Annotated in this window: 114 protein-coding genes, 1 pseudogene and 1 riboswitch (1 of these 116 cut by a window edge); of the genes and pseudogenes, 32 read left to right on the forward strand and 83 right to left on the reverse strand. The window is 44.3% G+C overall.

Translation table 11 applies throughout. From position 1 onward, the window contains the following. From UQ64_RS17525 to ilvB, 5 genes are all read right to left on the reverse strand, one after another. On the reverse strand, positions 1-3,077 hold a 3,077-nt coding region (locus tag UQ64_RS17525; protein WP_209445827.1), incomplete at its 3' end, for a collagen binding domain-containing protein. 322 nt (positions 3,078-3,399) lie between these two features. After that, on the reverse strand, positions 3,400-4,941 hold the full coding sequence (locus UQ64_RS17530; RefSeq protein WP_060624830.1) for a 2-isopropylmalate synthase: 1,542 nt from the start codon (positions 4,939-4,941) through the stop codon (positions 3,400-3,402). A gap of 102 nt (positions 4,942-5,043) precedes the next feature. Next, complete coding sequence (gene ilvC, locus UQ64_RS17535; protein ID WP_036679485.1) at positions 5,044-6,036, reverse strand: ketol-acid reductoisomerase; 993 nt, start codon at positions 6,034-6,036, stop codon at positions 5,044-5,046. 177 nt (positions 6,037-6,213) lie between these two features. Further along, positions 6,214-6,702 (reverse strand): acetolactate synthase small subunit, encoded by a 489-nt coding sequence (gene ilvN, locus UQ64_RS17540; RefSeq protein WP_209445830.1) that lies wholly within the window; start codon positions 6,700-6,702, stop codon positions 6,214-6,216. After that, positions 6,699-8,441, reverse strand: coding sequence for a biosynthetic-type acetolactate synthase large subunit (gene ilvB, locus UQ64_RS17545; RefSeq protein ID WP_060624832.1), 1,743 nt, complete (start codon positions 8,439-8,441; stop codon positions 6,699-6,701). The genes ilvN and ilvB overlap by 4 nt, the downstream gene beginning before the upstream one ends. 590 nt (positions 8,442-9,031) lie before the next feature. Between ilvB and UQ64_RS17550 the strand changes: the two genes are divergently transcribed. Beyond that, on the forward strand, positions 9,032-9,478 hold the full coding sequence (locus tag UQ64_RS17550; RefSeq protein WP_060624833.1) for a GNAT family N-acetyltransferase: 447 nt from the start codon (positions 9,032-9,034) through the stop codon (positions 9,476-9,478). Positions 9,479-9,500: 22 nt separating this feature from the next. Here the strand turns inward: UQ64_RS17550 and UQ64_RS17555 are convergent, their stop codons facing one another. The 5 genes from UQ64_RS17555 to UQ64_RS17575 all read right to left on the reverse strand — a co-directional run bounded on the left by UQ64_RS17555 (position 9,501) and on the right by UQ64_RS17575 (position 14,841). Beyond that, the gene (locus UQ64_RS17555) at positions 9,501-9,842 is read right to left on the reverse strand and encodes a hypothetical protein (protein WP_060624834.1); all 342 of its coding nucleotides are present in this window, start codon (positions 9,840-9,842) and stop codon (positions 9,501-9,503) included. Positions 9,843-10,043: 201 nt separating this feature from the next. Beyond that, positions 10,044-11,000 carry an ABC transporter permease gene (locus UQ64_RS17560; protein ID WP_060624835.1) on the reverse strand — a complete coding sequence of 319 codons (957 nt, stop codon included), beginning with the start codon at positions 10,998-11,000 and terminating at the stop codon, positions 10,044-10,046. Next, complete coding sequence (locus tag UQ64_RS17565) at positions 11,001-12,074, reverse strand: ABC transporter permease (RefSeq protein ID WP_060624836.1); 1,074 nt, start codon at positions 12,072-12,074, stop codon at positions 11,001-11,003. After that, complete coding sequence (locus UQ64_RS17570) at positions 12,067-13,605, reverse strand: ABC transporter ATP-binding protein (protein WP_060624837.1); 1,539 nt, start codon at positions 13,603-13,605, stop codon at positions 12,067-12,069. Before UQ64_RS17570 ends, UQ64_RS17565 begins: the two co-directional genes overlap by 8 nt. 180 nt (positions 13,606-13,785) lie before the next feature. Then, positions 13,786-14,841 carry a BMP family lipoprotein gene (locus UQ64_RS17575; RefSeq protein WP_060624838.1) on the reverse strand — a complete coding sequence of 352 codons (1,056 nt, stop codon included), beginning with the start codon at positions 14,839-14,841 and terminating at the stop codon, positions 13,786-13,788. A gap of 307 nt (positions 14,842-15,148) precedes the next feature. On the opposite strand from UQ64_RS17575, the gene UQ64_RS17580 reads away from it, so the two are divergent. Beyond that, complete coding sequence (locus UQ64_RS17580; protein ID WP_042185711.1) at positions 15,149-15,691, forward strand: acyl-CoA thioesterase; 543 nt, start codon at positions 15,149-15,151, stop codon at positions 15,689-15,691. Positions 15,692-15,831: 140 nt separating this feature from the next. Here UQ64_RS17580 and rplT read toward each other — a convergent pair whose 3' ends face one another. The 4 genes from rplT to UQ64_RS17600 all read right to left on the reverse strand — a co-directional run bounded on the left by rplT (position 15,832) and on the right by UQ64_RS17600 (position 18,499). Then, positions 15,832-16,191: a 50S ribosomal protein L20 gene (gene rplT / locus UQ64_RS17585; protein WP_042125073.1), complete on the reverse strand. Its 360-nt coding sequence runs from the start codon at positions 16,189-16,191 to the stop codon at positions 15,832-15,834. Positions 16,192-16,222: 31 nt separating this feature from the next. Further along, on the reverse strand, positions 16,223-16,423 hold the full coding sequence (gene rpmI / locus UQ64_RS17590) for a 50S ribosomal protein L35 (RefSeq protein ID WP_036679507.1): 201 nt from the start codon (positions 16,421-16,423) through the stop codon (positions 16,223-16,225). A 60-nt stretch (positions 16,424-16,483) separates the two neighbouring features. Further along, positions 16,484-16,981 carry a translation initiation factor IF-3 gene (infC, locus tag UQ64_RS17595; protein ID WP_042125071.1) on the reverse strand — a complete coding sequence of 166 codons (498 nt, stop codon included), beginning with the start codon at positions 16,979-16,981 and terminating at the stop codon, positions 16,484-16,486. 279 nt (positions 16,982-17,260) lie between these two features. After that, positions 17,261-18,499 (reverse strand): glycosyltransferase family 2 protein, encoded by a 1,239-nt coding sequence (locus UQ64_RS17600; protein ID WP_042185708.1) that lies wholly within the window; start codon positions 18,497-18,499, stop codon positions 17,261-17,263. 402 nt (positions 18,500-18,901) lie between these two features. Here UQ64_RS17600 and UQ64_RS17605 point away from each other — a divergent pair, with 402 nt between their 5' ends. Both UQ64_RS17605 and UQ64_RS17610 read left to right on the forward strand, forming a co-directional pair. Then, positions 18,902-19,429: a phosphatase PAP2 family protein gene (locus UQ64_RS17605; protein ID WP_060624839.1), complete on the forward strand. Its 528-nt coding sequence runs from the start codon at positions 18,902-18,904 to the stop codon at positions 19,427-19,429. 49 nt (positions 19,430-19,478) lie between these two features. After that, positions 19,479-20,594 carry an MGDG synthase family glycosyltransferase gene (locus UQ64_RS17610; protein WP_082651183.1) on the forward strand — a complete coding sequence of 372 codons (1,116 nt, stop codon included), beginning with the start codon at positions 19,479-19,481 and terminating at the stop codon, positions 20,592-20,594. 86 nt (positions 20,595-20,680) lie between these two features. Here UQ64_RS17610 and trmB read toward each other — a convergent pair whose 3' ends face one another. Then, a complete protein-coding gene (trmB, locus tag UQ64_RS17615; protein ID WP_060624841.1) occupies positions 20,681-21,397 on the reverse strand; it encodes a tRNA (guanosine(46)-N7)-methyltransferase TrmB in 717 nt (238 codons plus the stop codon). Between the two features lie 195 nt (positions 21,398-21,592). Continuing rightward, entirely contained in the window at positions 21,593-21,775 is a 183-nt protein-coding gene (locus tag UQ64_RS17620; RefSeq protein WP_060624842.1) for a hypothetical protein, read from the reverse strand. 326 nt (positions 21,776-22,101) lie between these two features. Between UQ64_RS17620 and mnmL the strand changes: the two genes are divergently transcribed. From mnmL to UQ64_RS17640, 4 genes are read left to right on the forward strand one after another with little or no spacing between them, the layout of a single operon-like run. Beyond that, on the forward strand, positions 22,102-23,058 hold the full coding sequence (gene mnmL, locus UQ64_RS17625; RefSeq protein WP_156417595.1) for a tRNA modification radical SAM protein MnmL/YtqA: 957 nt from the start codon (positions 22,102-22,104) through the stop codon (positions 23,056-23,058). Continuing rightward, on the forward strand, positions 23,058-23,660 hold the full coding sequence (gene mnmM, locus UQ64_RS17630; protein WP_060624844.1) for a tRNA 5-(aminomethyl)-2-thiouridylate-methyltransferase MnmM: 603 nt from the start codon (positions 23,058-23,060) through the stop codon (positions 23,658-23,660). Before mnmL ends, mnmM begins: the two co-directional genes overlap by 1 nt. Positions 23,661-23,706: 46 nt before the next feature. Continuing rightward, positions 23,707-24,675, forward strand: a complete 969-nt coding sequence (locus UQ64_RS17635) for a type I phosphomannose isomerase catalytic subunit (RefSeq protein WP_060624845.1) — start codon at positions 23,707-23,709, stop codon at positions 24,673-24,675. Positions 24,676-24,702: 27 nt separating this feature from the next. Continuing rightward, a complete protein-coding gene (locus tag UQ64_RS17640) occupies positions 24,703-25,653 on the forward strand; it encodes an alpha/beta fold hydrolase (RefSeq protein ID WP_060624846.1) in 951 nt (316 codons plus the stop codon). Between the two features lie 194 nt (positions 25,654-25,847). On the opposite strand, the gene UQ64_RS17645 is transcribed toward UQ64_RS17640, so the two are convergent. Next, entirely contained in the window at positions 25,848-27,752 is a 1,905-nt protein-coding gene (locus UQ64_RS17645; protein ID WP_060624847.1) for a B12-binding domain-containing radical SAM protein, read from the reverse strand. A 15-nt stretch (positions 27,753-27,767) separates the two neighbouring features. Further along, positions 27,768-29,603 carry a DNA helicase RecQ gene (gene recQ, locus UQ64_RS17650; protein WP_060624848.1) on the reverse strand — a complete coding sequence of 612 codons (1,836 nt, stop codon included), beginning with the start codon at positions 29,601-29,603 and terminating at the stop codon, positions 27,768-27,770. A 628-nt stretch (positions 29,604-30,231) separates the two neighbouring features. On the opposite strand from recQ, the gene UQ64_RS17655 reads away from it, so the two are divergent. The 7 genes from UQ64_RS17655 (at position 30,232) to UQ64_RS17685 (ending at position 35,796) form a co-directional block, all read left to right on the forward strand. Further along, positions 30,232-31,212, forward strand: a complete 981-nt coding sequence (locus UQ64_RS17655; protein WP_060624849.1) for an RluA family pseudouridine synthase — start codon at positions 30,232-30,234, stop codon at positions 31,210-31,212. 103 nt (positions 31,213-31,315) lie between these two features. Then, a complete protein-coding gene (locus tag UQ64_RS17660; protein WP_060624850.1) occupies positions 31,316-31,735 on the forward strand; it encodes a GNAT family N-acetyltransferase in 420 nt (139 codons plus the stop codon). A 97-nt stretch (positions 31,736-31,832) separates the two neighbouring features. Further along, positions 31,833-32,354, forward strand: coding sequence for a hypothetical protein (locus UQ64_RS17665; protein WP_060624852.1), 522 nt, complete (start codon positions 31,833-31,835; stop codon positions 32,352-32,354). Positions 32,355-32,400: 46 nt separating this feature from the next. Beyond that, positions 32,401-32,796 carry a hypothetical protein gene (locus tag UQ64_RS17670; protein ID WP_060624855.1) on the forward strand — a complete coding sequence of 132 codons (396 nt, stop codon included), beginning with the start codon at positions 32,401-32,403 and terminating at the stop codon, positions 32,794-32,796. Positions 32,797-32,816: 20 nt separating this feature from the next. Then, the gene (locus tag UQ64_RS17675; RefSeq protein ID WP_060624856.1) at positions 32,817-33,386 is read left to right on the forward strand and encodes a TetR-like C-terminal domain-containing protein; all 570 of its coding nucleotides are present in this window, start codon (positions 32,817-32,819) and stop codon (positions 33,384-33,386) included. A 157-nt stretch (positions 33,387-33,543) separates the two neighbouring features. After that, positions 33,544-35,124: an oleate hydratase gene (locus UQ64_RS17680; RefSeq protein ID WP_060624858.1), complete on the forward strand. Its 1,581-nt coding sequence runs from the start codon at positions 33,544-33,546 to the stop codon at positions 35,122-35,124. A gap of 105 nt (positions 35,125-35,229) precedes the next feature. Further along, positions 35,230-35,796 (forward strand): GNAT family N-acetyltransferase, encoded by a 567-nt coding sequence (locus UQ64_RS17685; RefSeq protein ID WP_209445828.1) that lies wholly within the window; start codon positions 35,230-35,232, stop codon positions 35,794-35,796. Between the two features lie 53 nt (positions 35,797-35,849). On the opposite strand, the gene UQ64_RS17690 is transcribed toward UQ64_RS17685, so the two are convergent. Beyond that, a complete protein-coding gene (locus UQ64_RS17690; protein ID WP_060624859.1) occupies positions 35,850-36,572 on the reverse strand; it encodes a DsbA family oxidoreductase in 723 nt (240 codons plus the stop codon). 268 nt (positions 36,573-36,840) lie between these two features. Here UQ64_RS17690 and UQ64_RS17695 point away from each other — a divergent pair, with 268 nt between their 5' ends. The 3 genes from UQ64_RS17695 (at position 36,841) to UQ64_RS17705 (ending at position 40,031) form a co-directional block, all read left to right on the forward strand. Beyond that, positions 36,841-37,773, forward strand: coding sequence for a glycosyltransferase family 2 protein (locus UQ64_RS17695; RefSeq protein ID WP_060624861.1), 933 nt, complete (start codon positions 36,841-36,843; stop codon positions 37,771-37,773). A 180-nt stretch (positions 37,774-37,953) separates the two neighbouring features. Beyond that, positions 37,954-39,057 (forward strand): FAD:protein FMN transferase, encoded by a 1,104-nt coding sequence (locus UQ64_RS17700; protein ID WP_060624863.1) that lies wholly within the window; start codon positions 37,954-37,956, stop codon positions 39,055-39,057. Positions 39,058-39,185: 128 nt separating this feature from the next. Beyond that, complete coding sequence (locus UQ64_RS17705; RefSeq protein WP_060624953.1) at positions 39,186-40,031, forward strand: RCC1 domain-containing protein; 846 nt, start codon at positions 39,186-39,188, stop codon at positions 40,029-40,031. 84 nt (positions 40,032-40,115) lie between these two features. On the opposite strand, the gene UQ64_RS17710 is transcribed toward UQ64_RS17705, so the two are convergent. The 10 genes from UQ64_RS17710 to UQ64_RS17755 all read right to left on the reverse strand — a co-directional run bounded on the left by UQ64_RS17710 (position 40,116) and on the right by UQ64_RS17755 (position 48,202). Then, positions 40,116-40,826, reverse strand: coding sequence for an HAD family hydrolase (locus UQ64_RS17710; RefSeq protein WP_245238067.1), 711 nt, complete (start codon positions 40,824-40,826; stop codon positions 40,116-40,118). A gap of 36 nt (positions 40,827-40,862) precedes the next feature. Then, on the reverse strand, positions 40,863-41,327 hold the full coding sequence (locus tag UQ64_RS17715; RefSeq protein WP_060624864.1) for a GNAT family N-acetyltransferase: 465 nt from the start codon (positions 41,325-41,327) through the stop codon (positions 40,863-40,865). A gap of 99 nt (positions 41,328-41,426) precedes the next feature. After that, entirely contained in the window at positions 41,427-41,933 is a 507-nt protein-coding gene (locus UQ64_RS17720) for a metallophosphoesterase family protein (RefSeq protein WP_060624866.1), read from the reverse strand. Positions 41,934-42,059: 126 nt separating this feature from the next. Continuing rightward, a complete protein-coding gene (locus UQ64_RS17725) occupies positions 42,060-43,253 on the reverse strand; it encodes an anti-sigma factor (RefSeq protein ID WP_060624868.1) in 1,194 nt (397 codons plus the stop codon). Beyond that, positions 43,246-43,749 (reverse strand): sigma-70 family RNA polymerase sigma factor, encoded by a 504-nt coding sequence (locus UQ64_RS17730; protein ID WP_042125017.1) that lies wholly within the window; start codon positions 43,747-43,749, stop codon positions 43,246-43,248. The genes UQ64_RS17725 and UQ64_RS17730 overlap by 8 nt, the downstream gene beginning before the upstream one ends. Positions 43,750-43,946: 197 nt before the next feature. Further along, on the reverse strand, positions 43,947-44,939 hold the full coding sequence (locus tag UQ64_RS17735) for a siderophore ABC transporter substrate-binding protein (RefSeq protein ID WP_280818221.1): 993 nt from the start codon (positions 44,937-44,939) through the stop codon (positions 43,947-43,949). 123 nt (positions 44,940-45,062) lie between these two features. Next, entirely contained in the window at positions 45,063-45,818 is a 756-nt protein-coding gene (locus tag UQ64_RS17740; protein WP_060624869.1) for an iron ABC transporter ATP-binding protein, read from the reverse strand. Beyond that, positions 45,812-46,756: an iron chelate uptake ABC transporter family permease subunit gene (locus tag UQ64_RS17745; RefSeq protein WP_060624870.1), complete on the reverse strand. Its 945-nt coding sequence runs from the start codon at positions 46,754-46,756 to the stop codon at positions 45,812-45,814. The genes UQ64_RS17740 and UQ64_RS17745 overlap by 7 nt, the downstream gene beginning before the upstream one ends. 2 nt (positions 46,757-46,758) lie before the next feature. After that, positions 46,759-47,706 (reverse strand): ABC transporter permease, encoded by a 948-nt coding sequence (locus UQ64_RS17750; RefSeq protein ID WP_060624871.1) that lies wholly within the window; start codon positions 47,704-47,706, stop codon positions 46,759-46,761. Between the two features lie 235 nt (positions 47,707-47,941). Next, complete coding sequence (locus UQ64_RS17755) at positions 47,942-48,202, reverse strand: YqkE family protein (RefSeq protein WP_060624872.1); 261 nt, start codon at positions 48,200-48,202, stop codon at positions 47,942-47,944. Positions 48,203-48,294: 92 nt separating this feature from the next. Here UQ64_RS17755 and UQ64_RS17760 point away from each other — a divergent pair, with 92 nt between their 5' ends. Beyond that, the gene (locus UQ64_RS17760) at positions 48,295-48,633 is read left to right on the forward strand and encodes a winged helix-turn-helix transcriptional regulator (protein ID WP_060624873.1); all 339 of its coding nucleotides are present in this window, start codon (positions 48,295-48,297) and stop codon (positions 48,631-48,633) included. Positions 48,634-48,662: 29 nt separating this feature from the next. On the opposite strand, the gene UQ64_RS17765 is transcribed toward UQ64_RS17760, so the two are convergent. Beyond that, complete coding sequence (locus tag UQ64_RS17765; protein WP_060624874.1) at positions 48,663-49,166, reverse strand: GNAT family N-acetyltransferase; 504 nt, start codon at positions 49,164-49,166, stop codon at positions 48,663-48,665. 25 nt (positions 49,167-49,191) lie between these two features. Further along, positions 49,192-50,034, reverse strand: coding sequence for an SDR family oxidoreductase (locus UQ64_RS17770; protein WP_060624875.1), 843 nt, complete (start codon positions 50,032-50,034; stop codon positions 49,192-49,194). Positions 50,035-50,320: 286 nt separating this feature from the next. Between UQ64_RS17770 and UQ64_RS17775 the strand changes: the two genes are divergently transcribed. Then, entirely contained in the window at positions 50,321-51,415 is a 1,095-nt protein-coding gene (locus UQ64_RS17775; protein ID WP_060624876.1) for a M24 family metallopeptidase, read from the forward strand. Positions 51,416-51,575: 160 nt separating this feature from the next. Here UQ64_RS17775 and UQ64_RS32920 read toward each other — a convergent pair. From UQ64_RS32920 to UQ64_RS17835, 12 genes and pseudogenes are all read right to left on the reverse strand, one after another. Further along, positions 51,576-51,824: pseudogene (locus tag UQ64_RS32920) on the reverse strand (antibiotic biosynthesis monooxygenase family protein). Positions 51,825-51,988: 164 nt separating this feature from the next. Further along, on the reverse strand, positions 51,989-52,381 hold the full coding sequence (locus UQ64_RS17785; RefSeq protein WP_060624877.1) for an SMI1/KNR4 family protein: 393 nt from the start codon (positions 52,379-52,381) through the stop codon (positions 51,989-51,991). A 150-nt stretch (positions 52,382-52,531) separates the two neighbouring features. Further along, positions 52,532-53,497, reverse strand: a complete 966-nt coding sequence (locus UQ64_RS17790; RefSeq protein ID WP_060624956.1) for an NAD(P)H-dependent flavin oxidoreductase — start codon at positions 53,495-53,497, stop codon at positions 52,532-52,534. 6 nt (positions 53,498-53,503) lie between these two features. Then, entirely contained in the window at positions 53,504-54,307 is an 804-nt protein-coding gene (locus tag UQ64_RS17795) for an energy-coupling factor transporter transmembrane component T family protein (RefSeq protein WP_060624878.1), read from the reverse strand. Next, complete coding sequence (locus UQ64_RS17800) at positions 54,300-55,157, reverse strand: ATP-binding cassette domain-containing protein (protein WP_060624879.1); 858 nt, start codon at positions 55,155-55,157, stop codon at positions 54,300-54,302. The genes UQ64_RS17795 and UQ64_RS17800 overlap by 8 nt, the downstream gene beginning before the upstream one ends. Next, a complete protein-coding gene (locus UQ64_RS17805) occupies positions 55,142-55,951 on the reverse strand; it encodes an energy-coupling factor transporter ATPase (protein ID WP_245238069.1) in 810 nt (269 codons plus the stop codon). Before UQ64_RS17805 ends, UQ64_RS17800 begins: the two co-directional genes overlap by 16 nt. Next, complete coding sequence (locus UQ64_RS17810; RefSeq protein WP_060624881.1) at positions 55,944-56,765, reverse strand: SDR family oxidoreductase; 822 nt, start codon at positions 56,763-56,765, stop codon at positions 55,944-55,946. Before UQ64_RS17810 ends, UQ64_RS17805 begins: the two co-directional genes overlap by 8 nt. Beyond that, positions 56,762-57,109, reverse strand: a complete 348-nt coding sequence (locus UQ64_RS17815) for a MaoC family dehydratase (protein WP_060624882.1) — start codon at positions 57,107-57,109, stop codon at positions 56,762-56,764. The genes UQ64_RS17810 and UQ64_RS17815 overlap by 4 nt, the downstream gene beginning before the upstream one ends. Then, positions 57,084-57,485: an FAS1-like dehydratase domain-containing protein gene (locus tag UQ64_RS17820; RefSeq protein WP_060624883.1), complete on the reverse strand. Its 402-nt coding sequence runs from the start codon at positions 57,483-57,485 to the stop codon at positions 57,084-57,086. Before UQ64_RS17820 ends, UQ64_RS17815 begins: the two co-directional genes overlap by 26 nt. Next, complete coding sequence (locus UQ64_RS17825; protein ID WP_060624884.1) at positions 57,482-58,633, reverse strand: thiolase family protein; 1,152 nt, start codon at positions 58,631-58,633, stop codon at positions 57,482-57,484. The genes UQ64_RS17820 and UQ64_RS17825 overlap by 4 nt, the downstream gene beginning before the upstream one ends. Beyond that, complete coding sequence (locus tag UQ64_RS17830) at positions 58,630-60,111, reverse strand: AMP-binding protein (protein WP_060624885.1); 1,482 nt, start codon at positions 60,109-60,111, stop codon at positions 58,630-58,632. The genes UQ64_RS17825 and UQ64_RS17830 overlap by 4 nt, the downstream gene beginning before the upstream one ends. A gap of 206 nt (positions 60,112-60,317) precedes the next feature. Continuing rightward, positions 60,318-61,031 carry a queuosine precursor transporter gene (locus UQ64_RS17835; protein ID WP_060624886.1) on the reverse strand — a complete coding sequence of 238 codons (714 nt, stop codon included), beginning with the start codon at positions 61,029-61,031 and terminating at the stop codon, positions 60,318-60,320. A 10-nt stretch (positions 61,032-61,041) separates the two neighbouring features. Next, positions 61,042-61,087, reverse strand: a riboswitch (PreQ1 riboswitch). A 343-nt stretch (positions 61,088-61,430) separates the two neighbouring features. Between UQ64_RS17835 and UQ64_RS17840 the strand changes: the two genes are divergently transcribed. Further along, a complete protein-coding gene (locus tag UQ64_RS17840; protein ID WP_060624887.1) occupies positions 61,431-63,119 on the forward strand; it encodes a methyl-accepting chemotaxis protein in 1,689 nt (562 codons plus the stop codon). Positions 63,120-63,177: 58 nt separating this feature from the next. Here the strand turns inward: UQ64_RS17840 and UQ64_RS17845 are convergent, their stop codons facing one another. From UQ64_RS17845 to UQ64_RS17880, 8 genes are all read right to left on the reverse strand, one after another. After that, positions 63,178-63,504: a YnfA family protein gene (locus UQ64_RS17845; RefSeq protein ID WP_060624888.1), complete on the reverse strand. Its 327-nt coding sequence runs from the start codon at positions 63,502-63,504 to the stop codon at positions 63,178-63,180. 160 nt (positions 63,505-63,664) lie between these two features. After that, positions 63,665-64,480 carry an adenosylcobinamide-GDP ribazoletransferase gene (gene cobS / locus UQ64_RS17850; RefSeq protein ID WP_060624889.1) on the reverse strand — a complete coding sequence of 272 codons (816 nt, stop codon included), beginning with the start codon at positions 64,478-64,480 and terminating at the stop codon, positions 63,665-63,667. Continuing rightward, a complete protein-coding gene (cobU, locus tag UQ64_RS17855; RefSeq protein ID WP_060624890.1) occupies positions 64,477-65,025 on the reverse strand; it encodes a bifunctional adenosylcobinamide kinase/adenosylcobinamide-phosphate guanylyltransferase in 549 nt (182 codons plus the stop codon). The genes cobS and cobU overlap by 4 nt, the downstream gene beginning before the upstream one ends. Further along, on the reverse strand, positions 65,022-66,083 hold the full coding sequence (cobT, locus tag UQ64_RS17860; protein ID WP_060624891.1) for a nicotinate-nucleotide--dimethylbenzimidazole phosphoribosyltransferase: 1,062 nt from the start codon (positions 66,081-66,083) through the stop codon (positions 65,022-65,024). The genes cobU and cobT overlap by 4 nt, the downstream gene beginning before the upstream one ends. A gap of 92 nt (positions 66,084-66,175) precedes the next feature. Beyond that, positions 66,176-67,339 carry an aminotransferase class I/II-fold pyridoxal phosphate-dependent enzyme gene (locus UQ64_RS17865; protein ID WP_060624892.1) on the reverse strand — a complete coding sequence of 388 codons (1,164 nt, stop codon included), beginning with the start codon at positions 67,337-67,339 and terminating at the stop codon, positions 66,176-66,178. Further along, the gene (locus UQ64_RS17870) at positions 67,332-68,264 is read right to left on the reverse strand and encodes a D-alanine--D-alanine ligase (RefSeq protein WP_060624957.1); all 933 of its coding nucleotides are present in this window, start codon (positions 68,262-68,264) and stop codon (positions 67,332-67,334) included. The genes UQ64_RS17865 and UQ64_RS17870 overlap by 8 nt, the downstream gene beginning before the upstream one ends. Positions 68,265-68,283: 19 nt before the next feature. Continuing rightward, entirely contained in the window at positions 68,284-69,735 is a 1,452-nt protein-coding gene (gene pdxR / locus UQ64_RS17875; RefSeq protein WP_060624893.1) for a MocR-like pyridoxine biosynthesis transcription factor PdxR, read from the reverse strand. Between the two features lie 158 nt (positions 69,736-69,893). Further along, on the reverse strand, positions 69,894-70,430 hold the full coding sequence (locus UQ64_RS17880) for a P-loop nucleotide/nucleoside kinase family protein (RefSeq protein WP_342447593.1): 537 nt from the start codon (positions 70,428-70,430) through the stop codon (positions 69,894-69,896). Positions 70,431-70,606: 176 nt separating this feature from the next. Between UQ64_RS17880 and catA the strand changes: the two genes are divergently transcribed. Then, positions 70,607-71,266: a type A chloramphenicol O-acetyltransferase gene (catA, locus tag UQ64_RS17885; RefSeq protein WP_060624894.1), complete on the forward strand. Its 660-nt coding sequence runs from the start codon at positions 70,607-70,609 to the stop codon at positions 71,264-71,266. Between the two features lie 87 nt (positions 71,267-71,353). Here the strand turns inward: catA and UQ64_RS17890 are convergent, their stop codons facing one another. The 3 genes from UQ64_RS17890 to UQ64_RS17900 are packed head-to-tail and all read right to left on the reverse strand — an operon-like array spanning position 71,354 to position 73,831. Then, positions 71,354-72,064 carry a histidine phosphatase family protein gene (locus UQ64_RS17890; RefSeq protein ID WP_245238071.1) on the reverse strand — a complete coding sequence of 237 codons (711 nt, stop codon included), beginning with the start codon at positions 72,062-72,064 and terminating at the stop codon, positions 71,354-71,356. Next, positions 72,043-73,002, reverse strand: a complete 960-nt coding sequence (cbiB, locus tag UQ64_RS17895; RefSeq protein ID WP_060624896.1) for an adenosylcobinamide-phosphate synthase CbiB — start codon at positions 73,000-73,002, stop codon at positions 72,043-72,045. Before cbiB ends, UQ64_RS17890 begins: the two co-directional genes overlap by 22 nt. A 46-nt stretch (positions 73,003-73,048) precedes the next feature. Next, positions 73,049-73,831, reverse strand: coding sequence for an adenosylcobinamide amidohydrolase (locus UQ64_RS17900; RefSeq protein WP_245238072.1), 783 nt, complete (start codon positions 73,829-73,831; stop codon positions 73,049-73,051). Positions 73,832-74,103: 272 nt separating this feature from the next. Here UQ64_RS17900 and UQ64_RS17905 point away from each other — a divergent pair, with 272 nt between their 5' ends. Then, positions 74,104-74,388 carry a hypothetical protein gene (locus tag UQ64_RS17905; protein WP_060624897.1) on the forward strand — a complete coding sequence of 95 codons (285 nt, stop codon included), beginning with the start codon at positions 74,104-74,106 and terminating at the stop codon, positions 74,386-74,388. Then, entirely contained in the window at positions 74,385-75,206 is an 822-nt protein-coding gene (locus UQ64_RS17910) for an IS4 family transposase (protein ID WP_082651185.1), read from the forward strand. Before UQ64_RS17905 ends, UQ64_RS17910 begins: the two co-directional genes overlap by 4 nt. 519 nt (positions 75,207-75,725) lie before the next feature. Here the strand turns inward: UQ64_RS17910 and UQ64_RS17915 are convergent. After that, positions 75,726-76,814, reverse strand: a complete 1,089-nt coding sequence (locus tag UQ64_RS17915) for a pyridoxal phosphate-dependent aminotransferase (protein ID WP_060624960.1) — start codon at positions 76,812-76,814, stop codon at positions 75,726-75,728. A 225-nt stretch (positions 76,815-77,039) separates the two neighbouring features. On the opposite strand from UQ64_RS17915, the gene lplA reads away from it, so the two are divergent. Beyond that, the gene (gene lplA / locus UQ64_RS17920) at positions 77,040-78,041 is read left to right on the forward strand and encodes a lipoate--protein ligase (protein ID WP_060624899.1); all 1,002 of its coding nucleotides are present in this window, start codon (positions 77,040-77,042) and stop codon (positions 78,039-78,041) included. An 83-nt stretch (positions 78,042-78,124) separates the two neighbouring features. Here the strand turns inward: lplA and UQ64_RS17925 are convergent, their stop codons facing one another. Continuing rightward, positions 78,125-78,838: a metal-dependent hydrolase gene (locus tag UQ64_RS17925; RefSeq protein ID WP_060624900.1), complete on the reverse strand. Its 714-nt coding sequence runs from the start codon at positions 78,836-78,838 to the stop codon at positions 78,125-78,127. Between the two features lie 229 nt (positions 78,839-79,067). On the opposite strand from UQ64_RS17925, the gene UQ64_RS17930 reads away from it, so the two are divergent. After that, positions 79,068-80,015 carry a DMT family transporter gene (locus UQ64_RS17930; protein WP_060624901.1) on the forward strand — a complete coding sequence of 316 codons (948 nt, stop codon included), beginning with the start codon at positions 79,068-79,070 and terminating at the stop codon, positions 80,013-80,015. Between the two features lie 12 nt (positions 80,016-80,027). Next, the gene (locus UQ64_RS17935) at positions 80,028-80,831 is read left to right on the forward strand and encodes a Cof-type HAD-IIB family hydrolase (protein WP_060624902.1); all 804 of its coding nucleotides are present in this window, start codon (positions 80,028-80,030) and stop codon (positions 80,829-80,831) included. Between the two features lie 280 nt (positions 80,832-81,111). On the opposite strand, the gene UQ64_RS17940 is transcribed toward UQ64_RS17935, so the two are convergent. Next, on the reverse strand, positions 81,112-82,872 hold the full coding sequence (locus tag UQ64_RS17940) for an ABC transporter ATP-binding protein (RefSeq protein WP_209445829.1): 1,761 nt from the start codon (positions 82,870-82,872) through the stop codon (positions 81,112-81,114). Positions 82,873-82,928: 56 nt separating this feature from the next. Continuing rightward, positions 82,929-83,498 (reverse strand): GNAT family N-acetyltransferase, encoded by a 570-nt coding sequence (locus tag UQ64_RS17945; RefSeq protein ID WP_060624961.1) that lies wholly within the window; start codon positions 83,496-83,498, stop codon positions 82,929-82,931. A gap of 314 nt (positions 83,499-83,812) precedes the next feature. Here UQ64_RS17945 and UQ64_RS17950 point away from each other — a divergent pair, with 314 nt between their 5' ends. Then, complete coding sequence (locus UQ64_RS17950) at positions 83,813-85,024, forward strand: sugar efflux transporter (protein ID WP_060624904.1); 1,212 nt, start codon at positions 83,813-83,815, stop codon at positions 85,022-85,024. Between the two features lie 42 nt (positions 85,025-85,066). On the opposite strand, the gene UQ64_RS17955 is transcribed toward UQ64_RS17950, so the two are convergent. The 5 genes from UQ64_RS17955 to cysT all read right to left on the reverse strand — a co-directional run bounded on the left by UQ64_RS17955 (position 85,067) and on the right by cysT (position 90,132). Then, the gene (locus tag UQ64_RS17955) at positions 85,067-85,858 is read right to left on the reverse strand and encodes an MBL fold metallo-hydrolase (protein ID WP_060624905.1); all 792 of its coding nucleotides are present in this window, start codon (positions 85,856-85,858) and stop codon (positions 85,067-85,069) included. Between the two features lie 209 nt (positions 85,859-86,067). Further along, complete coding sequence (locus UQ64_RS17960) at positions 86,068-87,135, reverse strand: sulfate ABC transporter substrate-binding protein (RefSeq protein ID WP_060624906.1); 1,068 nt, start codon at positions 87,133-87,135, stop codon at positions 86,068-86,070. 321 nt (positions 87,136-87,456) lie between these two features. After that, positions 87,457-88,521 (reverse strand): sulfate/molybdate ABC transporter ATP-binding protein, encoded by a 1,065-nt coding sequence (locus UQ64_RS17965; RefSeq protein WP_060624907.1) that lies wholly within the window; start codon positions 88,519-88,521, stop codon positions 87,457-87,459. A gap of 1 nt (position 88,522) precedes the next feature. Then, entirely contained in the window at positions 88,523-89,320 is a 798-nt protein-coding gene (locus UQ64_RS17970; protein WP_060624908.1) for a sulfate ABC transporter permease subunit, read from the reverse strand. Further along, a complete protein-coding gene (gene cysT / locus UQ64_RS17975; protein WP_060624909.1) occupies positions 89,317-90,132 on the reverse strand; it encodes a sulfate ABC transporter permease subunit CysT in 816 nt (271 codons plus the stop codon). The genes UQ64_RS17970 and cysT overlap by 4 nt, the downstream gene beginning before the upstream one ends. Before the next feature lie 205 nt (positions 90,133-90,337). Here cysT and UQ64_RS17980 point away from each other — a divergent pair, with 205 nt between their 5' ends. Then, complete coding sequence (locus UQ64_RS17980) at positions 90,338-90,739, forward strand: secondary thiamine-phosphate synthase enzyme YjbQ (RefSeq protein WP_060624910.1); 402 nt, start codon at positions 90,338-90,340, stop codon at positions 90,737-90,739. Positions 90,740-90,882: 143 nt separating this feature from the next. Here UQ64_RS17980 and UQ64_RS17985 read toward each other — a convergent pair whose 3' ends face one another. The 3 genes from UQ64_RS17985 to UQ64_RS17995 all read right to left on the reverse strand — a co-directional run bounded on the left by UQ64_RS17985 (position 90,883) and on the right by UQ64_RS17995 (position 93,588). Further along, on the reverse strand, positions 90,883-91,464 hold the full coding sequence (locus UQ64_RS17985; RefSeq protein WP_060624911.1) for a TetR/AcrR family transcriptional regulator: 582 nt from the start codon (positions 91,462-91,464) through the stop codon (positions 90,883-90,885). Between the two features lie 4 nt (positions 91,465-91,468). Further along, positions 91,469-92,101 carry a YigZ family protein gene (locus UQ64_RS17990; protein ID WP_060624912.1) on the reverse strand — a complete coding sequence of 211 codons (633 nt, stop codon included), beginning with the start codon at positions 92,099-92,101 and terminating at the stop codon, positions 91,469-91,471. Positions 92,102-92,232: 131 nt separating this feature from the next. Further along, a complete protein-coding gene (locus UQ64_RS17995; RefSeq protein ID WP_060624913.1) occupies positions 92,233-93,588 on the reverse strand; it encodes a glucose-6-phosphate isomerase in 1,356 nt (451 codons plus the stop codon). 235 nt (positions 93,589-93,823) lie between these two features. Here UQ64_RS17995 and UQ64_RS18000 point away from each other — a divergent pair, with 235 nt between their 5' ends. Continuing rightward, entirely contained in the window at positions 93,824-94,723 is a 900-nt protein-coding gene (locus UQ64_RS18000; RefSeq protein ID WP_060624914.1) for an NAD(P)-dependent oxidoreductase, read from the forward strand. Positions 94,724-94,976: 253 nt separating this feature from the next. Here UQ64_RS18000 and ppnP read toward each other — a convergent pair whose 3' ends face one another. Then, entirely contained in the window at positions 94,977-95,294 is a 318-nt protein-coding gene (gene ppnP, locus UQ64_RS18005; protein WP_060624915.1) for a pyrimidine/purine nucleoside phosphorylase, read from the reverse strand. 33 nt (positions 95,295-95,327) lie between these two features. Next, positions 95,328-97,370 carry a transketolase gene (gene tkt, locus UQ64_RS18010; protein ID WP_060624916.1) on the reverse strand — a complete coding sequence of 681 codons (2,043 nt, stop codon included), beginning with the start codon at positions 97,368-97,370 and terminating at the stop codon, positions 95,328-95,330. 303 nt (positions 97,371-97,673) lie between these two features. Here tkt and UQ64_RS18015 point away from each other — a divergent pair, with 303 nt between their 5' ends. Continuing rightward, positions 97,674-98,306: a hypothetical protein gene (locus tag UQ64_RS18015; protein WP_060624917.1), complete on the forward strand. Its 633-nt coding sequence runs from the start codon at positions 97,674-97,676 to the stop codon at positions 98,304-98,306. A 66-nt stretch (positions 98,307-98,372) separates the two neighbouring features. Here UQ64_RS18015 and UQ64_RS18020 read toward each other — a convergent pair whose 3' ends face one another. The 15 genes from UQ64_RS18020 to UQ64_RS18085 all read right to left on the reverse strand — a co-directional run bounded on the left by UQ64_RS18020 (position 98,373) and on the right by UQ64_RS18085 (position 114,849). After that, positions 98,373-99,152, reverse strand: coding sequence for a GNAT family N-acetyltransferase (locus UQ64_RS18020; protein WP_060624918.1), 780 nt, complete (start codon positions 99,150-99,152; stop codon positions 98,373-98,375). Positions 99,153-99,247: 95 nt separating this feature from the next. Beyond that, complete coding sequence (locus UQ64_RS18025) at positions 99,248-103,075, reverse strand: PKD/REJ-like domain-containing protein (RefSeq protein ID WP_060624919.1); 3,828 nt, start codon at positions 103,073-103,075, stop codon at positions 99,248-99,250. A gap of 13 nt (positions 103,076-103,088) precedes the next feature. Further along, a complete protein-coding gene (locus UQ64_RS18030; protein ID WP_060624920.1) occupies positions 103,089-105,353 on the reverse strand; it encodes a PKD domain-containing protein in 2,265 nt (754 codons plus the stop codon). Between the two features lie 5 nt (positions 105,354-105,358). Further along, a complete protein-coding gene (locus UQ64_RS18035) occupies positions 105,359-106,024 on the reverse strand; it encodes a hypothetical protein (RefSeq protein WP_060624921.1) in 666 nt (221 codons plus the stop codon). A 35-nt stretch (positions 106,025-106,059) separates the two neighbouring features. Next, complete coding sequence (locus tag UQ64_RS18040; RefSeq protein ID WP_060624922.1) at positions 106,060-106,557, reverse strand: hypothetical protein; 498 nt, start codon at positions 106,555-106,557, stop codon at positions 106,060-106,062. A 20-nt stretch (positions 106,558-106,577) separates the two neighbouring features. Next, positions 106,578-106,958, reverse strand: a complete 381-nt coding sequence (locus UQ64_RS18045; RefSeq protein ID WP_060624923.1) for a hypothetical protein — start codon at positions 106,956-106,958, stop codon at positions 106,578-106,580. A 15-nt stretch (positions 106,959-106,973) separates the two neighbouring features. Then, a complete protein-coding gene (locus UQ64_RS30940; RefSeq protein ID WP_156417598.1) occupies positions 106,974-107,117 on the reverse strand; it encodes a hypothetical protein in 144 nt (47 codons plus the stop codon). A 7-nt stretch (positions 107,118-107,124) separates the two neighbouring features. Further along, a complete protein-coding gene (locus UQ64_RS18050; RefSeq protein WP_060624924.1) occupies positions 107,125-107,334 on the reverse strand; it encodes a hypothetical protein in 210 nt (69 codons plus the stop codon). A gap of 56 nt (positions 107,335-107,390) precedes the next feature. Continuing rightward, positions 107,391-108,260 carry a hypothetical protein gene (locus tag UQ64_RS18055; RefSeq protein WP_060624925.1) on the reverse strand — a complete coding sequence of 290 codons (870 nt, stop codon included), beginning with the start codon at positions 108,258-108,260 and terminating at the stop codon, positions 107,391-107,393. Positions 108,261-108,271: 11 nt separating this feature from the next. Beyond that, positions 108,272-109,321, reverse strand: a complete 1,050-nt coding sequence (locus UQ64_RS18060) for a hypothetical protein (RefSeq protein WP_060624926.1) — start codon at positions 109,319-109,321, stop codon at positions 108,272-108,274. 12 nt (positions 109,322-109,333) lie between these two features. Beyond that, positions 109,334-110,779 (reverse strand): P-loop NTPase family protein, encoded by a 1,446-nt coding sequence (locus UQ64_RS18065; protein WP_060624927.1) that lies wholly within the window; start codon positions 110,777-110,779, stop codon positions 109,334-109,336. Further along, entirely contained in the window at positions 110,776-111,840 is a 1,065-nt protein-coding gene (locus tag UQ64_RS18070) for a CpaE/TadZ family protein (RefSeq protein ID WP_060624928.1), read from the reverse strand. The genes UQ64_RS18065 and UQ64_RS18070 overlap by 4 nt, the downstream gene beginning before the upstream one ends. Positions 111,841-111,852: 12 nt before the next feature. Continuing rightward, positions 111,853-112,596, reverse strand: coding sequence for an SAF domain-containing protein (locus UQ64_RS18075; protein WP_060624929.1), 744 nt, complete (start codon positions 112,594-112,596; stop codon positions 111,853-111,855). A 178-nt stretch (positions 112,597-112,774) separates the two neighbouring features. Continuing rightward, complete coding sequence (purU, locus tag UQ64_RS18080; RefSeq protein ID WP_060624930.1) at positions 112,775-113,674, reverse strand: formyltetrahydrofolate deformylase; 900 nt, start codon at positions 113,672-113,674, stop codon at positions 112,775-112,777. Positions 113,675-113,739: 65 nt separating this feature from the next. Further along, a complete protein-coding gene (locus UQ64_RS18085; protein ID WP_060624931.1) occupies positions 113,740-114,849 on the reverse strand; it encodes a deoxyribonuclease IV in 1,110 nt (369 codons plus the stop codon). Between the two features lie 172 nt (positions 114,850-115,021). Here UQ64_RS18085 and UQ64_RS18090 point away from each other — a divergent pair, with 172 nt between their 5' ends. After that, positions 115,022-115,343, forward strand: partial view of a DUF2621 domain-containing protein gene (locus UQ64_RS18090; protein ID WP_042124904.1) — the 5' portion only. Its footprint extends 143 nt past the window's final position; the window shows 322 of its 465 coding nt (coding positions 1-322); its start codon is at positions 115,022-115,024; its stop codon lies off the right edge, out of view.

Here is a 115,343-nt window from a genome sequence, read left to right on the forward strand (position 1 = left end):
GTTGCTGTCGGCGTCGGCGTTGCTGTCGGCGTCGGCGTTGCTGTCGGCGTCGGCGTTGCTGTCGGCGTCGGCGTTGCTGTCGGCGTTGGGAGTTTATTGGTTATCGTTATTTTAAAACCTGCCGTTGTAGCAATATCCACTTCATGTGGTGTTGGATTAAGGACATAACCAACTGGTGCTGTTTTTTCAATCAATACATATTTACCGCCTGGCAGCTTGGTAAATTCAAGTACCCCATCTGCCCCCGTAGTCCCTTCCTTAATCCAGACCTTGTCCTTATCAACGACACGATAGAGATCAAAGACTGCTCCACTTAGCAGCTTTTTATGATCAGCATCATCTACCTTCGTGATCGCTAATGGACCTCTTACACCACTCCCTGTGCCGGAACCACTAGAGAGCTTAACTGTAATATCCTCGCTTGATTCATGTGGAATAACCTTGATATTTTTACCGTCAAATTTAACCTTGTTAGTAACTTTATCATTGTGATTTGCTGTGATCAGAGAGTCATATTTAAGAATATACGCCTCTGAGATATCTTTGAGGAAACTAAGCTTAAAGCTTTCCTTTCCATCGATATCCGTAGTAATCTCCAGCTTATAATCCGTATTTCTAATCAACTCTTGAGAAGTTTCTTTTACAGTTCCATCACTTAAAACTGTCGTTTTAAAGACATGGAATGTATCAGACAAGAGAATTTGATTGTCACTCGGAACATCCGTAATTACAGCCTCTGTTACAAAAGATTGGTTACGGTTGATATTAATTGTCCAATTAATCTTATTACCATTCTGGGAACCCGTTTTATTAACGTATTCCCCGCCCTGAGGGACATTAACAGAAGCTTTCAGCTCTGCGGACTCTTTTGTATTATCGTCATATAGAATAGCTGTATTGGTAATTTTGTTCGAATCAATCGCTTGATCAGCAAACGTAGTCTTGAAAGTGACATAGAACGCGTAATTAATAGCTTTGCTAAATGTTACCTTAAGTTCAGTAGCAGTAAGCGTCACTTCATAGTCTTTGGGATCCACATCAGCTCCTGGAGATGGATTTCCGTTTGCACCATACTCCCATTTGTAAACTTTTACAGAAGCCTTATTGACAACTTGACCAGCCGGAATGCTATCAATCAATTCAGCTTTATTTAACGTTTTCTGATTATAATTGGCGCCAACGTTCCAGGTAATTTCCTTCGTTACAGCATTGTAAGAACCACTCTTTTTACCATTGTTCTTCACTTCAGCTCTTGGATCGAAGGATTCGGTAACTTCTTTGCTCTTCGGCTTACCATTCTCTTTCCATGTGAGTGCAGCTGTATTAGAGAATTTATCTTTCTTAGGAGCCAACCAATCATAATTAAAGCTGGTTGTATAAGTAATTGTGTATGGTTCAGATATCGGAGCTTTAAAAGTTATTACAAAACCATCAGTTATAGCAACTGGATCACTCTCATTGTAAACAACGCTATGAACGGCCGCAGTTCCTCCTTTTGTCGGCTTAACCTTTAATGTGTTTGGAACAAGTTTCAGTCCAGCATTGCCGAAAGTATCCTTTACCACTAGATCATCCATAGTTACACTATCGTCGTTAATTTGGATGGTCCAATCAACTGTTTTATTGGCATAATTAATATTGCTATAGTTTTTATGAAGAATATGCTGCTTGATATCACTTGTAGCAGATTCAGTCTTTCCGTTATAAGTCACTTTGTTCGTAATCGTAGTATCATCATGAACTCTGTTATTTGCCTTTGTTTGGTATTCAATTCGGTAAGCCGAATGAATGTCATTGTTAAACTTCAGGTCAAAACCGTTCGAATCCTTTGCGGTCGTTGGGGTTATCGTATATTCGCTAGGTGCAAGTGCTACTGCCCCCTTAACTCCATTTCCATTACCGTCGATAGTAACAGGATAGACCTTAACAGAACTAAGGATTAAATCTTGTGTATCGTTGAATAAATCACTCAATACAGCATTTGCAGCTAAAATTGTTTTTTCATTGTAATTGAAATTAACAGCCCAGGAAATCGTCTGAGTCGCTTCATCGTATTTTATTTTTTCTTTTGACAACGGCTTTCCGCGCCCTACCGTAACTGTAGTACTAGCTTTTTTAGAAATTCCGTCATCACCAGTTAAGACAGCTTCATTATAGAATGTTGTCGCATCTACACCAGTACCAGTAATATCCGTAGAAAATTCAATCCGGTAAGCCTTAGTAATCGGCTTATCATTAAATTTCAGATTAAGCTCTCCAGTAGATGAGGCTGTCACATCATACTTACTGCTATTCACCAAACTACCAGGACTTGCAGTCCCATCGACATTTACATTCAGCTCATAAACAGCAATGGATACCGAGTTTAGTGATAATCCCGTAGGAAGCTTGTCCGTAACCATCGCATTGTTAATACTGTCTAGTGATTTGTTCACATCAACAGTCCAAGCGATACTAGATGGATTATAATACTGCGGCTTAGGCACCCCATTTTTTTCTATCGAAGAACTAGCTTTGGGCTTGAGATTAAGTTCAATCGTCTGGGTACCACTTTGTATTGGAAACGTCACCGTCTGATTCGTGGAGCCTGTAATTTTTTTAGAGCTCAAAAGCGATCTTACTGAAAATGTCCCCCCCACTTGAAAGTGGGATTCAATATAATTATTAAATGTAAATACAACTTTGTTGGTATTTTTGTCGACTGTATAAGTTCCAATTACCTCATCGTCAAACATTAGATTATCATTCAGATCATTATAAAGTTCAAACTGTGTAGGAAGATCAAACGTAAAGGTTGAGCCATCCTTATAACCATGCCCATCGGGAAGTTCCCATGTATAGTTCAATTCCGTATTGGAATCAAGCTCATATACACTTCCAGTCACCGTACTGGTATATTTGTCATCGGTGTAAACAGCCAGCGTTACATTAGTAATGAGATTTTCACTAATCACAGTACCAGTGCCATTTCCACTTGCATATGCTGGCGTATTAAACCCGAAGCCAAAGCTATAAGCCCATTGCGTCACAAGTAATAATACTATGAGCCATGCGCTTATTTTCTTTTTTAATAACATTTGTTAAATTCCTCCCTTTTAAGCATTTATTATGTCTTTCCTAAACTCTATACTTTGGATCCAGCACTCTATCCTCTGCAATGACCTCCTTGATCTTTTCTCCTTCTACTAATCGCCATGCTTACATCTATTGTAAATAATGCATCTATACATAATCTGAACAGAGTCCAGTAGAAGCCTTTTCCATACTTTTTCTTCCAAATAAAAAAACAGGGATATGCGATGTAAACTCGCATATCCCTGTCGTATCTAATGTATTCTCATCTAGATCTTAATAGTAAGAGTAATACTACTTAAAAAAACCAAAAGTACATTGTACATTTTATAGACTAGCGTGATCACGTTTGGTGTAAGTTTTACGCTTCTCCAGAAGCTTGTTAAGTGCATCGATATAAGCGCGGGCACTCGCTTCTAGAATATCGGTGCTAAGTCCACGGCCCTGTGCAGCAACTTCGCCTTGCGACAGTACTACATGAACTTCGCCCTGTGCATCTTTACCACGGGAGACGGATTTAATCGAATAATCTCCAAGGGTAACTTCCTCACCCGTAGCTTTATCGATAGCATTGTAGATGGCATCTACTGAACCATTGCCTTCTGCCTCTGCGACAATAGCCTCCGCTTCCGGACCATCGATAATCACCTTAGCAGTTGGAACAGCTTTATTACCGTAAGTAACGTAAATCGTCTGAAGTCTGAATACTTCTGGCGTATCAATTAGTTTCTCTTCAATCAATGCCAAAATATCTCCATCAGACACTTCTTTTTTCTTATCAGCCAAGTCCTTAAACCTTGAAAAAGCTGTATTAAGCTCTTCTTCAGATAAATCGTACCCTAGATCACTTAACTTATCGCGGAAAGCATGGCGTCCAGAGTGCTTACCAAGTACCAGTTTGCTCTCTTTAAGTCCAATGGTCTCCGGTGTCATGATCTCATAGGTGGTTTTCTCTTTCAGCATTCCATCCTGGTGAATACCCGATTCATGAGCAAATGCATTAGCTCCTACAATCGCTTTATTCCCTGGGACAACCATACCTGTCAGTTTGCTGACTAGACGGCTTGTGCGAGAAATCTCGGACAACGTTAAAGAAGTTTTTGCACCAAAAAATTCAGCTCGTGTCTCAAGCGCTAATGCCACTTCTTCAATCGCTGTGTTCCCGGCGCGTTCACCAATACCATTGATCGTTCCTTCGATCTGATCTGCACCATTTTGAATCGCAGCCAGCGTATTTGCTGTAGCCATGCCAAGATCGTTATGACAATGGGCACTAAGCTGTACGCGTTCAATATCAGGCACATTCTCTTTTAGATATTTAAAGATAGCTCCGTACTCAGAAGGATTCAAATAACCTACAGTATCCGGGATATTAACAACATTAGCGCCTTCCCGGATAGCCATGCCGACCATTTCAGCCATGAAATCATACTCCGTACGGCCCGCGTCTTCTAATGAAAACTCGAGCTTAGGGAAATATTTCTTAGCGTATCGGATAGCAGACTGTGCAGTTTCCAACACCTGAGCCTTATCCATCCGCAGCTTATGCTGGCGGTGAATAGGAGATGTAGCTAGAAAAATATGAATACAAGGGTCCTGCGCTCCCTGTAGTGCTTCTTTTACAGCATCAATATCTGTCTCTCTAGAACGTGAAAGGCCGATTACCGTGACGTTCTTCACAGCTCTTGCCACCGCATTAACAGAAGCTAGATCACCTGGAGAAGCTGCAGGAAAACCCGCTTCCATGCGATCAATTCCCAGCTTCTCTAACTGGTAAGCGATCTCCACTTTCTCACGCGTGTTGAGGTTCACACCTGGTGACTGCTCTCCATCTCGCAGTGTCGTATCGAACACATAAATTTTCCGCATGCTAAGCACCTCCCAAAGATTGTGCTGAAACTCTCAAATGCGGCTCGCAAAGTCACGGCCGCATTTGAAGGTAACACTATTTAATCATAAGTATGAATATGATTATTTCTTAATCCAGTGCATCATTTCACGCAATTGGCTACCTACAACTTCTACTGGGTGAGCAGCTTCGTTGCGGCGAGTAGCGGTAAGGAAAGCACGTCCGGATTGGTTCTCAAGGATAAAGTCGCGAGCGAATTTACCTTCTTGAATATCTGTCAGAACAGCTTTCATTGCTTTTTTAGTATCTTCAGTTACAATGCGTGGTCCAGTTACATAGTCACCGTATTCCGCAGTGTTACTGATGGAATCACGCATGCTGGACAATCCGCCTTCGTATACCATGTCAACGATCAGTTTCAATTCGTGCAGACATTCGAAGTAAGCCATTTCAGGAGCATATCCTGCTTCTGTCAAAGTTTCGAATCCAGCTTTGATCAGTGCGGAAACACCACCACAAAGTACTGCTTGTTCGCCGAACAAGTCGGTTTCGGTTTCTTCACGGAAAGAAGTTTCGATAACTCCTGCACGTGTACAACCGATACCTTTTGCATAAGCAAGACCGATTTCTTTTGCTTTACCTGTTGCATCTTGCTCAATGGCAATCAAGCCAGGAACGCCAAAGCCTTCAACATAAGTACGACGAACCATGTGACCTGGAGATTTTGGTGCTACAAGCAGCACGTCCGCATCTTTAGGAGCAACGATTTGTCCAAAGTGTACGTTAAAGCCGTGGGAGAACATCAAAGCTGCACCTTTTTTGAGGTTTGGTTCCACTTCATTTTTATATACGGAAGCCTGTGTTTCATCTGGCATTAGGATTTGAACAACATCTGCACGGGATACTGCTTCAGCTACTGGCAATACTTCAAAACCGTCATTTTTCGCAGTTTCAAAAGATTTACCTTCACGAAGACCGATGACAACTTGAAGACCACTGTCACGCAGGTTTTGTGCTTGGGCATGTCCTTGGCTACCGTACCCGATTACCGCAATTGTCTTTCCTTTTAATACACTAAGTTCTGCATCCTGTTCATAGTACGTTGTAACTGCCATTGTCAATATCCTCCTTTAATTTGAGACCCATCATAAAGAGCGGGTGCTTCAAGAGAACTGGATTCTTTGAAGATCTAGTTGCTCCTCAAGCTCCCGCTCTTTAGCGGGAAGTTCATTCATATCATATCAGATTAATGCAATCAAGCAGTAATCCGTTAAAGTCGCAAAATAAAATATTTATGAGTTACCGCGTACCATAGCCGTAACACCTGTGCGAGACAGCTCTCTGATCCCATAAGGCTTCAAAAGCTCGATCATCGCATCAATCTTCTGTGTATCTCCAACTACCTGCACCAACAATGTTGTGCTGCCAATATCTACAACCGAGGCCCGGAAGGTTTCTACAACACCCATGATCTCCGGACGCTCACTTGGATCAGCATTCACTTTAATCAGGGCCAGCTCACGTGCAACCATTGGCTTAGCTCCAAGATCAACGACTTTGATAACATCAATTAGCTTATAGAGCTGCTTCTCGATTTGTTCAAGGGTATGCTGGTCGCCAAGAGTTACGATAACCATCCGGGATAATCCAACCTCTTCGGACTGGCCAACCGTTATACTCTCAATATTAAATCCGCGGCGACCGAACAAACCTGACACCCGCTGAAGCACACCCGGCTGGTCATTTACAAGTACAGAAATCGTATGTCTTGTCACTGTTATTCATCCCCCATCAGCATATGATCGATGGTCGAACCTTGAGTTACCATCGGGTAGACATTCTCGTCTTTTGGAACAACGAATTCTACCAATACTGGACCCGGTGTTTCCAGTGCTTTCTGCCATGCATCACGTGCTTCTTCCTTATTCGTTGCCCGTAGACCTTTTACACCATAGGCCTCAGCCAGCTTAACGAAGTCCGGACTGCCTGCGAGATCTGTAAAGCTGTAACGTTTATCATAGATAAGATTCTGCCATTGGCGAACCATTCCAAGCACCTGATTGTTAATAACTACAATTTTGACTGGTATATTATTAATCGCACAAATCGCTAGCTCTTGCGAACACATTTGCATGCCGCCATCACCATTAATCGATACTACCAACCGTTCAGGATGTGCCATCTGTGCACCGATAGCGGACGGGAATCCGAAGCCCATCGTTCCAAGACCGCCTGAAGTAATCCATGAACGCGGATGATTGAACTTATAGTATTGTGCAGCCCACATTTGATGCTGACCAACATCCGTAGTGACAATCGCTTCACCTTTAGTGGTGTCATTAATCATTTCAATAACCCATTGTGGTTTAAGCTCTGTCTCTGAATCCTTATACCGAAGCGGCTGATCTAGCTTCCACTGAGCAATCTGTGTTCTCCAAGCATCGGCATTAGATGCACGGCCAACCTCAGGATTCAGCATTTCCAATACAGTTTTCACATCGCCTACAATCGGAATATCAGGGGATACATTTTTCCCGATTTCTGCAGGGTCTATATCGATATGCACGATCTTGGCTTTTGGCGCGAAGCCGTCCAGCCTGCCAGTAACACGGTCATCAAAACGGGCGCCGATATTAATGAGCAAATCGCATTGTTGAATTGCATTATTCGCGGTATATGTCCCATGCATACCCGGCATCCCCATCCACAGTTCTTCAGCACTAGGGAAAGCTCCAAGTCCTAGCAAGGTTGTAGTGATTGGAATCTCTGTCCGTTTCACGAATTCGAACATCGCTTCATGTGCTCCGGAGTAGATAACTCCACCACCCGCAATGATAATTGGACGTTCAGCAACCGCAATCGCACGAACCAATTTATCAAGCTGCAGTTTGTTAGGAACTGTACAAGGATTGTAACCACGAAGATTTACGGTCTTGACTGGTGTGAACAACGTCTTTGCTGCCGACACATCTTTCGGAATATCGATCAACACAGGACCTTTACGACCAGTATTCGCCACATGAAAAGCTTCATGAATTACGCGTGGGAGATCCTCAACATCTCTTACAAAGTAGCTGTGCTTAGTGATTGGCATCGTGATTCCGGTAATGTCTGCTTCCTGGAAAGCATCTGTACCGATTAGGCTGGAGAATACATTACCTGTGATTACAACCAATGGAGTGGAGTCCATATATGCTGTAGCAATACCTGTCACAAGATTTGTTGCTCCAGGACCGGAGGTTGCAATACATACCCCTGGTTTGCCACTTGCTCTAGCATAACCGTCAGCTGCATGAATCGCGCCTTGCTCATGACGTGTTAACACGTGATTGAAATCCGTAAAACCGTACAATGCATCATAAATGTACAATACTGCCCCACCTGGATATCCGAATACTGTGTCTACACCCTCCAATACAAGGCTGCGGAGTAGTATTTCCGAACCAGTAATGACTTCCGGCTCCATCCATTTTTCTTTTAGCTGCTCTGTAGACCGTAATTCCGGTATTTGCGCGCTCATCAGTATTCCTCCTCCGATATTTAACATTCATTATGCAAATGACGGACCGTCCTCTATACATCAGCAAATAGTTATTTATAAAACAAAAAAACCTTTCGCCTCCCACGCACAGTATTAGCGCGTGAGGGACGAAAGGTTGATCTTCCGTGGTACCACCCATGTTTGCATTACATCTCGCGATGCAACGCCTTATCAGGTATACAAAAATCCATCGATGTAGGCAAGGGCCCTAATCTCTGTAACCTGAAGTCCGTAACGCGGACTAAACGATTCCCCCTAATAATTCCACCACTCTAGCCAGTGGACCTTTCAGGGAAACAGCTCCGAGGTGAGCTCGTATATAAGGGATTCCGGTGGAGGTTGCAGCAAATCCTCACACTCTCTGAGCAAAAGAGCCCTTAAAACTTCGTCCTCATCATTGCCGATACATGTATGTTCGTTAAAATGTTTAGACACATTATATGATTCCTAACACGGATAGTCAATACCCATATTTTTAAAATCGTCACAACTCCTGCTTCTACCCTCTCGGAACGCCTGCCCCTCTCCCAACATATGATGTACGACAATGCGTGGAAAGGGGACGCTCTATGATTCGTTATCGTCGGCCGAAGCAGGATGACGTTGTTATTTTTGATTTAATCGAGCGACAGCTCGTACCATTATCTCATCTGCCGCAAACTGAAATCACTAAAATCAAAAAGGATTTACCCCGTCGTCTGGGACACGGAATTACCCTTGTCACCTGTCCTGACTATGAAAGCGATCCAAACGGGTTTGTCCATTTCTTGCTGCATGGTGATTTACTCTACATCGATATGTTAGCCATTGCACCAGAGGCTAGACGAAAACAATTGGGGAATATGCTCATGGATCGAGCAGAAAGATTTGCACTATCTCGCGGATGTCATCGTTCTAAGGTTTCCGTCGATTTAGGGAATACAGCAGCGCTAGCCTTTTATCAAAAATTGGGCTACAGCGTAGCCCGTTATCAATCCCTAAGTTTTTGTTACGAGCTTGAGAAACGATTCTCCTAGCCAAAACAGCACATATCAAGACTTAAAAGAATCCAAAAGGTGGATATGGTGTGCCTCCGTACCCATAACCTCCATAAGGAGTTCCATATCCGTAACCCCCACCATAAGGTGTAGCTCCGCCATAGCCGCCGCCATAACCACCACCATAAGTATAAGGGGCAGTACCAATGGCAAGCAAATCAAACAACACTAATGGAATGATTGCTTTCGTTTGTACTTTTTTACCACTTACACGTTGCAATATAAGACGATTTCCGGATACACGAAGCAGCTTTCCTGTAACCTGTGTGCCATCCTTTTTCACAGCGATGATCTGCTTACCTACGAGCCTCATAACCTGCTTTTTCGTAACTGGCTTAGTCATAATATCCCCTCCAAAAAGTTCTGCAAGCTTCTGATTCCCGTCATCTTCAAAACAGTTTATTCGCACAAAGGAACCTTCGCCTGTACACTTGCCCTTACCTCTCAATGTTTATCCATATCGATCCTAACAAAAAAAGCCGAATTTCCGGAAAAGGTCCGGAAATTCGGCTTGATAATGATATAAGCAAAAAATCGAAAAGATCTAGCGTTTACCAGGATCGTAAGGCTGACCTAATGCCTTAGGAGCAGCGGAACGACCTACAGCACCCACCAATACAATGATCGTTAATACGTAAGGAATCATGAAGATAAACTCTTGCGGAATCCCTTTAGACCACTCGAACAATTGAACATAGTTACGGATCGCTTGGGAGAATCCGAAGAATACTGCAGCACCAAAGGCACCGAGCGGATTCCATTTACCAAAGATCATCGCAGCGATCGCGATAAAACCTTGACCAGAAACCGTATTATGTCCAAAGGTTCCGGTTGTAGTTAGAGTGATTGTAGCACCACCGATACCAGCCAGCAATCCACTCAACATCACGCCGATATATCTCATCCGCTTCACCTTGACCCCTAAGGTGTCTGCAGCACTAGGATGTTCACCTACTGCGCGTAAACGCAGTCCAAATGGCGTCTTAAACAAAACGAAATAAATAACAATAACCAGCACGATGGCCAGATAAGTGGTCGGATAGGAATTAAATATCCCTTCACCGATCACTGGGATTTTGGAGAGTCCAGGAATTGCAACCTTGTTAAATCCATCGATTAGCGGAGTTTCAGCAGATCCATCAAACAGCAGCTTTACCATGTAGAGCGTACTACCTGCGGCTAAAAAGTTAATAACCGTACCACTGATCGTCTGATCCGATTTAAAGGTAATAGCTGCAACTGCATGAATTAGTGAACCAAGTACCCCGACGGCCATAGCACATAGTACGCCAATCCAAGGAGCCCATTCACCCATCCCAGCATCTTGAGCATAATAACCGCCTACTGCTGCGGCAAAAGCACCAAACATCATCAAACCTTCAAGTCCAATATTTACGACACCGGAGCGTTCAGAGAAGATGCCGCCAAGTGAGGCAAAAATGAGCGCTGTGGAAAAAACAAGCGTTGTATTAAGCAGTTGACCTAACGTCTGCAGATCCATCTATAACACCTTCTCTTTCTTGCGTTTGAAGTAAAAGGGCTTAAGCACCCAGCGCACAATTCCTTGTGCCGCAATAAAGAATATGATTGAACCTATAACGATACGAATAAGCTCCGGAGGAACATCTGCAGCAAAACTCATCCCCGCAGAACCATAGGTCAACGTACCATAGAGAATCGCAGCTAGAACCACACCAAGTGGATGTGTTAAACCAAGTAGAGCTACTGCGATACCATCAAATCCATATCCTGGCGATGCCGCGAACACAGATTGATAATGGAATACACCCAGTACCTCTCCTGCTCCGGCCAACCCTGCAAATACTCCACTTATGAACATTGCTTTTACAACGTTACGACCAACATTCATCCCTGCGTACTCGGCAGCATGAGGATTGTAACCAACAGCACGCATTTCATATCCTTGCTTAGTCTTCCATAAGTAGACATAGAAGAATACTGCTGCGGCAAAGGCAATAGCTGTTCCCCAGTGCAGACGCGCATTGTCAAATAACGAATTCAAGAACGTCATGGAAAGAGAAGCTGGAATATCCTCGGAACGATTCTGCCCCGGAAGTAACAGAAATGCTCTTACAATATAATTCGACAAGTACAGAGCAACCCAGTTTAACATGATCGTGGTAATAACTTCATTAATTCCACGTTTGGCCTTCAAGTAGCCGGCGATACCAGCCCACAGACCTCCGCATAAGCCCGCTATAATAACAGCAAGCGGAACTAATATGAATCCTGGCAAGGCTGCAAATTTAATGCCCACCACGGTCGCAGCTGTCATACCAATCATTACTTGTCCATCTGCCCCGATATTAAACATCCCTGAACGGAATGCAAAGGCTACGGCTAGACCAGTGAGCATTAATGGTGTCATTTCGCGCACGGCTTCACCAAAGTTATACAAGTTACCAAATACACGTGTGAACAGTGCGGAGTAAGCAGTTATCGGATCATAACCACCCATAAGCATAACTATTGCTCCCACAAGAAAACCAAGCACGATGGCGACAAGAGGAACGATATAGCTGTCAGTTGTGAAGATTTTTTTGAACTTATTCAACTGCCTTACCTCCCCGCTTCAAGCTGCCTGCCATCATAAGACCCAGTTCCTGATCATTAGTATCCTGCGGGAACACTTCACCGACAATTTTGCCTTCATAGATAACAGCAATTCTGTCGGATACATTCATAATCTCGTCCAATTCGAACGAAATGAGCAATACTGCTTTTCCTTGATCACGCTGAGCAATAAGCTGCTTTTGAACAAACTCAATAGCACCAACATCTAGGCCGCGTGTTGGTTGTGCTGCAATAAGTAGTGTCGGATCTTTATCTATTTCCCGAGCAATAATCGCTTTCTGTTGATTTCCGCCGGATAGGGAACGTGCTTTTGTCTGAATTGAAGGTGTACGAACATCAAATTGCTGTACAAGACCCTCTGCATACTTATCAATTACATCATTTTGCATAAAGCCGTTTTTGTTATATGGACTCTTATAGTAAGTTTCCAGAACCATATTTTCACTCACGGAGAAATCAAGCACCAACCCGTGCTTGTGACGGTCCTCAGGGATATGAGACACATTCATCTCCGTAATCTTACGAGGGGATAAATTAGCTATCTCGTTGCCCGACACCTTAATAGAACCAGAATCGATTTTGCGCAGACCTGTAATGGCCTGAATCAGTTCACTTTGTCCATTGCCATCTACTCCAGCTATTCCGAGAATTTCCCCGGCTTTCACATCAAAGCTAAGGCCGTCCAGCACCGAGACACCATCTTTACTCTTGCTGTTCACATCCTTCAGCTCGAGCACAGTTTCGCCAACCTCAGGAGCTTTTTTATCTACCTTGAAGGTTACGCCGCGTCCAACCATTTTCTCAGCTAGTTCATTCGGATTAGTCTCTGCGGTGTTTACGGTATCGATTACTTTTCCGCGTCTGATAATGGTGACCCGATCAGATATTTGCATAATTTCTTTAAGCTTATGCGTAATCAGAATAATAGATTTTCCCTCTGCAACAAGCCGCTTCATAATCGCCATCAATTCAGTAATTTCTTGAGGCGTAAGTACTGCAGTCGGCTCATCAAATATGAGAATATCCGCTCCGCGGTACAGGGTCTTCATAATTTCTACCCTTTGCTGCATACCTACAGAAATGTCATGAATAACGGCATTTGGATTCACTTGCAGGCCATATTGCTCCGATAGCTTCCGAACCTGTTCCGCAGCGGATTTATAGTCAATTTTAAGACCTTTCTTCGGCTCCATCCCAAGAACAATATTCTCGGTAACCGTAAAAGGTTCCACGAGTTTGAAATGCTGATGTACCATACCAATACCAAGCTCAATCGCTTTATTGGGATTATCAATTATAACCGGTTTCCCGTCGATTTCAATACTACCTTCGTCCGGTTGATACAATCCAAACACGATATTCATTAAGGTTGATTTACCCGCACCATTCTCACCGAGTAATGCAAGAATCTCACCCTTTTTTAAGGTCAAGCTAATGGAATCGTTAGCAACAATACCAGGAAATCGTTTTGTGATTTGCTTCAACTCTACGACAGGAGCCGCAGCACTCATGGAATCACCCTCATCACAGAATATATAACTACCATGCAAACACGGTTGTACCGCCCTTTTCAAGACGGTATAACTGTGTCCAACTTATCATAACCAGTGCTTTAACAAAGAATAAGGCCAGCGCATAACCGGCCTTATTTCTTTGTTGCTTATTGTAATCCGATAAATAAAAGGGAGATCTTACTCAGTAGGAACTTTAATTGTTCCATCAATGATTTGTTTTTTGTAATCTTCAACTTTAGCCAAGATCTCTTCAGAAACGTTAACTTTAGATGTATCAGAGATACCTACACCATTGTCTTTCAAACCAAGAACAGTTGTAGTACCACCTTTGAAAGTACCATCGATTACTTCTTTGGAAACCTTCTTAACAGCTTCGTCAACACGTTTGATCATGGAAGTCAAAGTTACGTCCGTACCAAACTCAATGGATTGGTCTTTGTCTACACCGATAACCCATACTTTGGCACCGCCAGCTTTGTTACGGGATTTAGCTTCGTTAAATACGCCATTTCCTGTTGCACCAGCTGCAGGGAAGATGATGTCATTACCATCGTTATACAATGTAGCTGCAAGAGATTTACCAGTATCTGGTTTGTCATATGCGCCTGCATAAGTAATTGTAACTTTAGCGTCAGGGTTAACTGCTGTTACACCAGCTTTGAAACCAACTTCAAAACGTTTGATTACTGGGCTTTCCATACCGCCAATAAAAGCTACTTTGTTAGTTTTTGTAGTCAAACCAGCAACCACACCAACCAAGAAGGAACCTTCGTTCTCAGAGAAAGTAACGGATGCTACGTTAGGAGCATCTACAACGCTATCGATAATTGCCAAGTTAGCATTTGCGTTCTCACCAGCAACCTTTTTAATTGCGTCGCCAAGATCAAAACCAATACCCCAAGTCAAGTTGTAGCCATCTTTAACGAATTGGTTAAGGTTTGGCTCATAGTCAGCGTTGGATTTACTTTGCAAATATTTAACGGAAGAACCTGTTTCTTTTTCAAGAGCTTGTAGTGCTTCCCATGCGGATTGGTTAAACGATTTATCGTTTACGCCACCGATGTCAGTAACCATACCAAATTTGAAATCAGATTTTGCGGCATTTGTTCCGCCATTTGTTCCTGCATTAGTCTCGCCATTTGCAGCATTCTTAGCGTTGTTGTTTCCGCAACCGGCCAATACTACTGTGAACGCCAGCAACATTACAAGAGATAGCTTGAAAACTTTTTTCATTGAATGTGATCCCCCTTAAAATATTGGATGTCATCTGTGTTCTACTTGGACATTCCATAGATCAAATTATAACTGCAATAAAATCTAAAATCCAGTCCATAAATGACCTCAGGTCAATAATTATTTGTACTTTTTCGTAAGTAACCGCTTTCCATGACATGACATGTTATAATCATGTTTGGATGATGTTAGAAAACCTTTAACTCCTCTGTATAGTATTCCAACATACTACAAATATTATTGCACACTTATGTGTTTTCTATTATTATAATTGCTTAGTATTTGCACTGAAAGGAAGTTATCAGATATGACCGATGAAAAAAATCCACAAACGATGCCGGCTTTTAAATATTGCCGTGAATCCCGTGTCTTCAAAACCGGACGCGTTTTCCCTAATGATGTTAATAATCACAAAACTTTGTTTGGCGGAAAGCTTATGAGCGGCATTGATGAAGTAGCCTCCATCTCAGCTATGCGTCATTGCCGTGCTAATGTCGTTACAGCCTCTACAGACTCTGTTGACTTCTTGAGGCCCATCCGACCTACAGACTCCGTATGCTTCGAATCCTTCGTTTCTTGGACCGGACGCACAAGCATAGAGGTATTCGTAAAGATCATTTCAGAAAACCTATATACGGGTGAGCGCGCTGTCGCTGCCACTTCATTCCTTACCTTTGTTGCAGTCGGAGAAGATGGTACTCCCACTCCGGTTCCTGCCATAATCCCAGAGACCGATGAGGAGAAACTGATCAGTGAATCGGCTAATGAACGTTCTGAACTACGCAAAGTAAGAAGAACCATCAGTAAAAAGCTCGCTGCCGAGCTCAATACTGTGAAGTACTGGGAATAACTCTGCATCAAGCGGAGTTATTCCCTCATTTTTTTAACAGCTGAGGAATATCCTCCCCATTTTATATACTTCATACCACACAAAAAAGCACCGCTGCATGGGCAACCCGCAGGCGGTGCTTTTCGATTATATTACAACACTTACGCGTTGATTTTTTCTTTGGCAATACCAGCCAAGGAGTTGAATGCATTAAGATCATTTACAGCCAGATCAGCCAGCATCTTACGGTTAACTTCTACACCAGCCAATTTCAGGCCGTATACAAGCTTGCTGTAAGAAAGACCGTTCAAACGAGCTGCTGCATTAATACGAACGATCCACAGTCTGCGGAAGTTACGTTTAGTTTGACGACGGTCGCGGTAAGCGTAAACCATCGATTTCATTACTTGTTCTTTAGCTGTTTTAAAAATGCGGTGTTTTGAACCAAAATAACCTTTTGCCAATTTCAACACTTTTTTATGTCTACGACGAACTACAAATCCGCCCTTAACTCTTGCCATATTAATAAACCTCCCAAAAATGTGTGATAAACTATTTCAAGTTAGCCAATCCTTGTTTCAAACGTCTTACATCCCCAGGGGCCATTACTGGATTACCGTTCAGAACGCGCTTAGCGCGTTTAGATTTGTGGGACAGCAAGTGGTTTTTGTGAGCTTTGTAACGTGTTACTTTACCAGTTCCGGTAATTTTGAAGCGACCTTTCAGGCTGCTATGTGTTTTCATCTTAGGCATGGTGTTTCCTCCTTGAATATTATGCGGCGCCAAATTGCAGGTAAGCAAGTGACTCCAGTTTTATTGGGCTTTAGGAGCCAAAATCATAATCATGCTGCGGCCTTCCAGCTTAGGCTGGCGCTCAACAACAGATATATCAGCCACTTCGTTCTTAACACGCTCGAGGATTTTCTGGCCGATATTCGCATGTGTAATCTCACGTCCGCGGAAACGTACGGAGCACTTTACTTTATCGCCTTCACCCAAGAACTTGATCACATTGCGGAACTTGGTTTGATAATCATGTTCCTCAATGTTAGCACGGAACCAGACTTCCTTGATATCAACGATCTTCTGGTTCTTACGGGCTTCCTTCTCTTTCTTCTGCGTTTCATAACGGAACTTGCCGTAATCCATGATGCGGCATACCGGCGGCTTAGCCTGGGGTGCTACATTGACTAAATCTAGATTAAGATCGATCGCCATTTGCAACGCTTCGCGGATCGGTTTAATTCCGATTTGTTCACCTTCCGCACCAACCAACCGTACCTCTTTGGCCCGAATTTCATCATTGATCATATGTTCCTTACTGATAACTCTCCACCTCCGGATCTTTTTAACAAATATACTGCCTTACTCCATAAAAAAGGGGTGCCGGTAACACCCGACACCCCGTGTTTGATCAACGTTCATGAACATTAACATTCATAAAGCATTGAGATCAAAACCAGCTGGCGAATATGCCAGTCAGGTGAGAAGCAGGTGCTTCTTCTTGCAATCCCTATGATTTGCGTACTTGAATACTATACACCACTCCAAACGGAGTGTCAATTCTTTTATTCAATATTCTTAGATGTCTTACACCTGCTTGCTTTGCACTTCTTCAAGTCTTACGACACGCGTATGCTTGGTATGGCTCCATTGCTTGTTGTTCTGCGTGAAGAACGCATAGAACGTAATAGGATACCAAGAGATCAGGTAAATCGGGAAGAACACCAGATAAGCGTACACCTTCTTAAATTTAACCTTCTCCAAAGCCATCGCAATCCCAAAGGTCACCAGATTCAAACCGATCGCAAGGAAACCAAGCCAGACTGGCAAGCTACCGTAAATATTAGCAATATTCGGTCCGTTAAAAAGGGCCATATCCACCCACATTACCGCCGTCATTAAAAAGGTGAGCAACACAATATATACATTTGCTCCGTAAAGCGCGAGGTCAAACTTCGTTAAGCTACGTTCTTTAATACTTTGCCAAAGTAATGGAAAAAAATAACGACGAGCTACAGTAAAGTGTCCCTGCATCCAGCGCAGACGCTGTCTTGAAGAGGCCTTGAAAGTTAGTGGCTTCTCGTCAAAAACCTTTGCATCATAATTGAACTTAGGATATACACCATGAGATGCACTGCGCATCGTAAACTCCAGATCCTCAACCAAGCTTGTAGCTCCCCAGCCCATCTCTTTAAGGAGATTAGTCTCGAAACACATTCCTGTTCCGCCAAGGAAGTTCGCCATATTCAAATTATGGCGTGAAAGTTGCCACAAACGGTTAATATACCAATACGACACACCATACGCAGCAGTAATCCAGGAATCCTCTGGATTCTTGGTATCAATATAACCTTGAATAACACGTGCTCCTGAACAAAGATCATTATTCATCTCCATTAGGAACTCAGTATGTGCCAGATTATCGGCATCAAACATTACGACTGCGTCATATTGACGCTGCATGCCCCAAAGCTCCTTGAGCATCCATTCAATTGCATAACCTTTACCACGCAGATTCGGGTTAGTGCGGACACAAGCGTTCATTCCGTGCTCTCTAACGATGCGTGCTGTACCATCTGTACAATTGTCACAAATTACAAATACGTCAAACAGTTCTGAAGGATAGTTAAGCTGCTTCAGGTTCTCCATTAACGCGCCGACGACTTCTTCCTCGTTATGTGCAGCAACAAGTACTGCAAATGTTTTTTCTGGCTTATACTTTGTCTTTGTCTTTTTCTTGTGCAGACCAAATAACGAAAAGGTAAACTGATATACTGCGATTGCTGCCAAAATCACTTGGAGCGTAACAAACAGTGCGTCTGTCATGACCTTTTGATGCCCCCTTTTTTCACTCTCGGTGTTCTTTTTTTCTCTCTAGCTTGCTTGACGTTCCTTCTGACCCTTTTGTTGCATCCCTTAACAATAGACCAAGAGTATTCTTATTCTAGGCAGACTTCACAATTTTTATATGTGTTGTTTAAAAGAATTGTATGGATTCCATTATTTCGGAAACTTATTTATCTCTTACCCTTTTAAACATGTTTAGTCCGCTTGAATCATTGTACGGCGTTAGAGGCTCTAAGTCAAAACTAGCAAATTTCTAGCAAAACTGAGCTTTTCCTTGAAATGGACTACCTTTAAAAAGTATGATTAAGACAGATCTAATGCTAAAGAACGGACTGCTCATAAGCACCTGTTATCGGTAGCCGACTGGCGGAGGGACAAGATATGAGACATTTATTCATGAAGTTACATCTCTGGGAGCGGCACCTTTTTAAGTGGATCAACGGACGAATGCATAATCGCTTTCTGAACTTTTGGCTCTTCTATCTCACTCATTTGGGTGGAGCTACAAGCACAATTGTTATCAACATACTGATATGGGCATTTGCTCCTCAACCATGGAGAACTGCTAGCCTGCAAACAATGACGGCTCTGGCGGTTAGCCACTTGCCCGTTGCTATCGCCAAAAAACTGTATCCACGTATGCGGCCTTATCTGGCCCTACCGGATACGAACACATTTCGCAATCCATTGAAGGATCATTCTTTTCCTTCTGGTCATACTACAGCTATCTTTGCTTCAACAGTCCCATATATGGTAGCATTTCCTGCCTTGACCGTTATTCTGCTGCCGCTGGCCTGTATTGTCGGGTTTTCACGCATTTATCTGGGATTACATTATCCATCTGATGTCTTTGCAGGCTTAGTGATCGGAACCAGTGTTGCAGCGGGCACTATAGCCTTATGGATCTGAAGTATATATGGTTAAACCGGGAAAACCTTTGAGAATAGGTGAATCAAAATTGCAAAAAAAAAGAATTTTAATACTCTCAGAAGGCTTTGGCGCAGGACATACACAAGCAGCTTATGCGTTGTCGAGCAGTCTGCGCCAACTGTCACCTAATTTACAAACGAAGGTGCTAGAGCTTGGGAATTTCCTAAATCCCAAAATGGCACCCATTATTCTGTCCGCATACCGTAAGACGGTAACGACTCAGCCAAAACTGATGGGGTACGTCTACCGTCACCAGAAATCATTTAATCGTCTTACCACGCTTGCCCTGCATCGTATATTTTATACGCATACTAAAAATGTTGTTATGCAGTTGAAACCTGACGTTATTGTCTGCACACATTTCATTCCGGGTGCTGTAGTATCTCGTCTTAAGAGGGTGGATCCTACCCTAAAAGTCCCACTCGTAACTGTTATAACGGATTATGACGCGCATGCCAGCTGGATCAGTCCAGAGGTAGACCGTTATCTGGTATCAACACCAGAGGTTAAATCCAAATTGCGTATGCGAAACATTCCTGCTGCGAAAATCCAGGTAACAGGTATACCCGTACATCCTAACTTTTGGCAGCATCCTGGAAAGCAGGAGATTCGACAGCAATTCAATTTAAAGGATATCCCAACAGTACTCGTCATGGGCGGCGGCTGGGGGATCATGAACGATCAGGTTGTAAATGCCTGTCTGGCAGACTGGCGAGACAAGATTCAGATTGTCTATTGTCTTGGAAATAACGATAAGCTGCTGCGTGAAATGAAGGAAGATCCACGTTATAATCATCCTAATATTTCCCTAATCGGTTTTACGCGTGAGATTGATAAACTTATGGAAGTATCCGATCTGCTCGTCACAAAGCCAGGTGGAATGACCTGCAGTGAAGGGCTCGCTAAAGGAATACCGATGCTTTTCTACAACCCTCTGCCTGGGCAGGAGGAGGAGAATTGCCGCTATTTTACCGCAGCAGGTTTCGGAGAGCCGATAGAATCTCTAGAAGTAGTCGTGATGTGGATGGAACGCCTCTTACACAATTACGAAGATGTGGAGAATAAGCGAAAACTTCATCTTGAGGAAATCGCCCGTTACCACCCATTGCAATGTGCTCAGAGCATTATCGAATTACTGGAATAGTTAATAAATAAATGCGGCAGCCTCCAAACCACTTGGAGGCTGCCGCTTTTTTATTGAAACACGTCTTTTGGAGCAGTCCTTTGTAACTACAACCGATATTTATCCAATCGGGTAGCTTGATACTGCTTGAGTGCTTCCGCACCTACAATTGCCTCGCAACGATGGATATTCACACCACGTCCGACAAATTTCGTCTCGTATTCCGTCATAATATGATCCTCATTTATGATGCCGTCCGCATGTAGGTCCAAAGAGATATTTTTCATCTGTAAACCAAAGTCCGCAAATGCATTTAATGAGAATTCAAATAGGCTTCGGGAATCTGTTTTTAGATGAATTTCACCTAAACCGCTTAACAGCCCGCGATATTTGTCAAGAAAACGCGGGTGTGTCAAACGACGCCGTGCATGCTTACTCTTTGGCCACGGATCACTGAAGTTAAGATAAATTCGTTCGAGCTCTCCTGGAGCAAATACTTCCTCTGCATAATCAATATTGGCGAGTGCCAATTTCAGATTAGGAGGCGTCTCATGACCTGCCGGCTCCCATACTGCTCTAGCCTTATCTCCAGCACGTCGGATCAGCTCATCATACATATCAACGCCGATAAAATTAATATCGGGATATTTGAAGCTCATTTGGCTGATAAACTGTCCCTTGCCCATTCCGAACTCCACATGGATCGGATGATCATTTCGGAACAGCTTGGACCACTCACCTTTATAACTCCGAGGGTCAAGAATGACTAGATCGGTCTGTTCTTCCAAACTTTCACGTATTCCTTTTCTTCCGCGTAAACGCATAGGTATTCCTCCGATTATCTCTTATACGATAACTGTCACTTGCAATATTGTGCCGAAATTGTCCCGAAAAGTAAAGGGATTGGGGTAAAAAAGAAAAAGGAATTCTCTGGTTCAGCTCTTAAATGAGCTATCCAGAGAAATTCCTTCGTTAGTATATTTAGAATTAAGACTCATTCTTGTCCGGTAGATTAGGATCTACTTTGTGTTTGAGCTGGCAAATGTCTTTTTTTCGAATGCACTACGAATTTTACGCTGTGCATCTGTCTTGATCTTAGGGTTGCCGTTAAATTCCACACCTGTTAGTGCAAGGGCTTCGTCTGGCGTTAAGTGGACTTCAATCGAATCTTTACCCTCAGCATATACCGTTTGAGAATTCATTGCTATCACCTCACGGTTATTATTATGGATCGGACAACACGAAATTATGAACTCCTGGCTGAATTTCTTTATGCCACAGCAGCTTTTCACACTCTGAATATAACATACTATGTAAGCATTTTCAAGTTGAAAGCGCCTTACTTGCGACCTATTTTTCATGCCAGTACCGGGAGTGAATGTTACGCCGAGCTCTGTTTTTTGATACAATGTATTGGGTTATAAAGAAACGGCTGTGTGTTCTCTTTTATAAGGATGCCATCCGTCTCAGAAAAATATAAGGATAAGGATACTTATCCATGAATTATATTTTCAGAAAGGAGCTCCTCGTGTCTAATCTTCAATACACAACTCCTCCGCGGCTTTGGGGAGATAAACGTTTTCATACCTGGAATTATGAAATGCGTGAACACATGAACACCAAGGTATTCAAAGTTATGCTTGATGCAGGCTTTACCTGTCCCAACCGTGACGGCTCCATCGCTAAAGGTGGTTGTACTTTTTGCAGTGCCAGAGGTTCTGGTGATTTTGCGGGAAGTCGCCGAGATGATCTAGTCACCCAATTTAATAATATCCGTGACAAGCAGCATCTAAAATGGCCAAACGCTAAATACATCGGATATTTTCAGGCCTATACCAATACGTACGCTCCGGTCGAAGAGCTCAGAGAATATTTCGAAGTGATTTTGCAGCAGCCAGGTGTCGTTGGACTATCTATTGCTACACGGCCTGACTGTTTGCCAGATGATGTTGTCGAATATTTAGCGGAGCTAAACGAACGCACTTATCTGTGGGTAGAGATGGGTCTTCAGACTATACACGACTCCACTTCTGAGCTAATTAATCGGGCACACGATAGCCAGTGTTATGTAGATGCTGTTGAGAAGCTAAGGCGTCACGGCATTCGTGTCTGCACCCATATCATTCACGGACTTCCACAGGAGACGCATGAAATGATGCTCGAAACGGTATCTGCTGTGGCTCGCATGGATGTGCAAGGAATTAAGATTCACCTTCTGCATCTCATGCGCAAAACACCAATGGTGAAGCAATACGAAGCTGGATTGCTACGATTTATGGAACAGGACGAGTATGTAAAGCTGATTGCCGATTCACTCGAAATTTTGCCCCCTGAAATGATTGTACATCGCTTGACTGGAGACGCCCCCCGGGATCTTTTAGTCGGACCGATGTGGAGTCTCAAGAAATGGGAAGTGCTAAATGCCATTGACGATGAGCTTGTTGCTCGTGATACTTGGCAGGGTAAGTATTGGAGGAAAAGCTAATGGGCTTTATGTCCGTTTTAAGCTTTGCTCATAAATTAATCTCTGAGCGGCTAACTTTAGGTGACCGTGCAATTGATGCCACTGTAGGTACTGGTGCTGATACGCTTTTTCTAGCCAAAACAACCGGAACTCGTGGAGAAGTCTATGGCTTCGACATCCAAGCTGCAGCACTGACGCTGGCTGAAGAGCGCCTGCGGCTTGCAATAGAGGAAGCTCCCTCGCTCGCTGCCGTTACCTTGCTGGAACGTAGTCACGCCGAAATGGCTGAAGCCGTTCCAGCAATCTGGCATGGCACGGTTGGAGCTGTAATGTTCAATCTGGGTTACTTGCCTTCAGGAGAGGCCGACAAGAACATCATCACCCAGACTGATAGCACCATTGCCGCCTTGGAGGCTTCACTCCAGTTACTCCGTCCAGGCGGAATCATTACAGCTGTACTATATCCAGGTCACGCAGGCGGAGATCTTGAAGCCGATGCTGTTGAATCTTGGGCAGCGGCTGTTTCCCAAAAGGTAGCGCAGAGCATTGTTTATCGCCAGCTGCAGCGCACGGATTCACCTTATATGATTGCGCTCGAGAAGAAAAAAGGAATCTCATCTTAGTCTGTAAACAATCAAACCATCTTATATTTGGAAGGAAGATGTACTAATGACTCAACCATATCCTTTGAAATTTCAACCGGAGTTTAAAGAACGTGTCTGGGGTGGCCGCGCGCTGGAGAAATTCGGCCTAGATCTGCCAGAGGGACATATTGGCGAAGGCTGGATGATCGCCGATCACGCGAATGGCACGTCTTCGGTGGTAAACGGAGAGTTAGCCGGTCAAGGCTTGGATCAAATTCGAGAGCAATTCGGGCATGAATGGTTCGGAAGCAAAGGAATATCAGAAGCAGGTGGAAGATTCCCTCTACTAATCAAATTGCTGGATTGCAACGACAATCTCTCCGTTCAAGTCCACCCTACAGATGATTATGAGGGATTGCCACAAGGTGAACTGGGAAAAACAGAGATGTGGTACGTATTAGATGCTAAGCCAGGTGCCAAGATCATCTATGGTCTTAAAGATGGCGTAGACCGTGAAACATTGCGAGAAGCACTGGAGAATGGCACTGTCATGGATAGTCTTCAAGAAGTATCTGTCTCCGCAGGAGACTCCTTCTATATCCCAGCCGGAACCGTTCATGCGCTATGCGCAGGTGTCGTTGTAGCAGAGATCCAGCAAAATTCCGACACTACATACCGCATTTATGACTATGACCGTCCAGGCCTGGACGGAAAGCCACGTGAGCTTCATATTGAAGATTCACTTAATGTTACAGCTTATGAAGGCGCCGGGGCTACTTCGATGAAGACAGATAACGCAGTCCCTGGAGAGTGGCTGCAACTTGCCGCTTCGCCATATTTTATTGTGGAAAAAGGAATTGTAAATGGTTCTTGGGGCCTCACCACTACAGAAGACAGCTTCACTATTCTAGTGATCTGTGAAGGCAGCGGACATCTTACTTGGGATGGCGGCTCTCAGCCTTATGCGGCAGGAGAGTGCTATCTGATTCCTTCCAGCCTCGGCCGTTATGCTATCGAAGGTCATTCTACTGTGCTTCGCTCTTATTTACCATAAATCGAGAACCTTTAGGAGGAATGGACCATGAAGGAAAACAGTTTTACCTTAACGGATCCCATAGGTGTAAATATCCATGTCTATGAATGGTTACCTGAATCCGATGTTCCAGTTAGGGGAGTCGTGCAAATTTCTCACGGAATGTGTGAAACGGCTGTCCGTTACGCTCGTTTTGCGGAAGCATTAACCGGAATAGGTTATGCAGTATATGTCAATGACCACCGGGGACATGGTAGAACCGCTGGTCAAGTCAATTTGCTCGGCGATGTTGGGGAAGACGGGTTTTATTGGATGCGGCGCAATCTGTTGCAGGTAGCTGCCAAAGCGCTCTCCAAACATGAAGGAAAGCCCATCTTTCTATTCGCTCATAGCATGGGTTCCTTTCTGGCCCAAAAGCTGATGTGTGAAGAAGGTAATGAAATCTATGCAGGGTTTATCCTAAGCGGTACAAATGGTCCTCGCGGTATGCTGCGCCTTGGAGAATCTCTGGCCAGTGCACAGCTTAAGCTTAAGGGTGAACATCACCGCAGTGTACTGCTGAACAGCTTAGTATTCGGCAGTTACAACCGTACCTTCTCTCCTGTAAGAACAGCATATGACTGGCTGAGCAGCGATACTGAGGAAGTAGATAAGTATATTTCTGATCCATTCTGCGGAGCCATTTGTACGACACGCTTTTTCCGTGGTTTCTTCCACCTACTAAGGGAGATTCATTCCGAGGAATCACTTAGAACATTATGTACAAGTAAGCCCATTTATATATTTGGCGGGGATAAGGACCCTGTCGGGATGAACGGTCAAGGCATTCCTCGTCTTGCAGAGCTGTACAAGAAACGAGGGATATCGGACGTAGAGTATAAGCTCTATCCAGGAGGCAGGCATGAAATGCTTAACGAGGTGAATCGGGATCAAGTTACAGCCAATGTGCTTAACTGGTTAGACCAGCATCTCCCTTCTGAGGTTACGACTACAGCTTAAGAGTACAAATAGGGGTGTCCAAAGAGCCGTGAAATGGCTAGTTGGGACACCCCTTATTTTTGATTAGGATAAACATTGGCACTTGGTGTGGGCACTTTGATTTATGAGCAGGTTCTCAAACGAAAGCAATCCAACTTCTAGACGGTCTATCCTTCCAACTATTAAGCAACTTCTTCCGAACCACCCTATTTATTTTACAACGGCAGCGTATAGTACTGAGCGCGTTGGCTCTCGTTCTGCTGATACATTACGATTAGCAGTGTGCGACCTTCTCGAACGGAAGTTGATTCAGCTACGGCTACAGACGAGCTTGTGGTTTGGACAGACTCTTCTAAACCGCTATCTGCGACTCCCTGTAATAACGACTCGGAAGAAGGCAAAGCCTCGTCGATAATGTCCGCTTCCTCTCCCTCTGAACCCCCATCCGCCCGAAGACCGCTAATGGATTCCAGCACCGCTTCTAGCGAGAACGGTAGTACTTCAAGCACCGTATATTTTTGCAGCTCTCTTTCACTGAGTCCGGCTTCTGCCAACTGAGCAGAGATTTGACCCGGATTAGCAGCGATATCCTTCAAGTAACTCGACCAATCCGATTTATCCAGCACGAAATCCCACCAGATTTTGCGAGGCTTATACTTGTGTCCTAGGAAATAATCAAGCTTCATTAGCCCAGTAATAATATCCATAGACGGCGTCCCACGATCTATCAAGAAGGACTGCAAACGGGTAAAGAGATCTTCTAGCTGGTGCCCAATCTTTTGCCAACCTCTCTCCTCCCAATAATCACCGAACTCCTGAAAGAAATCGAATGGTGAATCAAACACGTGACGAATCAAGTATTTGGCCGTATGGTCCATCCGATGGCTGTTCCAGTATTTTTCCAGCACATCCTCAAGCCGCTTCAAACGGATAATATCCGAGAAGGACATCATATGACTACTAAGAATTTCGTAAGGGGCATGTTCCATATACGTATACTCATATTTTGCCGCCTGTGCGCGCAGACCCGTCCCGCGAAGCATTTTGAGAAATCCAAGCTGCAGCTCTTCTGGCTCCATAACGAATACATCATTAAAGGTTTTACGGAAGGTGGTGTAATCCTCCATTGGAAGCCCTGCGATCAAATCTAGATGCTGATCGATATTACGACTTTCCTTAATCTTCATTACTGTACGAGACAGCTTCTTGAAATTCTGGCGACGTTTAACGAGCTCGTTCGTCTCATCATTCGTAGACTGTACACCAATCTCAAACCTAAAGATGCCCGGAGGCGCATTCTTCGACAGGAAATCCAGAACTTCTGGCCGCATGATATCTGCTGTGATTTCAAACTGGAACACACAGCCTTGATGATTATCGATCAGGAATTGAAACATTTCCATCGCATAGTTACGGTTGATATTGAAGGTGCGGTCCAGGAATTTAATGATTTTGGCACCATTTTCAATTAAGTAGAGGAGATCAGACTTCACTCGTTCAATATCATAGTAACGTACGCCTACCTCAATACTGGATAAACAAAATTGACAGTTAAACGGGCACCCACGGCTTGTCTCAAAATAAACAATACGTTTGCTCAAATCTGGAATATCCTCGGGAAAACGATGCGGTGTAGGCAGCGTATTTAGATCGCTTTTGGGACGAGGTGGATTTACAATGATCTCTTCTCCCTTACGATAAGCAGCTCCGTACACAAAATGAAATTTACGGTCGTCTCTCAGCTCCTGCAGCAGATGATGAAAGGTCTCTTCTCCATCTCCGTTGACAATAAAGTCAACACCAGCCTCTCTCTTCATCCAATGCAGTGGCTCATAAGAAACTTCCGGACCACCGAGAACAATCGTAACTTCAGGCATCACTTGCTTAAGGATACCCACTAGCTTAAGTGTCTCTTCGATATTCCAAATATAACAGGAGAAACCAATCACATCCGGCCGTTTCTGAAACAAGTCGGACACGATATTCATCACGGGATCTTTGATGGTGTACTCTACCAAATGAATATCCTTAAATTCATGCTCACTGTAAGCTTTTAGCAAACGAATCGCCAGTGAAGTATGGATGTATTTGGCGTTTAATGTGGTTAGGATGATTTTCATGCTACACGACCTTCTCTACATTTCATTTTGAAAAAACTCCAGGAATGCTTTACCATACTTCCGGTATTTCACTTCCCCTACGCCCTTCACCCTCAGCATTTCCGCTTCGGTCTGCGGACAAACCACACTCATCTCACGCAGCGTTGCATCATTGAAAATAATATAGGATGGCACATGCTCTCGTCCCGCCAGCTCCCGCCGGATCAGACGAAGCTGCTCAAAGACGGTCTCATTGACTGCCGAAGGTGACAAGTCATGTCCGCGGCTACGAACCCGTGTACCGGATGCCGCACCTGCACGTGATGGCCGTGCCACTCGCTGCATGACCTCACGCTGTCCGCGCAGCACCTCAGCAGCCAATGGCTGGAGCCGTACTACTGGATATTGTCCTTCCGATAAGGCCAGATATCCTTCAGAGATGAGTACATTGATACTCTCCGAGATCTCCTTCTCCGTCCGGCTCGACATCGCACCGTGGGTCGGCAGCTTATCAAAACCATACTGCATCACCTTCTGATTGCGAGAACCTTTAAGCACAGAAGCCACCAACGCTACTCCATAACGTTCCCGCATGCGATGGATGCAGGAGAAAATCTTTTGCGCATCAACGGTCATATCCACTAGCTCTCGTTCATCTGTACATGAGCTGCAAATGCCGCATAGCTTGTCTTCATGGACCTCACCGAAGTAATCAAGCTGGGCACTACGCAAGCAACGGGTAGTATAGCAATAATCAATCATTTGCTGAAGCTTGCGATATTCGTTAGCTTTGCGGTCCGTATCCTGCGGATTCTGCTCGATCAGGAACTTTTGCGTCATAATATCCTGTGCACTAAAGAGCAGGATACACTCACTAGGTTCACCGTCACGACCAGCACGACCAGCCTCCTGAACATAAGCTTCCATATTTTTTGGCATATTGTAATGAATTACGTAGCGGACATTGGATTTATCAATCCCCATTCCAAAAGCATTCGTGGCCACCATGACCCGGATATCGTCATATAGGAAGCCTTCCTGGCTATCGGCCCGCTCCTGATCATTCATCCCTGCATGATAGCGGCCTGCCGCTATCCCTGAAGCCTGCAGCCTCTGATATAGATCATCCACTTCTTTGCGTGTAGCCGCATATACAATTCCGGGTTGGTGGGAATGCGTCGCAGTATAGTCCATGACGAACTCCCGCTTATTCTCTCCACGTAGCACAGACATTGCTAGATTATCTCTTCCGAGTCCAGTCATGAAAATACCCGGCTCGCGCAGACGCAGCAACCGAACCATGTCCTCCATAACCTCGGGCGTCGCTGTGGCCGTAAATGCAGCAAGGATCGGCCGCTCCGGCAGCTCATCTACAAATGGAGATACTGATAGATAACTCGTTCGAAAATCATGTCCCCACTGAGATACACAGTGCGCCTCATCAACAGCCACGCAGGAAATAGACAGCTCGGCCATCTCCAGACGGAACCAATCCAGCTCTAGCCTTTCGGGCGCGACATATAGCAGCTTCAAATCGCCCCGACGGGCAGCTCGAATCCGCTCATTCACTTCTTTTCCGCTCAACGTGCTATTAATAAAGGCTGCCGGAATACCTGCCGTAGTTAATGCATCCACCTGGTCCTTCATCAGCGAGATCAATGGTGAGATCACTAATGTCAACCCGGGTAACAGCAATGCGGGAACTTGATAACAGATCGATTTTCCGCCTCCAGTAGGGAGTATCCCCAACGTGTCGCGACCTTCCAGCAAGTTCTGAACAATCTTTTTCTGACCATCCCGAAAATCTGGATAACCGTAATATTTCTGCAGCTCAGCCTGCGCCTGTTCAATAGTAGGTGCTTGCATCTTCATATCTCTCATAACCCCTTAAGCGTTTCTATCTTTAGTTTAGCGGTCAATGGTGTATTGAGCAACACTCGTGAAATCATCCTGCCACTTCTTGTTTTGGAAAATTTACATAAAAGCTCTTCTTTTGAGCCAAGCTTTAAAAATAAAAAAAGCACACGAAGCACCCACTTCCCCTAATGAGCGTTCGCAGAAACCACTGGATACTGACCTAAGTAAAAATATAAATTCCATACGTAATGCTTCAATCTACGCAAAATTGAGCATCGGAGTATTGAACAGCCCCAGACTCCAGATTTTCGTGTTACGACCGCCCCACTAGGCGCTCGAAAACGTTCTCAGGTCGCTGTATGCTACATAGACGGGTTAGTATTATCCCCTTTCCGCAGGTCCAACCAACGGGACGCCCAGATAAATCTGCAACTGCTTTACTAGAATTCTTGTCGACGGTTCACCTTTCTCTCTCAGTGTCCCTGCACTTAGGCTGGATATACCTCAGCTTATTTCTGCTTATTGGACTAGCTCAGTTAATCTATCTGTGAATCGTATAAGTTTCTTTCTACCCTCACATAGTATTTCTTAACAGCCCATGGTATATTGAGGAGTACAATATTAAAGGACGGAGAATGTATTCATGAACTCAAGAAGAAATCCTAAAGAAACAGCCAAAAGAGGTACTCGTTCCCACAGCAAGCCAAATGGCAAGCTTAATCATAAAGCTAAAGCACCCGCTGCAACCAAGTCTTTTAAAGTAAATGAACCTTCTGAGCTGTTACCCTTCTTACTCAGCCACATCACAGGCCGTGGACGAAATGCGATCAAATCTATCCTCTCGCGTGGACAAGTGGCGGTAAATGGCAAGGCAGTCACGCAGCATAATTTTCAATTGCACCCGGGTCAAACCGTGACGATTGATCAAGAGAAGCCCGTACAAGTAGCTGAAATGATCGGACTTACCATCGTCCATGAGGATGATGATCTAATCATTGTTCAGAAGGATGCTGGACTGCTATCCATTGCCACTGCGGAAGAAAATGAATTGACGGCTTACCGCCAGCTTATGGAGCATGTGCGCGTCAGCAATCCTAAGAACCGAATTTTTGTCGTTCACCGCTTGGATCGCGATACGTCTGGGGTAATGATGTTTGCCAAAAGCGAGCGGATCCAGCAGGCACTGCAAACTACGTGGAAGGATACCGTGAAGGAACGTTCTTACGTAGCACTAGTCGAGGGCGCCGTTAAAAGACCTGAAGGTACGGTGAGCTCTTGGTTAAAAGAAACCTCTACCCTGAAAATGTACTCCAGTCCTCATGAAGGCGACGGTATGCATGCGATCACACATTATAAGCTCCTTCAGGCGAACCGCCACTTCTCCTTGCTTGAGGTAAAGCTTGAAACTGGACGCAAGAATCAGATTCGTGTGCATATGGCGGATATCGGCCATCCGATCGCAGGAGATAAGAAGTATGGTGCGGAGACCAAAACGGTAGGCCGACTAGGTCTGCATGCTCGCGTACTTTCTTTTATCCATCCTACTACGGGAGAGTTAATGACCTTCGAAAGCCCAATTCCGAAGACATTCCTAAAATATACTGCACCTGCACCTACGAACTAACAAGATCACAGTAAATACCCATTCATCCTAAGGGGGCTGATTACAGTGGAGCTTACTACACTACAATCGCTACAATAACTTAACAAAGAATGGGTGATTAGCTATGACAACAGCACATCATTATGAATGTATTGGACGTTTACCCACGACCGAGGAGCATGCCTCCTTATGGGAAGCTGTCGGTTGGGGAAATGTGAATACGGAAATGACCGCAGCCTCTCTGGCTCATTCGGTTTATGGTATGGTCGTTGTACAGGAAGACAAGGTTATCGGTATGGGGCGGATCGTCGGAGATGGTCACATGTATTTTTACATTCAGGACGTGGCCGTGCTTCCCGAATATCAGGGCCAGGGCATTGGTGATGTCATTATTGAGCAGCTACTACACTATATTCGATCTCAATGTTTTTCTAGCGCGTTCGTCGGACTTTTCGCATCACATGGCAATGATACCTTTTATGAGCGATACGGCTTTCAGAATCACGCCCCTGGCATGACGGGCATGTTTAAGGTCATGGAGTAACACGCGAAAGATGCCCGGTCCATATGGTCCTTGGGCATCTTTTTCACTTCTATTTAGATCATGTTACAATACTAATAAACAAAAGAAGGTGCCATTATTGTTCCATCCTACTGTCTTCGATAATATTAAAATTGCTTTTGAGAACCAAATCTATGATTACGATAATCTGGACGGAATTCTGGTAGTTACGGATCGTTCCGACCTTCTGAATATGGCATTGATGTCCAGAGAATTTAGCCTTTCCTTCCAATTAGCTACAGGCAGGAACGTAACTGCCGAAGTCTTCCTAACTTCATCTGTAAAAGATCTTAGCGATGAAATATTGGAAGTTCCTAATACCGATCCCGGCTGCAATCTTTCATTACGTTTTTATATGGAGGTCGAAGATATCTCTACTGAATGTCAGGCCATCGAAAGCATTCTCAAAGCGATCTGGGGACCAGAATTTCAGCCGGTACAGTCTTTAAGCTTCATTTATGGTCAAGATGGCGAAACCTACAATAACTGCATCGAGCTGCGATTCAAAAGGCAAATCACTGAGGAGCAGATGGAGGACATTCCGAACCTGCTGAATCATCTTCTGCAAAGTGCAGAAGAACTGGAATCTTTCTCCATATAATCCCTACTGCACACGTTCGTACTTTGGAAAAAGAGGTGAGCCAGAAATGAAATTCCTGCCTGCTGCCAAAAGTAACCGTTGGTTTATCTGGATGGCTGTTTATTGTGTTTGTCTATGGCTGCTTTTCATCCTGCACAGATTCGTTATGATGGCTTATACATTGGATGTCATACTCTTGCTGCGCTTCGCCCTTTTTTCCATTGTCGTATCTGGTATCGTCAATGTCTTAGGGTGGCTCGGAGCTCGTCTACTCTGGTTAATCACTACAACAGGAATAATCATCGGTTCAGTAATTATGCTAAGCTACACCTTTAGAGAGATGTCCGGTTGGGAGGATCTCGCGGGATTCCTGGCTTTTTTCTTTTTTACATGTGGCGGATTTGCACTCGGTTTATTGGCGGAAGGAATTCGTCTGCTGGTTAAGCAGTGGCCGAAAGCTTGAATGGAGGAGATGATAGATCGTTGTCCAATTCTTTTCTCACCAAAAATGCATTGTCCCATTCGTTAAAAGAACTAATGGAACATACGTCGCTCAATAAAATTACAGTCAAACTGCTCGTGGACCATTGTGGACTAAATAGACAAACCTTCTATTATCATTTTCAGGACATATTTGATTTACTGGGTTGGATCTATAAGACTGAGGCTGTAGAAAGCATCGCCCAGTATCGAAGCTATAGCACATGGACGGACGGTTTTTATAGAATCTTCTGCTACATCGAACGGAATAAAACTTTTTGCTGCAACACCTTGAACTCACTGGGCAGAAACCATCTGGATGCGTATCTATACGAAGTGACGAATGATCTCATTATGGGTGTTATAAACGAATTGTCCAACGAGATGGCGGTTGGTCAAGAAGATAAGCACTTCATTGCTAATTTCTATACGCTAGCCTTCACAGGCCTCGTTATTCAGTGGATGAGAGATGGGATGAAGGAACATCCGGATCATATTATCGAGAAGCTAAGTGTACTCATTGAGGGAAATATTCTAAAAGCCTTGCACAAGTATGAGAATAAGCCGTTGTAACCTTTGGGTTGCAGCGGTTTTTTTGTCTAAAAACTAGACAGATAGACCGAAATGACTAAAATCCATACACTCTAAAAGGTTTGATTATACCTTCGGAATTGGAGTTGGTTTACATTAAGAATGTGATTATTTCAACAACAACTTGGAGGCGACCATTGTGAAAAAAGAGTACGGTAATAAACAGGTTTATTTTGTCGGTGGCGGAATTGCATCCTTAGCGGGCGCGGCTTACCTGGTCAGAGACTGTGACTTTCCGGGACAGAACATTCACATTATTGAAGAGATGAAGATTCTCGGTGGCAGCAACGACGGTGCAGGTGACGCTGAGCACGGTTATGTCATTCGCGGTGGCCGGATGCTCAACGATGAGACCTATGAGAATACATGGGATTTACTCATGTCGATTCCCTCCCTCGACCATCCTGAGAAATCCGTTAGAGAAGAGATTATAGAATTCGATACCGCCAATCCAACACATGGCAACGCTAGACTCGTTAACCGCAACGGTGAGGTGGAAGATGTATTATCCATGGGCTTCGATATGGCTGACCGGCTTGCGATGGGTAAATTGATCATTACACCGGAAGAAAAAATGGGAAAAGCCCGGATTAATGACTGGTTTGGTCCACACTTTTTCACCACGAACTTCTGGTACATGTGGGCTACTACTTTTGCCTTCCAACCTTGGCATAGCGCAGTAGAGCTTAAACGATATATGATTCGCTTCGTTCATGAGTTCCCAAGAATTCAAACCCTGGAAGGCGTAACACGCACTCCTTATAACCAGTATGATTCCATCATCTTACCAATGCACAAATATCTCGAAGGCTTCGGTGTAGACTTTACACTGAAATGTACAGTAACTGACCTGCAGTTCAAAGACGGAGATGGCATTACCGTAACCCAAATGAACGTCCTACGCCAAGGTGCCCCAGACGTTATTAACATAAGCGAAGACGATATTGTAATCGTCACGAACGGCTCTATGACCGAAGGCTCCAGCCTTGGATCTATGACCTCTGCCCCACGTCTCAACGGAAAGGGTAGCTCATGGAAATTATGGGAGAACATCGCCGCCAAAAAACCAGGTCTCGGCAATCCATCCTCCTTCGATGATCATGTAGATGGGTCGAAATGGGAGTCCTTTACCGTGACCTTCCAAGATTCCAAATTCTTCGATCTTATGGAGAAATTCACTCGCAATCGTGCAGGTACTGGCGCATTGGTTACCTTTAAAGATTCGAACTGGTTGATGTCCGTTGTCTTAGCCTTCCAACCGCATTTCCGCAATCAACCGGAGCATGTGAAAGTATTCTGGGGCTACGGTTTGTACCCTGACAACGTAGGAGACTTCGTGAAGAAGAAAATGAGCGAATGTACCGGAGAAGAAATTATGGAAGAATTAATCGGTCATCTTCATTTCGAAGAACATAAGGATGAGATCATGGCAACTGCTAACTGTATTCCATGTATGATGCCTTATATCACTTCACAATTCATGCCTAGATTAAACAGTGACCGACCTAAAGTAGTTCCAGAAGGCTCTACTAACCTTGCCTTCGTTGGACAATATTGCGAAATTCCAGATGATGTTGTATTCACGGAAGAATACTCTATCAGAGCAGCTAGAACTGCAGTATACACACTGCTCGGGATTAACCGGCCTATCGAGCCAATCAATCAGCATCAGTACGATGTCCGCACCTTGTTCACAAGCTTTATCACTTCTTTTAGATAAACACATCTTAAAAAGACGAGCATTCCCGGATGGATTCGGGGGCGCTTGTCTTTTTAGTGTGTAAAACTTAATTTAATATGAACTCTCCATTCCAGGTGAAATCGTGTGTATGTTAAGCTCTTCATGAAATTCAAAGGAATGGATGAGGAATTTATGTATATAGAGAATGGAAATTTAGTCATACGCAATGCAACAGCAAATGATGTCCCCCTCTTATGCAGCTGGTGGAACGATGGAAAGCTTATGGCACATGCCGGTTTTCCTAATGGCATCGGCTGCACAGAGCAGGATATATTGCAAAACCTTCTAACTGACACCGATCTTAATCGCCGCTTGATACTGGACATCGATGGTGTCCCATCAGGAGAAATGAATTACAGAACCATTGCCGACGGCACTGCAGAAATTGGCATCAAAATCTGTGATTCTAATGAACAGGATAAAGGCTTTGGAACAGTATTTTTAACCATGTTGATTAACTTCTTATTTGTGAATATGGGCTATCGCACAATCGTTCTCGATACCAACGCCAAGAATTCAAGAGCTCAGCATGTATATGAGAACATTGGCTTTCGTAAAGTTGCCCTTCATTTGAATTCGTGGAAAAACCAACTTGGAGAATGGCAATCTTCTATTGATTATGAATTAACAAGAGCAGAGTTTCGGAACTAAAAAAAGAAGAAATAGAAACTTCTCCATCTCTTCTTCTCCACACTATACGAACTTTATATATTGCAAGATCCGTCCGTGCAGCCATCATCCGTAGATACGTCAGATTTTCCTTTGCCAACCACTTGCAGTGTTGGTCCAGCTTGTTCTTCCGCCCACACGGTATCCAACACCTCTGTAAATACAGGTCCAGGCTGTGCACCGGATAAAGCATATTTATTGTTGAATACGAAGAAAGGCACACCGGTAATATTCAGACGGCTTCCTTCTTCGATATCTCCATTCACTTCAGCTGTGTAAGCATCTGTCTCCAGCATTGCCGCTACTTCTACCTGATCAAGCCCTACCTCAGCAGCAAGTGTAGCAAGTACACTGCGATCTCCAAGATTCAATGAATCCGTAAAGTAGGCACGTAGCAGACGTTCGGACATTTCTGCACCTTTTCCTTTTGAGCTTGCAAAGTGACTCAGGCGGTGGCTGTCAAAAGTATTCGTATGCTTCATTGTATCGAATTGGAAATCCAATCCCACATCTTGGGCTTGCTCAGCTAGCTGTGCGTTCATTGCTTTTGCTTTTTCAATCGTCATACCGTATTTGGAAGCCAGCATCTCATGAATACTCTGAGTTTCATTCAATTTTGCATGTGGATCCAATTGAAAGCTACGGAATACCACCTCTACTTGATCTCGGTTCGGGAACTGACTCAGCGCATTCTCTAAACGTCTTTTACCAATGTAACAAAATGGACACGCATAATCGGACCAAATATCTATTCTCATGAAAAAAACCTCCTAATATTATTGTTCATTAGTACTGCTGAATAAGATTGATAACTAAATATTCGTCGCTTACTATTATATAGTTAAAAACCGAAAAATACAAACTTAACTTTTTTTAAAAAAATCTCATTAGACCTGAGCCCCAACTAAAAGTATACGAAAGTGGTATATACGCTCTTCTTCAGGACAGATAGAATAAAGGTAACCATTTTGCCGGAAGACTGCATTCAGATTAGCGGACAAAAAAAGTCCTGAAGGGAGCTCAGATATGTATGATATATCTATAGTGATTCCTACCCGTAACCGAATCGACGACCTTACGGTGTGCATAGAGTCCATTGGCAAGCAGACACAGCTTGAGGACATCTCCATCGAGCTATGGATTGTGGACGACGGTGAGATCCCTGAGGACAGATTAGTTTATTATCGTGAAATACTAACTGGATTACCGCAGGCTGAACTTCATTATCATCGCAAAACTAAGCCTGGCCTCTGGCTTTCCCGTTACGAAGCGCTAGGACTGATCCACTCAGAAATTGTGCTCCACTTAGATGACGATGCAGAATTAGATGACTCCTTATATATTCGACGACTGCTAGATACTTATGCAGCCGATGATTCCATTGTTGGTGTAGGTGGTGTAGCAAAAGGCATACATAGTAGCATTCCAAGCAGGCTGTTCGGTATGATAACCGGACAAATGTCCGGATCACCAGGCAGATTGTCGGCAAGTATGTTTGCAGGCTCGCAATTCCTTTGGGGAAAGAAGAAGCAGGTATTTGAAACGGATTTTTTTCACGGGTGTAATATGTCCTTCCGGCGCTCGGCACTGCGTGATATTAAGCCCTATCCATGGATGACAAGCTACTCCATAGCCGAGGATATTTATTTATCCCACTTGGCCAGCCGCTATGGCAAGCTCGTGATTAACCCCGACATGAAGATCATCCATCATGAGTCGCCAGGTTCTCGCGATAAGGCGGGCGTTGTAGCACGAGCTACTGCCATCAACCACTATTATCTGCTCAACTTGCGAAAAGCTCCGTTTATGAATTATGCTGCTTTGATCTGGACATTGTCTTGTCTGACGGTTAAAGCAACCCTAAAGCGGAATTTCAAAGCCGTTAGCGGATATGCCAAGGGTATCCTCTTCGTATTAAACCCTCGCAAGAATAAATACAGTGAATATATGCTCGATTAAGTAGCATCGTTTATTTCTAAATCTGTAGCGCCGCTCCGAATCAGGATACGGGGCTTTTTTCTATGTCGCCCGATTATATCCCTAAATGTGTCATGAAATTAATTTCCATCAACTTGTTATCTGGGTTATGATATAAATAATGTGTTTTGTTTTAGAAATTAACTTTATGGATGGTGGAATATGTTCAAGAACAAAAAAACGACGCTGATCCTCGTTGTAATCGTCATCGCCGTCATAGCTGTCGGCGCTTGGCTAATTACTAAAGATAAGGACGATAAAACAGCGGGAACTACGGGTAGCGCAACAACATCCGGAAAAGGAGAGGAAAAGTCTCTCTCTCAAACCTTTTATATTTATGATACTGTTGTGAATATCAAAGTGTTCGGTGCTACTGTAGAACAGAAAAATATGGATGATATCCAGCACATGCTGGAGCGAATGGATATGGAGCTTAGCCGTACCAAAGAAGGTGGAGAGGTTTACGCAGTCAATCAGGCAGCAGGAAAAGAAGCGGTTGTTGTTTCTGACGAGACCCTGGATGTTATTAAACAATCCATTCAATATGCAAAGGAAATGGACGGGCTATTTGATCCTACAATCGGTCCGCTAATCGATCTTTGGAATATAGGTAGTGGTGGAGATAAGGTCCCTCCTCAAGCTGATATCGATAAAGCCAAGAGCCTAACCAATTACAAGGACGTTGAAATTGATGAGGCTGCGAAAACTGTAAAGCTGATGAAGGAAAATATGGTGCTGGATCTAGGCGGTATTGGTAAAGGTTATGCTGCAGACCGTATCGCTGATTATTTGAAAGAGCAAGATCTAAATAGCGCTATGATAAACCTCGGAGGCAGCAGTATTATTGCACTTGGTAAGAAGCCAAACGGCACGGATTGGAATATCGGATTGCAGGACCCAGATCAAAGCCGTGGCACACAGCTAGGAACTATTAAAATCTCAGATGAGGTCATCGATGCTTCTGGTGTTTACGAACGGTATTTTATGCAGGACAATATTCGTTACCATCATATCCTTGATCCACGCACAGGATATCCTTCTCAGAACGGTCTCAAAAGCCTTACCATTATGAGTCCGAATGCAACAGATGCAGATGCCTTATCCACTGGGGTATTCTTGATGGGAATCGAAGATGGCATGAAATATCTTGAATCTTTACCTGATGTTGAAGCTTTCTTTATTACCGACGACAACAAAATCTATGCCACCGCAGGCATTAAAGAAAGAATGAACCTGACGGATCCAACCTACAGCTTCGCAGAGTAAACGGAAAAAGCTTGCCCCATTGAGCCGAAGTTGGCTTTCTAGGGAGCGAGCTTTTTTTGAATAGCAGGAGCAGCAAGAAGGCCGCTGTTCCCTCTGTGAAACATGTGAAGAAGAAAGGAGCCAAATCCATGAACCTTATGAACCCCCTACCTTCCATAGCAGCGGGTTATCGTCATACCGCCCTGCTTAAATCAGACGGCACGGTGACGGCTGTCGGTGATAATAAATATGGTCAATGTGATGTAAGCGGCTGGTGCGATATTATAGCGGTTGCGGCGGGTAGTGCTCATACAGGTAATGCTCATACCATCGGGCTTAAATTGGACGGTACAGTGGTTGCTGTGGGTTGGAATAAGTATGACCAATGCGATGTAAGCGGCTGGTCTGATATTGTTGCGGTAGCCGCAGGTTGGCGTCGTACCGTCGGACTTAAATCGGATGGCACAGTGATTGCTGTGGGTCGAAATAATGAAGGCCAATGCAATGTAAGTGGCTGGCATGATATTGTGGCGGTTGCGGCGGGTGACTGGCATACCGTCGGGATTAAATCAGACAGAACGGTGACGACCGTAGGTAATAACCGGTATGGCCAACGCAATATAAGTGAATGGCACGACATAGTAGATATAGCGGCGGGTTACCTTCATACCGCCGGCCTTGGATCGGACGGTACAGTGGTTGCTGTGGGTCGAACTCATGAAGACCAATGCAATGTAAGCGGCTGGCACGGTATTGTGGCTATTGCGACGGGTAGTCATCATACGATCGGTCTTAAATCGGACGGTACGGTGGTTGCTGCTGGATGGAATAAGCATGGCGAATGCAATATAAGTGACTGGTGCGATATTGTGGCGGTTGCGGCGGGTTGTACTCATACTGTCGGTCTTAAATTGAACGGCACAGTGGTTGCTGTGGGTAATAATGAACATAATCAATGCGATGTAGGCCACTGGGACGGTATCCAACTACCCTGAAATTAGTTTTCAATTTTATTGATACATAAATAATGAAAGCCATGCGCCGATTTCTCTCGCATGGCTTATGTTTTCCACCTCTTCTCACACCAAAGGAAGCTCGCCAAATTCCTTATAATTAGTAAAAATATAACTAGGCTTATGATCCGTAGCTGGTTGTCTGCCTCTCGGATTATACCAACAAACCTTCCAGCCTGCCGCGAGCGCTCCAACTACATCATTGGCCCACGTATCCCCTATATAAAGCGAGTTGTTCGCCGAAGTGCCTGTCTTTTGATTAACGTGTACGAATATTTCCGGGTCCGGTTTAGCAAGACCTACAGCATCAGAAATAAAGATCATGTCCTCGGGAATCATCTGATCCAAGCCTAGCCCGCGAATCTTACTCATCTGATGATCCTTCGGTCCATTCGTAATAATGCCTACCTTATGACCGTCCGCAATAAATCGTTCAAGATGCTCACGCACCCCATCAATCATCTGAATCGTATATTGACGTCCAATATATGCCGCTTGAATCGCTGTGGCTTGATCGCGATCAATCTGCAATCCATATTCGGCAAAAGCAAGCTCCAAACGGCGCACTCTCGTCTCTTCAAGCGGAATCTCTCCGCGCAAATACACCGGCCACAACACATCACTATGATGTCTTACTTTATAGAATAACTCTGCAAAATCCAGACTATTCTCGTCTGGGCTGAGCACTTCTCGTACTGCTTCTTGAAATGGTACGAGATGATCATACAACGTATCATCGAGATCAAAAAAGATTGCCAACATATGACTTGTTTCCACTTTAACGCCCCTTACTCGTCTTTCTCTCTAGCTATTTTAGAAAAAAAGGTTATAGGTATAAAATTCATCATCCCGAATGTAGCCTTGCGCTTCATACAACCGCTGCGCCCCCACATTCTCCGTCATCGTTGTCAGGGATAAGCCCTTCGTATTCGTAGAGACCGCATAATCTCTAGCACTTTCCAGCAGTATAGCACCTAGCCCTTGCCCTCGGATTTCTGCAGTAACGAACAAATCATTTAGTATCCAGAGGCGCTGCATTGATATCGATGAAAAAGAAGGATACAGCTGTGTGAAGCCCCACGCCCGTTTCTCATCGCCTTCCCCCTCAACTACCATAAGGATCACAGATTCATTCAGCTTTAGTCTGTCGGCTAAGAAGGTTCGTGCCCCGTCCCGATCAGAGGCTGCTCCATAGAAGACTCGATATTCATCAAATAATGGTATGAGCCGTTCTAAATCATCCAAAACCACACGTTCTATACGATATTTATTCATCATCAGCGCTCACTTTCCGGCTTCGCCCGTTTTAACCTCATTGTAAATGGTAACCGAGCTATTCACCATGGAGAGAACATCGAATCATTTGGACAATTGACCTTATTCCTTTGAATCGTAGAATACGTGCCGAGCACTAACCTTGCCCGCTTCGATATCCAACAGTCCAAAAGAATACAATTTCTCACGTCGCTTATCTGTAGGAGAACCAGGATTAAATAGCAGGATCCCATTCTCCTCTCTTAGCAAGGGCTGATGTGAATGACCGAATAGAATACAATCCACCTCATCATTTGCAAAAGCAAGCAGAGCATTTCCGTCCGTTCCTTTGCGGGAATGCGGCGTATGTCCATGTACCATTCCGATCCGGATTCCCTCAAGGGTAATGATCTTGCGCTCTCCGAAACGCTCAATGATCTCATCGCCATCATTATTTCCGGCAATCCCCTCTACCGGTGCTAATTCTGACAGCAAATCATAGATTCCCATACTCACCCAATCACCGAGATGCAAGATTAAATCCACATTTTGAAACTCTGCAATGAGTGCCTTTGGCAGAGACTTAGCCATTCTTGACATATGTGTATCAGATACGACTCCTACTTTCATAAATCTCAGCTCCTAATCTATCATCCTCAACTTTGGTTATCATACTTATTCATAAATCTAATATTCAAATAATTGTACGATTTGCTTAAGCGAGAAGCAAGTTCTATGACTTCTTCCACTCCGCAGCTAGTTCTCCCTATCTCGCCAATTCCATAGTCTTACTTCCTCAACATGTATGTTATTGATCCATGCTTCTTCCTTCAACTTGAGAAGTTCTTTCACCGGACCGGTTACAACAGCTCCATAGAGCTTAACTCCATTCTTCTCTATATAACTAATGGAATCATCCAAATCAATGAACGGAATCACCTTATTGGCGATGGACCTATGCTCCTGCAACAAGCGTAATGTCTTTAGGAAGTTTGCATTACGCAGCTCACCATCCCCATATGAGTTAAAAGATGGAGAAACACTCGTGCGGCTAGTCACCCCTCCAAACCAACCCCACTTTTTCTTTGACTCTTGTGTCACCTTCATATCATCAGCATGCCAGATGGGCGTACTTGGAAATCCTAAGGGATCATTTATTACTGGCTCTTGTGTCCTTGGACCTGTATCTGCTGCGAACCACAAAAGCTCAAGATTTTTATGCTGAAACTTCTTCAACAGCTCATCAGTCGTAAAAAATTGCTCAAAAGACAAATAGGCTTCTCCTACCGTACCCTCAGGGAGCTTCTCTAGTTTTTTCCACTCACTGCTGTCATCCATCCTATTTTCTGCAAGCTGGTTCTCAATGGGGTAGACAAAGTAATTACCTGTCCCACTGCGTTCATATGTCCATGAATAACTATAGATTCTAGGCCAGCCTAATAGAAACTTCATCGAATAATCCCCAACATTAATCCGCGCATCACCAATTTGTTTTATTATTCCGCCCTTCAGATTCATATTAAAAAATGGACCCGAATCACTACTCAAATGGACGATTGTATTCGGCTGTGAGACAGCAATAGCGGAAGAAACAACATCACGGTAAGTTTCTCCTCTTTCTCCAGTGCCATAAAATATCGCGGTGATGATACTACTGATAATCAAGAACATCAAGAACGCAGAGATTACCGTAAAAGTATTCGATATACGAGCTCTCCATTTTCCACGGCGGATGATCTTTTTTTCCTTGCCAGATCTGTTTCTTTTACCCTTTCCGAATTTTATGCTCTTATCCTCACTTGAAGCCGGCTTTTCTTCACCCATGAGTTCATCCAGATAAGCCTGATAAGCTTCCATCTTCTCCAGTTCGCGCTCCACTTCATCCCTATCATCGTCAGCAAGGGTACCTTCGCCGTACCTTCTTAACTTCTCCTTGAACTCCTCACTCATGTTCATTCCTCCTCCGCTCTGCCTCACGCAGCTTCTGTCTAGCCCGAAAGATCAATATCTTATATTGGGACAGACCCACATTCATAATATCCGATGCTTCCAGATAACTAAGACCATGAAAATCATGCAGCAGCAGTGCATGCCTCTGATTGTCCGGCAGCTCACCTATAGCAATCCTCATCTCTTCCCAACGTTCCTGCCGAAGCAGCGTGCTTTCCGTGGTATCAGGATGAGCGAGCTGTTTAAAAAACTCCTCGCTCTGAACTGTGCTACGTCCTTCCTTCCGCTTATAATCTACGAAGGCATTGTAGGCGACACGGAACAGCCAAGGCTTAATCTTCTCGTCTTTACAGTCCTCCAAATATAAATAAGCACGGTAAAAGGTCTCCTGCATCAAGTCCTCCGCCGCATGATGATCACCACAAAGGGAGCGCAAATAGCGGTAAATATCCATCACATACATCTGATATATTTCATCCAGTGAATTTCGCTTCATGCACTCCCCCCTTAACCTAACCACGTATACTCGCATAAAAAGTTACAGCTAAATTTAGCAACTAGTATGAATATACCAGTAATTCTAAGAAAAAAAGCAAAAAAAAGCCTGCTGACAAGGAGCTTTACTCCTGCCAACAGGCTTGTTAATAACCATCTGGAAATCATTTAATCGTTCAATTCCCCGAGTTACTCTGCTTACAGAACAACTTCAACTTCTTTGAGCATTTCACTAACGGATACCAAACCGCCACCGGACAAGTACCAGTAGTTAGGATCTAGGTAAATGATTTTACCGTTTTTGAAAGCATTTGTGTTCTTCACGAGATCGTTCTCAACCGCATCCTTCGCTGAGCCAGATTTGCTGCCATCACTCTTCACAGCCGCATCTCTATCTACTACGAACAAATAATCCGGATTCTTGTCGGCTACATATTCGTAAGATACGCTTTGACCATGAGTGGATACTTCGATTTTATCATCCGCTTGTGCAAATCCGAATACATCATGGATAATACCGAAACGGGAACCAGAACCATACGCACTGATTTTTCCTTCATTGGCGAGAATAATAAGCGATTTTTTACCATCGGCTTTAGCTTTCTCATTCAGCGCTTTAACGGAATCATTAATAGCAGTAAGTTCAGTCTCTACTTCAGCTTCCTTGCCAAATATTTGCCCCAACGTCTTCACATTTTTTGTGAAGGATTCCATGTAATTGGCATTATCTACAGCAACGTACAGTGTAGGAGCAATTTTGCTGAATTCTTCATAAGAATCTTGCTGTCTGCCGGAAATGATGATCAGATCCGGAGAAAGACTATTTATTTTTTCGAAGTCAGGCTCTTTCAAACCACCGACATTCTCATATTTGGCATCGCTATATTTAGAGAGATAAGAGGGTACATTACTTTGAGGCAATCCAGTAACCTCTACACCCAGTTTATCCAAAGTATCGAGTGTGCCGAAGTCAAATACAACCACTTTCTGTGGGTTGCTCTTAATCGTAATTTCTCCAAGTTCATGTTTAATAGTAAGATCTTTCGATTCTGTAGTCGGTGCAGTAGTAGCTCCAGTATTGCCTGCCGATGCTGTACTATTATCTGAAGTTGCTGCATTATTGGAGCCACAGGCCGCCAAGATTACGGCAAGAAACACTGTCATGATTAGTAAAGATAAATTCTTCTTCAAAATGTTCACCCCTAAAATTTATAGTCAAGCTATTTGAATTATTCGCGTATACGTCTAGGAAGCTGGCGCCTTTCACTTCATGCGTTACGTCATAATAATTTCCGAATGTAAGTAGCGTCTGGTTTAAAAATAGACACCAATTTTGCGGCCACCTATTGTCTCTATAGGGATATCCATGTCATATACATCCCTAAGCACTGCCGTATCAATAATTTCATCCACCGTACCCGATGAAGCTACCCGCCCATTCTTGAGCGCTACGATGTAGTCAGAGTAACAAGAAGCGAAATTAATATCATGAATGACGAGCACAATCGTCTTGCCCTTCTCTTCTACCAATCGGCGTAATACTTTCATAATTTGTACAGAATGCTTCATATCCAGGTTGTTGAGTGGTTCATCAAGCAAAATATACTCGGTATCCTGAGCCATAACCATCGCAATATATGCTCTCTGACGTTGTCCACCGCTAAGCTGATCAATATATTTATCCTGCATCTCCTGAAGATCCATGTAAGCAATGGCTTCGTCAACGAACGCTCGATCCTCAGGTGTGAGCTTCCCTTGTGAATATGGGAACCTTCCAAAAGAAACGAGTTCCTTCACGGTGAGACGTACGCTGATGTGATTGGACTGCTTTAGTACCGATATTTTACGAGCAAGCTCATTACTCTTACAGCTGCCAATTTCCTTCCCTTCGATCAATACTTCTCCCGCGTCTTTGGAGATAAGTCTACTGATCATGGAGAGCAACGTGCTTTTACCAGCTCCGTTAGGGCCGATAAACGAGGTGATTGCACCCTTTGTAATGGATAAAGACACATCATCAACGACGATTACTCCGCCATAACGCTTGGTTACATGCTTAACTTCTACCACGACTTATTCTCCTTTAACAGCAGATAGACAAAGTAAACGCCACCTGCGAAATTAATGATTACACTAACCGTAGTAGTGAATCCAAACACACGTTCAACTAGAAACTGTCCCCCGACAAGCGCAATAATGCTTAGCAAAATCGTGCCAGGAATCAGATAGGCATGCTTATAGGTACGGAACAGCTGGTGCCCCACATTTGCTACTAGTAAACCCAAGAAAGTGATCGGCCCCACTAAAGCCGTTGATATCGAAACATAGATAGATACAATAACTAGCAGCCTTTTGACTACATAGTCATAATTGATCCCCAAGTTGATCGCTTCATCTTTCCCTAAAGAAATAACATCTAAATACTTCACAAATCGCATGAAATACAACGTAGTTAGCGCTAGAACAACTGTAGACAATATCAGTAGATCACTGCTGACATTGTTGAAGCTGGCGAACATTTTCCCTTGTAGAATCAGGAATTCATTCGGATCAATAAGCACTTCCATAAAGGAAGATGCGCTCTGGAACATCGTTCCCATAATAAGTCCTACGAGCAGTAAGAAGTATATGTTTTGACCCTCTCTGCGGAACATTAGCTTATACAGCACACCTGAGAACAGAACCATGATACAAGCAGAAAACAAGAAATTTACATTTTTATTCATAAACGTCATATTCGATGAACCTAGGGCGTATACACCGAACGTCTGGATCAACATGTACAAAGAGTCTAGCCCCAGAATACTAGGTGTCAGAATACGATTGTTCGTAATGCTCTGAAAAACTACGGTAGAGACAGCTATCACCGCTCCGGTGATCAGAATCGCAGCTAGCTTTCTCCCCCGACTGGGTAGAACATAATCCCAATTCCCCATAACATGATAGGTCATAAACAAGACGATGAGAGCAACAGCGCTTAAGGATAATATAGTTAGTTTCGTCTTCATCACTAATTCGCCTTTCTTCTCATCAGCAAGTAGATAAACAGACCACTTCCGATGACGCCTACCGTGAGACTGATTGATATTTCGTATGGATATATAATGAGCCTGCCCAGAATATCACAGAACAGGAGGAATACCGCACCGAGAATGGCAGTATGCGCCAGATTTTTTTTCAAGTTATCTCCTATGTATAGCGTTACTATGTTAGGTACAACAAGACCCAGAAATGGAATCGTACCTACGGTTAAAATAACTACAGAAGAGATTAACGCTACAATCACCAATCCTACGTTCACGACCGCTTTGTAGTTCATACCGAGATTAACGGAGAAATCCTCCCCCATACCGGCAACGGTGAACTTATTGGCGAAAACATACGCGAGAATGACAAGTGGAATACTGATATAGATTAATTCGTATTGACCTTTAATAATCGTTGAGAAATCTCCAAGCATCCAAGACGAGATGTTCTGAACCAAATCATTTTTGTAAGCAAAAAATGTCGTAATGGAGCCTACAATGTTCCCGAACATGAGTCCGACCAGCGGGATAAAAATACTATCCTTGAACTTGATCCGATCTAAGATTCTCATAAATATAAATGTTCCCAGTAGAGCAAAAACAAAAGCAACGAGCAGCTTCTGCATCGGTGTCGCCCCTGTGAACAGCATCAGGGACACGAGAATACCGAATTTCGCGGAATCCATCGTGCCCGCCGTAGTGGGAGAAACGAATTTATTTCGTGATAATTGCTGCATAATTAATCCGGCAATACTCATACTTACACCAGCAATAATCAATGCAGCTAAGCGTGGGATTCGGCTGACTAGCAGGGTCTGTATCTGAGATTCCGTAAGCGAAAAGAGATCCAAAGGTGAAATGTCCTTTACGCCTATAAACAAAGATATAAATGAGAACACTATTAGAAGTAGGGACAAATATTTTAGTTTCATGTGTTGTTCCTTATCTGTTCAATAGTTTAAAATTATTTGGGAAATAGATGATATTATCGGTATTGATAATGATTTTCATTTGCACTATGTTCGATTATACCTAAGCCCACTTGGAGGGTCAACCCTTTCGTATAGTAAAATTTAAAACATTTGAATTTTACAAATAACATTAAAAAAAGAGATACCCAAGTGGGTATCTCTTTATCTCATCATCTTTTTTCGCTAGCTATATCAGTTATTTATATTTTTGCCAATCCTGATTACTGTTCTCCAGCAGATGTGCAAAATCATTCTCAAGCCGCTTTTGCTCAGCTTTTCGCTGATCCTCAACCACTTTACGAGCAGCTTCCTTGCGGTCATTCTCTTCCGCTTTCAACGCATCAGACTGCGCCTTCAGTTTTCCTAACACATCACTACTCAGCAGGTCTTTAAGCGTAGCTGGTCCATCGGTCGCAGCAGGGCGCGGAGTGGTAGGCATTTTCTTTTTTTTAGCCATGGTCAATCATCCTTTCTAGTAATGAATTAAATTGGAATTTGTTTAAATTATTGGTCTTTTCGTTTATAATGTTCACTAAGAGGTGAGCCATAATGAAGTCCACTGATTTATGTCCCCAGCTACAAAAAAGTATGGATATTATCGGCAGGCGTTGGACAGGTTTAATTATCTACCAGCTCCTCCAAGGACCGCAACGCTTCAATGTGATTGAAGCAGCCTTACCCATTAGCGGTAGATTGCTCTCCGAACGACTTAAAGAGCTGGAACTGGAAGGGATTGTCCTTCGAGAAGTATTCCCAGAGACACCTGTGCGAATCCAATATTCCTTAACGGATAAAGGACTTGCCCTGGAGACAGTTATCCGAGATTTACAGCGTTGGTCAAAAATATGGATTGATTGTGACACAAATAATGTAAATCCATCACTTTAAATTGTAAGCGTTTTATCTGTTTGATTTCGTTAAATTTTACGTCCTACTATGACTAAATCCCGCTCTATACCATCCAATTCAGCTACACCGGGTAGTAATCCCCACTGCTTAAAACCGAATTTTTCTAGCAAACCAAGGCTTGGATCATTATGTCCGAACACAAAGCCAACTAGATTCTTAATGCCGAGACTAGGTGCTTTCTCAATGGCCTCTTTCAAAAGAATTCTACCGGCTCCACCACCACGAAACTTTTCACTCACGTATACACTAATTTCTGCTGTTGCATTATACGCTGGACGACCATAGAAGGATTGAAAGCTGAACCATGCCGCAATCTCATCTCCCTGCCTAAGTACCCATAAAGGGCGATGATGGCTGTTATGCTCCAAGAACCATTTTTCTCTGTCTGCAACAGTAATAGGTTCCAGATCCGCAGTAACCATCCGTCCAGCAATCGTTGAGTTATAAATCTCCACAATAGCTGCTAAGTCTGCAGGTTTTGCATCTTCAATCCTGCTAATCTCCCAATTCATCCCTTGATTCCTCCAAATGTGTTAATTAACGCAGGCCGACCTGCTCCTGGCTCCATTGCCATAGCCGTTTGGCCTCTTGTTTATTCTGCGCTCTGGGAGTCAGTTCCTGATTCTTTCGTCGATAATAATATTGACCGGTTACCTCTTGCAAATCCGGTTCTGTAGCCAAATAGATCGCTGTATCGGCTCCTTGTTCAGGAGTTAAAAAGAAGTATGACAGCAGCTTAAGGATCGACTTGCCAAAGCCTGTCTCCCGGTTAACACCTATGTTTGTGCCCACTGCTCCTGGATGCACGCAATTCACCGTTACTCTTGTCCCTTGCAGGCGTGCTGCCAACTCTTTTGTGAACAGTATATTGGCTAACTTGGATCGAGCATAGGCTTTTGCGGGATTGAAACGGCGTTCGAGGGTTGGATCTTCATAGTGAAGTGCACCTATTTTGTAAGCACCGGAAGCAACCACAACGATACGGCCTTGCTCTGCTGCTTCTAGAGGCTCCAGTAACAGATTCGTTAGCAAAAAATGACCCAAATGGTTCACACCAAGATCCATCTCAAAGCCGTCCTTCGTAAGCTGGCGCTTAATCGTAACTACCCCAGCGTTATTGATGAGTATATCTAGAATCGGATATTTCCGGGTGAATTCCTCCGCAAAACTACGAATGCTCTCCAGCGAGGCCAGATCACACAACATCAGCTCAATATCCTCGGAGTGGCTCTTTTGCTTGGCGGCAGCCAGTGCTTCCTCTCCACGCTGGCGATTACGGCATACCATAATTACTTTGGCTCCCTTGCGAGCCAGTTCAACTGTCGTCGCTAGCCCCATACCGGAATTTGCTCCAGTTACAAGTGCAATTTTACCTCTCATCCCAAGAATCACTCCTCTCTCAACAACCGTACCCCAAACGCCTAACCTTACGAGAAGTATATTTAAAGATTATGTTACACCAACTAGTAGGCTCAAGAAAAGCTTCTTGTCAGGTTTTAAAAGTATAGGTGATCAAATATGCATCCTTGTTTACGGAAAGCTTGCGAATAGGCATGTTATGATTAGCCAACGATAGATGTAGTTCGTCTCGTGCGTCTAGTCTATTTTTGATCTATAATAGGAATATTGCAGTTCTAATCGTGAAGTTGAAAGGGGAACACCAACTATGAATAATGCTCTGACAAGCCTAGAGCAGCAAATGGCGGGCGAAGGTCTTGATGCCCTGCTCGTAACAGATCCCAAACATGTCTACTACTTAACCGGATTCGCCAGCGATCCGCATGAACGTTTTCTCGGTTTGCTGTTGATACGTGGAGAAGAGCCAATGCTCATTTTACCCGCACTGGATGCGGAAGCAGCTCAAGCAGCTTCTTCGGTCACCAAAATCATAACCCACAGTGACACTGATAATCCTTATAACCTGCTTAAAGATTGTTTCGGCAGCAGTAAGCTAGGTACTCTAGGTATAGAGAAGGAACATTTCTCAGTAGCCCGGTTTGAGCATCTAACCGCAGCCGTTCCAGCAGAACGTTTTAGTGATATAGGTCCATTGCTGCGCAGCATGCGCTCCAAAAAGACCCCAGATGAAGTTAAGCGCATAAAACATGCCGCTGAGCTGGTTGAGGAAGCTTTGCGCCGCGTGCTTACCCATGTAAAAACAGGCGTTACAGAAAACGATTTAGTAGCGGAACTGGAATATCTAATGAAAAAGGTTGGCGCTTCCGGGCCTTCCTTCGACACTATGGTGCTTTCTGGTCCGAAAACTGCCCTGCCTCACGGTGTTCCAGGTAACCGGGTCATTCAGCCAGGCGACTTCCTGATGTTTGATATTGGGGTGTATGCAGATGGTTATGCTTCTGATATTACACGTACCTTTGCTATTGAATCCGTGGACGACAAGCTAGTCACGATCTACAACACCGTGCTGGCTGCCAACGAAGCTGGAATCGCTGCTTCCAATCCTGGAGCTCCCTTCGGTTCTGTCGACAAAGCTGCACGTGATGTGATTGAGGAAGCCGGATTCGGAGAATATTTCTTGCACCGTGTCGGACACGGACTGGGCATGGATGTTCATGAATATCCATCTCTTCATGGTCAGAACGATGACATTATCGAGATCGGCAATGTGTTCACCGTTGAGCCAGGAATTTATGTGCCTGGACTAGCGGGTGTGCGTATCGAAGATGATCTAATTATTACTGCTGAAGGTGCAGAGACCTTAACAAGCTTCCCTAAGGAACTGACTATTCTTCATTTGTAGAAAGAAAATATAGACGTAGTTCATGTGTGCCCAATATTGATACCAAGAGTATCCGAAAAATATTAGAATCAAAGATAGCCCATCACAGTAAGTTGGAAAAGAATCACTTTCAACTTACTGTGATGGGTTTTTTCTTTTTCCCGCACCATACTCGACTTGTTCAGACCTTTTCAAATCCATAATCCCTTTCAACCTTGCAAACCCTTGTTTTATAAGCGAGATACCAATAAGATACAGTAATACCTACACCTTCTCTAGCACTTTCTACTCCGAGAAATCCAGGTTAGACGGATGCGAGTTTCAACATTTCATCTGCCATTTCCGCATATTGGTTATCTCCATCAGTTCGTTCAGATGTAAAAATTACTGCATAATAAGGTGGTTTTGGTGTTTTAGCAATCTCACTCATACTTTGCCTCCGTTTTTTGGTTATTACTATATCAATATTAGCGCATGTATTCCTTGTGTATAGGTTGCTAAACTAATCTGCCCGTTTGCGAAAAAGGGCTGCCACGCGGCAACCCTTTTTTTGAAATTGAGCTATCGTTCTTCGATAGCTTAATTTCAAAATATCTAATAAGTCATCTGACAACCTTTTTCAATCCATTCGGCAATATCAAATGCAATTGTGACACCATTCAAAGGGTCCATATCCCCTGCATCAACCCCAATAACAGTAGTCGCATTCTCTTCAAAAACCATTAACAGAACGGTTCCTCCACTGTCATCCCCTATTGCTATATAGCCTTGTGCATAAATGGATACTTCCCATGTGGAGTTCCGTTCACATATATCTTCGGTCCCATAAAGACTCACTCCTTCATCAAGCAAAAAACCGTTCATTCTTCTTAAAATCATTTTATAAAGGGCCGGGAGTTTACCTCCCATTTCTTTTTCAACTTCTAATATCTCTAATTCCTCAGCATTATCGTTTTTCTCGTGAATATTTAGTTTGGTAAAATCCATGATTACGCCTCCAATAAAAATCTACAACTAAATGTTTCAACCTTGTTGTTGCGTTATCCTGCCCGTAGCTTAATAAAGCATCGTCAATCTAACACCTTATCTTTCAGTTCATTAATTCATCTTTTGGATACAACTGCTCTGCTGGCATCCTCACGCCTGCATTCCCCACATCCCGCGAATCGACTCTGCCTCTTTGACCATCCTGCCCATCAGTTCCGAGACTGTAGGGATATCATGGATCAACCCTGTCACTTGGCCTGCCCAGCCGATGCCCTCTTCTTTGACATCATCATAAATCCAGCGCTTGTTGGCTGCACCACTAATATATTCTTTTAAGGCTTCATAAGTCGGAGTCACACGCTCAATTTCGAGAATCTTATCTATGTACTCACTACGCAACACTCGCGCGGGCGCTCCGATAGAGCGTTTGATTACGACTGTATCTGACTCAGAGCTTTCTACTAGGGCTTTTTTATAAGAAGCAGCCGCATGAACACATTCAACCGTAGCAACGAATCGTGTGCCCATTTCAATTCCCTCAGCCCCCAAGGCATGGGCAGCCATCCATCCGCGGCCATCCCCGATCCCTCCTGAAGCAATCACAGGAATAGTAACCGCATCGACTACTTGAGGAACAAGTACCATAGTCCCAACATCATCACGTCCCAAGTGGCCTCCTCCCTCCTGTCCAACAACAATAACCGCAGAAGCGCCTAGTTGTTCAGCTTTTTGGGCTTGTCTACGCGAGGAAACGAGCACGAGCGTTACAATATCGGTGGGCTGTAGCATTTCAAGAATAGGGGCTGGATTCCCTCCGGTAAGACTCACCACGGGAACCTGCTCGTCGATGGCGACCTGCACCCGATCTTCATAACCGATACCATGCACACCGATGGCAAAATTAACGCCAAATGGCTTGTCCGTCAAAGTACGTACCCGTTCTATTTCTGAACGTAAAGCCTCTGCGCTCGGAAGACTCATCGCTGTGACCTGACCTAATCCACCGGCATTCGAAACTGCAGCTGCAAGGTCTGCATAACCTAAATAAGCAAGCCCACCTTGAATAATAGGATACTCTATGTGCAATAACTCCGTAATACGGGTGTTCCATTTCATCTTCATCTACACCTTCCCTATCTTTAACCACACCAGAATCACAGCAAATAAAAGAGCAATTCCCCCTGCCAGATAATCCATTTGCTGAAATTGCAATACCCTATAAGAAGTTCTCCCTTTACCATTTCCATAAGCACGTGCATCAATCGCATAGCTTAGCTGTTCAGCACGTTGAATCGTCGTGAAGAGCAAAGGAATAATGATCGGGATATAAGCAAATATCCGTTTAGACAGTGATAATGCAGTAAGATCATAACCTCTGGCCTTTTGTGCGAGAAGAATACGATCCAGCTCCTCCTTGATGGTAGGAATAAACCGAATCGCAATCACTATCATTAAAGAGAACTGTTCTACGGGTACCCCCAATTTGGATAGAGGTGCAAGCAGCTTTTCAAGACCATACGCTAAGTCTAGCGGTTTAGTCGTTAACGTTAATACTGAGGCTAATAAGATAAGCAATATTATACGCCAAACGAAACGTAATCCTGTTTGCAGTCCCTCTTCAGTTATCTCAATAAATGACCAAGACCAGAGGATCGTTCCTTTGGTGAACAGAGCATTGTACAAGAAGGTAAACAGTAAAATAAATAATAGCGGCCGTAGCCCTCGCCAAAAGAATTGAATAGGAACCTTTGACAGCAGCAAAATTCCGATTACAAAAAAGGTTGCAACTGCATAGCTAAGCCATGTTCCAAGCATCAGAAAGCTGAGCATAAGAATCACGATACTAATAAGTTTTGTACGAGGATCTAAACGATGGAAAATCGAATACGTCTCCACATATTGACCCACAATTACGGAATCAGCCATGCCCTTGCCCCCTCGAATGCCAAATTGGCTGAACAGCATCGAAGATATCCTGCTCTTTACAGCTAGCAACCTCTATTTTATGGCCGGATAGTTCCTCTATTAGCTTCAAAAGCTGTACGGGTTCAGGGATGGACAAGCCCAGTTCCACTAATAATTCTGCCTTTTCCAGAAATAATGTTTTGGGGTCGTAATGCCCTTTTAGCTGCCCATTATGAAAAACAATAACCTCATCCGAGTACTCGGCAACATCATCCATCTGGTGCGAGACGAAAAGAAGGGTACGCTGGTTTTGTTGTTGCCATGACTTCAGCAGCTTCAACAAAGATACTTGGCTTGCTGGATCAAGTCCCGCTGTCGGTTCATCCAAAATTAGCAGCTTCGGATTCGTCATCAGCACGGAGGCAAGAGCCACACGGCGCTTTTCTCCACCGCTTAATTGGAATGGATTTAACGGGAGAATCTCTTCTGACAGACCCACTTGCGGCAAAACCCTTTCAATTGTCTCCGTAATTTGCTGGCGTGAAGCCCCCTTCAGATTCAGAGCAAAAGCAAGCTCCTTATACACCGTGGTTTCGAATAGCTGATGCTCCGGATATTGAAAAACAAAGCCCAGCTCAGGGACGACCTTTAATTGCCCTTTGGTATCTCTGGGAGCAGGCTGCTGATCAATCCAATAGTCTCCTTTTACGGTGGGAATCAAGCCCTTCAGCACTTTGACAAAGGTAGACTTTCCTGCGCCCGTTGGACCGATAATCGAAATCCATTTGCCCGCAAAAAGGATGCAGTTTATACCCTGCAAAGCCACCTGATCGGCATAGCTCACACTTAAATTATCTAATTGGTAGACCATTGTGATCGAATTATCCCCTTCCAATCGGCTGTTGGCGGCGCTGCTGAATGGAGTAATGCTTGTACACGCACTGCAAAGGGCAGCTGCAATTGATAGTCCGCAACAGGCATCGTTTCAAAAAAAGCCAGTGGATCACCATCAAACTCAAGTCGCCCTTGATGCAGGAGTAATAATCGTTCTGCTGAAAGTACTTCCTCCATATGGTGAGTGATCTGAATAATGGTCAAACCTTGACGATGCAGCTCTTGCATAATGGCAAGCACCTGTTGCCTTCCCTGAGGATCAAGCATAGAGGTGGCCTCGTCAAAAATAATGACTTGCGGGCGCATCGCCAATATAGCCGCGATAGCGACACGTTGCTTTTGACCTCCAGAGAGCTGATGGGGCATAGCATCCAGATAATCCTCCATATGAACAGCCTGCAAGGCATACTCCAATCGGCTGTGCATTTCCTCCCTTGACACACGAATGTTCTCTAAACCAAAAAGCACCTCATCCATAACGGTTGTGGTGATAAATTGATCCTCTGGATTCTGAAAAACAAAGCCGATTTGCTGATGAATTTCCACAAGTTCAGCTGGATTTGCGGTGTCTAGGTCCTTAAACTGTATCGTTCCTTTTCGTGGGAGAAGCAATCCGTCCATTAGCTTTGCAATGGTGGATTTGCCAGAGCCATTAGCGCCAACAATCGCTACAAACTCCCCTGCTTTTATTGTAAAGCTGATATCCTCCAGGACAGGCTGACCCTTTTTATAATAAAAATGAACTTGATCGAAGGTAAGCACTTTATTCACTCCCCTTTTGACGGTGCCAAGTAGCGAAAAATGCCTCAATGCTGTTCTCAGAAAATGCAGGCGCAGGCTTCACCCATTTCGTCACTTTTGATCCATTCACGGCAAAGATTTCACCGGTTAAATCCGCATCGGTCTCGCTCAAAAATGCATTTACGAAGGTAGCAATATCCTCTGGAGCACCTATTTGCCAGAACTCCGGGAACGGTTCATTACGACTGGCATGTTTCTCTTTCAAATGATCAATGACAGGTCTAGTCATATCTGTTAAAGCGGCTGGTGAAATCGCATTGACCCTAATTTGATCACGTTTCAGCTCCACTGCGAGCGTCCACATCATTCCGAGTATTCCAGCCTTGGCTGCACTATAATTCACCTGACCGACGGAACCTGTTAGTCCAGCCATAGAGGTCATCAAAAGGATATTACCACCTGTCTCACGCATATGTGGCAATACTCGTTGAATGCTGTAGTAGGTACCATTTAAATGTACATCCAGCACAGCCTTCCACTCTTCATCCGTCATCCGTAGACATATCTGATCCTGCAAATTGCCAGCGTTCGCTATCAACACCTCAATACGGCCGTATTGAGCAATAACCTCATCCACCATTGCAGTGACCGCAACTGGATCTGCTACATTAGCAGAGTATCCTGACGCTTCACCGCCTGCTTGGCGAATCTCGTGCACAACCTCATCGATTAAGACTTGTTTTGTGCCATTCACAACCACTTTATAACCGGATTTGCCGAGCTGCAAGGCGATACTGCGCCCGATCCCTCTTGTCGCTCCAGTAATTAAGGCTACTTTGTTCATGACTGCACCTCTTTCACTGAAAAAGCTCCCGAAGCAATAACATCACCAGCTTCTGTTGTAAGGGTCACATTCACAGCGCAATCATCATCCGTAAAATCAAAAATCACGATACTATCGGCCTCTATAGGCTTATGAAATTTCATATCATATTGAGTGATCCACTGTGTAGGGTGCTCGGCAATATACAAAGATTGGGCTAATCCCATAAGATACATCCCATGTGCGATGGGCCGCTCCAATCCAGCCTTGGCTGCGGCATCCGCATCTAGATGTATAGGCGCCAGATCTTGGGAAGCAACCGCATATTGCCGGATAGCTTCAGCTGTTATGCTCTTTTTTATCATGATTATCACCTACCCGAATTAACACCGTTTCTGCGGTGACTATAAGCTCGTCCTCACATTTACAAACCAGCGTATGTGTGTAAAAGGTCAGCTTGCCCTGCCGGCCTTCTTTTTGCACCTTGCTCGTTAATGCTAATTCACAATCTAACGTCATCCCTGCCGTAATCGGAGCTTGATATGAGAATTTCTGAGTGCCGTGAAGCAAAGATTCTCCCTTACTAAGCCAAGGAATATCGAAGGTCTTCCAAAAAATAATAGGCATCGTAGAAGGAGCAATCAGATTACCCTTTATCCTCTGCATAGGTGCTTCAATACTCTGCGCATAGTCCGAAATCCACTCAGCAGTCATATGAATCTGATGTCGGACAATATTCATTCTGTAACCTCCACGAGCGTTGCCAGCCCCATCCCACCGCCGATACCCAAAGTGGCAAGTCCCCTTGTATAAGAAGTATGCTGCATTTCAGCACATAAGCGCGTCATTAAAATAGCTCCGGATGCCCCATATGGATGACCGATAGCTAATGCACCCCCTCCAAGATTGACCTTTTCCTGTGGGATTTGAAGCTCGTTCAATGAAGCGAGGACTTGTGAAGCAAAGGCTTCATTAAACTCTACAATATCTAAATCGGCTATGGTCAGCTGTTGACGATGTAACACCTTTTGTACAGCTGGAACTGGCCCCATACCTAAATAATTCGGATCTACACCTGCTACTTGCGCATCCACGACACGCAGGATAGGTTTAAGCTTGAGTTGCCGACACTTCTCACGGGACATCATTAATAGAAGCGCAGCACCATCATTGATAGGACAGGCATTTCCAGCGGTGACAGTACCTTTTTCTTCAAATATTGAAGGCAGCTTTCGCAGCTTGTCCAGGCTCGTATTGGCCCTTGGACATTCGTCGGTTTGCACCCACTCTCCCTCAACCAGAAGAGGTACAATCTCCTGCTGAAACCGGCCACTTTGCTGAGCGTGAACAGCCTTCTGATGGCTTTTCAAGGCATATTGATCCTGCTCTTCTCGAGAAATCCCGTATTTCCGCGCTACATTCTCTGCAGCAATCCCCATATCTGGATCACCGTAAGAGCTAGGCGTAAAATGAGCACGGGTATATAGCTGTGGAACCCCCATCAAGGTTTGAGGCTTAGCCATTTTCCAGGGAGCACGGCTCGTGCTTTCAACGCCACCCGCTAAATAAATATCGCCAGCGCCGCTTTGAATAAGCCGAGCTGCAATATTAATCGCCTCTAGCCCAGAACCGCACTGCCGATCCACAGTAACGCCCGGAACCGAAACAGGCAGGCCCGCTTCAAGCGCGGCTACCCGGGCAATATTCCCACCCGGACCGACCACATTTCCAATAATCACATCATCGATCATATCTACAGGCAGGTTCGTCTCTGCCACAATATGCTGAATAAGCGGGGCCAGTAATGCTTCCGGCTCAAATGTACTTAATAAGCCGCCCATCCTGCCAATCGGTGTACGTTTTGCCATGACAATTACTGCTTCTATCATACCATCGCTCTTTCCACATAGTCTTTCATCGCTTGCCGGGCAATTTTGCCGCTGCTTGTATAGATAAACTCATCTACTGTCAGCAGCTGCTTCGGCGCTTTGAAGCTTGCTAAATACTGGCGACAATAATTCTTTATTTCGTCTATAGATAAGTATTTTTCACCGTTCCATTTTACGAGGACCACCAGCTGTTCTCCCCAATAATCATCAGGGACGCCAAGCACCATTACTTCTTGTATTTCCGGAAGATGCTCTAGCACTCGCTCTATTTCCTCAGGATAAACGTTCAGCCCACCGGAGATAATTCTATTTTTCAAGCGACCTGCCAGATATAAATAACCAGCTTCATCCTGATAAACATAATCTTCCAACACAAGCCATCCCTCTCGAAAAGCTGCTGCGGTCTCGTTCAGCAATTGATGGTAGCCTAGAAATATCATATCACTACGCACGTATAACTGCCCAATCTCCCCCGTAGGGACTTCCCGGAACTGTTCATCACGAATGGAAATCTGCACCCCAGGATAGGGCTTGCCTACAGAGTTCGGATTATGCTCTTTCAGAACATCCAAATAACTAATATAGCTCGCTTCAGAGGAACCGTAGGATTCATAAAGGCGTGCTCCAGCGAACACTTCCATGCCCCTTTTTTTGGACAGCCAAGGCCACTTTGCCCCTGAGCTAATAATCGCATCAATCTGCGTTTGCCCGGGAACAGCCTGCTGCATCATGGATTCAAGCATTGTCGGTACAACAAACAACACCACACCGGGAATCTGCTTGCACAGCTCTAACACCTGTGTGGCGCTAAATTTTTGCGTAATATGAAAGTTTGCTCCACCATACAGACTCTGCATTACAGCGAATAAGGACAGCGAATGCACGAACGGACCTGGTGCTAAAACATCTTTCATGTGGTCCAATTCAAAGGCAGCATTCGATACCTCAAAGCTCTTTAACCACGATAAATGGGTACGCATATATCCTTTGGGTAGCCCGGTTGTGCCTGAAGTAAAGCCGATAAATAATAACTCGTTCGTCTCATCCAATTCAGCTTCTGGCTTTAACGCATCCAGCCACTGGTCATAGGAGCCTGTTCGATCTTTTGAGAAAGTCAGTGTTGGGATCGCATGGTCCTTGAAGACCACATTGTTTGCAGCTTCCGGCTCGGCAAAAATCATTGTCGGCTGGCACTGCTCTATAATAACCTGCAGTTCATTTGCACTCCACTTGGGATCTAAAGGAACGGGAACACAGCCTGCATAAATAGCCCCCAAGAAAACCTCAACAAATTCAATGCGATTCGTAGAAAAAATAGCGATTTTGTCATGCTTAAGGCCCTTTTGCTGTAGATCATTCGCGATTCTCCTTATCGCTTGTACTAATGTTGCATAGGTATGAGTCGCTTGGGTTTGGGTTAAGGCAATGCTGTCGGGCTGTTCTGCTGCATGACGCAGTATAGGAACTACTAAATTCATCCTTCACCACACCTATTCGTAATTTCTGGGACTACCGATTATCTTCGAATTGCATGGGATACTATTAGAATGGCTACGATAGCTTATTTTAGCTTTATATTAATTTTATGTACACATTTTTCATGTAACTATTCAGTCCATCTTACAACTAAAAAAACAAACAGCGCGCATCGATTATGATCGGTACGCGCTGGCTGTATTGTTGTTTAGTCCTTCTTTTGAACAGATGATGGTGTACCATCTTCTGCAAAAGTAAAGGTTCGGGCGATATATAAGATAGGTGTGCTTACTGCGGTTAGTAAGAATTTCGCTAGATAAGTTGTAAGCAAAATTTCAAGCCATACATTCCAGTCATACAAGCCTGCAAACGCAATGGTGCAGAAGATAAGTGTATCCACAAAGGAGCTAATCATCGTACTGCCGTTGGAACGAATCCACAGCTGACTTGAGGTGCTGTAATATTTACGAATCCAGGAGTACAACCGAACATCTAGGAACTGACTAATAAAGTAAGCAGTAAGACTACCCAAAGCTAGTCGAGGCATCAGCCCAAAAATCGTCTCCAAAGAAGACTGGGCAATATCGGTCTCCTGCGGCTTAAATACTAGTACCATCTGCATAATGACTGTAGTCATAAGCAAGGTGAAGAAACCAAACCAGACCGCTTTACGTGCTTCCGCTCTTCCGTACTTCTCATTAAGCAAATCGCTGGTCATATACAAAGTGACATACATCGTATTTCCGAGTGTCATCACAATATCAAATGGCATAGCAATCGTCTTAGCTACCTGAATGTTAGCAATTACAGTAGCGATACCTACCCAGGCATACATTCCACTTTTGCCGAACAGGCGGTAACAGAGTAGAAAAAAAGCGAAATTGACAATAACAAATAAAACTCCCCACAACAAATTAAACATATTACTTAAACTCCTCCTAGTTTTGTTGACGCGGGATGGTTACGAACCGCGGCTTACATTAAGTTTTGGAACAAAACATTAATACTCTATCACACTGTTGCCAAACAATCTATAAAAATAAACAATTTTTGAAATGGGTATTTATACCCATTTTTATTAAATAAAAATAAAAGTGTCAGTAATAATTCATCTTTTTCAGAAAAATATGCTCTATAAACTAAAATTTTCACTATTCATCCAGAGGTTAATTCTATAGAATAGTATCAAACACTTCATTCCCGATCCATTTAGTTGATATATTACATAACTATGGAATATATTGCAGGTTGCCAGTCACTAGCAGTCGGTAGGGATATAAAGAAATGGGGCTTCGCTGCCCATAAAAAGGAGGAGAACAATATGTTTCGTTTCAAGCAGTCGATCAGTCGCAGATTCACGCGTTTATTGTTTGTAGTTCTATTACTCACGTCTCTTTTGTTAAGTACCAGCTTCTACTTTATATCCACCAGTATTTTCAACAGCTATGTCATGCCACAAATCAATCAAATTCTTACTGCAGCTGCTCAGGACGTATATAAGAATATAAATACAATGCATGCTCAGCAAGCACTAAAGAAGAACGAACAAGCAGCCACCAATCTTGAATTCTATTTTCAGGATAAGAGAAAGCAGCATGGGGTTGAGACTATTTTCCTACTCAATCTAAAAGGCAAGGAAGCTGAGGTTCTGTCCGTAGATCATGATGCAAAATTAAAGCTGGAGGAAATTGTTAAGGTATCCTCTGCAATGCAGCAAGCTCTTAAAGGAAAGAGCGGACTAAGCGATACATACAAGGACTCGCATGGTATACATAAGTCAGCTTATATCGGAATTCCCGGAAGTACGATGGTTATCGGAATCAGCAGTGATGTAAGCTTTATTCAAGAAAAAACAGACAGTATTCTGTGGACCAGTGCCGGGATCACTCTACTAACGCTGATCATAGGCTCAACTGGTGCATGGTTTATGAGTATGCGGATTACTCGTCCGATCTCAAAGCTTGCAGCTTACAGTGCCCGTCTTGCAGAGGGAGATTTCACAGAGGAATTAACGGTTAAAGGCAGTGATGAGGTAGCTCAACTGTCCAGAAGTTTTCAAGCAATGACCCTGCGCCTAAAAGAAATGATTGGACATGTACTCGTCACCTCAAATACTGTGGTCACCGATTCCAATTCTTTAAGAGAACGTGTTGAGGTCTTAAATGAAATGGCAGACCACTCTAGTACATCTGTTGTAGAAATTGGCAAAGGTAGTACGACCATCGCGAGCAGCGCTCTAGAGAATTCAAAAGCTATGGAAGAAATCAATTTTGGCATTCAGCATATTGCTTCAGCAGCCACCGAAGTCACTGAGCAGATCAGTGAAGCTTCCGCTGAAGCGATTGGCGGTAATGAGATTGCCCAAAGCGCTGTTCTGCAAATGCGCCATGTTGAACGTGCCTCCCTGCAGTCGCTGGAGCAATTACAAGTTATGAACGAACGTTCAGTAATCATCGGAGAAGTCGTTCATAGTATTACTGAAATTACGAAGCAAATCCAAATGCTGTCGCTCAATGCTTCGATCGAAGCAGCACGTGCAGGAGAACATGGACGCGGCTTTGCCGTTGTTGCCGGAGAAGTACGCAAGCTTTCCGAACAATCCCGTAATGCGAATGAGCAGATTCGTGATTTCCTACTCGGACTTCAGGAAGATATGAATCGCTCCGTTACTGAGATGAACCATGTGAATTCTGAGGTAGCCTCCGGGGTAGGCAAGGTGGCAGAAGCGGGCGATGCCTTCAGTCACCTCCTGATTCTGATCCAGAGCATTAATCAGAATATTCAATCTGTCTCTGCGGCTACGCAGCAAATCTCAGCAAGTACGGAAGAAGTCAGTGCTTCCGTCGAGGAAACCGCACAAATCACTTCAAGATCCCAAGAAAGTGCGGACACACTATCCGAGAACTCAGAACGCCAGCGTATAGAGCTTGAAGGACATGCAGTAACCGTGCAACATCTATATGAGCAGGCTAAGAAGCTCCAAGAAGCTGTGCAACAATTTAAGATCTAAAGCTTAGGCTAAAATAAAAGCAACCCGTTCACACGAAAGTGTTGAACGGGCTGTTTTGTTAGTGTCTCGGCGCCCAAAGAATGACCGATACGCCGATCACACAAATAGCAGCACCGACCCAGTCATATACGTCGGGTGTTTTCTTGTCAACAAGCCAGCCCCATAACACAGCAAGCACGATAAATACCCCGCCGTAGGCTGCATACACTCTTCCGAAGGACGGAAACTTCTGCAACGTAGGGATAATACCATAGCTAATCAGAATCAAAGAACCTACCAAGCCGTACCAGAGAGGTCGTGATTCTCTTAGCCATAACCATACTAAGTATCCTCCTCCAATCTCAGCAAGGCCGGCAATTACAAATAGCAGAATGGCAGCGACCATGTCATCCCTCATTCCTATTGAACTCTACATGTCTAAATCATTCGCAAACATATGACACAACGTTATCTCGGTTAGCAAGCAGCTGGACCCACAGGCATCAGCAGAGGACAAAACCAGATTGAAGTAAGCTAGCTGCTAAAACGTCACCCGCAGGAACCACTCACATGAAATTGTGCTGTAGCAGCACTAAGACTAGTAGCAGCACAGCCTCTAGCAGCTCATTCAGCGCGCCGTACACATCGCCGGTGAGCCCGCCAAGCCGGCTGCTGATCCGCCGCGCAGCCACGGTGCCGCTGGCCAAGGCTGCAGCCGGCAGCAGTAACGCTGCAGCCAGATGCAGCGGCCACGCGTCTAAGCCCGCGCCGAGCGCCAGGGGCGCAGCGGCTGCGGCTAGCGAGAGCAGCGCGGCTATCGCCAGCGCGCGCCGCTCATGCGAGGGAGCGAGGCCGGCGAAACTCGCGGCCAGCCCCTCGTTCCCGCGGGCAATGGGATAACGTACCATTGCCCGCACCATGTACCAGCGGCTCCAGATCGCTGGCAGCAAGAGCAGTGGCAGCTCGTAATAGGCGTAGCCTTCGATTAGCGCTGCCACTAATGAGGCCTTTAACAGCAAGAGCAGAACGCAGGCGAGCACACCCATCGCACCCACTCGGCTGTCCTTCATAATCTCTAGTATTCGTTCCCTAGGTCGGTAGCTGAGCAGACCATCCGCGCTGTCCATCCAGCCATCGAGATGCAGGCCGCCAGTAAGACCTACCCACAGAATGAGGGTAATAACAGCTGCTGGCCAAGCTGGTAAAACCCAACCCGTCAAAGCTGCTCCAGCCGCTACGCATAGTCCAATAGCTGCACCCACTACAGGATAGAACAGCACACTGCGGCGCAGCAGCTCAGGAGAAAATCCGGGATCACTCTTTACAGGAAATCGAGACAAAAACTGAAAAGCAGCCGCGGCAGCATCCCTGTGCTCCCTCATAGACGATACTCCTTGCTCTTAAGTTCAATTGGAATACCAGCAGTCACTAGAAAGACCTGCTCACATTGCCGAGCGAGTAACGCGTTCATGCGTCCTGCCAAATCGCGGTACAATCGACCAAGCGCATACTCTGGAACAATACCGTCCCCCACTTCATTAGTGACCAGAATGAGGTTCCCTTGAAATGTGCGCACACTGTCTTCAAGTCTTGTAATCTCGCTCACAATCAACTCTTGCCTATCCGTAAATCCTTCCATGGCTAGCAGTACATTAGATAACCACAATGTTAAGCAATCTACGAGGACCGCCTTGTCACCAGATAAACGCTTCAGTAAATCTGGCAAATCATAGGGCTCTTCTAGCGTCTCCCAAGCATATCCGCTTTCCAAACGCTGATGCTGATGCAGTGCAATCCGTTCCTTCATTTCATCATCAAACGCTTGTCCGGTTGCTACATAGAAGGCCTGATCAGTCAGTGACGACATCAGTTTTTCTGCAAAACCACTTTTCCCGCTACGCGCGCCTCCCGTTACAAGAATACTCATTGTTTCCCAGCTCCAGAGATGCCTGCACTTTCAAAGGTGGCCATTTCGCTCAAAATACGGCATATCGCCTCAATTAAATGAAGAGACAATACGCCCCCGGTTCCTTCACCCAAACGAAGACCAAGGTTAAACAACGGTTCAAGTCCAAGCTTCTCTAGCATCAGCTTATGTCCCTGTTCGCCTGATACATGGGAACCTATCATATAGGCAATGGATTCTGGTGCAAGTGCCTTCGCCACAAGAGCTGCCGCACCCGAAATAAAACCATCCAAAATGACAGGTATCCTGGCAGCGGCTGCGCCAAGAATCAGACCGGTCAAACCGGCGATTTCCAATCCCCCAACTTTGGACAATACATCCAGCGGATCTGCCGGATTCGGCTGATTCACCTTTAAAGCGCGTTCTACAACTGCAATTTTATGTAGTAAACGTTCATCATCAATTCCCGTTCCTCTTCCAGCGGCTACTTCAGGTGCTATTCCTTTTAGAGCACACAGAATTGCAGCACTAGCCGTTGTATTTCCTATGCCCATTTCACCTGTAATAAAAATCTCAGTCCCGTTCTCAATCGCTTCTTCTGCGACTCTTATACCTACAAGTACAGCACTCATCGCTTCCTCACGGCTCATCGCAGGTCCCACAGCCATATTATCCGTTCCCCGGCGCACTTTACGATCCATCAGATCGTCATGACTAAGATCGCCGTTAACACCGATATCTACGAACTTTACCTCAGCCCCAGCTTGGCGTGCCAGTACATTCACAGCCGCTCCTCCGCTGAGAAAATTATAGGCCATCTGCATTGTGACTTCCTGTGGAAATGCACTAACTCCCTCGCAGCATACACCGTGATCTGCAGCCATTACAACTACCGTTCGTTTGGTGAAACTAGGCTGCTCCGTACCCGAAATTCCAGCGAGTTTAACGGCCAGAGTCTCCAATTGTCCCAAACTGCCCGGTGGTTTGGTTAGAATGTTCAGGCGGTGCTCCGCCTTGAGGAAAGACTGTTCATCAGCTGGTGTGATTCGTTTAATTACTTCTTGAATAGTTGAAATCATATTTTAACCTCCAATTAAGTATATCCGTATAACCTATTTTATCTTATTTACACTGAAAAGCCCCCATCTATGATAGATGGGGACCACTAGAATTACAACTTCACTTTCATAAAACCTTCGATTCTCTCCAGCGCTTCCGCCAATTTTTGTAGAGATGCTGCATAAGAGCAGCGGATATAACCCTCTCCACCAGCTCCAAACACATGCCCCGGAACCGCAGCAACACCAACCTCCTTCAGCAGCTGCAAAGCGAAATCCTCTGATTTCAATCCGGTATTAGCGATGGAAGGAAAGGCATAAAATGCACCCTCTGGCTCGTGGCAAGGTAAACCAATGGATCGAAATCCACTAACCAGCAGCTTTCTTCGCTCATCGAAGCATCGTTTCATATGTTCCTTATGTTCCATACCGTTCCGCAGCGATTCAATGGCAGCGATTTGACCTAGTATCGGAGCACACATCGCAGTGTACTGATGGATTTTGAGCATCGCAGCAATTAATTCCTGATCACCACAAGCATAACCTACTCTCCAGCCAGTCATCGCAAAAGCTTTGGAGAAGCCACTAATGACAATCGTTCGTTCCAACATCCCAGGAAGGGAGGCAATGCTGACATGGTGACTATCATAGGTTAGCTCGGCATAGATTTCATCTGAAATGACAAGTAAGTTATTCTCTTTTACAATCTGTGCAATGGGCAGCCAATCCTCGTAAGTCATTACTGCTCCTGTAGGATTAGTCGGAAAATTAACCATAAGAATCTTGGAACGCGGGGTAATCACCTGCCGCAACGCCTCAGCAGTAAGCTTAAAACCCTGCTCGGCTGAAGATTGAACCTCTACCGTAACCCCACAGTTCAAATGGGTAATCGGCGAATACGCAATATAGCTCGGAGAAGGGACGATAATCTCATCCCCGGGTGTAATAAAGGCCCGCAGAGCCAAATCCACAGCTTCACTGCTTCCCACCGTAACCATAATCTCATTAGATGGCTCATAGCGGAGATTAAAGCTTGTGTGTAGATAAGAAGCAATCTCTTCTCTAAGCTCCAGCAAGCCGGAATTTGGTGTATACATCGTTTCCCCATTATTCAAAGCACGAATGCAGGCAGCTCTTACATGCTCCGGTGTAACGAAATCAGGTTCGCCTACACCAAGCGATATAATATCCTGATTCCCTGTACTTAGGTCAAAAAAAGCCCTGATGCCCGAGGGAGCAATCTCCCGTACACGCGAAGTAATCCATTCATTATGCATGACTGAGCACCTCTTCTTTCGGACTCTTTTCTGTTAGGGAAAGGGAAATGATTGCGTCTAGCAGCCCGCTGAAGGTGTAGCCTGCCGCTTGCGCGCTCTTTGGTAAAAGACTCGCCTTCGTCATGCCCGGTAATGTGTTCACCTCCAGCACATACGGAATACCATCCTTGATAAGCATATCCACCCTTGCATACACACTGCATTTTAGTGCTTTATAGCAAGTTAAGGCTGCATCACGTACGCGCTCATACACCTCAGCTGGTAGTTCAATGACCCGTTCGTCTGCCCCGCCATCCTCGTATTTTGCACTATAATCGAACCACTCCGCATGTGCCGAGGTAATCCCCAGAATAGGCAGCATCTCTCCATTTAGTATGGAGCAAGTAATTTCCTGGCCTTGAATGTAGCTCTCGATCAGAATCGACTGATCACAGGCAAAAGCCTTCTGTACTGCGCTCAGCAGCTCCTCGCTACTGCTCACCTTTTCCATACCGATACTCGAACCGCCTGAACATGGCTTCACCATAACAGGATATCCAATCCGCTCTACGGCTTCTTGAGAATAATCCTTCATACTATCCCAGCACAGCCAATCCGCCGTATTGACGCCTGAGCAGCGCATAAGCTTTTTGGAAAGATCTTTATCCATGCAAATGCTGCTAGATAAAACCCCGCTACCTGTATACGGAATCCCCATCATCTCCAGCGTCCCCTGAACCGTGCCGTCCTCTCCGTAAGCTCCGTGGAGCGCAAGCAGCGCGATATCGATACCTTTTGCCAGCTCAATAAGCTCTTCACGCTTCGTGATCACTATTGGAGTAACTTCATATTTATTGGGATCTAGATTCTTCAAAATCTCACTACCGCTATTCATGGATACCTCATACTCTGAGGACACCCCGCCCATAATTACGCCTACCTTCATCTTCATCTCAAGCACCTCTTTATCCCATTAGTTGTCGTGCTGTTCTGCCAATAATCTCGATCCCCTTGCGGATATCCTCATCCGTCACTCTGGAGAAACCGATCCGTATCGTATTTTGCCCCTTACCGTCCGTGAAGAATATATCTCCTGCTGTAAAAATAACCCCTTGCTCATGACAGGCCGCCAACAGCGTCCTTGTATTAAAACCCTCCGCGAAGGTTACAAAAAGATGCAAACCGCCATCCCCTGATAACATCGTATAAGGAATAAACTCCTTACAGCATTGCAGGGTTAATTCATATTTTCGTTTATATTCCGCTCTGGCTTTTTTCAAATACTTCTCTAAATGTCCACCCAATAAGTATTGATACAAAATGGATTGATCCAGCGTAGAGGTATGAATAGTACGAGCACGCTTGACGCTTTCGAGGGAATAGATCAGATCCTGATCTGCCAGCACCCAACCTACGCGTAGTCCCGGAAATAGTACTTTTGAGAAGCTTCCGAGATAGATCACGCTGTTGCCGCTACCCGCCGCTGCGATAAGTGGAGCCACATGTGAGCCCGAATATCGTAATTCCTCGTTAAAACCATCCTCGATAACCGGTATTTGGTACCGATTCATCAGCTTCATTAGCCTCTGTCTTTTCTCGGGAGACATTACAATGCCGGTCGGATTATGATAAGAAGGGACGAAGTAGGCACAGTCAAAAGCTTGCTGTTGCAATGCCTTCTCCAGCTCAACCAGATCAATCCCATCACGCTCCATAGGAATCCCGGTGATCTCAAAGCCGTTCAGCTTCAGATTTTTGATCGCCGTATGATGCGTTGGATTCTCACAGATGACCGAGCCATTCTTTTTGCTAAGTGCAGACAATACAATATCGAATCCCTCTGTAAAGCCATTGGTGATCAATATATCCTTGCCTTTCATTTCAACGCCTTTGTGCTCCATGTACTGCTTCAAATAATCTATTAAAGGCTTATACCCTTTGGCATATCCATAATTTAGTAAGACGTTGCCTTCCACCGACATACGATCCATAAAGGAGCGTTTCACATTATCCAGATCAAAAAGACTCTCATCAGGCGCGATGCTCGTAAAGGAGATCGTACCCTTCTCCGCTCGTATGCCGCGTTTCATGATATCCAGATCCTCCGCCAGCCGCGCATGATCATTGATACGCGTCTTCCAGTCCATCGTCCAGGAAGAGATTATTTCACTGCCGGGAGGTGTAGGTGCCACATAACTTCCCTGACCCTGCACCGCATACGCAAATCCATCATCCTCAAGCTCTGCATAAGCAGAGATTACTGAGTTACGGCTAACCTTAAGCAGTGTGCTGAGCTCTCTTGTGGAGGGCAGCTTTTGATTCCCTTGCAGACCGCCTTTTATAATTAAGTGCTTCATATAGTCTTTAATTTGTATATACACCGGCCGTCCGGCTATGAGCTTAAAATCTTTAAACATCTTTTTGGTCGCCTCCATAGCTATCATGGCACAATCACTCGCTTAAAAAAAGAACCACAGCCAAGGGATTTTTCTCCGGCTGTGGTTCTATGAGAGGACAGACTCGTAAATTTGATTATTTTCATGCTATTAAAAGGACTCGGTTAAATAAGAATGACCTAGGCTTCGATCACCGTTTCGCCTTCTGAAGCAGGGGTTTCAAAACCGCTTAGAAACCGAGTAAGCGTGTCCTCTGTGATCGTAAATGCCGCATTGGCGTCAAAACGTTCACTCCGAATGAGCAGTCGCTGACGCAGTTCATCCGGCCCAACCTTTAAGAAAATCAACTCCCAATCGCCGCCATGCCCTTCAATTAATTGCTTATAATCGTTCCGTCTCTGACGCTGCCAAAAGCTGAAATCAATGACAACATGATGTTTTGCCTGTAGCAGCTTTACAAGCTCTCCCCGCAGCTTTATCTCCGACTCTTCTTTATAGGATTCATAATTCTGCTCTGGGTAATCCACCCCGAAACGGCCGTAAGTGGCCCAAATGTCCTCATCTATCGAAAGCCGTGCGAATCCTTCTTTCTCCAACTTTTGAGCAAAGGTCGTTTTACCCGACCCTGCTACACCGCACATCATCACAATGAGGGGAGCTGCGTTCGTATGCTTTTGCTGTAGCAATTTTTCGACAACCATCTGTTCACTCAGCACTATAAAGCATCTCCCTTCCACTTGATCTAGTAAATATATTTTTAATTACGGCTATGATGATGGTATACTCATCGTTACAAAATACTTTCTCAAGGGATTGTGATAAGGATATGGTGAAATCAGTCCAGCAGACCTCCTAAAATCAAAAATGAAATAATTTTAGGAGGTCATAATAAATGATTTTTAACCCGATTGTCATTGATAACTGGAGTAGAAGACCCTATTTTGAACATTATTTAAACAATGTCAGATGCACCTATAGCATGACTGTAAATATTGATATCACCCTTCTACTGTCAGAGCTTAAGCATAAGGGAATTAAGCTGTACCCAGCACTAATCCACATGATAACAACGGTAGTAAATCGCCACAGTGAATTTCGCACATGTTTTGATTCTGAAGGCAGATTAGGTTATTGGGATAGCTTGTCACCTAGTTTTACAATTTTCCATGATGATGATAAGACTTTTTCAAGCATTTGGACTTTATACGGTGAAGAATTCAATGATTTCTACAGCCGTTATCTGGATGATATGAAAATGTACGGAAGTGTGAAACAATTTATTGCTAAAACAAATGAACCACCTAACACCTTCCCTATTTCAAGCATTCCGTGGGTCAGCTTCACGAGCTTTAACCTGAACGTGTATAACGAAGGAACCTATCTACTACCCATCTTTACCATAGGGAAATATTTTCAGCAAGACAAAAAAATACTATTGCCATTATCAGGACAATTCCACCATGCCGTTTGCGACGGCTACCACGCTAGCTTGCTGTATAATGAACTGCAAGCACTTGCAGATACCTGTGAGGAATGGTTGCCCAACAATTAATTACCCATGTTTTTCCGCTGTCATAAAGGGTTCTACATATTAGGTATGCCTAATACGTAGAACCCTTTCTTCATTATGATTTCCTCATCAATCTCCCGAAATATCTGCCGACCATTGCCCATTCTGCCAGAATAATTTGAGTACCATTGCTGTTCCCGGAGAAGGTGCAACTGCGTTGAAGAATGTGACCTCTGGAACTACCTGTGCAAGGAAATTCCGAATAACACCACCATGTGTGATTACCAATACCCGGTTTGTTATTATCTCATCCTTGTTATCGCTAATTGCAGCCTGCACCAATGTATCCTCTGCCGCTCGTCCCAGATCCGACAGGAAGCTACGCAACCTTTCGTCAAACTGCGCCCATGTCTCTCCATCCGGTGGTGTAACCGTGGAAGGATTATCAATCCAGCTTCTATACAGCGGGTTATCCTTCAACTGCTCATAAGTGCAGCCTTCCCAAGTTCCGAAATTCATTTCACGCAGGCGCGGATCGTAGATAGTTGTCTTCTCAAGCGAAGGTGAAATGTAATCCAAGGTCTCCCGACATCTACGCAAATCACTGCAAAACACACGCCAAAAATCATTCGAAACCTCAGCATGCTTATCAGTCAGCCAAGTAATTTGCTGCTGAAGTTGTGAAAGGCGCTCACTTGTGTCAGGAAGCAGCGGGATATCCGTATGTCCTAAGTATCGATGTTCAACATTCCACTGGGTCTGTCCGTGGCGGACAAGTACTAATTCTAGCTCTATAGGAGGAAACGCCATGTCTAGCATCAGCCCCCGATCCATATCCATGCCACAGCTGCGCATAGACCTACAAATATTGAAGAGCAGAGCATCATCATCCGCGAGGTCTGAATAATATCGTCTGGCTTCATTGGTCGTACCGGATCACCCATATAGGCCCGGAAAGAAGCGACACCATGATATACGTTTTCTCCTCCGAGACGGATACCAAGTGCGCCTGCAACAGCAGATTCTGGATAGCCGCTATTAGGGCTTGGATGAAGTCGCGCATCCCGCTTCACCATTTGCAGGCATCTACGCCAATCCAGACGAAGCAGCCATGCACAAAGAGCCAAAAGCAATGCCGTAATCCGTGCCGGAATGAAGTTAGCAACATCATCGAGCCGAGCGGATGCCCAGCCTAGATCACGGTATTTATCGTTCTTATATCCGACCATGGAATCGAGCGTATTGACCGCCCGATAAGCCATAGCAAGCGGCGCGCCACCGATGAGCGCATAGAACAATGGAGAAATAATCGCATCGACGATATTCTCTGCTACAGTCTCCACCGTGCCGCGCACAATTTCCGGGGGATCTAGTGTGGTCGTATCACGCCCCACGATCATTCCCAGTGCCTTGCGAGCAGCAGGAATATCGCCTTTACAGAGTTCCACGTACACCGCCATCCCTGCATCCTTCAGCCCCTTGGAGGCAATCGTGGTCGAAATCAACCAAGCCTCGGCTATCCAGACGAGCCAAGGTGAAATATATGCTAGCAGCCATAATAGGATGGCTGTCAGTGTCCAAGCACCACCCGCCACACATAGCGGAAGTGACACCCCTGCTCTGCGCAGGCTTTGCGGGCGGTACCATAACCGACGGATCGCCCGCTCCAGAGCCGTAATTGCTTTTCCCATACCAATTACAGGATGAGGCAGGCTACGCGGATCACCTACGATCCGGTCAATCACATAAGCCGCAAGCAACACCAAAGTGATTGTCACAGACAATCACCTCTGAACAATCTCCAGCATTTCCAGCTATCCATTCTCATTCGCTGTCCTTCCTTGCCTGTACCGACAGCAAGCTACCCGTCACAGCGCTGTATACAAGGCGGCCAATTGCTCCCCCCAGATCGGTAGCTGTTCCGGCGTAGACATGCTCTGCATTGTATCGCCCGCTTTGGCTCACAACCAGTACAATCGCATCCGTAGTTGTTCCGGTTGCGATCAGGCCATTCTCGGGATCCATAATCCCGAGATCGGCCAGAGCAGCAGCTTTTGCTTCGACAGCTGTCTGTACAGCGTTGACCATCGCCGCCGGTGTCAGGCGGCCATCAATACCGAGCATGATGTTAATCGTACCCGGTCGATAAACAGCCAGCACATTGCGTTCCACACCCGCGCGCGCAGCATTTCCTACGGCGGCAGTAACGCAAACAAAAATACCCGCTGAGCCAGTGTCTTCTTCAGCTACCGCTGCATGCTCAAGCGGTACAGCCGTCATCAGACCGGCACAGCCAGACAATGAATAACCCCAATCACGCAGCTTATTCTCCATATCCTGGACTGGATCACTACATTCATAATTACGGTCCACATATAAATTGACGGCCCGCTGCAGCCGATTCATTCCTCCACCATAGAACGCACTCGATAAACCATCCGCTTCAGCTGGCAGCTCTAGCAGCAGATGGTTTCCCTTCCACTGCAAAGCAAGCCCGGGCCAGATGGCCGAACGGTACTCTTTTACGCCTCCTGCAAGGTCAAATGGAATCTTAACTTGCACCATATCTCGATCCTGCTCCTTCCACAGCTCATTACTTTTATCCATTCGTCCAACCAGCTTCGCAGTCGCGCCTGCTCTTCCCCAGCCGCCTCACTCAAAAACCGCCTATCCACTCTAACAAATGACCAAATATCTGCTCCAACAAGTGCTCGATATCCGCTCCAACAAATACTCCAATATCTACCTAAGCAGCTGTCCCTCAACCCATCTGTTGCACTTTGTATACGCCTGTTGATTAGCTAAAAAAAGGTAGAAAAAAGGCCGCCCATTCGTTAAAGTGTTTGTACCCCTACAAACATCCGAAACGAGGCGACCTCATGAAAAAGTCTACTTCAATCTCGAACATTCTGCAATCGGTGATTCCCAAAGAGAAAATCCTGCTTCTTCTTCAAGAACTTGAATATGTCGATGTAGCGCGGAAATTCACTGTCTACGACCTCTTTTTGTTCTTGGCTGAAGCTTCGTTCCAGCAATGGGCTGGGTATCGGGATGGTGAAGCACGAATGGGTTTGGGTGGCCTCAGACCCGTGGACCATTCCACGCTCTCTAAAAAAGGAAGGATGTCCCTTTCGAGCTTTTTAAACAGTTGCTGCACCTCATGATACGCTGTTGTAATCGATCTACCCGAAGACATTTAGGCATTCCCAAAGCGTTACTTCTCGTGGATTCCACCAAAATTACCGTGGGTAAAGAACGACTTCCTTGGGCTCCACTTAAAGGCGAACGAGCGGGAATCAAATTGCATGTTTCGTTGGTGGCCGATGAAGGTCGACTCCACAAAGTGATCGAAACAACAGGGAATTCCCATGATTTTAAAAGCAGTCCCGACGTGATTGACAAGCGTTTTATTGTAGTAGCTGATAGAGCATACGGCAGCCACAAGCGTTTCGATGACTATCTGGAACAGCGCCAATCCTTTGTCATTCGACTTCGGGATAATACACACTTTCAAGATCCCTTACCCAGAGAACGATTCGAACCGTTCACAGGAACACTCGAACGCGATTTCACCTGTCAGTTAGGAAAGAATGCTCGACTTTCCAAACACCGTTTCCGCGTCGTGATTCTAAAAGATCCGCAAGGCAATCCGGTGATTCTCGCTACGAATCTGCATTGGCATTCCGCCGAGCGGATTGCGGAAATCTACAAGAAACGTTGGCAGATTGAGGTGTTTTTCCGCTGGATTAAGCAGCATTTAAACATCCCTACCTTATTTGGGACGACGCCAAATGCTGTGTATGGACAGTTGTACACCGCCTTGCTTCTTTATGTGTTACTGAAGTTCCTGTTTGACGAAGGAAATGCAGTAGTGCATTGGAGCGCAAAATTGACGTTTACTGATTTTGATCGCTTATTTACGTTGCGACGTTTACCCGTGGAGTGGGATGCCTTTTTGCTTAACGATCTTACGTTTCCATAATTTAGCTAATCAACAGGCCTGCACTTTGTACAATAGATTCAGCTAGATACACTGGCAAAAGCTATTCTGTTGTATTTCCTGCAATAGAATGTCACGTAAAGACCTATTTCGCATCAATTTCCAAACTTCTATTGTACAAAGTGCTATAGAATCAAATTCCTGCGCCTGAAAGTCGCATTCTGTTGTACAAACTACAACAGAATGTACATTGGAGAGTATTCATCAGATAACTCTTAATCAAACTTTCCCATAACCTTGAGGATGCAAGCCGAAGCCCGCAATCCGCCCGCAAATCCGAGCACACTACGCTGCTTGAGTCACTTAGACAGTAAAAATCCCTGCCTTCTACGCAACATGAGCAACTTAGGCAGTAGACTCCCTGCCTTGCGCTACCTGAGTCACTTAGGCAGTAGACTCCCTGCCTTCTACGCAACATGGGCCACTTAGACATTAGACTCCCTGCCTTGCGCTGCTTGAGTCACTTAGGCACCAAATTCTCATCCTCAAGCGCTACAAAGGTCACTTACCCGCCAGAATTTCACCCATCTGCTTCAGGAGCCGGAGATTATCCTCATGTCCCTTAACGGCTACTCGGATATGCTCGCCTCCCAGACCGGGGTACATGGCGCAGCTGCGCACCAGAATGCCTACGCGACCTAATCGGCTCTGCATCTCAGCCGCACTCCACGGCGAGGGTAACCCACAGAGCAGAAAGTTCGCTTCGCCCGGCTGCACATCGCAGCCTAGCTGCAAAAGGCCTTGCCGCAGCAGCTCCCGTTCCGTGGCGATCAGCTCACGTGTGCGCCGTTCATACTCGCGCCCGCTCTCCAAGCAGGCTTCCCCTGCCAAAAGCGCCAAGCCGTTCACGCTCCAGGTGACCTGCTTTCCGGTCATCGCCTTTGCCAGCTCTGGATGTGAAATTGCAAACCCGAGGCGCAGTCCGGGTATCGCATAAAATTTCGTCATCGATCGCACCAGTATTGTATGCGGAAACTGATCCAGCTCCGGCAGCAGCGTATTCCGTTCAGCTTCTGGAATAAAATCAATAAAAGCTTCATCCACAGCCAAATAAGCTCCGCAGCTCTCAGCCTTCTGCGCTAACCAGCGTAGTTCATCCACAGCATACTGAACGCCATTAGGATTGTTCGGCTGTCCAAGGAGCATTAGCTCAACCTTCTCCAGCAGCCCGGCAATCTCGTCGATCCCAGCTCGAAAGTGCTGTTCCCTTGTCCCCTGAACAGATAATACATCTGCGCCGAATTGCACAGAAAGCTGGCGATACTCGGAGAAACAAGGTTCTACAATGCCAACCTTTTTCGGAGAGATCGCAAGCAGCAACAATGCCATAGATTCTGCCGCTCCGTTACCTACTGTCAACCAACTACTTTCTACGCCAAGGTTCTCTGATAGCAGGCTTTTGAAGCGTCGATGTCCAGGGTCCGGGTAGGCAACCACCGTAGACAATGCTGATCTAAGTAATTCCAAAACGGCTGGCGGAGGCCCGAGTGGATTAATGTTGGCACTGAAATCGAGAAATGTGCCACCAGCTTCCTCATAAAGTTCTGCAGCCGTTAGCAAATCACCACCGTGGCCGTATTTTTCAAGCATATTTACACTCCCTCTATCAACTTTCTCCTGCTCAATATGTATGTCTTTGCCACCATTATTGCGTCTTTGCCGGAAATACGTCAATGCTTCCCCAGAGGAATCACCCGAATAACCAGTCACCTTTAACCCTCCTTCTGATCTACGAAGCTATCTCTTTTGTTAAAAAACTGCTTTTGGTTTAAAATGAGAACTGTAATCAATTTTGCTGCAACGGAGGAATTCACTATGATTTTTATTGGTAACACAGGGATTACTGACGCTTCCATCAATTTGGCGATTGAGGAATATGCGCTGAAACATTTGCCGATGGACGAGAGTTACCTGCTTTTTTATATTAACAGCCCATCTATCATCATCGGTAAACACCAAAATACGATTGAAGAAATCAATCAAGAATATGTTAAAGAGAATGATATTAAGGTTGTACGTCGTTTATCCGGCGGTGGAGCTGTCTATCACGATCTCGGAAATTTGAACTTCAGCTTCATTACCAAGGACGACGGCCAATCCTTCCATAACTTCCTAAAATTCACCCAACCCGTGATCGACTACTTACAAAGTATGGGTGTTAACGCAGAGCTTAGCGGTCGTAATGATCTTCAAGTCGGTGAACAAAAAATTTCCGGCAACGCTCAATTCTCCACACGTGGACGTATGTTCAGCCATGGCACACTGATGTTCGATCTCAATTTGGACAATGTACAAGCCTCACTGAAAGTAAATCCAGAGAAATTCAAATCCAAAAGCACCAAATCCGTACGTAGTCGCGTAGCGAACATCAAAGAGCTGCTAGGAACAGACATGACCATTGAAGAGTTCCGCTCCGGCTTGCTGCGTTCGATCTTTGGCATGGAGCCATCCGAGGTCCCTCAGTACAAGCTTCAAGAAGCAGACTGGGTCAAAATCCACGAAATTTCCAAAGAACACTACCAGAACTGGGACTGGAACTACGGTCTATCACCAAAAAGCAATGTCAAACACACACGCAAATTCCCTGCTGGTATCATTGATATTCGTATGGATATTGAGGATTCCCTCATTAAGGACATCAAAATCTATGGTGACTTCTTTGGGGTTGGTGACGTAGTAGATGTTGAAAATGCACTTCGTGGCAAACGTTATAATGAGGCAGAGGTTAGAGAAGCATTAGCTGATCTGGATTTGAAGCATTATTTCGGACGTATTGAGCCAGAGGACTTTATCGGACTGGTTTTCTTAGAAGAATAATATTTTAAAATAAAGGGGCTTGCTTATCCTATGCGCAATTTGCGTAAAGAATAGACAAGCCCCTCTTTCATATTCACTTTAGTTCAAGGAGAAAGTATAAATACATAGACAACGAACGCTAGAGTCAGCATGATGCAGATATTCTCTACGGCTCCACCTTTTTTCGTGCCTGTACTCATTAGCTTTAAACGTAGCTTAAAGGGTATTGGCGGCAGAGGTGTAATTCCTCTTTGAGTAAGGGAGTCGGCCAGTAGATGAAGTGCATACGACATGCCGCCAGCTATCCATAGACTGCCACCATCATTTATTCCCGCTGAGGCAAAATACAATAAGGCGCTCCAGCCCGCAACACCATACAAGGTATGTGTCAGACCACGGTGTGGGACAATCGATGAAACGACGAGCACACACGCTGCAATGTAGTTCCAGGGATCATAGGCTTCCCCGAAGGCAAAGAGTGCTATGGCGATCAAGATCATGACCAAATGGCGCAGCTTTCGACTAGGCAGGAAAGATACACTTCCGACTAGCAGTGCCAGCACAATATTCCAAGGACGTTCCACGATTCCCGCAAAATAGAGATAAATCGCCGCACCTATCAAAGCAATTTGCAGCGCTCTTAATAGAAATTCTGGAATCGCCTTGCGCACGAGCAGCGAATTCGGTTCGTCAATGTCAGGCAGCAAGGAGCTTAATGCTGCGACCGCAATAACAGGGATCGTAATCTCATGGTTCATCAAACTCATGACAGATAGGGTAACCCCAGTGCTGATTATTAAATGGGATCTGCCCATCATGGTGAAACCGCTCCTTTCTAAGATGCGAAAAACAAGAACAAATGTGCGGTTATCGAAGTATATCAAGACCCTGTTTTTTTGTCTAGCCTAATCCCTTAAATCCCTTTAAATATAAGCCTTTGAGCGATTCCTATCTTGTCCTCCCCATGAATATACGATACAATTTGGACAACTTGACCTTGTCGTTCTTACAAGGACGGCATTTGCCGAAGAGAGGATGACCTAAGAAGTGAAGCGTTCCCGTATGGCCGATTTCAGCCTGCTACTTGTGGCGATGATGTGGGGATGCACCTTTCTGATTGTTCAAAATGCTGTCAAAGTGCTCCCTCCACTCGCGTTTAACAGCATCCGCTTTACAGGTGCTGCCCTGTTGCTGGCTCTAATCACTTTTATTTTTCACCGCAAGGAGTGGAAACAGCTAAGTTTCCGCATGGTACGCGATTCTCTGCTGCTAGGCCTTTTTTTGTTTATGGGCTATGGCTTCCAGACCATGGGACTTCTATATACAACCACCTCCAATACCGGGTTTATTACCGGTCTATCGGTCGTATTGGTTCCGTTTCTCTCTCTGGCACTACTAAAGCACGCCATTTCACGTTACACTTGGTTCAGCGCGGCGCTTGCCGCAGTAGGTCTTTATCTGCTGACATTCACCGGCTCTGCTTTGTCTCTGAATAAAGGCGATGCTTTGATCTTGCTCTGCGCCATAGCTTTTGCGCTACAAGTCGCATATACTGGCGTTTATGCACCTCATTATCCGGCGTTGCCGCTGGCAACCTTGCAGCTCGCCTTCGTTGGACTGTTCAGCATTGTCGCTTCGCTTATCTTTGAAGGAGCTGGACCGCTGGCACACAGCGCAGAGCTTATCAAGGAACCGGATGTGCTCTGGGCACTTTTAATCTCCATTGGTCCTACCAGCGCTTTTGCCTTCTGGATTCAGACCGCCTGCCAGAAGTACACTACGCCATCTCGGGTAGCTATTATTTATGCCACAGAACCTGTTTTCGCTGTTCTGACAGGCTTAGCCTTTGGTGGGGAAACACTCGGTGTGTCCGCTCTGCTCGGTTGCGGTTGTATTCTGGGGGCTATGCTTATGGCAGAGCTAAGTCCGGAACCGGGTCAGAATCAACATAAGAAGAGTTATTTTTCCAAATTACATCTATTTAGAAAGAGATAAGGAGAGAGACAAATGTACAAATTGATCGCGATTGATATTGATGACACTCTAATTAACGATGACAAGGAAGTAACACCCGCTACACAGACTGCGCTTGAAGAGGCTGTAGCCGCTGGCGTTGTTGTAACCCTTGCTACAGGCCGAGCTTATGCTTCTGCGCAAGCCATTGCCCGTCAAACTGGACTTAACGTGCCAATCATCACTTATCAAGGCGCACTCGTTAAGAACTTGCTCGATGAAAAAGTACTATATGAGCGTTACGTGCCACAAGATGCGGTACACAAGCTGTTCACTTACTGCGTGGAGCATAATCTGCATTTGCAAACTTACATTGACGACAAGCTGTATGCCCGTGAAGACAACCAGAAGATCAAGGATTATACAGACCTGAACAAAACGCCATATTATATTGAACCAGATTGGGAGAAGCTTGTCCCACAAAAAACACCAAAAATGCTGATTATCGATGATCCTGCATTTTTAGATGAACTGGCTCCAATTCTACGTGAATTGCTCGGCGATTCCGTGCATATTACCAAATCCAAACCACAATTCCTAGAAATCATGCATCATGAAGGAACCAAGGGAATTGCGCTTGAATTCCTAGCCAATCATTTTGGCTGTGATCTCTCCGAGACTATGGCTATGGGTGACTCTTGGAACGACCATGAGATGCTCGAGGCTGCTGGTCTTGGCGTTGCTATGGCTAACGCTATTCCTGCGCTGAAAGAAATTGCTGATTTCATCACCCTAAGCAACAATGAAGATGGCGTAAAATACGCGATTGATAAATTCATTCTCAATAAAGTGAACTAAATCGGCTGAACTTAATAGTTTTAGTGATAAAGTTCAGTTGCAACTACGGTGAATATTTGGACTTACGGTCGCTGTTAGGTTTGAATTTCCTGATTTAAACCGTTGTCAACGGTAGAAATTCAAACCTAAAGGCGATCGCTTACGCTCCTACAGTTCCAAACTTTCCCCTCCATTGCTCCTTCCTTTATCTCAAGTTCTTAAGTTCAATCCATTTAAATTCACTTTCTTAAGCAAAAGGGTGCTGTAACGTCATGATATATGACGTTACAGCACCCTTTTGTTATTTCAGTAAGCTCGGAACTCCTGTAGATGCAAGCTCTATTAGTTCTTGCTCACTTTCCACAGCTTCTTCCTCTTCCAGCTGAGAATAGTACAAGCCATGATATCTTCCTTCAGCTGCAAGCAGCACATCGTGGGTACCACTCTCCACAATTTCACCGTTTTCCATCACTAGAATGACATCAGCGTTCTGAATCGTTGATAGACGGTGAGCGATAACGAGTGTGGTTTTATCTCCCATTAATTTACGGATCGCTTGCTGCACCAGCTTCTCCGATTCATTATCGAGCGCAGCAGTAGCTTCATCCAGCAGCAAGATTGGAGAGTTCCTAAGAATCGCTCTTGCAATCGATAGTCGCTGGCGTTGTCCACCAGACAGGCGCGAACCTTCCTCACCGATATCTGTATCGAGGCCCTCCGGCAACTCCATTACAAAATCATAAGCGTTCGCTTGTCGCAAAGCTTCCAGAATTTCTTGTTCATCTGCATCTGGATTTCCATTCCGGATATTATCACGGATACTTCCCGTATACAGCCCGGACTCTTGCGGCACATAAGCAAAGTGACTTCTTAGCTTAGCTAGGCTCATATCACTTATCTTCTCATTATTTATAAACACTTCACCTTCATCAGGTTCATATAACCCAAGCAATACCTTAAAAAGTGTAGATTTCCCTCCACCACTCGGTCCCACAATCGCCATTTGAGCCCCTTTGTGAAGCTCTAAGCTGATCTTGTTCAAGCTGTGTTTCTCTGCTCCCGGATAAGAGAAGGATAACGAGGACATGACCATACGCTCAAATTCAGGCTGCTTCGCAACTACTTCGGGTAGAGTATTCACTTCTACAGGACTATCTAGCACTTCAAAGATCCTTCCCGCCGCCCCAAGTGATTGCTGCATCGAATTGATCAGTCCTGGTAATGCCGAGAATGGCATGACTAGATAATTCATGAGCTGTATGAAAGCAATCATCGCACCGACCTCAAGGGAACCTTTAGCCACAAAATAACCAGCAACGACCAGTGCCAGAAGAAATGTGAAGTTTCCTAGAAACGACGAAAATGAGCCGGTAGCTCCTTCAATTCGTCCCCGTTTCAATTCTTCGGAAGTAATATTCTCACTATGCTCCTGATACTGCTTCATTAGTCTGCGTTCGATGGAAAAAGATTTAAACACCATACTACTGCCTAAGATATCATGCAAAAAGGAAGTAATCTTGCTCATGTTATTCTGAATCCTCACACTGTTCTCACGCATCGCTGAACCGAAGATTTTTCCCGTAAGGAACATCAAAGGCCCCATTGCAAAACAGATCAATGCTAGTAACCAGTTAATATAGAGCAAATACCCAAATGCCGCTAGGGCAAGCAAAGGGTTACGAATCAGATCAATCATTACCTCGCCTGTAGCATTACCAACAGATTGATTATCATTAGTAAAGCGGGACAACAAATCCCCGGAATGATTACGGTCAAAATAAGACTGAGGAAGAGCTAAGGTATGCCGCATCATATCTTGCCGCAATTCATTTCTGATCTTGGCTGAGATTTTATTTTTGAGATATCGATCGATGAAACCGTTAATTGCACTCACTAATAAGTAGATTAATCCGAAAATAACCAGTCCTTTAAAAGCTTTCACATCGAGTCTAACCGCAGCATCCGTAATCACTGAGAGTAGCCAGGCAATCGTTAAATCCAGAACTATCCCAAATAAAGTCGTAAATAATAAAACCGTATATAAGAGCTTATGCCTTAACATGTATGTACTTAATCTTGTGAAAACACCTTTCTGCTTCAAAAAACCAGCCCTCTCCACTAAAATTCCACGCCTCTAACCTTGGCAAACAGCTTGCTGTCATGCATTTCCCCATCTAGCCCAAGGCGCTCCCTCCGTAAGATACCCTCCAGTGTATAACCTGCGCGCTCAGCAACTGCAGCACTTTTGATATTTCGTGCACTACACCGAATCTCAATGCGATTGGCTTCTAATTCCCTTATAGCAAAATCGGTGATTCCATTTACCGCTTCGGTCATATAACCTTTGCCTGCGCAGGAGCTTCGGATCCAATAACCAATTTCAAAATTTCGTAGTTCCCAGTTTATACGATGCAGGCCACTGCAACCGATAAAGCTCCCCGTGCCCTTATTAAAAATGCGCATATGCAATTGATTACGTTTTAAAAAATCCAGTCTGGCCTCACGTGTGAATTTCTCGGATTCATCCAAAGTCGGAATCGTTTGAGCAAAAGGCATCCAAGGTTTCAATTCCTCTAAGCTTTCACCTATAGCCACATTCATACTAATGCCGTCCCCCCACATAGGGGCGCGAATGAGTAAACGTTCGGTCTCAAAGCTCTCAGGAAATTCAATCAGGATCGGATCCATAGGATTAGCCACTAGATACTCCCCTTCCCATCGTTGATAATTATTCTATATTTGTAAATATAAGACGGTAGTCCTTTCTGATTATAAAGTATAAACATGCTTCTGAATACTGAATGCAAAAGAAATCACAAAAGGGGCATCAGAAGGCTGAGATTTGCCCTAATGATGTCCCCCTTATATCATAGAAAATCACAGTTCTTAAGCCAGCTAGTTGAGGTTTCTAGCCAAATCGCATATATATAGTTGCTGCCTTTTTCATGTATACTATAACCAGTTTGACTATTTTAACAACAATAGAGGAGTAACTTCACAACATGATCAAAAGACTTACTGCACTATTTTCAATTCCCTCATATGCCTTACTCTTTTTATGTATGTTACTGCAGGGGATGGGGATTTCACTCAGCGCACCCTTCTTGTCCATTTATTTCACGGAACAGCTTGGTGTATCTGTCGGATTGTTTGGTGTTTTTCTAGCCACCACATTAATTGCCGGGATATGGATTAGTACGCTAATCGGAAGACGCTCTGACCTCGGCTTGAATCGAAAAAACATTTACCTTGTTGCAACACTCTGTAATGCGCTGGCTTATAGCGGGTACTTGCTCATTCAGGATTTTACGATCTTGTTTATTTACATGATTGTGTTCACCGCCCTCGGTGCACCAGGCATGCCTCAATTATTCGCCATTGCTAGAGAGGCAGTGAATAAGAGCAATTTTACGGATACTGCGTTTGCTAATTCTACCTTGCGTTCTGCTTTCTCACTCGGCTTTATTACTGGTCCTTTAATCGGTACCCTGCTAATCGCTGCTGTTGGGTTTAAGGGGATTTTCTCGGGTACGATCGGAGTATTCCTGCTTGTTGCCTTACTCGTTTTCCTGTTTCTCAAATCAAAGACAGAATTGAAAACGAGTAGTACTGAAGTAAAAGTAAAAAGTTTCCGGATCGGTCAGAACCGCAATATTCTGTTGCCTTTTCTGATTCTGATACTCATGTATGTAGCTCACTGGATGAGCAGTATTAATACAGCCCTCTTTATTACAAACAATCTAGGGGGAACGACAAGCGATGTCGGTCTAGTCAGCAGTATATGTGCTGCGCTGGAAATTCCATTTATGATTATGCTCGGTCTACTTAGTGCAAAGTACAGTAATCGAATCTTGATGATGTGCGGGGCGATTCTAGGTGGCGCTTATTATCTCGTTGTCATTCTCTCTGGCGAGATGTGGCAGATGCTTGCAGCCCAAGTTCTACTCGCCGTCTTCGTAGCTGTTATTTCAGCAATTGGCATCAGCTACATCCAGGATCTGCTTCCAAACATGCCTGGGTATGCATCCACACTTTATTCTAATTCATCCACGATCGGCAGACTGCTTGGGAGTCTTGTTGGCGGGGGGTTAGCCAGTATTGTAGGTTACCGGTATTCATTTGTGCTCTGTTTTATACTCATCATTATTTCCTTAGTCATGCTTGCGGTAAGCGGACGTCACCCTTTAAATGAACCCGATAAATTAACCGCTTAATCCGTTTATTGGCTCAATCTAAATCTTCATACCCATTCTCTTCTAAAGTGAAGAGAATGGGTTTTTGTATAGTGGAATTCTCGTCCCAGACTGTGCCAGTGTAACATTCTCCGGCAAAATATATGCTTTTCTCAGATCCACATCATGTGACATATGCGTATATACTGCCTTTTTAGGCTTCACAATTTGCAGTAGCTCCGCAGCCTCCGTCATATCGTACACAGAACGAGTGGATAGCTCCGCCGCTTCGTAATAGAAGCTTGTACCAAGCACCAGCAAATCAGCTCCATGCATCAGGCGTGTCTCCTCAGCCCCTAGAGATATGGAATCTGGGCAATACACCCATGTGTAGTCCTCCTTCTCTAGCCGAAAAGCGTACGAATAACCATTCTTTCCATGGTTTACTTTCCAGGTATCTATCTTCCAGCCGTCTAGTTCTATACCTTCGTCACAAGGAATCATCTCGATGTGATTTCGCAGCCAAGGGTATTGCCGTTCGATAATGGGAATGACTTCTGCTGGTGCATAAAGTTCACCCTTAATGCCTGTCCATCGACAAGCATCCGCCCATTCTGGCAGCCCGCCAATATGATCAAAATGAGCGTGCGTCACAAGCAGTCTTCGCATATTCCGTATTCCCTGCGCCTCCATCTGACGTCGCCAGTCCGGCCCACAATCAATCACTAGAAAGTCACTGCCGTTATCTATAAGCACGGAGGAACGCAGCCTTATATTGCTCCCTTGCTCCCTCGCTTCAGTGCAGGTGTCACAGATGCAATATACCCGCGGAACACCCATGGCATCCCCAGTACCCAAAAACACCAACGTATCCATATCTTATCTCTCCTTCAGTTCCCATCAAGGAAGTCATAAATTATCATATGTCTATCTTAAAGATGCTCACCAAAATATCCCCACAAAGTGGAGCTTTGCTTCGATGCGTACTCAGGTACTTTGCGGGGGCCCCCAATATATACTTTCGTCAAAAAAGTCATCCCTTAAGCAGTAGCTCTGCTAGGATGACTCTATTTTTACACCTCTACCTATATTCCTGCAAGTACCTGATACCAAATTCCGCGCTTGGAATAAAGTGTGCTTCGCACCTCATCCCAGCCACCTAAATAATTGATATCGAAGAGGCCCGCTGGATCGGGGTAACGGCTTCTGTTCTCCGCATAGACCTGTTTATCTATGGGACGAAATCCATATTTTGCGAAGATCTCTTGTGCCTGTGGGGTTATCAAGTAATCAACTAATGCTTCTGCCGCCGCACGTGTCCCATGCTCATCCGCGTACTTCTCTACGACAGCTGCCGGGTTCTCAATCAGAATTGTATTTTTAGGAATAATGACTTCATATTTAACTCCCTGAGCAATCCGGGCCAGCAGTTCGTTCTCATAGGTGACAATAACATCACCCACTCCATACTCGAAGGCAGCCATGGACGCACGTCCGCTCTTATCTAAAGACTCCACATTTGCATGTACACTTTCTAAAAAAGCTTTGGCTGCTGCTGGATCTTTTACGCCCTCTTGCTCCTCTGACAGCTTCAGACCCGCCCCATAGATCGCGTTGATATCCCACTGCGCACCACCGGATGTTTTTGGGTTTGGGTATAACACTTTAACCCCTGGCTTGGCTAAATCTACAAAATCGTGAATTCCTTTGGGATTTCCCTCACGGGTACCAAGTGCGACTACGGAACGTGTCACCATCCCTTGTTCACCCTGCTCTTTCCACGTTGGGGCTACGAGTCCAGCCTTGACCAGCTTCTCGACATCGCCTTCCAAGGCTAACAGTGTAACGTCCGCTTCGAACCCGCCCACAATTGCACGTGCCTGTGTTCCGGAAGCTTCATAAGACTGCTGAAAGCTAATCTCCTGTCCAGTATCCGCTTTCCATTGCGCTGCAAATAACGGCAAAATATCTTCCATTGCATCCTTAGCCACACTGTATGCGCCAACGACCAGCGTGACATCCCCTTGCTTCGAAGGATCTGCCATCGTCGTAATCGCCTTCTCATTCCCGCAACCGACTGCTGCCAGCGTGAGTATGGCCAGCATTAGGGCAGCAAAACATCCGTGCAGTTGTCTGCTCCTTTTGAAATTCATTGCGGCCCACATCCTTCGAGGTAATGATTTTAATGTCTCTTTGAAAGTAGCTCTACGGCTGAATCTGAAAATCAAGTAACTGCCGCTCGGTATTTTACCGTAATTACGTGGAATGTTTGGACTTCCGGCCGCTGTTATGCTCTAATTTCTTGATTGGAACCGTATTACGGTTGAAATTAGAGCATAAAGGCGGTCGCTACCGCTCCTACAGTTCCAAACTTCCACTCCATTACTTCATACCTCACATCGGTTCCTCTAATCCTAGCTCATCACATTCGCTACTCTTCAAAAAAATTGAAAATCATTTTATTTATTTTTATATTAAATAAATATCGGCATTGGATCTTCTTTCAGGTTGTTCTCCTGGATCCAGCTTCGCTCATCATTAAACAGGTAGGCGCGGTGCACAAGGACTGAGATGTCCTGTCCCGGCTGCAAGGTTTCTTTCTCCAAGGAACGGTAGGTGACCAGCTTGTGGCCATTTACTTCAACCTCAACGAGCCATTCGCTTCCACGGAAATGCAGATGCTTTACGACACCTTTTTCCGTAGCAGAAGCCATCTTGAACTCATGCAGGTTACCAACTTCAATATATTCAGGGCGAATCAGCGCTTTGGTAGGCTTACCGTCTCCAGCGCCTTTAAAGCCTTTCACCTCAGATGCATCTTCAATCAGTGTCGACTCCCCGATAAAAGTTGCCACGAACGGTGTTTTAGGCTCCTTATAGATGTCCCAAGGCGTACCCTTTTGTTCCAACTGTCCTTGGTTGATGATCATAATCTCGTCAGCTACTTCAATCGCTTCGTCTTGGTCATGCGTTACGAAGATGGAAGTGATACCAACACGCTCAATCAGCTCACGCAGCCAAGCGCGCAGCTCCTGACGGATCTTCGCATCAATAGCTGCGAACGGCTCATCTAAGAGCAGCAGCTGCGGTTCAGGTGCGAGTGCACGAGCAAAGGCTACACGCTGACGTTGTCCACCAGATAGCTGATGCGGATAACGCTTCTCGAAGCCTTTTAACCCCGTAAGCTCTACCAGTTCCATCACTCGGTCACGAATCGCAGTTTTGCTGACCTTTTTAACTTTTAATCCAAAAGCAATATTATCAAAAACAGTCATGTGCTTAAATAATGCATAGTTCTGAAAGACAAAGCCGATCCCGCGCTCCTGAGGAGGAAGATTGTTAACCGTCTGACCATGAAAAATAATCTCGCCATTATCCGGTGTCTCCAGCCCTGCGAGCATACGAAGAATCGAAGTTTTACCGCCGCCACTCGGGCCGAGCAGTCCTATCAGATGACCTTTTGTAATGGTGAAATTGACGTCCTTGACCGCATGAAAATCTCCAAAATGCTTATTTAATCCCCGCACTTCAACATGCATATTACTGCACTTCCTTTCTTCTCTTGGTCCATTCCATCAACAACAGTAGACCTGCGGAAAATGCAGCCAGAACTAGCGCTATTCCTCCAGCAGCCGTTACATTAAAATTCTCAACATCCTGATAGACTAACGTCGTCGCCGTCTGGGTTTTGTTCATAATGTTTCCCGAGACCACGAGCACCGCACCGAACTCTCCTAGTGAACGAGCCACCGTAAGGATGACTCCATACACAACCGCCCAACGAATCGAAGGCCAAGTCACCTTCCAAAAAATAGTCCAGCCACGAGCGCCCAATGTAGAGGCAGCTTCCTCCTGCTGTGATCCAATCTCCTGCAGCACCGGCATCACTTCACGCACCATTAAAGGAAAGGTTACGAACAAGGTGGCAATGATCATTCCGGGAATCGCATAGACGATCTTCAGCCCAATCCCTTCAAAAATCGCGCCCAAGGCACTATCCGGACCCAGCAGCAGGACAATCATCAGCCCGCCGATGACAGGAGACACAGCATAAGGCAAATCAACAAGACTGTTAAGCAAGCCCTTTAGACGCCTATTTATCCAGTTCGCCCGGACAAGATACAGCGCCATCATAATTCCGAACAACGTATTTAATAACGTAACTACTATCACAACAAGCCCAGTCATCATAAGCGCATGCAGCGCTTCAGGCCTAGTCAGAGCATTCCAGAAACCACCAAATCCTTCACTAAAAGCACCTATAGCCATTTTTCCTAGCGGTGCAGCGATTAGCAGAAAAAACACCAAGTAGGTGAGTCCAATCCACAATTTTCTCATGAGCGTCTCCCCCGCATCTGCAGCATATTAATTAGCCAAAGAATCAGAAAAGATAAGGTCAAGAGAATAACAGAAACTGCTGCTGCGGAAACCGGATTATCACTTTCAACTTCACCAAAAATAAAAACAGAAGATACGAGTGTACGACCTGGTATATTGCCTGCTACGAGGACTACAGCACCGAATTCAGCAAGTGCCCGCGAGAAGGCAAGCATTCCACCGCTGATCATCCCAGGAGCCATGGAGGGTAGAATAACATGCCAGAAGACTCTAGTTCCCTTGGCACCCATTGTATATGCCGCTTCCTCTTCGGAAGGATCAAGTTCCTCCAGCAAGGGCTGAACCGCTCGAATCACGAAGGGAAAGGTTACGAAGACCATAGCGATAACGATAGCCGGTTGATGAAAAACAATTTCAAAACCAAGCGCTGCTGCAGCCTTGCCGATAAGACTACCAGGTCCGAGCAAGAGTAAAATCATCAAACCACCAACTGCCGTCGGCAGTGCAAATGGTAAATCCACAAGACTGTTAAGCAATGCTTTACCAATGAAATGATAACGAATAAGAACCCAGGCAATCATTGTTCCTAAAAAGACATTAATTAAAGTAGCGATGATCGCCAGCTTTAAGGTTAACAGCACCGACTTCCAGGCAATCGGGTCGCTTATGCTCTCCACAAAATTGCCGAAACCCAGTGAAAAAGAGTTGTAATAGACCCCAAGTATAGGCAGCACGATCAATACTACAAAATAGAGCAAAATTGTAGTTCGGAAACCCCAAGTCCAGCCTTTGTGTCTAAGCAGCGAATTCAATGATTTTGCCCTCCCACCTCCGGATAACCGGTCGGTATACTAACCAACATCTCCATTAATTATTCCTATTTATATACTTGGTTTTATATTATTACTACTTTACCAAATCCTTCTCGTTGTCGTCAATTACTTTCAAGTGAATTTGGGGTAAAATATATATAACAAAGGATAGAAAAAGTGGCACATCACAGGAAGGGGAATGTTTATGCTGCATACACTGGAGATTACTACAACGAAACGGGATGAATTACGGGATATTACTCGTGAAGTCATTTCTTTTGTGAAAAAAAGCGGGGTGCGTAGCGGGGTAATCGTAGTTTATTGTCCTCATACCACCGCCGGAATTGCAATCAATGAGAATGCAGATCCTGATGTGAAACATGATGTTCTGATGCGTTTGGATGAAGTTTACCCTTGGGAGCATCCGAAGTATCGACATGCTGAAGGCAACACTGCCTCCCACCTTAAGTCTATTACAACAGGACCTTCCCAGAGCATAATCATCCATGATGGCGAACTATTACTTGGACGCTGGCAAGGTATTTATTTTTGTGAGTTCGATGGACCAAGACGTAGGCAATGTTTCTTAAAGATTTTAGAAGGATAAACAATATACAGATGGCCGCTCCGTTATGCCTCGGAGCGGCCATTAAAATATAACTAGAATTAAATATTACTTTGATCAAGCAGAGAAGCAGTGTTATACCAATGCACAGCTTTAAAGTGAGAACTTATAAAAAAAACAGCATATTAAAGGCTGCGGCATAAAACCTTGATATGAGCTGAGGCTGCCTCTTTTACATCCTCAAATGAGACTTTATCTTGGATATAATAAGATATAAATCCGTGAGCGGATAAGAACAAGGTTAGCGGAACGTTCTGCCAATCCTCGGACACATATCCCTCTTCCTTCATATGACGGCGTACAATACTTGAGAATAAATCAAAACATCGTCCCTGCTCTGCTCTACAATAAGCTAGCAGCTCTTCATCACGAATCATGAACATAATTTCATATTGATAAGGATGATCTAATCCAAACCTTATAAACTCCATAATCAGCTGCTCTACTCGAGTCATACCTTCTTCAGGTGGCTTGTTCATTACTTGGCTCAGCAAAGCAGCCACATGATTAAAATCTTCGACAACAATGGCGTAGAACAACTCTGCCTTCTCTTTAAAATGATAATAGAGAGAGCCGTGGCTGTACCCCAAATGCTGACCGATGCTTCGCATTGAAATCGCTCGATACCCTTTGGTAATAAACAGATGCCTAGCGGCCTCTAATATTCTTTCCCTCGACAACTCCTGCTCCACTGCTCTCCTTGCCATATACCTAATCCCCTTCGCTGTAGTAAATCCGCCGCCCTTCTGTTACCAAGGCTTGCCCTTGGGTTAGATCTGTTATCCATGCCATAAATGCGTCTCCCTCATCATTTCGCGGTAAACATAACAACGTTACTTTGTCGGTGAACAAAGTCTCGCCAGTCTGAATACCTCTTCCACGAAGTTCGTTCTCAACCTTACCTAGCCAAGTGTATTCAATTTCTACGAATACCTCTCGTCTTAGCACACGGGTGATTACTTCTCCTGCTTCAAGCGCAAGCACTGCTCCATCCGTATAAGCTCTAATCAGCCCTCCGGCACCCAGCATAATGCCTCCGAAATAACGGGTAACAACAATTGCGACATTTTTAACTCCCTGGTTGCGAATTACTTCCAAAATCGGTTTGCCGGCTGTTCCACTCGGCTCCCCGTCGTCTGATTGCCTCTGGATTTCGTCTCTCTCCCCAATCACATAAGCAGAACAATTATGCGTTGCGTCCCGATGTTTCTTCTTGAGGTCTTCGATAAACAACAATGCTTCTTCTTCATTCTCAACCGGCATAACATGACCAATGAAGCGAGATTTGCGGATTACGACTTCCTTAGAACCGGAAGAGCGCACCGTTCGATATTGTTCTAACATAATTATTCCAGTCCTTATATACATATGATGTCTTCATATAATGTCAGGAGCAGCCCCGGTATTGGATTACCTATGGACTGCTCCTGGTGACTTACACTAGTATGAATGGTCTCTAAAATACTGCTGCAATACTATTCTGTAAGTCTTGCTTCCAGCTCTGCCTTTTCTTTTTCGTAACCCGGTTTGCCAAGTAGCGCAAACATATTCTTCTTGTAAGCTTCTACGCCTGGTTGGTCGAATGGGTTAACACCTAGCAGGTAACCGCTGATGCCGCAAGCTTTTTCAAAGAAGTAAACCAGATAACCAAATGTGTATGGTGTTTGATCAGGAATAGTAACGATAAGGTTAGGTACTTGACCATCTGTATGCGCGAGCATTGTACCTTGGAAAGCCTTCTTATTCACGAAATCCATAGTCTTTCCTGTTAAGAAGTTCAAGCCATCCAGATCATCTGGATCGTTCTCAATGGTCACATGATGAGCCACTTGATCTACTTGGATTACCGTTTCAAAGATATTACGGTTACCTTCTTGGATAAATTGACCCATGGAGTGTAGATCTGTAGAGAAATCAACGGAAGAAGGATAAATTCCTTTGAAATCCTTACCTTCGCTCTCGCCAAACAATTGTTTCCACCACTCTGATACAAAGTGTAAGGAAGGCTCATAGTTCACGAGGATTTCAGTTGTTTTACCTTTGCGATAAAGGGCATTACGAACTGCAGCATATTGATAAGCTTGGTTAGTAGCTACATCCGGATTACTGAACTCATCCGCAGCGGCAGCAGCACCTTGCATCATCTCTTCAATGTTAATACCTGCTACAGCGATTGGAAGCAAGCCTACAGGAGTCAATACGGAGTAACGTCCGCCTACATCGTCTGGAATGATGAAGGATTCATAACCTTCCTCAGTTGCCAATTTCTTAAGGGCACCTTTTTCCTTGTCTGTAGTAGCGTAGATACGTTTGCGAGCTTCTTCCTTGCCGTATTTCTTCTCCAGAGCTGCGCGGAAAATGCGGAAAGCAATGGCTGGCTCAGTCGTAGTTCCTGATTTGGAGATTACGTTCACGGAGAAGTCTTTGCCTTCTACTAGATCAAGCAAATGCGTGATGTATGTAGAACTGATGTTATTACCAGCGAAATAAACTTCTGGAGTTTTGCGCTTATCTTTAGAAAGGTTATTGTAAAAAGAATGCGAGAGCGCTTCAATCGCTGCGCGTGCTCCCAGATAAGAACCACCAATACCAATTACAATCAGTACTTCGGAATCGCTCTGGATCTTCTTTGCAGCTTGCTGAATGCGTGCGAATTCTTCCTTATCATAAGCTGATGGAAGATCAATCCATCCAAGATAGTCGGAACCTGCACCCGTCTTATTATGCAACTGTTCGTGTGCTAACTTAACTGGAGCGGCAAGGTTGTCAATTTCTTGTTGGTTGAAGAAAGAAAGGGCTTTGGTGTAGTCAAAATTAATCTTCTTAGACATCGGTAATGGAAACCTCCTGTTTATCTCTTTAAATTTGAAACCGCTTGTTACAACTTTATAATTAGGATACTTTAATTTGCCTTGACTGGCAAGGTCTTAGGGCACATCCCTGGCTTTAGAACCAAGTTTTCGAAAGTTTCATGGAAGCGTTTCCCCGCATCATCAGGCATGGCCGAGCTGTGGTGCTAGCCTATATGCCGTGATAGAATGAAGAAAAGGGAAGGTGGCTATACAAATGAAACAAATCGGTTTTATCGGACTTGGAACAATGGGAGCGCCAATGGCTTCCAACTTGCTTCGTGGCGGCTTTCAGGTAACGGTGTACAACCGTACAGCAGCTAAATGTAAACCTCTTGAAGCAGAAGGTGCTCAGACTGCCCTCACGCCACGTGCTGCCGCTGAAGGTAAGGATGTTATTATTACCATGATCAGTAATGATGATTCGGTTCGTGAAGTGTTTTATGGTCAGGATGGTATTCTAGATGCGCTTAAGCCAGGCAGCTTAATTATTGATTCCAGCACAATTTCTCCAGGACTAGTTCACGAAATTGCCACTGCTGTAGAAGCTCGAGGTGGACATTTTCTTGACGCGCCAGTGACTGGAAGCAAGCCGGCAGCTATTGAAGGAACCTTGGTGTTCATGGTTGGCGGCAGTGCTGAAGTCATAGAACAGCATCGCGATATCTTCGATACTTTGGGTAAAAAGCTGATACATATGGGTGAGAACGGCAGTGGCGCTGTAGCCAAGCTGGCTCATAATGCTATGGTCGGCATTCACAACGTTGCCCTGGCTGAAGGGTTCGCTATCGCTGTAAAATCAGGTGTCCCAGCTGACAAGTTCCTTGAACTAGTGCAGCTTGGTTCTGCAGGCAGCAAACAGGCAGAGCTTAAAGGCCGTAAAATCATAGAAAATGATTTCAGCAATCAGTTCTCCCTTGCATTAATGTTAAAGGATCTGAAGTTAGCCTCCGCCCACAGCGATTTCACAGGCGTCCCTTCTCCAATGCTGGGACTAGCCAAAAGCATGTTCCAAGCCGGGTTTACCCAAGGCTATGGCGATGAAGACCTGTCCGCTGTAGTGAAATGCTATGAAGAGTGGATCGGACAAAAAATGGGTTCTACTGTATCCGAATAACAAGCATAAACGGCTTCGACGTCCCTATAAGGACGATAAGCGTTTTAAGGAGAAACATATAGATCATTTACTAATGGCCGTTTCCCACAGGAATTTTCGATGTGAGAGGCGGTTTTTTTCACAAATTAATTATTACTTACGCAATTGAAAACATACGAACATTTGTTTGTATTTATAATACTAAATTATTGTTTGTAGTGCAAGAAAAAAAAGAAAAAGCCCTGCTTTTCAGCAGAGCTTTCTAGTTATGTCTTTATAGAACCGGGTAAGAACAGCAATAATCAGTTACTTCAAAAACTTCCAACGCAAATTTAGAGTTGCCAGGAACATTGAACGTTGCCGCTCCCTTAATCTCCTGCCATACCTTAGTGCCGGGAAGCAGCACTTTAAGATCGCCGGACAGAATCTCCATAATTTCAGGACCATCCGTACCAAATTCATATACACCAGGCAACATGATACCAAGTGTGACCTTAGTTCCATCCTGCAAAATTACCGTACGACTGGTTACTTGTCCGCCATAATATACATTGGCTGCTTTTTCAATCGTTGCGTTGTTAAACTGACTCATTACTTGTTCTCCCCCTAATGATTATTCAGTTAATTACAGAAGTGCTTTCACACGGCTAACTACGTTTTCAACAGTAAAGCCGTATTCTTTCATTACTCTGTCGCCAGGCGCGGAAGCTCCGAAAGTAGTGATGCCCAGGATATCACCTTGGTCACCAGTGTAACGTTCCCAGCCAAAGGTTTGTGCCATTTCGATAGCAAGACGAGCCTTAACTCCTGGAAGAATTACGGAATCACGGTATTCTTTATCTTGTTTTTCGAACAGATCCCAGCTTGGCAAGCTGATTACACGAACATCGATACCTTCTTCAGCCAAAGCAGCTTGTGCTTTAACAGCCAATTGTACTTCAGAACCAGTAGCGATAAGTTGTGCTTGTGGAGTGCCATTTTTAGAATCAGAGACAACATAACCACCACGTTTGATGTTTTCACGAACGCCATCAACTGTTCCAGCAAGAATTGGCAAGTTTTGACGAGTCAGAACCAAAGCAACCGGATTCTCTTTATTTTCCATAGCATAAGCCCATGCTGCAGAAGTTTCGTTAGCATCCGCCGGACGAATAACAGTCAGACCTGGGATGATACGCAGGGAAGCCAATTGTTCGATTGGTTCATGCGTAGGACCATCTTCACCAACTGCAATACTGTCATGTGTCAGTACATAGGTTACTGGCAATTTCATGATCGAAGCCAAACGGATGGCTGGACGCAGGTAGTCTGTGAATACGAAGAATGTTCCTCCGAATACTTTAAGACCCGTGTGCAGTGCAATACCGTTCATTGCAGCAGCCATACCAAACTCACGTACGCCGAAGTAGATGTTGCGGCCATCATAAGATTCTGGTGTGAACGATGTCAAACCATTCAAATGCGTCATAGTTGAGCTTTCCAAGTCAGCAGAACCGCCCACAAGCTGAGGAACACCAGCAGTCAGACCGTTAAGCGCACTACCGGAAGCGACACGAGTCGATACTGCTTTATCTTCAGTAGTGTAAGTTGGAAGGTTAGCATCCCAGCCTTCTGGAAGATCGCCGTTGATTACTGTTTCGAATTGTGCAGCAAGCTCTGGATATGCTTTTTTGTAAGCTGCGAATTTGTCATCCCAAGCTTTGTTAGCTGCGATTCCGTTTTTCTTCACTTCTGCAAAATGAGCACGAACTTCGTCAGGCACATAGAAATCTTCTTCGTATACCCATTTGTAGAAATCTTTGGTAAGCTTAGCTTCTTCTGCTCCAAGTGGGGAACCGTGAGTACCGCCATGGCCGCCTTTACCTTGTTTGTTAGGGCTACCATAACCAATTACAGTTTTCACTTCGATCAAAGTCGGTTTGCTAGTCTCAGCTTGCGCTTCAGCAATCGCTTTGGCAATAGCCGGAAGATCATTTCCATCTTCAACGCGCAGTACTTGCCAACCATAAGCATCAAAACGTTGAGCCACGTTCTCGGAGAAGGAAAGGTTCAATTTACCATCAAGGGAAATATCATTTGAATCATACAGTACAACCAATTTGCCCAGTTTCAAATGACCAGCGAGTGAAGCGGACTCGGAAGAGATCCCTTCCATTAGATCACCATCACCACAAATAGCGTAAGTATAGTGGTCAATCACTTTATGTTCATCTTTGTTGTAGGTAGCTCCCAATTGAGCTTCAGCCATAGCCATACCAACAGCCATACCAATACCTTGTCCAAGTGGACCTGTTGTTGCATCGACACCAGCGGTGTGACCTACTTCTGGGTGACCCGGAGTCAAGCTGCCCCATTGACGGAAATTTTTCAATTCTTCCATAGGCAGATCATAACCACTAAGGTGCAGCAAGCTGTACAGAAGCATAGAACCATGTCCTGCGGACAATACAAAACGGTCACGGTTTACCCATGTCGGATGATCAGGGTTATGTTTCATTGTTTTTGCAAACAATTGGTAGCCCATTGGTGCAGAACCCATTGGCATACCTGGGTGGCCGGAGTTTGCTTTTTCAATGGCGTCAATCGCCAAAGTACGAATCGTTGTAATGGACAGGTTATCTACAGTTGAGTTTTCTTCCTTTTGAATCGCTTGATCTTGTTCACTCATTTAATAGTTCCTCCTCTGAAATCTCAAGAATGTCATTTTGACTCTTATTGTATCATTAGTGTGGAAGCAATTCCAATTGTTTTTAAAAACTCTTTATTTGAACAGCTTATCTTTTGCAATATCGACGTATTTATATACACACAAGAACTATGAGACAAGCCAGAATTGCACTAGTCTATGGTCTAGTTTTTAATTAAGACTAAAGATTGTTTTACAATGCTCAAATATACAGTAAGATGGAGTTAGTTAAGCATAATTTTCATGCATTACCCAAACATTTCCTAGTGGAAAGGAACTTTGAACATGAGTTCGAATAAGGACATCTTTATTGTACTTACCGGTACAGGTACGGCCTTTAGTGGTTTTATAAAGTGGTTTACAAAAGCCGATCTGAATCATGCTTCGATCGCCTTTGACTGTGAACTGCGGGAGGTATACAGCTTCGGAAGAAAAAAAATGCATAATCCATTCGTGGCAGGTCTAATTCAGGAGAACTTTATTGACCCTTTTTATAGCAGTGCTAATTGTTCTATCTATCAGTTGCGTGTTAGCGCTGAAGAATACGATACGATGTACAATCACGTCCAAGGGATGATGCAAAATCAGGAACGTTATAAATATCATCTTTTAGGGCTAATTGGTGTGCTTCTGAATATTAAAATCGATAGAGAAAATGCTTATTTTTGTTCCCATTTCGTTGCCTCTTTATTTGAAGAAACTGCAGTTCAGCCTGTGAATAAACCTTCCTGCTTCGTTACACCGGAAGATTTCGCTCTTTCACTCTATGCAAATAAGATTTTTACTGGAAAACTATCCTATTATTTACGTAGAGCTCAGAGAGCCTCTGCACGCCCATCCTCTTTACCATTACATACTACTTCGGTTGCCGCACGAATGATGCGAATGAATGAAGACCGTACTGAAGGGGTCGTATAAAAGGTTCTATGCTTGTGAAAAAGGACTTAGCGGATTGTATTCCGCTAAGTCCTTTTTAATTAACCATCAAATAATAAATTCAACCATGTTCTGTTTGCACATAAGCTCATAACCGATGGATTGATATAGATAAATTGCACCTACATTCTCCTCAATGACATTCAAATACACATTTGAGGTAACCCTTCTCCCCGCTCGGGTGAGCTCTGCGCAGATCTTTTTTCCGTAGCCTTGCCTTCTCCATCTTACATCCGTTCCGATGTTCCCCAATTCAACGTAATCTTCGCTATAAATATGGTATCCACCTACCGCAATCAGCTCATGTTGTTCCATCACACCATAGAACGGATACTGTAATTCTTCTTTTGAGAACGCCATTGTATCTAAATCGGCCATTTTCGACTCAATAAGCTCAAAATAAGGAGGACCCAAATGTAAAACGCTTGTATCCACCGGTGGCAACGCTTCTTGATGGATATGCTTCATTAGAAGCAACTTTTTGGGAGACTTAACAAGCTCAAGCTGTGAAGCAAGTACAGCCATAACTTCTTCATTCACGATTACATTACCGACAGCATTGTCAGGTAAATTCAGTTGTTCTTTCGTAAATGCAAGCACGGACCGGAGACAAAATGACTTCTCCACAGGGAATACGGAAAAAGCATAGAACGAAAGCCCTCTAAAAAAAGCCAATACGCCGAGCAGCTCCCCCTGCTCTGTAAACTGTCCATAGTGTACCGTATTATGCTTACGAGCTGTAAGGTATGAATAGTATAAGAAGTGCTGTTCCCTATTAATCGAACTCAAGATTGATTTCATTTCCGCTGGTGTTAACTCTCGAATCATATCTCCTACCCCTATCAATGTTTGATACAATACTTCAACATTAACATGATCCTGTGAAGTCACGCAAAAAAGATGGGGTAATATAGGCTCCTACTCTATTTAATTCGATGACTTTGGAAATACTCCGACCAATATGATGATATAACGACTGTAACTGTATCCGTTTTGGTGTTATACGCATTCTGAGCCGTAAAAGTAAATGTAACAGGGCCGTCTGGTAGCTTTTCAAAAGAGCTATCGTACATTTCACCTGTCCAGAAGGTTTTATCGTCGTTAGTTGGGCTAAGCTGCGTAGTGAACCCTCCGACCATGGTCACTTGCACAGTATCCGGGAGACCTGTTGCTGTACCTTGCAGAACAAAACGTTCTCCTGCCCAAAATACGTTATAGCCTCTTGGACTTTCCTCATTGCCGCTCTTTTTCAAATTGTAGCCTTTACGGTTGTTGTTCCACTCTTCGGTGTGCTTAACGCCACCTTTAATAGTTAATAGATTAACCATGAGATATTTTCGAGGAGAAACATTACTCCAACTGAATCCGTCAAAAACTTCAACCTCGACGGCATACTTTTCGTTCTCGATCAGTGAACCGGCTGGAATCTGCCATTGCTTAGCTCTTGATACTTGCTCACCAGATTGTACCTTAATTGCACCAGTGGCCAAGGTAATAATTCGCACCTTATAACGTTGCTGCAGATCTCCGTCCTCATCTTGATAATCCCATTTAAGGATTGGTGTGAGTGTACTTGCAATTGTGGGCTTGGATGGATCAATACTGGTTGGATACGTTACTGTTGCCGTCGGAATGCGGTTGACTACTGTGATGTTCTGTGAAAGCTCGCGGTACAATCCCAGTGAATCAGTTACGAGTTGTCTAATGGTAAAGACGCCGTTAGATGTGAATTGCTTTGTGAAATCTTTTTGGGCGCTAGCAAGAGTCTCTGTACCACTTGATGGCTTTAAGTAATATTTATAACTGATGGTATCTCCTTTTGGCTCATCCGGATCAGTTGCGTTACTCTTAATGTTCAGAACGTCTGTCCGGTAGATCGGTACCTTAGTCGCATCTTTACCAGTATCTGTGATCAGAGTAAATCCAGGCTTAGGTGCGTTATCGATGATGAATGTTTTTTCATTTGATACATCTGACCATGAAAATTTGGAGTATGCTCGACCTTGCACTGTAAAGTATTCAAACCGTTCAAATGTATTATTTGGGATTTGATATTGTCTGAGCAGTCCAGTAGGATCCGGATTTTCTATCGTGGAGACTAATAGACCATCCTTCGTAAAGAACTCTAACCTGTATTTCTCCTGTAGATCATTTTCCGGATCTGCGTAAGTCCATTTGATTAATGGATCGCCTTGTTCCGCGTCAATCACAGATGGGTTCGTTACTGTACCTGAAGGACTAGTTAAAGTCATAGTAGGTGCCAAGTTTTCTTTCACTTGGACTTGCAATCCAGCGATATTCGACTTATCTCCTATTTGATCGATTGCCCAATGTTCTAGCGTATATACCCCTGGATCTGAGAAGGTAAGCGTAATATCCCGAGTAAGATATGATTTCATTTCACCAGCACTGTTCGATACTTTCCAGTAGTATTCTAACGAACTTTGATCTGATGTATCCTCATCGATATCCCCTGACGTAAATTGTTTCGTATCATACTGATTTACGGATGAAGGTCCGTTAATCTTAGCAACAGGAACATGATTCTTAACCATAAATGTACGCGTCGCATAAGAGCTTAACTTTACATCAGAGGCTGTGAGCTGCATTTCCCAACCATCAGAAATGGCCTTTTTATGTGAGATACCGTTACGATTAATAAGATCACGAATGGTCATAGATTGATAACGGTTGTTTCCCGCCCAGTAATAAGGAGAGTCATTAAACTTTGCATTCCAGGCATAAGATAAAGCATCTCCATCTTCATCCGGATCTGGTGTTAAGTTATCCATTGTGATGATCGTGTCGCGGTAAATTTCGTTAGGCATTGTAAATGCTGCAGCCGGTGGATGATTGACTACCTGTACATTTTGACTGTACCAATCCGACCACAAGCCACGATTATCATGTACTTGTAGATTGAGTTGATAATTCCCTTCACCGAATGATGCGATATTCGGCGGTGTTGTCGCTCCACCCCAATGTTCCCATACTTTATTCCATCCGTCTTTGATTACAGTCCAGTAATATACATCTAATGGATCATTATCTGGATCGAAAGATTTGTCTGTAATGGTCGTAGATTTACGATAGGAAACGATATTCGGATCAACGGTAAATAGCGCAACGGGTGGTAGATTAACAGACGCATTCCCCACAGTACGTTGACACCAATCACTCCATACACCGACTCCATTATCTCCATCCACATCACGGACTCTTAAACGGATGTCGTAACTGTCCTTTTCAAAAACTCCCCCAGGTGGCTGCCCGTCGATCCACATCTCATTAACGGTCTTTTTATATTGCCATTGCCACTGCATAATCCCTTTATCAGAACTTGTAATATGATCTAAATCATAGGAGGAATCTATTAATTGAACATTTCCATTGATAAGCCTTGCTGAAAAAAGCGCTATTGGCTTGCGATGGACTTTAAAACTCATCGTAGATGCGGCATCTTTACTCCACATCTGATATTCAGCAAAGCGAGCATCCTGTTTCGGTATATCCTTAGCTTGATAACTCACTACATATTGTCCGGTATACGGAAATGAAGTGTAAAGGCTCGTCCTCCATAGTCCTGAATCCCCTATAATACCCATTGAATTATCAAAATAATTCGGATCATGATCATATCTCACTCGATCAGCGTACTTAGCATCCCACTCATAATCTTCGTAGGTGGTACCGCTATTCTCTATTGAACTATTAACGAGAACAAAAGCATTTCGCTTCAGTCGGTTTGTAACCTTAAACGTCATATTCACGGATTCCGACATATTTGAAGGATCCGCTACTTTTACAGTCATCGTATAATCGCCTGGCGGAATCGAATCAGCTACAGCGTCTACGGGGATAGAGAAATACTGATATCCTTTCGTTTGAGATACTACCGTCTTCCTATAAAATACATTTGATATCTCCGCACTTACGATAAGATCATCATTATCTGGATCGTGGACATATCCCTCGATGTTAAGTGTGTTGCGTCCAGGCTCGTTCTGCAGGACTTGATTATTAGGTGTATTTAACGAAATAGTAGGTGGACTATTAGGTATCAAAGGAAATACTTTTTGAAAAGTATGACCTATGTACGGCCCTCCATATCCTTTATCTGGATTAAATCCACCCCATGAATCCTGTTGACCTGCACCAACAGCGTAGTTAACTACTAATCCTATTGGAAGTTCACCATAACTTAAATTCCCTAAAACATTTCCATAAGCATCTGTCGCTAGATTAAATGTATGATCAAATCTATTATCATCAAACGGTCCAGCAAAAAAGCTCCTGTACAATGGGGTCCAATTGGTATTTGGATTTGACCAGTGGCTCGGACAATTATATTGGTAGACTGGTAAATCTAATGGTGCTCCCTCTGGTATTGCCGCTACACATAACTCCGCTCGAACGACACGTCTATCTAGAGCACTTTGTGAAGGAACCAAGTTGACTCCTACAGTCAATGTTGCATCCGAACTAAGGTCAAATGTAAGTTGCTTAGTGGTACGATTAAATTTAATATTCGTTAGCTTTTGGTTATTTATTGTCCCACGCATAGTACCATAATTCCATCCAGCGTCATAAAAATCACCATCAGCGGGTATATTTATATCTTTATAAGTGATGAAATTAGGGTCACCAGTCGCAGCCTCTGCTGTCTGAAGATACACTCCCTGACTAGGGAAAACTCCGAATAGGAAAGTGATTATAATTACTAGTGAAAGTATTTCTTTTGTCTTTTTCATTTAAGCACCTCTCCTACCAGGACCAATCAACTTCTGGCGCTCGATTTTTCACTTCTACAATCCGTGAGCTTAACTTTTGTCCATCTGAATTTGTAGATTTCCGATCAGCTTCTGTCACAAACTCATCAATGGTTGGTTGACCAAACTCTTCAAACACAGTAAGTCGGACTTCATATTTCCCTACCTCGCTCAGCTCTAAATTTAAGCGATCTTTGTTCTCATTACTGAAGATCACCCATGCTTCTCCGCTAAAACTCCCGTCATTATTTGAATCATAGCGATACTCCCAGCGTCTCCGACCCACTACATCTTTATCAGGCGAATAGGAGATATCATCCAATGAAACCACCGCTTTATTACCGTAATCAGGACTTCGATATACCACTCCAGGCAGAGTAAAATAGTTGTACGGCGCTTCATCTGGCACAATATCAAAAGTAATCTCATCACTATCAGAATACCCAAGCGTATTTTCCACATAAATCGCAGCCATATATTTTCCGGGTTTTTTAAATAAGATGTCTTTGCTTTCAAGTTCAGATAATGTACCACTATATTTAATATCTGCATTCGTACCACCAGATACAGCAGTGATGGTAACTCGTGTTTTCGATGGTATTAACGGAAAGCGTGTTGGACTCTGGCTTCTATTAAACAATGTCGTTTTACGATTTTGTTTAAGTATTCCTTCTATATCTATAATTGCTGCTGGTTTCGGCTCAATGACGGTAACTTCTGTACTTGTACTACCTATTTGTCCATCATTGTCAACGACTGTGAGAGCTATAGGAAATGTCTCTCCAACTTGCTCTATGGTATACCATACATACCCCCTTGGGACATTTCCGATTTCTCCCTGCGCTCCAGATGTGCTCCAAGCATAATCAGTGATATATCCATCCGGATCATAGGAAGCATTTCCACTAACGAGCATATCAGACCCTGCTTTTATGTATCTAGCTGTTGATATTCTTGCAATAGGTGGCTTTCCTTCCGGTTCTGTTGGCTTGGTCGGAGGTGGAGGAAAAGTAACCAGGGGGTGGTTTTTATAAACACCTGCTGAAATCTGTAGAGGCTGTTCCAGAGAGGTGATGGTTCCATTCTTTGTGATGATTGGCTTTTTAAAACGGACGAGAACGGTTAAAGCATATTCCTGAGTAAAATGTTCGCCCGTTACACTCGACTTTTTGATCTCAAAATCAAATAAAGTGCTTACGTTAAATGTCTTTGCAGACTCCTTTTTCGTTTTGAGTGTGTTGTTCCTGTCTTTCTCTTTAGCATAGAACACCCACTCGTCAATGTTTGAAGCATCATTGTAGCCTTGCAGCTGCCCCATTAATGAAATTTGAACGGGTTCGTCTTTATCTCCCAATTTTGTTGGATTGGGATTAGGTTTATTTAGAGTTACGGTACCGGTAAGTGTGGGTTCTGTAGGGATATTGTAGTCAAAAGAGACGTTTCCACTATACTTATACGTAGTCACATTAGCCGACCCTGTAAAGTAGTAGTTTAATTTTGTTTTGTAACGCCTACCCAACGCATGACCACTTTTGTCAAAATTCGGACTTAATTGTTCTGGATCATAATTTTGCATAGCTGCGTCAGTTTTATAATAAATAATAAATTGATTCCCATTTACGACATTATGATTAACATATGTTGATGGAAGCGTATCTGTAGGTACAACTATTTTGACGGTGGACTCTATGATTTGAGATGAATCTATTACCGAATTCACGTTTTTGTCATACCATTTAATTCCCAAACGTGATACTGCTGATTGAGTCACCACCGTCATATCAGGGGGATCATTTCTAGGTGTACCATTACCCTGTCCATTCCTATCGTTATGTTTCTGACCATTAATGTATGGGTCCCATTCATTTATCTGCCATCTTACTCCGTCTGAATATCGCCAAATAGAATTACCAGGAGTTGTTGGAAAAAGGGTTTCAAACGAAGCATTATACCCAAGTAAATTATCTATTCGTTGTTTTGCTTCAACGCCCTTTAAAGTAACCTTTATTTTCCCATTCTCCAATGTAAGAGCAACTTTTTGATTAGTGCCATTATATTGAAGAGAAGAGACATTAATTGCCGAAGTGGATACTCCACTAGGAAGTTCTAAGTAGTAAGATTTTTGAGCATTTGCAGATCCACTAAGAATTTCTGAAGGTATTGACACTGTTTTGCTTTGTGAATTAGCTGCCTTAATATTATGTGGAGTATATGAAAAAACTAGTATAACTGTAAGCAGAACAATCCAAATTTTCTTCATATAAATTACTCCCCTGGACGTTTAACAATGTATTTTTCTTCAAAATCGCCTCCAAGATTAACGTATATAGAAATAACTGAAGGGTCTTTAATATACCCATACATCTGATAGCTAGATAGCTTTTCCCCAGGTTTCAACACCCAATTCCATAATGCTTCTTTATTGTTCAACTCTAACATTTTATTCTTAGGTGCAGGTTCAATAAGATTATTACCATCCATTTTAAAATACCATTTTGAACTCGGATCTTTAGCACTTAATTGAATAATTTTACTGCCCTTATTTTCAATGGTGAGTTTAGTCCATACCATATATTTCGTAGGTGTTTTATAAATTTTATCTGAATAACCATACAGCTTCATTAGAGATTGTGCTTCTTTAGACTTTACATCGTAAAACATCAGCTTTTCCAACGTGTACGTTAATCCTCCAGCGCTGATCGTCACCGGTAGCTCCAAGTCTTTCTTCAATCCAAATTTACTCAAATTATCCCTCATGATAGGTGCTGGCGTTGCTGAAGGTTTCACGGTTGCTGTGGGTATCACAGATGCTGTAGGCTTTGCTGTAACTACTGGTGTAACCGTTTCCGCATTTGTAACTACTCCCTGCCCCAATACCACACTAAATAACATTGCCGCTGCCAAAGTCGCTTTTACAACTTTCTTTCTCATCTCCAAATCTCTCCCTATACTCAATTGGATTTTCCCTACTTATTGAACTTATACTCCTGAACTGCAGGTACTCTGATTGGCTCTTGTGTTTTGGCTCTGGAGATCAGCAGCGGATGTTCCGTCTCGATGACGGCAATAACCGAGGGACCCTCTATGTACTTGGTAATGCCATATTCACTATCCTCGTATAAAAGTGGAAAAGTCACTCCATCGGAATCATCAATAATATCAAACTTCACGATCTTTACTTGATTCTTAAAACGGCTGCCTACTTGGGGAGAAAGGCCGTTATCAAGCCCAAGATTCGCCTGCAAGGCATGCTGAAAAGTATCGTAAGCAAGCGCGGGATCGATAATTAGACGACCTCGCGTAAGTTCAATCTCATCTAACTCCTGCGCGGCATCGTGAACAGCGATATTGTTTGCATCTTTTAGCATGCTGCGCAGCATGTCCCACTCCTGATTCTGGATCTGAAAGAACCAGGAGTAGATAAAGATCAGTAGGACAAATGCCAGCTTAATAATGTAATCCATAAATTAGGCTCATCCCTTAATCAATCGAGATATTCACTCATAATTGACCCATGGCCATAATATCGGGTCGGCTGCGAAACTGTGGAAAAGTTATACGGAAACAAATTTATCCGCGGTGCAGTTACATACACATCAATTCGTTGTTTGCGCTCCTGAACGGTATCCGTACTGCTCGTAATTTCTATGGAACCCTCGGAGAACCCAATCGCCTTCAGATTTGAAATCACTTCGTTCCGCATAGACGCTGTGACCATCCCCTCCGTTGCAGCTTTTTGTGTGATGTAGGACGTATTAGCTTTGACCTGTAAATCTAGCAGATAATCAATATAGGTGAAGATGGGCTGCAGGATAATAAACAGGACAAGCCACATGAATAATGCCCGGAGGACGGTCTCCTTCAATAGAAGCGCCTCCCTTTAATATTGCTCTACTTGCTTAGTATGTGTGATGATATCGTCCTGACTGCTTCCAATGATATGCGTAGCTACTGTGATAAACATCCCTGCGATCACAAAACCAATGGACAGAAACATTGCAATAGAGATAGAGTCTTTTTTCATAATCGAGTTAAACCGAAGTGTGGGGCAGGACCCGGGCAACTGCAGTTTGGTGTGAATCCAATGGCTGAATTAAAGTTACACCCGGGATATCCGGTCTATTATCATCCGTATCATTAATTACATCTTGCACCACAGGAACTAAAATCGCGATTACGATGGCCACACACAAAAATCCGATAGCAATAAACAAACCTGTAGAAATAGCGTCCTTTTTCATTGTTAAAATCTCCCTTTTATTTTATATTTTTTAAATAATATTGAATATACAATTTTTCACTGGAACATGCCGACCCCATTAAAATTCCCTTTAATCAGTAAAATGTACTGCATCGCCATCGCGACGATCATCAAAAAAGTAGCAATCGATGGGATAACATTAATGATCGTAGATAGATCACCGATAAAAGACCACTTTTTCAAATACTGATCGCTGGAGATTTTTGAGATAATCTTACCTTGCTCGCGCAAATAATTTGCCGCTTCTGTGTCGTCATCCATCCCCTCAGTAGCCAGCAAAATGGACCGAATGTCATTAATAAAACTATGATTATCCGGAAACTTTGCACAAAACCATTCAATCGCCCCCTCCACACCCTCATCTACTGCTCGTTCTGACAACTCGTACAAGTCCTGACGTATATATTGAAAATGTCCAGCCGTACTCCCGCAAAAAGTGCCAAATTGCGCATATCCGCGCTTCCGCAGACGATTATTCTCATATAGACGGATAAAAGAGATCAGCTCACCGTCTTTTTTAATAACCGTTTTTTGATGAAGCCATGTAAGCACCCAGCCAAACGGAAGATAGCGCATCGGACTGCTGATTACGAGAATAAGTAGAGCAATTAGAGGGTCATAAATAGAAAAAGAATTAGAACGAATGAAATCACTGACAACTTGAGTTATTAAATAAATCAGCGCTGCTGAGTAACGGAAAAGCGTAATTTTACGGGCCGAAATCGATAAACCAGAATCATTCAATAATTGCTGAAGTCTATCCCCCTGCACCCGTTCCCCAAGCCCATTCCACCGTAGTCCTAATCGGATAAGATATCTTTCCTGTTTACTACTACTGCTTACAAAGACAAGTAATGCGACATATACAATCCCGATTACAGTAATTAATAGTAACAATCTGTCCATAGTTCATCACCTTAGTGGTAGTCCAGTTTAGGTCTGGCGAGAATAGTACTGATCACAAAAGAAATAAAAAGACCGGAGATGATCACCATCAAAAAGGAAAGCCCTACCGTAGTCTCAAACTGCAATTGGAAATAAACATCAGGCTTCAGCATATACATAAAGGTTCCAACCGTAGATACCAGCACCAAGAGATTCCCATATAAACCAAGGCTGATCGCATCTCTACTTCCTGCTTTTACAGTCAAAATCGTTTCTCTCTGTTGCTCCATAGAACGGTTTAACAGCATCAGCGAGCTTTTTAAATAACGGGTTCCTTCCTTCTCGGCATAGAGCAGATCCGATATAAATTCTAGAGCGAAGGTAGTGCCAATCGCATTGGAAAATCTCCCGGCTTCCTCAATAAGCTCCTTCTCATTACTGTAATTAGAAAATGCAGCCCCTAACAGCTTCAAAGGACCCTTTAGCACATTTTTATCCGTAAGAAAATCCGCTGTCCGATCGAGAATGGAATCTACCGACAAGTGAGTGAATTTGGTGGAGATTTTGACTACATCGAGTAAATCATAGCTTCCATGCACCTTTCTCTGCGCGTAGATGTATCTCATACGAAAATAAGGAATCATCGCAGAAATCACAGCCATAAAAAGTGGAAATCTCCAAGCCCCTTGGATCGAATGTCCTTCATTAAAGGTGATCCCCTGCAGAAAAGGATTGTTAAAACTCAAACGCCCAGGAAGCTCGCTTAGCGTCAGTAGTCCTGATAGAAAAACTGCGATAAACACTATTGCTGTACGTATGACAAAACGCATAACGCTAATTCCCGGCTCATATTTTCCGTGTACAAAATATAAAAGATTATCTAGATGGCGGTAGAGCCACAGCCTTTTTTTAACCGAGCTAACTCTTTTGCCAAAAATACTCATTTTATGTTTGATACGAAAATCAACTTTCTGACCTACCTGCCGTAAATGCCGTTCGATTAGCGGTTTAATAAGCAGCCACATTCCCCATACAATCAACAAATGAAGGATAAAACGAAGAAGATAGAATAATAAATCCACGGGTTCACCCCCTCACTCATTAAGAATGATCTTAGATTTCAAGCTTTCTTTGATAGGCTGATCCATTGGTTTTGCTGCTGCAAGCCGTCCCAGCTCTTTCTGGAGCAACTGTGTTGCCTGCTCGTTTTTCCTAGTCATCTTCAGAATCAGGTTCTTCGTCAGCTTGTCATTATAGGACCAACACCTCTTCTGGAGTTCCCAGCGCATCAGATCATTCGCAAATACGGAGTTCTTTTCCTCGTCATAAAAAACTTCCGATATTCGCGTTAACCGCTTCTTCCCATTCGGAACACTTTCCAAAATAAAGACCAGCTCGCATGATTTCAGTGCAGAGATCAAATGCCCCTTAAGGCTCCCGCCAATCCTTGTCGACACGGCAAAAGCACCTTGATAAGGAATATCCTCCGAATCTACGGTGTGGAAGGTTCCGGTGATGCCGTCATACCCTTTTTCCCCACTCCACAGATAAAATTCCCATTCGTTATACCGCATTTCCGTCATATACAAAATATTGGGGTCATGCCGCAGAGACTCTACCCCCACCTCCATCAATTCTTCGTTCGCGGCCTGTATCGGAATAATTCGATGCCCTTTAATCTGGTAAGGTAAAATGGACTCCGGATGCTTCTCTATCATCACTACACCCATACAGGATGAAGATCCAAGCAATTGCTCGCCGACGATCGTATTTGCAAAGGTTGTTTTTCCCGAGCCTACAGCGCCCGCAATAATGGTATTGCGAAAGGTAGATGATAACGCCCGAATCATTTCAACCGCTTCCGCAGGAATACATTCCGTACCCGCCTGATCTTCTAGACTCAGAAACTCTACAACCTGCCGTCGTAGCGATATTGTGGTGAAGCCATCCCATACTCTCGGGGATACCCATATGGCAAGCCTAATAAATCGACCAGGCCAGAGCGGGTCATCCATTTTAAACTCCACTGAAGGGTTGTCCTTGTTCAGCTTTTTGTTGGGATCACTTTTTAATAAGGAGCGCTTTAACTGTTCGACCCGATCTAGTGAAGGCATCTCATATGGATAAGCTACAAACTCACCTTTATGGTTATAAAAGATCTGCTTTCCGATCATCTGTAGCCCGGTTGACTCACTGTAGGCACGATCAGTAAACCAACGATACGCCGGACCAAAGCCTTTCCACTCATGATAAAGCGCTTCTGCCGCCGTTCGGTATGCTTCCGGAACCTTGCCCGTAAAGGGTGTCTTCCGCAAGTACTTCTCTATCTCATTCATAAAAAAGCTAACCGCCTGCGGATCGCCAATTAGCGCCTTCGCATTTAACTCGAAGTAAGCATCATCCTCACGTTCCAGCCCTTCGTTCATATCGTTTTTCATTTTTTGCAAAAATGCATAAAAGTCTTCCTTGCCCGGTTTGCTCATGCGTAGGATACTTTGTTTTAGAGAGAACAATGGACGGTTCAGTTGATTTCCATTCATAGGAATATACCTTTCTTTTTAGCTTCTGGCGCTAGGCTCATGGACACGAGCAGAGAATGTACCTTATCATCCACATGCTGCAGCTCTTTTTTGCCTAGAGGTAAGCTTTCCTGCAAGGGCTGGTAATACGGTAGCTCCAGCAAGATTTCAGTCCCAAAGCGGAGCGCTAGATTTTTAGGAGAAGATATTTCTTCCACATTACTGCGGTTAATAATCAGTTGAAAATCATGTGGACGTAGATCCAGATGCCCAGCAAGCTCTAGTAAAGGTTCGAGTCTGTATTCATGCTTTGGATGAGTGACGATCATACGCAGCGCCGATTTGTGCATTCCGACATACCACGCAGCGCTTTCCGGAATAGAGCCGAAGTCAGCAATAACAACATCTGCATTTGCCCCAGCTCTAGCCAAAAAATATTCGATCTCATCCTCCTGATAATCTTGTGCGCTCAAGTAATCGTAATTGCCTGGGAGATACGAGTAACCGTCTTGCTTAATCAATTGCTCAAAATCCTCGTCATGAATCATCTTCCCTGTAAGCCTTGATCGAAGCCTATCCAGACTAATGGTCGCTTTGCGGTCATATCCGGGATCATATAAATCAAGTCCAAGGACAATAACACGAAGACCTGCCGCGGCAATTCGCCTTGCGAACAGTTTGGCTACACTAGTGCAGCCGATCCCCGGACCAGATCCAAAAAAACCAACCAGATTACTTCGTTCCTCCCCATCCTCGTCTAGAATAAAGCGAATCTTCTCTATCACCACTGACGAGGTAGAACGAGGAGGGATAAAATAGATTCCTAAGCTTTCACACAGCATATGTACAGCTTGGTAACCACTGATTCCCTTTTGCAAATATACATATAGGATCGTTGAGCTCGGATAATTCCGGCGCAGTTCGCTAAGTGACTGAGCTTGAATCTGGTCACTGGTAACCATTAGCATATGGCCCTCTGCATGAGATGGATCAGGAAGTACACTTTGTGTGATTACAATAAATCCTGCATTTTTGATATCATTAATGGTTAACTGATCTATGCCTAGACTAAATATTTTCAAGACCCTTCCCTCCTACTCGACCCGTACGATCCACAGCTTCTTTCCCTGCTCCAAAAATTGTCCAAGCCGCTCGCCATCACTTTTCTTCAGCTTCAATTCTGGTGTCGCCACCTTGCCAGTCGAAGTGAAACGATTATTGTTATTGCCCTTTTCTGAATCCAGCACATCATTATTGTCTTCTGTTCGCACATAATTCACGGTGACTCCAGATATAAACACCTCCTTGGCAGGTTCGCTAATTGGGCTCTGCACGATCAGTTCTTCCTCTTCCATCTTGTTATTTGGACTAAGCGATTCACTCCGCCTCTCCCGGTCTCCATCAACAAGATAAATATCTACCTTATCCCGGCTGCGCAGTGAACCATTGATGGCGTAGATGGCCTCCTTCGGTATAGGAAAGATCCCTTCATCCTTTAGGGGTTCTAAATCACTAACATCCACTAAGGATGCCGTCAAAATACTTCCGTTGGTCAGATTTACATTCGTAATTTTGTGCTCCACCTGTGCGATTTCCGTAATTACACCGGAAGGTATATCCTTGGTCTGAACATTATCCAGATATAAATCACTTGCTTTCAGCTCATAGTTTTTAGGAAGAAACTCCCCGCCTTCCACCTTAATTTTGACCACGGTTCGGGATAGTACGTATGGCTTGAAATAGAGATCATAGCCTAGCAGTCCACCGACTCCAGTAATCAAAATGAGACTTGCGAAGAAATAATTGCGTTTTAACAGTTGCCTACGCTGTAAAGCCAAGCCCTCCACCTCCTCAAAAACACAGTTTTGAAAAACGACAAAAAGCAACTTGGCGTAAATAGCCAAGCTGCTGGTAAAATGCTTTTTTACCTGTAGAGATTTAGAGAGCTATTAGATTATAGGGTTCCGGTAAAAGCGCTCAGGTTCATATCGTAGGCTTTCATCGGAAAATAACCTTTTATTTAAACACTACAGTCTTATTTTGATGGACGAGGATCCGGTCTTCGATATGCCATTTCACCGCACGAGCCAGAACAACCCGTTCAATGGTGCGTCCAATCCGCTTCAGCTCGATGACATCATCACTGTGGCTTACCCGCTGTACATCCTGTTCAATAATCGGGCCACCATCAAGCTCTTCTGTAACATAGTGAGCAGTTGCTCCGATAATCTTCACCCCGCGTTGGTACGCTTGGGCATAAGGATTCCCGCCAATAAAGGCTGGCAGGAAAGAGTGATGAATATTAATAATTTGGTGGCGATAGTGCTCAATAAATGACGGTGAGATAATCTGCATATACCGAGCCAGAATTATAACATCAATATCGGCCCCGATGACCTCAAGCTGACGTTTTTCCGCCTCAGCCTTAGTATCTGCTGTAACAGGAATATGGTGAAAAGGAATGCCGAAGGACTCGACATACGATTTCATATCTAAATGGTTGCTAACGACGAGAGCAATGTCGGCTTCTAGATCGCCAGCTTGCCACTGCCAGAGCAGCTCCACAAGACAATGATCTTCTTTAGAGACAAATATGGCTAATCTTTTCTTATGACGGACATTAAAGATTTTCCAGTTCATCTTGAAACGTTCAGCCACACCACCGAACAAAGAACGTATCTCTTCCAGACGATCTCCTAATTCGGGAAGATCAAACTCAACTCTCATGAAGAACATTCCGCCATCTGGATCCATCGTGTACTGATCCGATTGCACAATATTCGCGCCATGCTGATACAGAAAATGTGATACTGCCGCCACGATTCCCGGTCCGTCAGGACAAGAAATGAGCATGCGCGCCCGGTTGGAATAAGACTCAACACCTGACGAATTGTTTCTTTTTACGTGTAATTCCATGATCCTCATCCCATCCTCTCATCTACATGTGCAATCTGAAGTCTAACTTATGCGTGAACGAGCACTTACTTGCCTGCTAACCATGCAATCAAGCGATGATTAATTGCTTCCTCGCTCAATTTCGGGAACAGCTCGGCAGCGATGACTTCATCATATAAACGCTCCAGCGGTTCACGTGGATCAGCTTTTTTAGCCTTGGCATCGTTCTTCAGCATCTCCCAGACATTAAGCACAAATTGACGGGAATCGATCTCCTTATTTGCAAAAAACTCGCGCAGTTTCTCAACATCCTCTATAAACTCCGGTCCAAATCGTTCAGCTACGTTACCACGGAGCAAAGCAATCTCTACCTCATACATCGGACGCTGTTTCTTCGCATCCTTACCAACCCATGGCGTCTCCAAAATGAAAGGCAGACCTGCCAGCTTTTCATGATGCACGATTTTGTTAATCGTATCAAAACCGATCCAACCCGAACCAATTGGAGTATGACGGTCTTTACCTGCTCCACATGGATTTTTGCTGTCATTGATATGGATAACACCAAGACGATTCAAGCCGATAATCTCATCAAACTTGTTAAGAACACCATCCAGGTCATTAACGATATCATAGCCAGCATCATGAATGTGACAAGTATCAAGACATACGGACAAACGCTCGTTATGTTCCACCTTATTAATGATCGAAGCAATCTCCTCGAAGCTGCGCCCGATCTCTGTTCCCTTACCAGCCATAGTTTCTAGAGCGATATGAACTTCCGTTTCATTGGTTCCCCCAAGAACCTCATTAAGTCCATCTGCAATCCGCTGGATACCGTATTCTGCATCCTTATCAGTGAATGCACCTGGATGTAATACGATATGCTTGACCTCAAGCGCATGCGTACGGCGGATTTCCTCTTGTAAAAAATCAACGGCCAACTGATATGTGTTCTCTTTATAGGAAGCGAGATTAATAATGTAAGGTGCGTGAACGACAATCTCCTCCACACCGTTTTCTTTCATTACTTGCTTCCCTTCAACGGGATACATGGCATCAATCGGCTTGCGGCGCGTGTTCTGTGGCGCTCCTGTATATATCATAAATGAGCTGGAACCATACTCATTTGCTTCATTTGCTGCGGTCAAAAGACCCTTGTCCGAGCAAGACACGTGTGAACCTATTTTCAGCATACTTCTTCCCTCTTTCCTTCACGAATTATCCCCTATTCTACCGTGATCAGAAAAATAAATCTAGACAAGGTCAATATGCTGGGTTCTGCTTCGCAAAACTTTGGAAATAAGCTATACTTTAATATGAGATTAAATTATGTGAGAATACTCATTGCCAAAAGGTGGTGTATGCATGTCTATCCAATCAGGACTTGGTTTATTATCCGCAACACCGAGCAATTGGTTCATGAACTCTATCGCTTTCTGGACATTTATGCTGCTGGGTTCCATGTGTATCGGCGGTTTTTTTATGTTTCGGAAATTCCTAAAGGTATTGCCGAAAGCTGATGGAAAATCAAAGCTGGACTGGCAAAATTACTGGGTAGAACGCAGCCGTTCACTCTGGAGTGATGAATCAAAAGCTTTCTTAGACCAGCTTGTTCAGCCTGTGCCTAGCCCTTTTCGCGATATCGCCAAACATTCCATTGCTGCCGAGATCGGTAAGATCGCTGTGG

Source organism: Paenibacillus etheri, assembly GCF_001012825.1.
Lineage (GTDB): Bacteria > Bacillota > Bacilli > Paenibacillales > Paenibacillaceae > Paenibacillus_AQ > Paenibacillus_AQ etheri.

Bases quoted from the DNA above. Each gene is read 5' to 3' on its own strand.
- UQ64_RS17530 (WP_060624830.1), bottom strand. From the start codon at position 4,941: ATGCGGAAAATTTATGTGTTCGATACGACACTGCGAGATGGAGAGCAG.
- ilvC (WP_036679485.1), bottom strand. From the start codon at position 6,036: ATGGCAGTTACAACGTACTATGAACAGGATGCAGAACTTAGTGTATTA.
- ilvB (WP_060624832.1), bottom strand. From the start codon at position 8,441: ATGAGCGCGCAAATACCGGAATTACGGTCTACAGAGCAGCTAAAAGAA.
- UQ64_RS17550 (WP_060624833.1), top strand. From the start codon at position 9,032: ATGATTCGTTATCGTCGGCCGAAGCAGGATGACGTTGTTATTTTTGAT.
- UQ64_RS17555 (WP_060624834.1), bottom strand. From the start codon at position 9,842: ATGACTAAGCCAGTTACGAAAAAGCAGGTTATGAGGCTCGTAGGTAAG.
- UQ64_RS17560 (WP_060624835.1), bottom strand. From the start codon at position 11,000: ATGGATCTGCAGACGTTAGGTCAACTGCTTAATACAACGCTTGTTTTT.
- UQ64_RS17570 (WP_060624837.1), bottom strand. From the start codon at position 13,605: ATGAGTGCTGCGGCTCCTGTCGTAGAGTTGAAGCAAATCACAAAACGA.
- UQ64_RS17575 (WP_060624838.1), bottom strand. From the start codon at position 14,841: ATGAAAAAAGTTTTCAAGCTATCTCTTGTAATGTTGCTGGCGTTCACA.
- UQ64_RS17580 (WP_042185711.1), top strand. From the start codon at position 15,149: ATGACCGATGAAAAAAATCCACAAACGATGCCGGCTTTTAAATATTGC.
- rplT (WP_042125073.1), bottom strand. From the start codon at position 16,191: ATGGCAAGAGTTAAGGGCGGATTTGTAGTTCGTCGTAGACATAAAAAA.
- rpmI (WP_036679507.1), bottom strand. From the start codon at position 16,423: ATGCCTAAGATGAAAACACATAGCAGCCTGAAAGGTCGCTTCAAAATT.
- infC (WP_042125071.1), bottom strand. From the start codon at position 16,981: ATGATCAATGATGAAATTCGGGCCAAAGAGGTACGGTTGGTTGGTGCG.
- UQ64_RS17600 (WP_042185708.1), bottom strand. From the start codon at position 18,499: ATGACAGACGCACTGTTTGTTACGCTCCAAGTGATTTTGGCAGCAATC.
- UQ64_RS17605 (WP_060624839.1), top strand. From the start codon at position 18,902: ATGAGACATTTATTCATGAAGTTACATCTCTGGGAGCGGCACCTTTTT.
- trmB (WP_060624841.1), bottom strand. From the start codon at position 21,397: ATGCGTTTACGCGGAAGAAAAGGAATACGTGAAAGTTTGGAAGAACAG.
- UQ64_RS17620 (WP_060624842.1), bottom strand. From the start codon at position 21,775: ATGAATTCTCAAACGGTATATGCTGAGGGTAAAGATTCGATTGAAGTC.
- mnmM (WP_060624844.1), top strand. From the start codon at position 23,058: ATGGGCTTTATGTCCGTTTTAAGCTTTGCTCATAAATTAATCTCTGAG.
- UQ64_RS17635 (WP_060624845.1), top strand. From the start codon at position 23,707: ATGACTCAACCATATCCTTTGAAATTTCAACCGGAGTTTAAAGAACGT.
- UQ64_RS17640 (WP_060624846.1), top strand. From the start codon at position 24,703: ATGAAGGAAAACAGTTTTACCTTAACGGATCCCATAGGTGTAAATATC.
- UQ64_RS17645 (WP_060624847.1), bottom strand. From the start codon at position 27,752: ATGAAAATCATCCTAACCACATTAAACGCCAAATACATCCATACTTCA.
- recQ (WP_060624848.1), bottom strand. From the start codon at position 29,603: ATGAAGATGCAAGCACCTACTATTGAACAGGCGCAGGCTGAGCTGCAG.
- UQ64_RS17655 (WP_060624849.1), top strand. From the start codon at position 30,232: ATGAACTCAAGAAGAAATCCTAAAGAAACAGCCAAAAGAGGTACTCGT.
- UQ64_RS17660 (WP_060624850.1), top strand. From the start codon at position 31,316: ATGACAACAGCACATCATTATGAATGTATTGGACGTTTACCCACGACC.
- UQ64_RS17670 (WP_060624855.1), top strand. From the start codon at position 32,401: ATGAAATTCCTGCCTGCTGCCAAAAGTAACCGTTGGTTTATCTGGATG.
- UQ64_RS17690 (WP_060624859.1), bottom strand. From the start codon at position 36,572: ATGAGAATAGATATTTGGTCCGATTATGCGTGTCCATTTTGTTACATT.
- UQ64_RS17695 (WP_060624861.1), top strand. From the start codon at position 36,841: ATGTATGATATATCTATAGTGATTCCTACCCGTAACCGAATCGACGAC.
- UQ64_RS17700 (WP_060624863.1), top strand. From the start codon at position 37,954: ATGTTCAAGAACAAAAAAACGACGCTGATCCTCGTTGTAATCGTCATC.
- UQ64_RS17705 (WP_060624953.1), top strand. From the start codon at position 39,186: ATGAACCTTATGAACCCCCTACCTTCCATAGCAGCGGGTTATCGTCAT.
- UQ64_RS17715 (WP_060624864.1), bottom strand. From the start codon at position 41,327: ATGATGAATAAATATCGTATAGAACGTGTGGTTTTGGATGATTTAGAA.
- UQ64_RS17720 (WP_060624866.1), bottom strand. From the start codon at position 41,933: ATGAAAGTAGGAGTCGTATCTGATACACATATGTCAAGAATGGCTAAG.
- UQ64_RS17725 (WP_060624868.1), bottom strand. From the start codon at position 43,253: ATGAGTGAGGAGTTCAAGGAGAAGTTAAGAAGGTACGGCGAAGGTACC.
- UQ64_RS17730 (WP_042125017.1), bottom strand. From the start codon at position 43,749: ATGAAGCGAAATTCACTGGATGAAATATATCAGATGTATGTGATGGAT.
- UQ64_RS17745 (WP_060624870.1), bottom strand. From the start codon at position 46,756: ATGAAGACGAAACTAACTATATTATCCTTAAGCGCTGTTGCTCTCATC.
- UQ64_RS17750 (WP_060624871.1), bottom strand. From the start codon at position 47,706: ATGAAACTAAAATATTTGTCCCTACTTCTAATAGTGTTCTCATTTATA.
- UQ64_RS17755 (WP_060624872.1), bottom strand. From the start codon at position 48,202: ATGGCTAAAAAAAAGAAAATGCCTACCACTCCGCGCCCTGCTGCGACC.
- UQ64_RS17760 (WP_060624873.1), top strand. From the start codon at position 48,295: ATGAAGTCCACTGATTTATGTCCCCAGCTACAAAAAAGTATGGATATT.
- UQ64_RS17765 (WP_060624874.1), bottom strand. From the start codon at position 49,166: ATGAATTGGGAGATTAGCAGGATTGAAGATGCAAAACCTGCAGACTTA.
- UQ64_RS17770 (WP_060624875.1), bottom strand. From the start codon at position 50,034: ATGAGAGGTAAAATTGCACTTGTAACTGGAGCAAATTCCGGTATGGGG.
- UQ64_RS17775 (WP_060624876.1), top strand. From the start codon at position 50,321: ATGAATAATGCTCTGACAAGCCTAGAGCAGCAAATGGCGGGCGAAGGT.
- UQ64_RS17785 (WP_060624877.1), bottom strand. From the start codon at position 52,381: ATGGATTTTACCAAACTAAATATTCACGAGAAAAACGATAATGCTGAG.
- UQ64_RS17790 (WP_060624956.1), bottom strand. From the start codon at position 53,497: ATGAAATGGAACACCCGTATTACGGAGTTATTGCACATAGAGTATCCT.
- UQ64_RS17795 (WP_060624878.1), bottom strand. From the start codon at position 54,307: ATGGCTGATTCCGTAATTGTGGGTCAATATGTGGAGACGTATTCGATT.
- UQ64_RS17800 (WP_060624879.1), bottom strand. From the start codon at position 55,157: ATGGTCTACCAATTAGATAATTTAAGTGTGAGCTATGCCGATCAGGTG.
- UQ64_RS17810 (WP_060624881.1), bottom strand. From the start codon at position 56,765: ATGAACAAAGTAGCCTTAATTACTGGAGCGACAAGAGGGATCGGGCGC.
- UQ64_RS17815 (WP_060624882.1), bottom strand. From the start codon at position 57,109: ATGATAAAAAAGAGCATAACAGCTGAAGCTATCCGGCAATATGCGGTT.
- UQ64_RS17820 (WP_060624883.1), bottom strand. From the start codon at position 57,485: ATGAATATTGTCCGACATCAGATTCATATGACTGCTGAGTGGATTTCG.
- UQ64_RS17825 (WP_060624884.1), bottom strand. From the start codon at position 58,633: ATGATAGAAGCAGTAATTGTCATGGCAAAACGTACACCGATTGGCAGG.
- UQ64_RS17830 (WP_060624885.1), bottom strand. From the start codon at position 60,111: ATGAATTTAGTAGTTCCTATACTGCGTCATGCAGCAGAACAGCCCGAC.
- UQ64_RS17835 (WP_060624886.1), bottom strand. From the start codon at position 61,031: ATGTTTAATTTGTTGTGGGGAGTTTTATTTGTTATTGTCAATTTCGCT.
- UQ64_RS17840 (WP_060624887.1), top strand. From the start codon at position 61,431: ATGTTTCGTTTCAAGCAGTCGATCAGTCGCAGATTCACGCGTTTATTG.
- UQ64_RS17845 (WP_060624888.1), bottom strand. From the start codon at position 63,504: ATGGTCGCTGCCATTCTGCTATTTGTAATTGCCGGCCTTGCTGAGATT.
- cobS (WP_060624889.1), bottom strand. From the start codon at position 64,480: ATGAGGGAGCACAGGGATGCTGCCGCGGCTGCTTTTCAGTTTTTGTCT.
- cobU (WP_060624890.1), bottom strand. From the start codon at position 65,025: ATGAGTATTCTTGTAACGGGAGGCGCGCGTAGCGGGAAAAGTGGTTTT.
- cobT (WP_060624891.1), bottom strand. From the start codon at position 66,083: ATGATTTCAACTATTCAAGAAGTAATTAAACGAATCACACCAGCTGAT.
- UQ64_RS17865 (WP_060624892.1), bottom strand. From the start codon at position 67,339: ATGCATAATGAATGGATTACTTCGCGTGTACGGGAGATTGCTCCCTCG.
- UQ64_RS17870 (WP_060624957.1), bottom strand. From the start codon at position 68,264: ATGAAGGTAGGCGTAATTATGGGCGGGGTGTCCTCAGAGTATGAGGTA.
- pdxR (WP_060624893.1), bottom strand. From the start codon at position 69,735: ATGTTTAAAGATTTTAAGCTCATAGCCGGACGGCCGGTGTATATACAA.
- catA (WP_060624894.1), top strand. From the start codon at position 70,607: ATGATTTTTAACCCGATTGTCATTGATAACTGGAGTAGAAGACCCTAT.
- UQ64_RS17890 (WP_245238071.1), bottom strand. From the start codon at position 72,064: ATGGATATGGATCGGGGGCTGATGCTAGACATGGCGTTTCCTCCTATA.
- UQ64_RS17900 (WP_245238072.1), bottom strand. From the start codon at position 73,831: ATGGATAAAAGTAATGAGCTGTGGAAGGAGCAGGATCGAGATATGGTG.
- UQ64_RS17905 (WP_060624897.1), top strand. From the start codon at position 74,104: ATGAAAAAGTCTACTTCAATCTCGAACATTCTGCAATCGGTGATTCCC.
- UQ64_RS17910 (WP_082651185.1), top strand. From the start codon at position 74,385: ATGATACGCTGTTGTAATCGATCTACCCGAAGACATTTAGGCATTCCC.
- UQ64_RS17915 (WP_060624960.1), bottom strand. From the start codon at position 76,814: ATGCTTGAAAAATACGGCCACGGTGGTGATTTGCTAACGGCTGCAGAA.
- lplA (WP_060624899.1), top strand. From the start codon at position 77,040: ATGATTTTTATTGGTAACACAGGGATTACTGACGCTTCCATCAATTTG.
- UQ64_RS17925 (WP_060624900.1), bottom strand. From the start codon at position 78,838: ATGATGGGCAGATCCCATTTAATAATCAGCACTGGGGTTACCCTATCT.
- UQ64_RS17935 (WP_060624902.1), top strand. From the start codon at position 80,028: ATGTACAAATTGATCGCGATTGATATTGATGACACTCTAATTAACGAT.
- UQ64_RS17940 (WP_209445829.1), bottom strand. From the start codon at position 82,872: ATGTTAAGGCATAAGCTCTTATATACGGTTTTATTATTTACGACTTTA.
- UQ64_RS17945 (WP_060624961.1), bottom strand. From the start codon at position 83,498: ATGGATCCGATCCTGATTGAATTTCCTGAGAGCTTTGAGACCGAACGT.
- UQ64_RS17950 (WP_060624904.1), top strand. From the start codon at position 83,813: ATGATCAAAAGACTTACTGCACTATTTTCAATTCCCTCATATGCCTTA.
- UQ64_RS17955 (WP_060624905.1), bottom strand. From the start codon at position 85,858: ATGGATACGTTGGTGTTTTTGGGTACTGGGGATGCCATGGGTGTTCCG.
- UQ64_RS17960 (WP_060624906.1), bottom strand. From the start codon at position 87,135: ATGAATTTCAAAAGGAGCAGACAACTGCACGGATGTTTTGCTGCCCTA.
- UQ64_RS17965 (WP_060624907.1), bottom strand. From the start codon at position 88,521: ATGCATGTTGAAGTGCGGGGATTAAATAAGCATTTTGGAGATTTTCAT.
- UQ64_RS17970 (WP_060624908.1), bottom strand. From the start codon at position 89,320: ATGAGAAAATTGTGGATTGGACTCACCTACTTGGTGTTTTTTCTGCTA.
- UQ64_RS17980 (WP_060624910.1), top strand. From the start codon at position 90,338: ATGCTGCATACACTGGAGATTACTACAACGAAACGGGATGAATTACGG.
- UQ64_RS17985 (WP_060624911.1), bottom strand. From the start codon at position 91,464: ATGGCAAGGAGAGCAGTGGAGCAGGAGTTGTCGAGGGAAAGAATATTA.
- UQ64_RS17990 (WP_060624912.1), bottom strand. From the start codon at position 92,101: ATGTTAGAACAATATCGAACGGTGCGCTCTTCCGGTTCTAAGGAAGTC.
- UQ64_RS17995 (WP_060624913.1), bottom strand. From the start codon at position 93,588: ATGTCTAAGAAGATTAATTTTGACTACACCAAAGCCCTTTCTTTCTTC.
- UQ64_RS18000 (WP_060624914.1), top strand. From the start codon at position 93,824: ATGAAACAAATCGGTTTTATCGGACTTGGAACAATGGGAGCGCCAATG.
- ppnP (WP_060624915.1), bottom strand. From the start codon at position 95,294: ATGAGTCAGTTTAACAACGCAACGATTGAAAAAGCAGCCAATGTATAT.
- tkt (WP_060624916.1), bottom strand. From the start codon at position 97,370: ATGAGTGAACAAGATCAAGCGATTCAAAAGGAAGAAAACTCAACTGTA.
- UQ64_RS18015 (WP_060624917.1), top strand. From the start codon at position 97,674: ATGAGTTCGAATAAGGACATCTTTATTGTACTTACCGGTACAGGTACG.
- UQ64_RS18020 (WP_060624918.1), bottom strand. From the start codon at position 99,152: ATGATTCGAGAGTTAACACCAGCGGAAATGAAATCAATCTTGAGTTCG.
- UQ64_RS18025 (WP_060624919.1), bottom strand. From the start codon at position 103,075: ATGAAAAAGACAAAAGAAATACTTTCACTAGTAATTATAATCACTTTC.
- UQ64_RS18030 (WP_060624920.1), bottom strand. From the start codon at position 105,353: ATGAAGAAAATTTGGATTGTTCTGCTTACAGTTATACTAGTTTTTTCA.
- UQ64_RS18035 (WP_060624921.1), bottom strand. From the start codon at position 106,024: ATGAGAAAGAAAGTTGTAAAAGCGACTTTGGCAGCGGCAATGTTATTT.
- UQ64_RS18040 (WP_060624922.1), bottom strand. From the start codon at position 106,557: ATGGATTACATTATTAAGCTGGCATTTGTCCTACTGATCTTTATCTAC.
- UQ64_RS30940 (WP_156417598.1), bottom strand. From the start codon at position 107,117: ATGAAAAAAGACTCTATCTCTATTGCAATGTTTCTGTCCATTGGTTTT.
- UQ64_RS18050 (WP_060624924.1), bottom strand. From the start codon at position 107,334: ATGAAAAAGGACGCTATTTCTACAGGTTTGTTTATTGCTATCGGATTT.
- UQ64_RS18055 (WP_060624925.1), bottom strand. From the start codon at position 108,260: ATGGACAGATTGTTACTATTAATTACTGTAATCGGGATTGTATATGTC.
- UQ64_RS18065 (WP_060624927.1), bottom strand. From the start codon at position 110,779: ATGAATGGAAATCAACTGAACCGTCCATTGTTCTCTCTAAAACAAAGT.
- purU (WP_060624930.1), bottom strand. From the start codon at position 113,674: ATGGAATTACACGTAAAAAGAAACAATTCGTCAGGTGTTGAGTCTTAT.
- UQ64_RS18085 (WP_060624931.1), bottom strand. From the start codon at position 114,849: ATGCTGAAAATAGGTTCACACGTGTCTTGCTCGGACAAGGGTCTTTTG.